Below are 112,990 nucleotides of genomic sequence, written 5' to 3'. Positions count from 1 at the left end.
CCGCCACACTATTGCGGGCTCGCTATGTCTTCCACGAGAACCCGGCGGCACGGGTCGGGCCGGCGGGGGAATGCGGCAGAGTGGGATGCGGTTGCCCCGCGTGGCGACACCTCGATCAGAAGGAACTGACATGACCCGCATCGGACGCAGCGACCTGGACGTCTTCCCCCTCTCCCTCGGCGGCAACGTCTTCGGCTGGACGGCCGACCGCGACACCTCGTTCGCCGTGTTGGACGCGTTCCATGCGGCGGGCGGCGACTTCGTCGACACGGCCGACTCGTACAGCGCCTGGAAGCCAGGGAACAGCGGCGGGGAGAGCGAGACGCTGATCGGTGAGTGGCTGGCGTCCCGGAAGCCTCGGAACGTGGTCGTGGCCACCAAGGTGTCGCGGCATCCGGAGTTCCGCGGGCTGTCGGCGAAGAACGTGCGCGCGGCGGCCGAGGCGTCGCTGAAGCGCCTCGGGGTCGACACGATCGATCTGTACTACGCCCACTACGACGACCCGGACACGCCCCTCGAGGAGGCCGTCGCCGCGTTCGCGGACCTCGAGAACGACGGACTGGTGCGCTACACCGCGCTGTCGAACTTCAGCGCCGACCGCATCCGTTCCTGGATCTCGCTCGCGCAGGCCGGCGGCGGGGCGCTCCCGGTCGCGCTGCAGCCGCACTACAACCTCGTGCACCGCAACGACGTCGAGGAGACGATCATCCCGCTCGCGGAGGAGTTCGACCTCTCGCTCGTGCCCTACTACTCGCTCGCGAGCGGATTCCTCACCGGCAAGTACCGGTCCACGGATGCGGCGGGCCAGAGCTCGCCGCGCGCCGAGGGCGCCGCGAAGTACGCGACGCCGCAGGGACTCGCGATCGTCGACGCTCTCGAGCGCATCGGGGACGCCCACGGCGCCTCGATCGCGTCGACCGCGCTGGCGTGGCTGCGCGCGCAGCCCACGGTCGCGGCCCCGATCGCGAGCGCGTCGCGCCCCGAGCAGGTGCCGGATCTGATCGCGGGCGGAACGCTCGAGCTCACGGTCGACGAGATCGCCGAGCTCGACCGCGTCTCCGCATGGACGCCCGGGGCCTGAGCGGCGGCTACCCTCGGAGGGTGACTCAGAACGACGAGGGGCCGACGTCGGCCGAACGCAAGAAGCCGTCCTTCGCCCGCATCGCGATCTGGGTGGGAGCGGGCGCGGTCGGCGTGTACATGGTCGTCGCCGGGGTCATCGGCATCCTGAGCGGAGGGAACTGACATGCGGCTTCTCGTCGCGGCGCTGCCGGCGGAGATCCAGGCGTTCCCGGATGCGCTCGACGGATTCGAGATCCTCGTGACGGGGCTCGGCAAGCTGCAGGCAGCGGTCGGGCTCGACGAGGCGCTGCTGGCCGCGGAGTACGACGAGGTCGTCGTGGTCGGGACGGCGGGCGGACTCGATCCTGCCCTCGACGGCGGGGTGCACGAGGTCGTCGCGGCGCTGCAGCACGACGTCGCCGATCTGGACGGCGTCGTGGGGCGCCACGTCGCCCTTCCCGAGCGCACCGGGCGCGTGGATGCGGACGGCGGCGTCGTGATCGCGACCGGCGACCGGTTCATCGACGATGCCGAAGCGGTCGCCCACATCCGCTCGCTGGGCGCGTCGCTGGTGGACATGGAGACCTACGCCTACTTCTGGGTGGCCGAGCGGCGCGGCGTGCCGATCCGCGTGTTCAAGGCCGTGTCCGACAGCGCGCAGGACGGCGCGACCCAGCTGTGGGACGAGGTCGTCGCGACCTGCAGCGAGTGGCTGCGCGAGAGGGTCCGCGCCGAGTACGGCGTCTGACCCCGACCCTCAGGACTTCTTGCGTCGGGCGGACAGGTCGACGACTGCGATGACGAACGCCAGCGCGAGGAACACGCCCACCGACACCATGCCGTAGTCGTAGGCGTCGTGGAACACGGTCGAGTCGGCCGGCGCACCGCCCTCGCGGGAGACCGTCGCGTAGAACAGCGCGAGCGCGACCGCGGTGCCGACCGCCGTGCCGATGCGCTGGGCGAGCTGTCCGACGGATCCGGCCAGACCGCCCTGCTTGACCGGGACCTCCGCGAGCGTCAGGGTCTGGTTCGGCGAGATCACGAGACCGCCGCCGATGCCGCCGATCACCATGACACCGGCCATGACGAACGGGGTCGCCCCGTCGGGGACGTACACGGCCGTGAGCATGAGCCCGGCGACGCACGCCAGCACGAGCCCGAGCCCGAGGACGACGACGGAGCGTCCGAAGCGCGTGACGAGGGTGCCGCCGTACCAGGACGCGATGGCGCTCGAGAGCGCGAAGCCGATCGAGACCATTCCGGCGTGCAGGGGGCTGACGCCGAGTCCGCTCTGGAGGTACAGGGTCGTGAGCAGGAAAAGTGACGGCGCGGCGGCGAAGTACGCCGCCTGCAGCAGCGTTCCGTTGCGGTACGACGCCCGGCGGAACAGCGAGAACGGGATGAGCGGATGCCGTCCGGTGCGCGCGTACCGTGTCTCCCAGGCGTAGAACGCGGCGGCGAACAGCACGAAGGCGACCAGCAGCCACCAGCGCCGCGGGTCATCGCCGGGCGAACCGGTCGTGAACAGGAACGGCCACATGAGCGAGACGATCATGAGGGCGAACAGCACGATCCCGAGGGGGTCGAGCGAGAGGCGACTGCGGGAGGCCCGGTGTGTGTCGGGCAGGAGCCATACCGCGAGGGCGATCGCGATCACGCCGAGCGGCAGGTTCATCCAGAAGATCCAGCGCCAGCCGTCGGTGGGCCCGCCCACCGCGATCAGCAGGCCGCCCAGGGTCGGCCCGAACGCCGTGGCGACGCCGATCGTCGCCCCGAACAGGCCGAACGCCCGCGCCCGCTCGGCGCCCTGGAACAGCTGCTGGATGAGACCGATCACCTGAGGCATCTGGATGCCGGCGGCCATCCCCTGCACGAGGCGGGCCACCAGCAGCACGGTCGTGCTCGGGGCGAGCGCGCAGACCACGCTGGCGAGGGTGAACACCGTGAGCCCGATGATGAACAGCGCACGACGGGAGCGCTGGTCGCCGATCCGGCCCATCGGCACGAGGAAGAGGCCGAACGTCAGGACGTAGCCGGAGACGATGAGCTGCAGCTCGGTGGAGGCGGCGCCGAACGCCTCCTCGATGGAGGGCAGCGCGACGTTGACCTTCGAGAGGTCGAGGATCGTGATGGCGGCGACGGTGACGCATACCGCGAAGGCGCGCCAGCGCTGCGCCGGCGTGAGGGGGATCGACCGCGTCGTCGGCCCGGCCGGGTCAGTCATCCGACCTCGTGAACAGCGACCGGAGGACGAAGAACACGATGACGGCGACGACGGCGACGACGAGGACCTTGAAGAAGAAGGCCAGCATGGAGAAGACGACGCCGACCAGGAACCAGGCGATCACGATCGCGACGACGACGCCCAGGACCGTCCACACCGCGCTCTTCGTCATGACTCCAGCCTAGGATGCCGCGGGCACGGTGGCGTCGACGTCCTGCACGATCGTGCTGGCGCCTCCGGCGACGGCCTCGACCCGCACCTGCGCGGGCAGCTGCTGCTGCATGGCCTCGACGTGGCTGATCACGCCGACCGTGCGGCCGCCGGCGCGCAGCTCGTCGAGTGTGCGCATCGCGAGCTCGAGGGTCTCGGCGTCGAGGGAGCCGAACCCTTCGTCGATGAAGAGCGTGTCGAGCCGGACCCCGCCCGCCCGCGCGGTGACGACCTCGGCGAGCCCGAGCGCGAGCGCGAGCGATGCGAGGAAGGTCTCTCCGCCGGAGAGCGACTGCGCGGGTCTGGTGCGGCCGGTGTAGGCGTCCATGACCTCGATGCCGAGCCCCGACGCCGCGCCCCGTGCGAGCCGGGCATCGGTGTGCAGCAGCGAGTACCGTCCGGACGACATCTCGCCCAGTCGCACGTTGGCCGCCGCGACGATCTCCTCCAGCTCGGCGGCGAGCACGAAGGTCTCGAGGTCCATCTTCATCGTGTTCGGCGCGCGCCCGGCGACCGTGTCCGCGAGCCGCACGACGGCCTCGGTACGCGCCGTCTGCCCCGCGACGGCGGCGTGCGCCTCGCTGATCTCGACGAGGGCCTGCCGCAGGCCCTCGCTCAGGTTCCGGGCGTCGCGTTCGGCCTCGATGGCCGACGTCCGGGCCGCGTCGGCGGCGGCGACCGCGGCGGCGGACGCCTCGACGTCGGCCGGTTCGTCACCACGGCCCGCCAGCTCCAGCTCGAGCTCGAGCAGGCGCTGCCGCGTCGCGGTCAGCGCACCCTCGTGGTCGCGGATGCGCGCGGCGAGGGCCTCGACCTCGGCGGCATCGAGCACCGCGGCGCGCACCGCGTCGATGTCGACGAACTCGGATGCGTCGAGCGCGTCGGTGAGCCGCTCGGCGGCCGCGGCGTGGTCGGCGGCCCGACGCGACGCCCCGGCGCGGGCGTCGGCGAGCGTGCGCGCGACGTCGCGGGCCGCCGTGGCGACACGGATCCGTTCGCCCACCGATGCGGCATCGCCCCGGGCGGCGTCGACCTCCTGTCGCGCGAATGCGAGACGCTCCCGCGCGACCGTCTCGCGTTCGCGCGCCGCCATCAGTGCGGCACCGGTCGTCTCGACGGCGACCGCCAGACGCTCTTCCTGCGCCGTGAGCTCGGCGCGGCGCGCCAGCAGACGTGTCCGCGCCTCGGCGGCCGACTCGGCATCGGCGACCCGCGCCTCGGCCTCGGCGAGCGCGCGATCGGCGCCGTCGAGGTCGAGACCGCCGGCGCGTTCGCGGGCCGCGGCGTAGGCCAGGCGTGCGGCCGACGCCGCGTCTCTGGCCAGCCGCTCCGTCTCCGTCGCGCGATCGCGCTCCTGCTCGGCGGCGGCGAACTGCCCATCCGTGACCGGCTCATCGCCCTGTGGCGCGGGGTGCGGATGCTCGAGGGCGCCGCACACGGGACAGGCCTCGCCATCGAGAAGGCCGCCGGCGAGCTCGCCGGCGTACCCGTCGAGTCGCCGGCGCAGAAGCATCGCGACGGCGGATGCCGCCGCCGCCGCGCCTTCGACGGCGGCGGCGTACGCCGATTCCGCTGTCGTGGCGGCCACGGCCAGCCGCTCGGCCTCGGCGGCCGCCTCGCGCTGCTGCCGGCGGGCGTCGCGCGTGGCACGGAGCGCCTCGACGGCGCCGGCCTCGGCCGCCCGGGCCGCGAGCTCGTCGTCGAGTGCGGCCCGGGCGGCCGGCAGCTGCTCCTGCTGCCGGGAAAGGTCATCGAGCTCGCCCTCGGTCGCTCTCACGGCCGCCGCCGCCTCGGCATGGGCGACCTCGAGGCCGCCCAGCGCCCGCTCCTGCGCGAGCGCCGTCTGCCACAGCGCAAGGAGGCCGGTGAGCCGGTCGGCGGCCTCCTCCGGCTGCGTCTCGGGCGCGAGCGCGTCGATCGTGCCGCGGAGCGCAGCCCAGGCCTCTTCCGCCGCGTCGAGGCGAGCACGCGCGGCCTCCTGTTCCTCCACCGCCCGGTCGAAGGCGGAGAGCAGGGGCCACAGCACCTCGGCCCCGCGGGCGTCGCCGAGCCGGCGCGCGGCCTCGGCCATCGCCGGCGCGTCGTCCTCGTGCGTGCGCAGCCGCTGGCGCACGATCGCGAGCTCGCCCTGGGCACGCGCGAGCTCGGCGCGCCGCGCGTGCTCCCGGTCGGCGGCGGCCACCGCGGCATCCGCCTCGGCGCGCTCGCGTTCACGCGTCTCGGCGCGATAGGCCGCACGCTCGACCGCGCGTTCCAGCGCCGCGATCCGGTCGGCGACTCCCGCGCCGGCGGCGTCGGACGACACGGCTCCGGCGATCGCGATGGCCTCGGCCCGCTCCAGCAGGGCGCCGACCCGGCTCCCTGCCAGATCGAGCTGGTGCACGGCCTCCCGGCGGCGCTCGTCGAGCTCCGCACGGTACTGCTCGAATCGACGGCTGTCGAACAGGGTGCGCAGAAGCTTCTGCCGTTCGGCATTGCCGGACAGCAGGAACTGTGAGAAGCGGTTCTGGGCGAGGAGGATGACCTGCTGGAACTGCGACTGGTTGAGCCCGAGGATCTCGTCGAGGAGGATGCCGACATCGCGCGGGCGCGCCGCGAGACCGACCCACTCGCCCCCGACCCGCTCCGACAGCTCGGCTCGGGCGGGCTCGGCCGTCGTGCCGCCGCCGCGTTTGGCGGGCCGTTCGTACTCCGGCGCGCGCAGCACCCGGAAGCACCGGTCGCCGACGGTGAACTCGAGCCGCACCCACGTGGGGTCGCCCGGCGCGCAGTGATCGCTGCGCAGCCGCTTCTCACCCCCGTCGTAGCGGGGCACGCCGCCGTAGAGCGCGAACGTGACGCCGTCGAGGATGCTGGACTTGCCGGCGCCCGTGCGTCCGGCGATCAGGAAGATGCCCGCCGCGGCGAAGGCCTCGAAATCGACCGTCTGCGTCTCACGGAACGGCCCGAACCCGGTCAGCTCGATGCGGTGCAGTCTCACGCGCGCACCTCGGCGGCCACGCGCTCGTCGAGCAGGTCCGCTACGAGCTCCCGCTCCATCGCCGTCGCCCCCTCGCCCTCGCGGACGTGCGAGAGGAAGGCGTCGAAGAGCTCGCGATCGCTTCTCGCCGAGCGGACACGCTGGGCGTAGCTGCGTCCGTCCGAGGCGGCGCGCTCGGCGGGCGCGTGCACGACGAGGGCGCAGTGGGGGAAGCGCTGCTGCAGCCGGCGCATGACATCGCGCTGCGGGAGCGTGTCGGTGTACTCGGCCTGGACCCAGGCGTCGACGTCGGCATCGAAACGGGGATCCGTGAGCAGATCGTCGAGGCTCGCCCGCAGAGTCACGAGCCGGCGCGGGACCGGCAGGTCGAGCCAGCTCGCGCTCACCCGGCCGTCGGCGTCGAGATCGACGAGCCACGACCCGCGGGGCTTGCCGCCCTCCCCGAACCCGTAGTGCAGCGGGGCTCCGCAGTACCGCACCCGCTCCTCCAGCCGGGCACGACCGTGGATGTGCCCGAGCGCCGCGTAGTCGACGCCGTCGAACACCGACAGCGGCACGACGTCGAGCCCGCCCTGCTGGATGTCGCGCTCGAGGTGGGCGGTGGGCTCGACGCCCGCCGCGAAGCAGTGGGCCATGACGACCGAGCGCCCGCCGCGCGTGGCCAGATCGGCGCGCACGAGCTCCATGGCGCGGGTCATCGCCGCCTCCTGCGTGCGCACCCCGGGCCACTCGTGGCGGAGCAGGGCGGGCTCGAGGAAGGGGAGCCCGTACACGTGCACCGGCCCCGCGGCATCCGCCACCGTGACGGGCTCGGCGAGGCGGGCGGGGTCGGTGAGGACGTGGATGCCCTCGCGGAGGAGGCGCGACTGGAACCCGAGCCGCGCGGCGGAGTCGTGGTTTCCGCTGGTCACGACGACGCGCGCCCCCGCGTCGCGCAGGGCGACGAGCGTGTCGGTGAGCAGCGTGTAGCAGTCGGCCGAGGGCGTGGCAGAGTCGAACACGTCGCCCGCCACGAGGACGAGGTCGACGGCGTTCTCGCGCACCTGGGAGACCAGCGCCTCGAGCACCGTGCGCAGCGCAACCAGGGTCTGATGACCGTGGAAGGTGCGACCGATGTGCCAGTCGGAGGTGTGCAGGATGCGCATGCCTACACGGTAGGCGGGGCCCCCGACATCCCTCCGCAGGCCCGCCACGGGCCGGAAACATTCGGGGCGTAGCCTGCCGGGGTGAGTCTCCCCGATGTCTGCGTCGTGTACATCCTGCGCACCCGCGCGGGTGTCGACGAGGTGCTGCTCGGGTACAAGCGCACCGGCCTCGGCCTGGGCCGGGTGGTCGGCATCGGCGGCAAGGTCGAGCAGGGCGAGTCCGTGTCCGCCGCCGCGGTGCGGGAGGTGCGCGAGGAGACGACGCTCACGGTCTCGGCGGCGGACCTGACGCCCGTCGGCTCGCTCGACTACTACTTCCCCGCCCGGACGCAGTTCTCGCAGCGATCCCATGTGTTCGTGTGCCGCACGTTCCGCGGTCGGCCCGTCGAGACGGAGGAGATCGTCCCGGCGTGGTTCCCCGTCGCCGAGGTGCCCTACGAGCGGATGTGGGACGACGCCGCTCGGTGGCTGCCGGGCGTGCTGGCGGGCGGCCGCATCGCCGCGACCTCGTACACGTTCGGCGACGACCTCGCCACCGTGGTCAGCGAGGAGCCTCCGGTCGGCGTCTGAGCCGGGTCAGCCCCGCACGCGGGCGACGGCGTCCGCGACCAGCGCGTCGTCGTAGGCGACCCCCGCCTGGGCCAGGCGCTGGCGAAGCACCTCGGCGATGCGTCGCTCGCCCTTGTGGCCGACGTCCGCCCTCACCTGCTGGATGATCCCGTCGAGCTTGTCGCCGTCGGTCGCGTCGTGCTGGTCCATGACCGGCTCGTCCCGCGTGTCAGCCACGATCACTCCTCTGTCGAAAGGTCGGGGTCGGTGCCCTGGGAGGGCCCGTCCGAGGTGACCTCGTCCGCGTCGACGAGCCCGGAAGAGCCCTCGGCGTGCCGGTTTCGCTCGTCCGTCTCGCCGTCGTGCACGTCGTCCCAGGAGCCGGGCGGCTCCGCGTTGACGACCCCGTCGGGCAGATCGCGTTCGGCCATGACGGCTCCTCTCGTCGTCGTCCCAGAGTGGGTCACCGCGGTGAGCGCTCGCAGGGGATTGACGACGGAGGACGCGGCGGGTATGCCCGCGGGGCGGGCTCGCCCGGGCCCGCTCAGGCGGAACGCCGCTCCTGCAGGATGCCGGCACGCTCGGGATGCGCCGCGAACCACTCGGCCACGTACCAGCAGACGGGGATGACCTCGCGGTCGCCGCGTTCCTCCAGCTGCGCGACGGCACGCTCGGTCAGCACGCCCGCGTAGCCGTTCCCGCGATAGGTCGGGATCGTGAAGGCCCGGGTCATCGCGACGCTGCGGCCGTCGTCGCGGTAGTCGATCACGCTCACGAGCGCGTCACCGCGGTACAGGGCGTATCTCGAGGCGTCGGTCTCGTCGACGAAGCGCAGGTCGTCAGTCACCCTCCCAGGCTACGCGGGCCGGCGGGCCGGCGGGCCGTCGGGCCGTCCCCGTCGGGCGGGCGGGTCGTCGTCGCGATAGCGTGGTCACGTCGACGACCCGGAGATCACACCATGGCCCTGTACCGCACCGACATGCCGCTCGACGAGCTGCGCGCCTACACGCCCGCCCTCTCCGCCCCCGACGGCCTCGACGCCTTCTGGGCCGACACGCTCCGCGAGGCGCGCGCCGCGGCGGCGGAGCCGGTCGTGCGGGCCGACGAGGGTCCGATCCGCGAGCTGATCGTCGAGGACCTCACGTTCACCGGCTTCGCGGGCGAGCCCATCCGCGCCTGGATCACGCGGCCGCGCACCGACGAGCGACGTCCCGCCGTCCTCGAGTACAACGGCTACGGCGGGGGACGCGGCCTCCCCGGCGAACGCCTCGCCTGGGCCGCGGCCGGCTACGTGCACATCCTCATGGACACCCGTGGGCAGGGCTCCGCCTGGGGCACCGGCGGCGAGACCCCCGACCCGCACGGCTCGGGCCCGGCGACGCCCGGTTTCATGACGCGCGGCATCCTGGACCCCGCGCAGTACTACTACCGTCGCCTGTACACGGATGCGGTGCGCTTGGTCGACACCGCCCTCACCCTGCCGTTCATCGACCCTGACCGCATCGCCGTGACCGGGGGCAGCCAGGGCGGCGGCACCGCCATCGCCGCCGCAGCGCTGCACGAGGGGGTCGCGGCCGTCCTGCCCGACGTCCCGTTCCTCTGCGACTTCCCCCGATCGGTGTCGACGACCCCGCTCGCGCCGTTCACGGAGATCGTGACGTATCTGTCGGTGCACCGCGCGCACGAGGAGCAGGTGTTCGCCACCCTCTCGCACTTCGACGGAGCCGTGCTCGCACGGCGGGTCACCGCCCCGGCGCTGTTCTCCGTGGCACTCATGGACGACATCGTGCTGCCCTCGAGCGTCTTCGCAGCCTTCAACGCGACCGCATCCGCCGACAAGTCGATCGAGGTGTACGGCTACAACGGCCACGAGGGCGGCGGCGCGTTCCACTGGCAGCGCCAGGCGCGCTGGCTCGCCGAGCGGTTCTGATCGGGCCCGTAACAATCCGTCACGAAGGCGGCCGCCACGGCACGAGGTTTGACGTGGCGGCGCTCGACCGGAATAATCGCCCCTATGACTGACAACGCGCGTTCTCTGTCCGCCTGGGAGGCGAACAGGACTGCCGGCATGATGATGCCCGGCCGCGCTGTCATGTGTTGTCGAATGTGCCGCTGAGCCGGTGACCCCCGCCGGATCCCGCCGCTGCCTCTGCCGCGCAGCCGCCGGATCCCCCCGCACCGCCCTGCGCGGATGCGATGCACACAGGCCAGATCCCGGCCTGTACCCGACGACACCCCGGACCGCACCGGTCCACCTCCCCCAAGGATTCGCTCATGTCCTCCACCGTTCTCCTCGACCGCACCCCCACGACCCGCCCCGACCTGCGCCTCGTGCCGCGCGACGCCGTGCGTCCCGCTGACTCGACGCCGGAGTCGAACGAGCGCCGCATCCCCGCCGGCACCGCGCCTCGCGGCTTCGCCCTCTACGTCGGCTTCGACGAGGCCAAGGCCGCCGCATCCGGCGTCTCCCTCGGCGTCCTCGTCGAGGCCCTGCGCCGCACGCTGCACGAACTCGCCCCCGAGGCCGAGACCTACGCGACGGTCGCCCTCGCCCCCGTGGGCACCGGCGGCCGTGACGTCGACGTCGTGCGTCGCGCCCTGCACGAGCCCGCCGCGATCGCACGCACCCAGCCCGAGATCGCGGTCGAGGAGCGCGCCGAGGCCGGCGTGGTCGTCGACATCTCACGCAAGCGCGTCCTCATCGACGGCGACTCGGCGGCACTGACCTTCAAGGAGTTCGAGCTCCTGCAGTACCTCGTCCTCCGCGAGGGCCGCACGATCGAGCGCACCGAGCTCGTGTCGTCGCTGTGGACCCAGGCGGACGGCGACGAGGTTCCCGGTGAGCGCACGATCGACGTGCACGTGCGACGGCTGCGCGCCAAGCTCGGACGCTTCGAGGACATCGTGCGCACGGTGCGCGGTGTCGGCTACCGCTTCGACCGGCACGCCGACGTCGTGATCCGCTACGGCCACGGCACCCCGTCGCCCGACCGCTTCTGATTCCGCTCCGGCCGTCGGAAAGGCGCGTCGGGAAGGGGATGTCGGCGGCGCGACGTAGGGTGAGCGCGTGACCCCGACCCGGATGCTGCGAGAGCCGCGATCGGCGACGAGTCGCCCCGGGGCGTCCCGCCACCCGGCGGCGGTCGAGGGCATCGAGACGGAGTACCGCCCTCGAGGACCCCTCGATCTGCATCGCACGGTCGTCTTCCAGCGCCGCGGCGCGAACGATCCCACGCTCGTGGTCGACGGCCCGGTGATCTGGCGGGCGTGCCGCACGCCGGCGGGCGTCGCCACGCTCGCGCTGCGAGCAGTCGGCAGCGTCGTGCGCGCCGCGGCGTGGGGAGCCGGGGCGCGCTGGGCGCTCGCGCAGCTGCCGGCGCTGTGCGGCGCGGAGGACGACGCCGACGGCTTCGACGCGTCGCGGCATCCGCTCGTCGCCGATGCGCATCACCGCCATCCGGGCCTCCGGCTCGGGCGCACCGATCTGGTGTTCGACGCGCTCGCCGGGGCGATCTTCGAGCAGAAGGTCACCGGTCTGCAGGCCTTCGCGGCATGGCGGCGCATCGTCACGTGGTGCGGTGAGCGTGCGCCCGGGCCCACGCCCCGCCCGATGTTCGCCCCGCCCCCGGTCGAGGGATGGCATCGCATCCCGTCGTGGACCTGGCATCGCGCGGGACTCGAGCCGCCGCAGTCGCGAGCGGTCGTGCGCGCCGCCGAACGCGGCGCCTCCCTCGTCCACGCGCTCGAGACGCGCCCCGCCGACCGCGATGCGGTGCTCCGGAGCCTGCCGGGCGTCGGCCCCTGGACCTCGGCCGAGACACGCATCCGCGCGTACGGCGATCCGGATGCCGTCAGCGTCGGCGACTACCACCTCGCCCACCACGTGGGCCACGCGCTGACCGGGTCGCGCACCGACGACGACGGGATGCTGGAGCTGCTCACCGCGTGGCCGGGCCACCGGCAGCGGGTCATCCGGCTGATCGTCGCGAGCGGCGTGCGGGAGCCGCGGCGCGGCGCACGGCTGCATCCCGAGGACCACCGTTCACGCTGAGGCCCTACGCTGGCTGGATGGCGACAACGGGCACCGGCTGGCCGCGAGGCCGCACCACCTGGATCCTCGGCACGGTGGCGCTGTTCGCGCTGGGCGTTCTCGTCGGCGTCCCGCTCGGCAGCGTCTGGGTGGGGCTCCTGATCGCGGCGGCGGTGTCGGTCGGCTGGCTCATCGCCTACGAGTCGTGGCGGGGCCGCAACGTGGGCATCTACGACCGCGACGACGACGGCGCGCAGCTGTAGACGTCAGCGCCAGCGCGCGAGCTTGTCGGGATTGCGGACGAACCACACCTCCGTGATGCTCCCGGCGCGCGAGACGCCGAGCACGATGACGCCGTCCACGCGGCCGTCCTCGCGCACGACGAAGCCCATGCCGTCCGCGGTGAAGGCGGGGGCGACCCGCGCCCGCGGGCGCTTTCGGACGAGGCCGAGCAGGAAACGGGCGACGTTGTCGGCGCCGTGAACGGGCCGCCGTGCGGACGAGACCCGCCCGCCACCGTCGGACACCAGGGTCACGGACGGGTCGAGGATCGCCACGAGCGCGCCGAGGTCTCCGCCCAGGCAGGCGGCGGCGAACGCCCGGGCGATCTCGTCGTGTCGTTCGCGGGGTGCGAGCTCGCCTCGACGGTCGCGCACCTTGCGGCGTGCGGATGCGGCCAGCTGGCGCGCCGCATCCGTCGAGCGCCCGGTCGCGTCGGCGATCTGCGCGAACGGCACCGCGAACACGTCGTGGAGGACGAAAGCGACGCGCTCGGCGGGGCTCAACGCGTCGAGCACGACCTGCAGCGCCATGCTCACCGAGTCGTCGAGGGTGATCCGGTCGAGCGGATCCGCCCCCTCCGCCGGCAGGGGCTCGGGCAGCCACGGTCCGACGTAGGCCTCGCGGCGCACGCGAGCCGACCCGAGCACGTCGAGGCAGATGCGCGAGAGGGTGCGCATGAGCCATGCGCCGGGGTTCTCGATCCGGGCGCGGTCCGCGGGCTGCTGCCGCCACCACCGCACATAGGCCTCCTGGACGGCGTCCTCGGCCTCGGCGACGCTGCCCAGCATCCGGTAGGCCAGTCCCGTCAGCGCGGATCGCTCCTCGACGGCGCGTTCGTCGTGCTCGTCCATGCATCTCCCTCCCACACCTGACGACGAGGCCGGCACCCGGAATGTGAGCTACGCGGACGCGCGTCGGCGACGCACCGCGTCGGCGTACCCCTGCACGACCCGCTCGGGCTCCGCCAGCTGCCCGCGCTGCGCGGGCTCGGCGACGAGCCGGTCGAGCAGGACGCCGGCGAGAGCCACGGCGCGCCTGCCGTAGCCGCCGACCGCGTGGTTCACGGGGAGGTCGCGGCGCGTGCCGTCCGTGCCGGCGACGACGATCGTGCTCTCGCCGTGGCGGACGTCGTCGACCTGTTGCGACACGAGCGCGAGGAGGGCGTACCCGACCGTCGCCAGCGCGCCCGGGAAGGGGAGGCGCGAGACTCGGAGGCCGAGCTCGATCCGCGACGTCTCCTCCCAGGGCACGGTGTCCGCGAGCGGCGTCGACCCACGACGGTGCACGAGACCGTCCGGTGTGAGGAGGAGGTGCAGACCCTCCACAGCGGCCACCGCGACGCCGCTCGTGGTCGCCGTCAGCGGTCCGCAGCGCACGGTTCTCCCTCTGGATCGCAAGCTCACCTGTACGACCCAGATTGGCACATCGGAGCCGCCGCGCATCGCCGGCCCGCTGCGGACCTCACGTTCGCCACGGCTGTCTCGTCGATGGGGTGGGTGCCGCATCCGGCGGCCCGGAGAGGAATGATGCGGACATGAGGATCGCCGTGGCAGGAGGAACCGGAGCGGTCGGCACGATGGCGGTCGCCGAGGCGCGAGCGCGGGGGCACGAGGTTCGGGTGCTGTCACGCGCGGCGGGAGTGGATCTGACCGGGCCCGAGCCGCTGGACCTCGTCGGCACGGAGGTCGTCGTCGACGTGCTGAGCGCGAACGTGCGCAGCGCCGCGGACGCGATCGAGTTCTTCACGCGCACGACCGGGGCGCTGCTGGATGCGGAGCGGCGGTCGGGCGTGGGACACCACGTCGCGCTCTCGATCGTCGGGATAGACCGGGCTCCCTACGACTACTACGCGGGCAAGCTCGCCCAGGAGCAGGCCGTCGTGGCGAGCGGAGTGCCGTGGACGCTGCTGCGCGCGACACAGTTCCACGAGTTCGCCGAGCAGATGCTCACGCGCGCGCGGTTCGGTCCGCTGCAGCTGGCGCCGCGCATGCGCACACAGCCGGTCGCCGCGCACGAGGTCGCCGCGCGGCTCGTCGATCTCGCGGAGCAGCCGCCGGCCGGACGGGTGCCCGATCTCGCGGGCCCCCGGGAGGAATGGCTGCCGCGCATGGTCCGGGCATGCGCGCGGGCACGCGGACGACGGATGCCGATTCCCGCCGTCTCGCTCCCGGGCCCGTTCGGGCGGGCGATGCGCGACGGATCGCTTCTCGCGGGGCCGGAGGCCGTGCGCGGCGCCGAGACCTTCGACGCGTGGCTCGCGCGCACGCGCGGCTGAGGCGCAGGGTGGAGGACGCCGCATACGGATTCAGCCCTCCTCCCCGCGCATGTCGTCCCCCTCCCTCGCACGACGGGACTAGCGTGTGCCGCAGGAGCCCCGGCTCCGGCGGCGAACCGGCGAAAGGAACGCGTATGCGAGGAAGGCGGGTGGCGGCCGTGGCGATCGCCGTCGTCGTGGCGGTGGGGTTGGTGTCGTGCGGATCGAAGGAGGACGGGATGACGCCGGAGCAGGCGAGGGACACGCTCGTGTCCACGATCGAGGACAGCGCGGCGCTCCTGCCCCGCGTGACCGGCTGGAACCGCGACCACGCGCCGAACTTCAGCGACTGCGGAGCGATACAGGGCACCAGAGTGCACTTCGGATACGGATACGGCGCACCCCAGCCCGGCGGAGACCACGCCGCCGACGCCAAGACCATCGCCGACTACTGGACCTCCCTCGGCATGACCGTCCACATCGACACCTCGGGAGGAGGGATCCCCGTCGTCTTCGGCGAGGGCGGTCCGGTCTCCGTGATCAGCTTCAGCCCAGCCCCCGGCGACTACTACATCTCCGGCACCTCGCTCTGCGTCCCCGGCGACCCCCGCTCCTTCCTGGGCCAGCACTGAGGACACGGCCGTGACGATCTCCTTCGACCCCGACCGGCACGACGAGCTGATCCGCGCGCTCGCGCGGGCAGCCCGCGAGATCCGTGCCGAGCTCGACACGCTCGACAGCCGGGTGAGCGACCTCACGGCGCGCTGGTCGGGCGAGGCGCAGACCGCATACGACCGTGCGCATCGCGAGTGGACCGCGCGCATGGCATCCCTCCAGGCCGTGCTGCAGGACGCGGTCGCCTCCGGCACGGAGGCCGGGGCTCTGCTCGCGACCGCCGAGGCGGACGCGACCGCGGTGTGGACCTGACCGGCGCACTCCCCCGCAAGGGGGAGGCGGACGTCACGGGCCGTCCGTAGCATGGGGCTCGTGACGACATCGGATGCGAACCTCCCCCCGATCGAGACGGCGCCGTCAGGCCAGGCCGCGCTGGAGCTGCGCGGCCTGTTCAAGCGGTTCGGCGACAAGGTGGCCGTGGACGGCATCGACCTCACCGTGCCGACGGGCTCGTTCTACGGCCTCGTCGGTCCCAACGGCGCCGGCAAGACGACGACGCTGTCGATGGCGACGGGCCTGCTCCGTCCGGACGGCGGGACGGCCGTGCTGCACGGTGTGGACGCGTGGCAGCATCCGGTCGAGGCCAAGCGCATGATCGGCAACCTCGCCGACGGCGTCCGGCTGTTCGACCGGCTGACCGGCGAGCAGCTCATCACCTACACCGGGATGATGTTCGGCCTCGCCCGCCCCGAGATCGCCCAGCGCACCGCCGACCTCATCGCCCTCATGGACCTCGGCGAAGCCGCCGGCAACGCCGTCGTCGACTACTCCGCCGGAATGACCAAGAAGGTCGCCCTCGCGTGCGCCCTCGTCCACGCCCCCCGCGTGCTCGTGCTCGACGAGCCGTTCGAGTCGGTCGACCCGGTCTCGGCCGCCAACATCGAGGACGTGCTGCGCGGCTACGTCGGCAGCGGCGGCACGGTCATCGTGTCGAGCCACTCCATGGACCTCGTGCAGCGCATGTGCGACCACGTCGCCGTCATCGCCAAGGGGCGCGTGCTCGCCGCGGGCACGGTCGACGAGGTGCGCTCCGGCCAGACCCTGCAAGACCGCTTCGTCGACCTCGTCGGCGGCCGTCACCGTTCGGAGGGCCCCGAGTGGTTGCGACTCTCCTGAGGCTCCGCTTCCGCGTCCTCGGCAATCAGCTCGCCGCCAGCCCCTGGCAGCTGGTCGGCTTCATCTTCGGGATGCTGTGGGCGGCGGGTGCGCTCCTGACGGTGTGGGCCGGGCTGTTCGCCGCCGGGTTCGGGGGGCTCGACGTCCTGCGCGCCGTCGTGACCGCGGGCGGAGCCGTGCTGCTGCTCGGCTGGACGCTCGGTCCGGTGTTCATCGCGGGCGTCGACACGACCCTCGACCCCGACAAGCTCGCCCCCTTCCCGATCTCGACCGATCGCATGATGGTCGCGCTCGCCGCCGCCGGACTCACCGGAGTGCCCGGCATCGCGACGATGGCCGGCGCCGTCGCCGTCATCCCCGCGTTCTGGCGGTGGCCGGTCGCCATGCTCGTCGCCGTCGTCTGCGTCCCGCTGGGCGTGATCACCTGCGTGCTCGCCTCGCGGCTGATCGCCTCCCTGATGAGCGGAGCGGGCGGCAATCGCCGCACCCGCGAGATCATCGGCGGCATCGCGTTCCTCCTGGTGATCCTGGTCGGCCCGATCTTCGTCGGGTTCTCGACGCTGTTGCGGATGGGGCTCTCCGGCGCCGACCCCCTGGGCCGCATCCAGGACGTCATCGCGGCGGTGGCCTGGACCCCGCTGGCGGCCGCATGGGCGGTCCCGGGCGACGCCGCCGCCGGCGACTGGCTCCCGGCCGTCGGCAGGCTCGCCATCGCCGTGGCCACTCCCGCGCTGCTGTGGTGGCTGTGGCGCCGGATCCTCGTCTCCTCGCAGGGTGCACCGGCGCAGCGCACGACGCGGAAGGCGAAGGCCGGCAAGCTCGGCTGGTTCGGGCGTCTCCCCACGGGGGCCACGGGCGGCTCGTGGGCGCGGTCGCAGACCTACTGGCTGCACGATCCGCGGTATCTCCGTCAGCTTCTGGTCGTCCCGATCTTCCCCGTGCTGATGCTCGTCTACTCGGGCGGCGACGTCACGAGCCCGCTCTTCGCGTTCTCCGCGGTCCTGGTCGCGGTCGTGATGGGCGTGGTCCCCTACGTCGACGTCTCCTACGACGGCACGGCGTTCGCCTCCGTGCTGTCGACGGGCGCGCGCGGTCGCGACGACCGAGCCGGAAGGATGCTGGCGGCGTCCGTCGTGGGGATCCCGCTGCTGGTCGTCGTCGCAGGCGTCACCAGCGCGATCTCGGGTCAGTGGTCGCTGCTGCCCGCCATCCTCGGCGCGAGCATCGGAATGCTGCTGACGGGCTTCGGCGTGTGCGCCGTGAGCTCTGCGCTCATCGTCGTTCCCGTCGCCGCCCCCGGCGACAGCCCGTTCAAGCGGGTCCCGGGGACGAACGCGCTGATGGGGTTCATGATGCTCGGCATCTGGGTCCTGATCGCCGTCCTGGGATCCCCCGCCGTGATCCTCGCGATCATCGCCGCGGTATCGGGCACGGCGGCGTTCGGCTGGGCGGCGTTGATCACGGGCATCGTGCTCGGGCCGGCGTTCCTGATCGTCGGGATCCTCGTCGGCGGACGACTGTTCGACCGCCACGCACCCGAGCTCCTGCTGCGCCTGCGGTCCATGCGCAACGCCTGACCCGCGGGCGGAGGGTCAGGCCAGCAGCGCCTCGAGCACGCGGATGACGCCGTGCTCGGCGTTCGACGGGGCCCGGTAGCGGGCACGGGCGGCGACATCCGGATGGGCGTTGGCCATCGCGAACGAGTAGGCCGCGGCATCCATCATCTCGAGGTCGTTGAGGTAGTCGCCGAACACCGCGGTCTGCTCGGGAGTGACCCCGAGGACGGACTGCAGCCGGCGCACGGCCGTGCCCTTGTTGACACCGGGGTTCATGACGTCGACCCAGTGCTCGCCCGAGACGACGACCTGGTGCGTGCGTGCGATGCCCGCGAGCGCGGGCGCGGTGGCGTGCTCGGCGCTGCCGAAGTCGAACACCGCGATCTTGAGGATGTCGTCGTCCACCGCATCCAGGTCGTCGACCTCGCGCAGCTCCGCGTAGTACCGGTCGGCCTCGCGACGGAACGCCTCGTCGGTGCGTTCGATGTACGCCGACCGCTTGCCGCACAGCACGACGCCGACGTCGTGCGTGAGCGCACGGACGGTGGCGACGACCTCGTCGACGACGGCGGGCTCGATGACGTCCGAGCTGATCTCCGCATCGCGCCGGACGACGAAGGTGCCGTTCTCGGCGATGAAGACCATGTCGTCGCCGTGGCCGCCGAACTCGCGCCGCAGCGTCGCATACTGCCGTCCGCTGGCCGGTGCGAAGGCGATGCCCCGCTCGGCGAGACGCTCGAGCAGCGGCCAGAGCGTTGCGGGCACCCGCCCCTCGGCGTCCAGCAGCGTGCCGTCCATGTCGACGGCGACGAGGCGGATGTCGGGGCGCGGTTCGAGCGGGGGAAGCTGCATGCTCCTATCCTCCCCCGTCGCGCGCACACGCCTCACCGCGGTCGCGTCGCCGTCAGGCCCCGGCCCCTGGCGCGGCGGGAACCGACGCGCCGGCCGCGTGGAGAGGAGCGATCGCAGCGGAGACGCACCGTCGCACCGAGGCCAGCAGCTCCGCGGGTGACTCCGCGCTGCGGTCGAGGATCGCGCGGTCGGTCAGCATGGTGACGCCGCCCACGATGAACGGGGCGGTCGCGGCCGGGTCGTCGACCCCGTGGGAGACGAGGAGGGCGTGCAGGTCGTGGACGAGGGCGTTGTCGGCGACGCCCGCACGCGTGGCCGGAGACCCTCCGCAGAACAGCATGTCGTGGACGTCGAGCGCATCCAGGTAGGACAGTGCCAGCTCGACGCACCACGCCTCCACCGCCGCGCGCGCGTCGGCGGCCGCAGTGGCCGCCGCGCGCGTCCGTTCCACGATCCGGGCCGTGAATTCCGCCTCGATCGCGGAGACGATGTGCTCCTTCGTCGGGAAGTACAGGTACACGGTGCCTTTCGCGACCCCGGCCTGCGCGGCGATCGCGTCGATGCTGGTGGCCGGGATCCCGTTCGCGACGAAGAGGGAACGGGCCGCGTCGAGCACCGCCGCCCTCCGCTCCTCGGGCGCCCGACGTGCGAGCCGCGTCCGCTCCTCGCTCATGCCGCCATCCTGGCGTTGCACGCCGCCCACGCGGCGAACCGCTCCATGTAGGTCGTCAATCTGCTCGCCATCGACGGGTCGCTCAGCGCTCCGTTCTCGTCGAGCAGTCCGTCGCTTCCCCCGATGTACAGTTCGGGCTGCTGCATGGTCGGCATATCGAGGAACACGAGCGACTGGCGGAGATGGTGGTTCGCGCCGAACGCCCCCATCCGCCCGGGCGAGGCCGACACGATCGCCGCAGGCAGACCGCGGAAGACGTTCTGACCGTGCGGTGCCGAGCCGACATCGATCGCGTTCTTCAGCGGCGCGGGGACGGAGCGGTTGTACTCCGGGGTGACGAACAGGACCGCCTCGCACGCGCGGATCTCTGCACGGAACCTCGCCCAGGCGGCGGGCGGCTCAGCGGCGACCTCGACGTCGAGGTCCTCGTTGTAGAGCGGCAGGTCGCGGATCTCGACGAATCGGGGCCGCAGTCGAGGGGGCGCCGCGGCGATCAGCTCACGGGCGACACGCTTCGTGAGCGAGTCCTGGCGAAGACTGCCGACGATGACGCCCACGGAAAGCGGACGCTGCGCCATCTCATCGAGTTCCACGGCGATAGGATATCATCCTGACTGACCGTCGGTCATTCATTTCTCGCTGCGCTCACGGCCCGCTCAAAAGCCGCCGTCGATACGATCGGCGCGTGCGACGGCTTCCCGAGGTCCTCCCCCCGCGCCGTCGACCTCTGGTCATGGCCGTGTCTCTCGCCGTCATGATCGCGAGCAGCACGGGCATCGTCGCCGTCGGCGCGGCGATCGGCGGGCACATGGCCGCCTGGAACGACTACGTCGACGCGCAGGCGCAGCTGACGGCGGCCGAGCACGACCACGACGCTGCGGCGACATCGCTCGATCAGGCGCGCACCGCCGCCGTCGCGGAGTTCACGACCGCGAAGACGCTGCACGATCGGAGCACGGCGCACGGCGTCCTCCTGACCGCGGCGGCTCAGGTCGGCCAGCTGGGGACCGACCTGACGACGTTGACGACGGCCGCGGGGATCATCGTCGACACCAGCGGTGCCGTGACCGCCGCCCCGGCGAGCTTCTCGCCGTCGGCGTCGTCGGCGCCCCGCGCGGACGAGCGGTCCGGCACCGCCGAGGTGGAGTCGGCGACGGCCGCGCTGACGGCACTGACCCGCACGACGCAGTCCGACACCGCTGCGCTCACGGCGAGGACGAAGGAGCTGAGCGCCGCCACGGCGGCGCTCCAGACATCCACCCAAGCGGCGGCGGATGCGCAGCACCTGCCGGTCACGGGCGAGCCGACGGACGCCGACCCGCACTGCGCCAGCGTGCCCAACGGCACCCGCACGGTCTTCGTGAGCATCGCGGACCAGCACATGTGGGCCTGCGAGGGAACCGAGCTGAAGCTGGACACCGCCGTGACGACCGGCGCAACCGCGATCACGAACGTCGACGACTCGACACCGACGGGCACCTTCGCCGTCCAGGGGAAGACGCAGAACACGGTGCTTCGCGGCTCGGACGCCAACGGCAGCTGGAACGACCCGGTGACCTACTGGATCCCCTTCACGGACGGCGTCGGCTTCCACGACGCGTCGTGGCAGACGTTCCCCTTCGGCAGCGCCCGGTACACGACCGACGGTTCGCACGCCTGCGTGCACACGCCCCTGGACGCGCTGGCGACGCTGTACGGCTGGCTCCGCACGGGCGACCGCGTCGTCGTCAGCTGACGGACCCGGCGACCCGGCCGCTATCCCTGGCGGCCCTTGAAGCGCGGGTTGAGCTTGTTGATGACGAACACCTTCCCGCGGCGGCGCACGACCTGCGCCCCGGGCTGGTTCTTCAACGACTTCAGCGATGCGCGTACCTTCACGACGACTCCCTATTGATAATAGTTCTCAACAAGTAGGCTACGCTATTCGCGACCTGCGCGGGAATGAGGAACGCATGAGCGGATTGGGCGGCATCGCGATCACGGGCGCCTGCGAGCCGGAGCGGCGCGCGTACGGCCGCGCCCTGGCTCAGACACTCGGATGCCGCCACGTCACCGGGATCGAGATGCTCTCCGGCCGCGGCGTCGGCCGCGCCCTGGCTCAGACACTCGGATGCCGCCACGTCACCGGGATCGAGATGCTCTCCGGCCGCGGCGTCGCCGACGAGGGTCCCCGGGTGATCGACGTCCCGCTCGTGGTCCCGCCCTCCCAGGCGGCGGCGATGCTCGAGGAGGAGAACGGCGACGGGCTCCTGTGCATCGCCGACGCGCGACATCTGATCGATGATCTGCGCGACGACGCCCCCCTCATCGCGGACGCCGAGGACCTGGTGCCGCTCGGGCAGCCCGGCGCCCGCGCCCTGCACGCCGCACAGGCGCTCGAGTACGCGACCATGACCGTGCTGGTCAACTGGGAGCACCTCCCCACGGCGGAGCTCTCCCTCCTCCTCGCGCTCGCCTCCCATCTCGGGCCACGGGCCCGCCTGCGTCTCTCGCGCGGGCCCGCCGACGACATCGCCGGCCTGCGTCGCGCGGCGGCACCCGCGCACAGCCGTCCGGGGTGGGTGACAGCCCTCAACGGCGAGCACCGCCCCACCATGACCGACGCCCGGGTCCGTACCGTGCGCTACGAGCAGATCCGCCCGTTCCACCCGGGTCGCCTGCGCACGGCGCTCGACGAGCGGCTCGAGTCCGGTGCGTGCGGCGTCCTGCTGAGGTCCGTCGGGTTCTGCCGACTCGCCACGCGACCGCGCGTGGTCGGGCAGTGGGAGCACGTCGGCTCGTGCATGTGGCTGCATCCGCTCGCTGCCGACGAGGGCGACGCGCTCTCGCTGGGTCAGGACCTCGCCTTCACCGGCCTCGACATCGACGCCCTCGCCCTCTACGACGCGCTCGACGCTGCGGCCCTCACCGACGACGAGCTCGCCGCCGGTCCGGATGCCTGGGCACGGATGCCCGACCCGCTGCCCCGCTGGGTCGACGTCCCCCGCTGAGCCCGCGATCGGGGCGAGCTCAGACGGCGGCAGGCGCGGCCGGAGGCCGCGGCACGCTCCGGCGTCCCGAGGGGTGGACATGCTGCCGGTCGGCACCGACATCCGTCACCCCGTGTCGGGAAGACCCGAGTCGAGCCGTCGGGCTGGCGCGGTGGGAGCACGTGTCCTACGCCGTCCGCTCCGAGGTCTCGGCGGGGAGCCTCGCCCCGCACGGTCTCGGTCGAGGTGTCGGCGGCAGCGCCGTCCTCCGCGGCCGCGACTGACGGCATCCGCGCCGCGAGAGCGTTCAGGCGGCGGGTCGGAGCGAGGCCACGAAGTCGAGCTTGTCGAGCACGGGGCCCGGGATCACGAAGGGGTACAGATCGTCCTTGCCCATCGAGCGGTTGATCATGTTGAGCGCCGTCGACAGCGGGATCCACACCCCCGTCACCAGGTCGCGGAACCGCGAGAACGCCTCGATGCCGGCGACCGCCGTCAGCCCGTAGGCGGATGCCGTCTCCACCGTGTCCGAGATGTGCAGGAAGTGCGCCCAGGTCTCGGCGAAGTCCTCGTAGGGGTGCATCGTCGCGTAGGTCGAGATGTATCGCTCCTGCCAGCCGGCCGGCGGGCCCTCGGAGTAGTGGCGGTCGATCTCGGCCTGGTAGTCCGCGGTCTCGTCGCCGAAGAGCTCGCGGGCCTCGGGGAGCCGGTCCGTGCCCTCCACCAGCAGCCACTCGAAGTAGTGGCCCACCTCGTGCCGGAAGTGGCCGAGCATCGTGCGGTACGGCTCGCCGAGCTGCTCCTGCACCTGCGTGCGGTGCGCGTCGTCGCTCTCGGCGAGGTCGATCGTGATGACCCCCGCGTCGTGGCCGATGACGACGTTCTCGGCCACGCTGGACAGCAGATCGAAGCACAGGCCGCGCTCGGGGTCCTCGTCCTTGCCCACGATCGGGAAGCCGAGACGATCCAGCTCGACGACGAGCCAGCGCTTGGCGCGCTCGGCGACCGGGTACTGCGACAGCCCCTCGAGGTCGGCGTCGTTGGGCCGGACGCGGGTGAGGTCGCACGCCGAGCACTGGCCGCCCTCGAGCGGCGCGAGCCAGGTGCAGCCGGACAGGCCGAGGTTGCGGCAGACGTGCCACACGAGGCCGGCGGAGTCGACGTAGCGGCCGTTCGCGTCGACCGGCACGATCTCCGCCTCACCGCGCGAGAAGCCGAGCGCGGTGCCGCAGGAGACGCAGACGGAGTTCTCGAAGTACAGGGCGTTGCCGCAGACCCGGCATCGGAAGGCTTTCACGGGACGAGCATCGCACACGCCCGCGTCTGGACATCCGGGGTTGCGCTCGCGCCGAGATGCCGATCCCGCCGCGCCGCTCAGTGCGCGGCGTACTCCTCGAGCGGGGCGACGTCGACCGACACCCGCAGGGTCGAGCGCTTGGCCTCGGTGTAGATCACGCCCTTCACCGGCGTGACGTCGCCGTAGTCGCGCCCCCACGCGACCGTGACGTGCCGGTCCGCGATCCACTGGTCGTTGGTCGGGTCGAACGCGAGCCACTGGTCGGAGCCGGGCAGCCACACCGCGACCCAGGCGTGCGACGCGTCGGCTCCCACGATGCGCTCCTTGCCGGGCGGGGGCTGCGTCGCGAGGTACCCGCTGACGTACCGTGCCGCGATGCCGTGCCCGCGCAGGCACGCGAGCGACAGGTGCGCGAAGTCCTGGCACACCCCGGCACGCTTCGCGAGCACGTCCGGAACGGTGCTGGTCACGGTCGTCGCCGTCGAGTCGTAGTCGAAGTCGGCCTTGATGCGGTGCATGAGGTCGGTCACGGCGTCGCCGATCGGCCGTCCCGGCTCGAGGGACGCCGCGGCGTAATCGGTCGCATCCGGCACCTGCAGCACCTTGGGCGAGGGCAGCGCGAAGTCGGTCGCCGCCCAGGCACCCGCGATCTCGGGGTGCTGGAGCGGTCGCGCACGCTCCCAGGGCTCGGCGAGCGCCGTCGCGTCGTAGCTCGGCGGCACGACCTCGACCTCGGTCACGGCGTCGATCGTGAGCCGCTGGTGGGGCTCCGTGACGTGGAAGTACGTCGAGACGTTCCCGTAGCCGTCGGTGTGGCGGCTCGTCGCGGAGGGCACGGGGGCGATCTCGACGCGATGGTCGCTCGCGCGCTGCGCCGGCAGCGTGCGCGGCGTGAGGTGCGCGAGACCGTAGCTGCCGCTCACATCCGCGTCGTAGCGGTAGTCCGTGCGGTGGCTGACCCGATACCTCACGAGGCGACCCCCCGCTCCTCGGTGAGCGCGAGCGAGGACAGCGCCTGCGGCTCCGGCCCGCTCGCGCCGTGCACCTGCAGCACGGCGTCGGAGAGACGCCGCAGGCCGTCGGCGGTCTCCGCCAGCAGCAGGATGAGCCCCGGCCGCACGCCGTCCTCCCGGAGCGTGAGCTCGGCGAGGTCGGCGCCCTCGATCGCCGCGTGCAGCTCCTCGACGAGGCGTTCGGGGCGGCTGGAGCGGGTCGAGGCCGGAAGCGCCCGCAGGTGCTCGGCCACGCGGTCCAGCGCGAACGCGACCGAGCGCGGGTTCTCGGCATCCGTCAGCAGGAGCTCGAGCGCCCCCTCGACGCGGACGTCGCCGCGGTGCCGCCGTCGGTGGGTGACCGAGCTCTCGGCGGCCAGCAGCACGCCTTCGAGCACGGCGCGGTCGACCTCACGACCGCGGGCGGAGGTCGCGGTCGCCTGCAGCAGCGCGCACAGCTGCAGTGCGCGCTCGACGAAACGCCCCAGCTCGATCATGTGCCAGCCGGCGTCCTGGATCATGTTGGCGGTCACGCCCTGGAGCGACAGGACGCCGGTGAGCATCCGCCCGGCGGCGTCGGGGATCCGCTGGGCGTGACGTGTCCCCCGCAGCGCCGCGGCAGCGCGGTCGACGGCGCCGAACACGCGCCAGGTGTCGTTCGACAGCTGATCGCGCACGCCCTCCAGCGCGTCGCGGAGCCGCGAGAAGGAATGAGCCGCCGACCCGGGCCGTCCGGCGTCCAGGAGCAGCGAGCGCAGCTCGTCGGCCGGATCCGCCGCCCGGCGCGGACACAGCCGGGCGATCGCGTCGCGCAGGGCCGCGAGCACGAGCGCGCCGGAGTCGAGCGAGGAGTAGTCGAGCTGCTCCGCGTAGGTCTGCGTCGCGAGCACGAGGCGCAGCAGGTCCTCGGCGCGCTCGGCGTACCGGCCCGCCCAGAACATGTCCTCCAGCCCGCGGGGCGAGAGCGTCGGCGTCGCACGCGCGAGCGTGAGCGGGGCGACCTCGGCGAGCCCCTGATCAGGATCGGACTCGGCCGCCTTGAGCACCCAGACGTCCTTCGTCACGGGCGCCAGTCCCCCGACCCCCGCGAGGGTCGCGAGGCCGCCCACAAGCGGACGGTACGCGGATCCGTCGCGGATCGTGAACGCCCGGAGGATCAGCTGCCGGGGCACCGTGCCGCCGCCGGCGCTCGCCATCGGCGCCCAGGCGGGGGCCTGCGACAGCGGCAGCAGCCGACGTCCGACGTAGCGATGCGGCTCCGTCAGGATGCGCGCGCGGACCTCGTCGGGGGCGATGCCGGTGAGCTCGGCCGAGCGGCCGTCGATGCGGCGCACGCTCAGCTCGCCGTCCTCGAGGCCCGCGAGGATCACCTCGAGTCCCTCCGGGTCGCCGCCCCACCCAGCTCGGCACGCTCGGCAGCCGCAGCTGCTCGCCGAGCAGCCGCTCGCACACGGCGGGGAGGAAGGGCATCAGGCCCGGGTTCTCGAGCACGCCGGCGCCGAGCGCGTTGACGACGCTCACGCTGCCGCGGCGGACGGCCTCCACGAGTCCCGGGAAGCCGAGCTGGGATCCCGCCCGGAGCTCCAGGGGGTCGCACCACTCCGCGTCGACGCGACGGAGGATGACGTCGACGCGCTCGACCGGCATCCGGTGCGGATAGCCGGGCGGCTTCATCCACACCGAGCCGTCACGCATGACGAGGTCGCCGCCCTGCACGAGCGGGAAGCCGAGGACGTTGGCGAGGAACGCCTGGTCGTACGCCGTCTCGGAGTGCGTGCCCGGTGAGAGCACGACGATCCGCGGGTCGGAGACCTCGGCCGGCGCGGCCTGCAGCAGCGAGGACCGCAGCGCCGCGAAGTAGGGCTCCATGCGGTGCAGCGCCGCCTCCTGGTAGAGGTCCCGGCAGCACGCGGGAGATGACGCGGCGGTTCTCCATCGCGAAGCCGAGACCGGACGGCGCCTGCACGCGGTCGGCGAGAACCCGCCACTCCCCCTCGGCGTCGCGGCCGAGATCGGTGCCCGACAGCAGCAGCGGATGTCGCGGCCCGGTGCCGACGAGCGGCCGCAGGAAGCCGGCGTGCGCGAACACCGCGGCGGCGGGCACGACGCGCTCGGACAGCATCCGCTGCGGTCCGTACAGGTCTTCGAGCAGCGCTCCCAGGAGCTCGGCACGCTGGGCGAGGCCGACCTCGAGGCGCCCCCAGGTCGTGGCGTCGAGCACGAGCGGCACCGGGTCCAGACCCCACGGGATGCTGCCGGCATCCGGATGCTCGTAGGTGACGCCGTCGTCGGCGAGCAGCGTCGCGATCTCGTCGTCGATGCGTCGCAGCTCGTCGGCCGTGAGGTCGTAGGCGACGGCGGCCATCGCGCGCCACGACGGACGGAGCGCGCCCTCGGCGTCGACGACCTCGTCGAACCTCTCACGGGCGGTGCCGGGCAGCGGCAGCGTCGGGGCGCCGACGAGCGCCGCGTACTCGCGCAGCACGCTCATGCGGCGGGCTCCGGCGCCAGAGCGCGCTCCCGCGCATCGTCCGGGCGGCCGTTACGGGGCATGGGAGCCTTCTCTCGGGGCCCGTCGCAGGTCGAGCGTGTGCGGGTAGTCGTCGGTCGCGGCGCGACGGCCGGCCTCGCGCAGGGCGGCGATGTCGAGCCGGCCCGCGGTGTGGCCGTGGGGCGCGAAGCGCGCGGCACGGCGCGCCTCGGCCTCGTTCGCGTTCACGGGCGGGTGCTCGTAGGCACGCCCGCCCGGGTGCACGACGTGGTAGGTGACGCCGCCGAGCGAGACGGCGGCATCCGTGTCGACGACGTCGAACACGAGCGGCGCGTGCACCTCGATGGTCGGATGCAGGGCCGACCAGGGCTGCCACGCGCGGTAGCGGACGCCGGCGTAGTACTCGCCCGGGCGGCCGGTGGATGTCAAAGGCACAGGAACACTCTGACATGTCACCAGGTGACGTGTCGGATCGATCCCCCGAACCGTCACCTGCACGCGCTCCACGGAGGAGTCGACGTAGCGCGAGGTTCCGCCCGCCGTGGCCTCCTCGCCGAGCACGTGCCAGGGCTCGACGGCCTGCCGCAGCTCCAGCTCGATGGGCCCCTGCGCACCGGGCGCGAGGCGCGCCAGGCCGATGCGCGGGAAGCGGAACTCGGTGAACGGGTCGAGCCACGTCTGCTCGAACGGGATGCCGGCGGCCCGGAGGTCGGCGACCACCTCGGCGATGTCGTGCGCGGCGCCCTGCGGCAGGAGGAAGTCCTCGTGCAGGCGCGTGCCCCAGCGCACGAGCGGCGCGGTGCACGGCTCGTCCCAGAACATCGCGACGAGACTGCGCACGAGCAGCGCCTGGACCAGGGCGAGACGGGGATGCGGCGGCATCTCGAAGCCGCGGAGCTCCAGCAGGCCGAGCCGCCCGCGCGAGGAGTCGGGGCTGTAGAGCTTGTCGATGCAGAACTCGGCCCGGTGCGTGTTGCCGGTGAGGTCGGTGAGCAGGTGCCGGAAGGCGCGGTCGACGACCCACGGGGAGACCTCTTCGCCCAGCTCGGCGGCGCGCGCCGCGAGACGGCGCACCTCGGCGAGCGCGATCTCCATCTCGTAGACCGCCTCGGGGCGGCCCTCGTCGAACCGCGGAGCCTGGCTCGTCGGACCGATGAACCGCCCCGAGAACAGGAACGAGAGCGAGGGATGCCGCTGCCAGTAGGTGATGAGGCTCGCCAGCAGGTCGGGGCGGCGCAGCAGCGGCGACTCGGCGGGCGTCGAGGCCCCGAGGGTGAGGTGGTTGCCCCCGCCGGTTCCGGTGTGGAGCCCGTCGACGTCGAACTTCTCCGTCGTGAGGCGGCACAGCCGCGCCTCGGCGTAGAGCGTCTCGGTGAGCGAGCGCTGGTCGGCCCAGCTCGCGCTCGGCTGCACGTTGACCTCGATGACCCCCGGGTCGGGGGTCACGACGAGCTGCGTGAGTCGCGCGTCCGGCGGTGGGCCGTAGCCCTCGATCACGAGCCGGGTGCCGGTCGCGGCCGCGGCGCGCTCGATGACGGCGAGGAGGTCGGCATAGGCCTCGAGCGTCGTGGTGGGCGGGAGGAACACGTGCGTCCACCCGTCGCGGAACTCGACCGCCAGCGCCGTGGTGGCCGCCCCCTCGGGGTCCACGACCGACGCGGATCGGATGCCGGGGGTCACGGACCCCACGGGCGCGAGGTAGGACGGCTCGCCCGGGTGCTCCGGGTCGCTCCAGGCGATCGCGTCGAGCGGCAGCCGCAGGCCGATCGGGCTCGTGCCGCCGATGAGCACGAGCCGGCCGCGTCGGAAGCGCCATGCCGGGCTCGTCCACTCGCCCTCCGGCGTCGGGTCGGTCACGAGCGGCAGCACCCAGCCGGTCGGCGTCGTGACGTCGGCGTCGAGGGCGGCGACGTCCGGCTCCTCGGTCTCGGGGCGCGGGCCCGCCGGGCGGCGCAGCTCGGCGACGAGGGGGGTCAGCGGGTCCTCGAACGCGGGCAGGAGCTGCGTCTCGGGCAGGCCCAGCAGCCGCGTGATCTCGCGGCCGAGCGCCTCGGCGCGGGCGGGGCCGGCGGCATCCTCCGTCTCCGACCACGGGTCGGCGAACAGGGCGGGGTCGTGCCAGAGCTCCGTGCCGTCGGCGAGCCACTGCAGCGCGATGTTCCACCGCGGCAGCGGCTCGCCCGGATACCACTTGCCCTGTCCGCGGTGCACGACGCCGCCCGTGGCGTAGCGCGCGGCGAGGCGCTCGGCGAGCTCGTTCGCGAGCTGGCGCTTGTGGGGGCCGTCGGCATCCGTGTTCCACTCGGGGCGGACGGCGCCGGTCTCGTCCGTGGGCCGCAGGGCGACGAAGGTCGGTTCGCCGCCCATCGTGAGGCGGACGTCGGAGCGGGTCAGCCGCGCATCGACCTCGGCGCCGACGGCGTCGATCCGCGCCCACTGGTCGTCCGTGAGGGGCTTGGTCGTGCGGGGGTCCTCGTGGATGCGGGTGACCTCGTTCGAGAAGCCGAAGGTGACCTCGACCGGCTCGGTGACCCCCGTGATGGGGGCCGCGGAGGAGGGATGCGGGGTCGCGGACAGCGGGATGTGCCCCTCGCCGGCGAACAGGGCGCTCGTGGGGTCCATCCCGACCCACCCGGCGCCGGGGAGGAACACCTCGCACCAGGCGTGCAGGTCGGTGAAGTCGGCCTCGGGGCCGCTCGGGCCCTCGAGCGACTTCTCGTCGGCGGCGAGCTGCACGAGGTAGCCGGAGACGAAGCGGGCCGCGAGGCCGTGCTGGCGCAGGAGGCTCACGAGCAGCCACGCGCTGTCGCGGCAGGAGCCGATCGCGCGCCCCAGCGTCTCGTCGGGGGTCTGCACGCCCGGCTCCATGCGCACGCTGTAGGCGACGTCGCGGTGGATGGCGGAGTTGAGGTCCGCGAGGAACTGCACCGTCGGCGTGCCGTCGGCGGGCGGCTGCGGCTGTGCGCGGCGCCACACATCCGCGTTCTCGCTGTCGTCGACCGGGCGCAGGTAGGGCGCGAGGTCGGCCTTGAGCTCGGGCGCGTACTCGAACGGGAAGCGCTCGGCGTACTCCTCGATGAAGAAGTCGAAGGGGTTGATGACCATCATGTCGGCGACGAGGCCGACGGTGATTCGCAGGTGGTCGATCTTCTCGGGGAAGACGAGGCGCGCGATCCAGTTGCCGAAGGGGTCCTGCTGCCAGTTGATGAAGTGCTCGGCCGGGCTCACGTCGAGCGAGTAGGCCTCGATCGGGGTGCGGGAGTGCGGGGCGGGCCGCAGGCGCACGAGGTGCGGGCCGACCTTCACGGGGCGTGCGAACTCGTACGAGGTGTCGTGGCGCAGTGCCACCTTGATCGACATGGGTACAGCATCCCCCACCCCTGTTGCACTCGGGTTACGCCTGACGTGCCCGCCCGCGAATCAACACCCGCCCGTCGGATCAACACCGCGGATGCACGAATCCGGTGTGGATTCGGCGATGCGACGTTGATTCGCGGCGGATGCTGCGGAAGGATGCGGGGGCGACGCCCCGTGCGTGACCGGAAGGAGACGTCCCATGTCGTATCAGGTGGATTTCCAGACCGTCTCGACCGTCGGGCTGGAGTCGTCTCCGGTCGCCGACGCGCTCGCGGGCCTGCGGGCGAACGAGGCCCGCTACCTCAAGAACAAGTACGACCACGACTTCACGGTCGAGTCGGCCGCGGACGCGAAGGACACGATCGAGTGGGTGAGCGGCATCCTCGACCAGGAGCGCGGCATCGTGATCGCCTCCCCGGCGCTGGAGGCGACCGCGTTCGAGGCCGGCGGCATCCGCTTCGCGTACGTCTTCTACGAGAGCGGCCTGGGCATCAACGTGATGTACACGATCGAGGACGCGGGCAAGCGCGCGGTGGGCTTCAAGCTCTCGGAGGGCATGGAGGTTCCGGAGGAGCTGTCCTCGTTCAAGTTCGCGCGGCAGAGGTCGAAGCTCGCCGGCACGATCCGCGGCTCGTACTTCGTCATCAAGGGTGAGCACTGACGCGGGGAGACCAGATATGGCGACGAAGAAGGGGACCGGCGCGTTCAGCGCCGAGGAGCGCGCCGCGATGAAGGAGGCGGCGTCCGAGGCGCGGGCGCAGAAGGCGCGCGCGGGGAAGGCCGACAAGGCCGCGGCGGACCTCGCGGACGTGCTCGAGAAGATCGCGGCGATGGCGCCCACCGACCGGGAGCTCGCCGAGAAGGTGCACGAGACGGTGCTCGCCGCCGCGCCCGGCCTCGCCCCGCGCACCTGGTACGGCATGCCCGCCTACGCCAAGGACGGCAAGGTGCTCGCGTTCTTCCAGGACGCGGGCACGTTCACGGCCCGCTACGCGACGCTGGGCTTCCAGGATGTCGCGCAGCTCGACGACGGCGCGTTCTGGCCGACCTCGTACGCGCTCGTCGCCTGGGACGACCAGGTCGCGCGGACGATCACCGACCTGGTGCGCCGCGCCGTCGGCTGACCCGGGCTCCCGCCCGCGCGAGCCACGCGCTGCGCACCCTCCGCGCAGGCGCAGAATGGTCGGGTGACGGTCGAGACGCGGGACGAGGGACAGCCCGCATCCGGCTGGCTCCGCCGCGTCGGCGGCTACCTCGGCCGCCACCGCCGCAGTCTCGTGATCGCGATCGTCGCGGCCGTGCTCGGGGCGGCGACGCAGGTCGCGACCCCGCTCGTCGCACGACAGATCATCGATGAGGTCATCGTCGCCCAGGCGGCTCCGCTGTGGCCGTGGATCGTCGGGCTCCTCGTGCTCGCCGTCCTCGGCTTCGTGTTCACGCGCCTGCGCCGGTTCCGCGGCGGCCGCATCGCCCTGGACGTGCAGCACGACCTCCGCGTCGAGATGCACGACGCGCTGCAAGGCCTGGACCAGGGCACGCTCTCCCGCATCTCGACCGGGCAGCTCGTGGGTCGCGCCACCTCCGACATCGGCATGGTGCAGGGGCTCCTCACCTTCCTCCCGCTCGTGCTCGGCAACGTGCTGAGCATGGTGATGTCGATCGTCGTGATGTTCGTGCTGTCGCCGCTGCTCGGGCTCGTCAGCCTCGCGATGGTGCCCGTGCTGCTGTGGATCACGATCCGGATGCGCGTGCACACCTTCCCCGCCTCCTGGGACGCGCAGCAGAAGGAGGGCGAGCTCGTCCAGATCGTCGACGAGGATGTCGCGGGCGTCCGCGTCGTGAAGGCGTTCGGCCAGGAGCAGCGCGAGCTCGAGCGGCTCACCGCATCCGCCGTGCGCCTCTACGGCTCGCAGATGCGGATCACCCGCCTCATCGCCCGCTACCAGCCGCTGCTGAGCACCGTCCCGGTCCTCGGGCAGGTGGCCGTGCTCGCCCTGGGCGGCTGGCTCGCGATCACCGGCACCATCACGCTCGGCACGTTCCTCGCGTTCTCGACCTACATCGCGGCCCTCATGGCGCCCACGCGCCAGCTCGCCGGCATCCTCACGATCGCCGAGCAGGCGCGCGCCGGCTTCGAGCGCATCTTCGAGCTGATCGATCTGCGACCGGCGATCACCGACCGCCCCGACGCCGTCGCCCTCGCCGAGCCGGCGGGCGAGATCAGGCTCGACGACGTCGTGTTCGGCTACGACGACGACAGCCGCGTGCTCGACGGCGTGACCCTGCGGATCGCCCCGGGCGAGCGGGTCGCGATCGTGGGCGCGAGCGGCAGCGGCAAGTCCACGATCGCCGGGATGCTGATGCGCGCTCACGACCCCGATTCGGGGACCGTGTCGATCGGCGGGGTGGACCTGCGGCGTGCGCGGCTCGACTCGATCCGCGGCGCCGTCGGCATGGTCTTCGAGGACGCGTTCCTGTTCTCGGAGTCGGTGCGCGAGAACATCCGGTACGGCGACCCCGCCGCATCCGACGAGCAGATCGAGGATGCCGCTCGATCCGCCGCCGCGCACGAGTTCATCACGGCGCTGCCGCACGGCTACGACACGGTCGTGGGCGAACGCGGGCTGAGCCTGTCGGGCGGGCAGCGTCAGCGGATCGCACTCGCCCGCGCCCTCGTGCGCGACCCCAGCATCCTCGTGCTCGACGACGCGACGAGCGCGATCGACGCACGCACCGAGCAGCAGATCCACGACGCGCTGCTGGATGCCGCCCACGGCCGTACGGTCGTGATCGTGGCGCACCGGCACTCCACGCTGCGCCTCGCCGAGCGCATCGTCGTGCTGGACGGGGGCCGCATCGTGGACGAGGGCACGCACGACGAGCTCGCCGAGCGCAGCGACGTGTACCGCGCGCTGTTCGGGGCGACGGATGCCGCACGCCGGGGCGAGGTGGAGGCCCTCGCGCCCGCGGCGGTCGCCGGGGTCGAGGTCGCCGCGGGACCCCGCTTCGGTCTGGGCGCCGGAGCGCCGCGGCCCCTCGCGACGCGCGCGCCGGACATCGGCCCGGGACTGGGCGGAGGGCGCAGCCGGGGCATCCGGGGCAGCCTCGTCGCGACGCCGGAGCTGCTGGAGAAGGTCGCAGCCCTGCCGCCCGTGAAGGACGAGCCGGAGATCGACCTCGCCGCCGAGAGCAGCCCGCGCCCCGGGTTCTCGCTCCGCGCGATCCTGCGCGAGTTCCGCCGCCCGCTGCTGTTCGCGTTCGTGTTCGTCGTGCTCGACGCGGTCGCCGGTCTCCTCGGCCCCGCCGCGGTCAAGGCCGGCATCGACCAGGGCGTCTCGACCGGCGCCGCCGGCATCCTGTTCGCAGCGAGCGGCGCCTACCTGCTCATCACGATCGCCGACCTGTTCGCCCGCATCGCGGGCTCGTTCTTCACGGGGCGCGCCGCACAGCGCATCATGCTGTCGCTGCGCGTGCGGATCTTCGCGCAGCTCCAGCGTCTCTCGCTCGACTACTACGAGCGCGAGATGGCCGGCCGCATCATGACGCGTATGACGACCGACATCGACCAGTTCGACACGCTGCTCGCGAACGGGCTGCTGGGGGCGCTCGTCTCGTTCGTGACCTTCGTCGGGGTGGGGGTCGCGCTCGTCGTGATCGATGTGCCGCTGGGCCTCGCCGTGCTCACCGTGGTGGTGCCGCTCGCTATCGCGACGGTGTTCTTCCGCCGCCGCGCGGCCGAGCTGTATGCGCAGTCGCGCGAGCGCATCTCGATCGTGAACGCGGCCTTCCAGGAGAGCCTGTCGGGGGTGCGCGAGGCGCAGGCGTTCACGCACGAGGAGGAGACGCGGCGCCGGTTCCGCCGCCAGGGCGAGGACTACCTCGAGTCGCGGGTGGCGGCCCAGCGGCTCGTCGCGACCTACTTCCCGTTCGTGCAGTTCCTCTCCTCGGTCGCCGATGCCATCGTGCTGTGCCTGGGCGCCCTGCTGATCGCGCAGGGACAGCTGACGGCGGGCGCGCTCATCGCCTTCCTCCTCTACATCGACATGTTCTTCTCGCCGATCCAGCAGCTCTCGCAGGTGTTCGACTCGTGGCAGCAGACGCGCGTGTCGGTCACCAGGATCGACGAGCTCATGCGGCTGCAGACCCTCACGCCCGAGGCGCCGGATGCGACCCCCGTCGGCCGGCTCACGGGTCGACTCGACCTCGAGCGCGTGCACTTCGCCTATCCGACGGGCGCCGTCTCGAGCGACATCCGCGGCCCGCAGGACGCGCGCGGAGCCGTGGCGGTGACCGCACGACCGGCCGAGGCGCTCGCGGGGGTGGACCTCGACATCCGTGCCGGCGAGACGATCGCGCTCGTGGGCGAGACGGGCGCGGGCAAGTCGACCGTCATGAAGCTCGTCGCGCGCTTCTACGACCCCGACCGGGGCGCCGTGCGCGCCGACGGCCGCGACCTGCGCACGCTCGAGCTCGCCGGCTTCCGGCGCACGCTCGGCTACGTGCCGCAGGAGTCGTTCCTGTTCAGCGGGACCGTCGCGAGCAACATCGCCTATGGGCGGCCGGATGCGGACGCCGACGCGGTCGAGGCCGCCGCACGCGCGGTGGGCGCGCACGAGATGATCCGCGCGCTCCCCCGCGGCTACGACACCGAGATCGCCGAGCGCGGGCGCTCGCTCTCGGCCGGTCAGCGCCAGCTTCTGACGCTCGCACGCGCGGAGCTCGTGAACCCCCGCATCCTGCTGCTGGACGAGGCGACCTCCAACCTCGACCTCGCGAGCGAGGCGCGCGTGACGGACGCCATGCAGCGGCTCTCCGCGGGGCGGACGACCGTGCTGATCGCGCACCGGCTGCAGACCGCGATGGGCGCGGATCGCATCGTCCTGCTCGACCACGGCAGGGTCCGCGAGACCGGTTCGCACGACGAGCTGCTGGCCTCCGACGGCGCCTATGCACGCATGTGGCGGGCCTTCGAAAGCGCGACCGCCTGAGGTCGAAAGACCCGCGATCAGCCATTTTTCGAACGCCCCGCTCCCAGCGTTCTTTCAGGACCTGTGCCGGAACCGTCCAGACTGACCCGCCAGACTCGGGGACTTGTGCCCGCCCGAGGGCCTGCGCCGCCCCTCCCGACGGCGTATCGATGACTCGAAAGACCGATACTCCCGCATGCTTTTCCGCTCCGCGTCGCCCTCCCGTCTCCGCCGTCTCGTCCTTCCCGTCGCCCTCGTCGCAGGGCTCGGTGCCGCCGCCGTCGTCTCGACCGCCGCGGCCGGTGTCGCGAACGCGGACCCGCTCGCGGGGGTGGCGACGGCGACCCGCGTGTCGGCCGTGAGCGAGATCGATGGAACCGCCTCCGGCAGCGACGCGACGTTCGGCGCGGCCTCCGGCACGACGAGCGGCGCGGCCTCCGGCACGACGCAGGCCGCCCTCACCGAGGCCCGCGCGGCCGTCGCCGCCGCCGCATCCGTGGGCTCCGACATCGCGTCCTCCGGCCTGACGGTGAACGCCCCTTCGACCACCGTCGACACGACGGCGCTGCAGAAGCAGATCGACGCGATCGCCGGCAGCGACGCGAAGACCGCCGTCTTCGTGCCCGCGCTCACCGAGAAGCTCTCCGGCGAGGTCTCCACCGTGCGCACCGAGGTCGCCTCGCTGCGCGGCGCATACGACGCCGCCGTGGCCAAGAAGGCATCGGACGACGCCGCAGCGGCCGCCGAGGCGCAGCGCCAGGCGGAGGCCGCAGCCGCCGCATCGCGCGCCGCGGCCGCCTCGTCGTCCTCCTCCGAGTCGTCGGGCTCGTCGAGCCGGGCCTCGGCGCCCGCCGTCGGCCCCGTCGACCCGGGCAGCGCGCAGGGCATCGCCCGCCAGATGATCGCGTCATACGGCTGGGGCGACGACCAGTTCGGCTGCCTCGTGGCCCTGTGGAACCGCGAGTCGGGCTGGAACGTCTACGCCGCGTCCTCGAGCGGCGCCTACGGCATCCCGCAGGCGCTGCCCGGCAGCAAGATGTCCAGCGCCGGCCCGGACTGGCAGTCGAACCCGTCGACGCAGATCGCGTGGGGCCTCGGCTACATCTCCGGCCGCTACGGCGACGCCTGCGGCGCCTGGGGCCACTCCGAGTCCACCGGCTGGTACTGACCGCCGCGTCGTCGCCTCGCGGCATCCCCGCGCAGAGGCCGGCGCAGGCTACAGCTCGGCCGCGAAGGTCGCGACGAGCTGCCGCAGCTCCGCGACACGCCGGTCGCGCGCGGCCTCACGGTCGAAGCCCTCGTAGGCCAGCGGCGGGAGCCGCCGGACGTTGCGCGAGCACTGGAAGTCCTCGCAGATGAGCACGCCGACCGTGTCTCCCTTGCGCCCGGCCGCGCCCGACCGCTTCGCGGCGTACAGGACCACGTCGTTCGGGAGCGTCACGTCCCGGCACCACGAGCACTGCGCCCGTGCGTGCGGCGCCGCCTCGGCACGCTGCAGCAGGATGCCGACCGCGCGGCCCTCGGGACCCTGCGCGACGAGGTACGCGCGGCGCGGGAGCTTGGGATCGCGCCAGCCGAGGTAGTCGAGATCGTCCCAGGCGAGGGCGTCGAAGCCCGCGGGCAGGACCAGGGCCGAGGCCTCTTTGCGGGAGGCGTTGACGAAGGAGGCGCGGATGTCGCGCTCGGTGAACGGAAGCACAGAAGACCAACCTGTCGAAGGGTCACGCGACACGCGTGACGAGGATGAGGGATGACGCGGGAGACCACGCGCGGACGCGCGGCTCCGGGATCACCTGCCGCCGGCGGCGATGCCGCCGACGACCTCCTCACTCGCGCGCACCCGCGCGACCTTCGTGCTCATGACGACCAGCCTACGCCGCACGGCGGAGCGCGTCACGGCCTCAGTCCAGGCGCGCGAGGATCTCGTCGGCCGGTCGCGTCGCCGTGCGCACCGTGAAGGAGTCGTCGGCGAACACGAAGTCGGGATCCGAGGCGAACTCCTCGGTCGTGCCGAGGATCTGCTGCCCGGCGACCGTCAGGTCGGTGCAGACGGAGTCGTCGTAGACGTCTTCGCCGTAGACGCAGCCGCCCTCGACCGAGAACCGCAGCCGCGCGGCCGCTGCCACCGGCACGACGGCCTTCACGACCGCGACGAGCTGATCGGTCGAGAGCGGCACGGCGAAGCGCCCGCTCGGGCCGGAAAGCTCGCCCGAGGCGAGGACGGCGGCGACGACGCTCGCCGAAGGCCTGACCTCGACCCCGAGGCTGAGGTTGCACGGCCCTTCGCAGTTGTCGGTCAAGGTGGTCGGCTCGATGACCCACTGGTCGGACGGCAGGACGCCCTCGACCGCGGCGGTCACGGGCTCGTACTGGTCCGCGATGTCACGGAAGCTCGGGTTGCCCGGGCCGTCGAACGGGGAGCGGCCATCGGCCAGCGGGATGACGAAGCATCCCGTGAGCATGAGCGCGCACCCCGTCGCCACCGCGGCGACCGCGACGAGACGTCGTGTGCGTTCCCCAGCCGTCGATCCGCGCATCCCCCGATCCTAGGACGACCCCGGTCTGCGACGAGCAGTTGTGCACAGCCCCCGGCCGGGAGGTCACTCCGTGACGGGGACCACGAGGTCGGCCGCGGCGCGGCGCGCGCGTATCCGCCGCGCGTTGGGCTCGTCGACGGCCTCCACCCAGGCCGACGCCTCCCGACCGGTCTTGCCGAAACGGATGTGGCGCTCCACCAGTCGCGCACGCCGCACCGCGTCCGCGACCTCGACGTACCAGACCTCGGCCATGAGGCCGCGGGCGACGGGCCAGGGAGCCTCCTCGTCGAGGAGGTAGTTCCCCTCGGTCACGACCAGCGCGGGCCCGGGAGGGATCACCCGGTCGGCTGCCAGCGGCTGCTCGAGCACCCGCTCGAAGCCCGGCAGGTACACGGGATGGTCGATCTCCTCGAGCGCACGGCGGAGGGCGGCGAGGTACCCCCAGCCGTCGAAGGTGTCGATCGCGCCCTTGCGGTCGCGCCGTCCGATCGCCTCCAGGCTCCGGTCGCTCAGGTGGAACCCGTCCATCGGCAGCCACGCCGCTGCGAGCCCGCGCGCGGCGAGGGCGTCCACGAGCGCCGTCGCGAGGGTCGTCTTGCCCGATCCGGGCTCGCCGACGATGCCGAGGACCGTCCGCGTGCGACCGGCCCCGAGGGCGGCGGCGCGGTCGACGAGCCCGGGGTCGAGGGGAGTCACCCCCTCACCCTAGGACGCCGGCGGCGCGATCTCGCCCGAGCCGCGGGCGATGAGGTCGACCGGCAGCACGATGTCGACGGGCGCGATCGTGGCGTCCGACCGCACGGCCTCCAGTCGGGCGAACATGCGTTCCGCGGCACTGCGCCCGATCTCGCCGGGACGCTGCGCCACGACGCTCACGCCCGGCTCCATCAGGTCGCCGAGCTCGACGTCGTCGAAGCCGATGACGGCGACCTCGCGCTGGAGCCCCAGCCGCCGCAGCGCATGGAGGACGCCGACGGTGATGTCGTTCTGCGCGCTGAAGATCGCCGTCGGCGGCGATGCGGCGGCGAACAGCTCGAGGACGGCCGCGTGGGCCGCCTCGGCCGTGTCGAGGCCGGACACCGTGACGCTCTCCTCGTCCGTGAGACCGCGGGCGCGCGCGGCCTCCTGGAACCCGCGACGGCGCTCGGAGGAGGTCCAGATGTCGCTGCGGTCGAACAGCCCCGCGATCCTGCGGTGTCCACGGCCGAGCAGGTGGTTCGTCGCGCGCACCGCACCGCCCAGGTTGTCGGAGCGCACGACGTCTGCGCGGAACTCGCGCGGCTCGCGGTCGATGAACAGCACCGGGACCTTGTGCGGAACGGCATCGTGCAGGTACGACTGGCTTCCCGCGGCAGGGGTCAGGATGAGGCCGTCGACCTTGCGGCGCAGGAACGCCTCGACCGAGGAGACCTCCCGCTCCGGGTCCTCGTCGAAGCTGGACGCGAACACCGCCACACCGCGGTGCGACGCGACGTCCTCGATCGCCCGATGGATCGAGGCGGCGAAGGGGTTGGCGACGCTTCCGAGCAGCAGACCGAGCGACCTCGTCCGCGTCGTGGTGCGGCGCAGGTTGCTGGCGATCGCGTCGGGTTCCCAGTTGAGCCGGGCGATCGCGTCGTGCACGCGCTGAGCCGTCGCGGGCGCCACGTTGGGCTCGTCGTTGACGACGCGGGAGACGGTCTTGATGCCGACGGCGGCCTCTCGTGCGACATCCCTGATCGTCACTCGGCGCCCGGTCTCGTTTGGTAACGATGGCATAACGTCGCTCACTTTCTGCCCCTGGGGGTCTTGGCAGCGACAGAAGACCCGAGTAGAAACTACCTCTGACACCGTTGTCATCTTGGTGTCGTCGTCGATACCCGCAAAGGAACAGGAACAACACAGATGTCCTTCCACTCCACTCGCCGGCCGCGGTTCCTCGCCGCCGCCGCCCTCACCGCAGCCGCCGCGCTCGCACTGACCGCCTGCGCATCGTCCGCCCCCGGCGGGGGAACCACCGCCGGCGCCGACGAGGAGGTCGGCGTCACCCTCATCGTCAAGACCACGAGCAACCCGTACTTCGTCGCGATGCAGAAGGCCGCGCAGGACGACGCGGCGAAGAACAACGTCAAGCTCACCCTCGCCGCGGGCAAGAAGGACGGTGACACCGACAGCCAGATCCAGGCGATCGAGAACGCGATCTCGCGCGGGGACAAGGGCATCCTGATCACGCCCAACGGCCCTGCCGTCAACAACGAGATCGACAAGGCCCGCAAGGCTGGCCTCTACGTCATCGCCCTCGACACGCCGCCGGACCCCGCCGACACGGTCGACATCACCTTCGCGACCGACAACTTCGCCGCCGGCGAGTCGATCGGGAAGTGGACGGCGGCCACGCTCGACGGCAAGAAGGCCGTCATCGCGATGGTCGACCTGTTCTCGGACCAGATCGTCTCGGTCGACGTCGACCGTGACCACGGGTTCCTCACGGGCATGGGCATCGACGTCGGCGACAAGAGCAAGAACGGGGCCGAGGCGCCCACCGGCACCTACAGCGGCGGCAAGGGCGGTCAGTACGAGATCGTCGGCCACCAGCCCTCGCAGGGCGCGGAGGACGGCGGCCGCACCGCCATGGAGACGCTCCTGTCGAAGAACCCCGACATCAACGTCGTCTACACGATCAACGAGCCGGCCGCCTACGGCGCCTACCAGGCGCTCAAGGCAGCGGGCAAGCAGGACGGCGTGACGATCGTCAGCATCGACGGCGGCTGCACCGGCGTCGGCTACGTCAAGGACGGCATCCTCGGCGCCACGGCGCAGCAGTACCCCTCGAAGATGGCCTCCCTCGGCATGGAGGCGATCGCCTCGATCGCCCGCGGCGGCGCGAAGCCGACCACGAGCGCGGGCCTGTCGTTCTTCAACACGGGCTCCACCCTCATCACCGACAAGCCGGTCTCGGGTCTCGACAGCGTGACCTCGGCCGACGGCGCGAACACCTGCTGGGCGAACTGAGCACCGCGGGAGGGCGCCGCACGCGGCGCCCTCCCGCACCACCCCCTCGCCATCGACCCTCTGGAGCCCCCGTGTCCGAAACGACCGCCACCCCGCCACCGACCTCGACACTCGACCTGGCGAACGAGTTCATCAACCGCCAGACCCCCATGATGCGCGTGCGCTCCGTGCTGCACCGCTACCCCGCCATCAGCCCCGCCGCCGTCCTGATCGTCGCGATCGTCGTGTTCGGCATCATCAACCCGCGCTTCCTCGCGCCGGCCAACCTCTCGCTGATCACCCAGCAGGTCGCCGTGATCGGCGCACTGGGCGTCGCCCAGACGCTCGTCATCCTGACCGCCGGAATCGACCTCTCGGTCGGCGCCGCCATGGTGTTCAGCTCCATCGTCATGGGCAATGCCGCCGCGGGCCTCGGTCTTCCGGGCCCCGTCGCCCTGCTGCTCGGCCTCGTCGTCGGGTTCGCGACGGGCGCGCTGAACGGCTTCCTCGTCACACGCGTCAACCTGCCGCCGTTCATCGTGACCCTCGGGACCTTGAGCATCTTCACGGCGCTGACCCTCCTGACCTCGAACGGCGCGACCGTCCAGGGCGTCGATCTGCCCGACCTGCTGACCTGGACGGGCAGCACGGTGAAGATCTTCGGCGTCGACGTCACGTTCGGCGTGATGCTGATGCTCCTCATCTACCTCGTGATGTCCTTCGTCCTCGCGCGCACCGCCTGGGGCCGGCACGTCTACGCCGTCGGCGACGACAAGGAGGCCGCGCGCCTGAGCGGCATCCGCGTGACCCGGGTGCTGCTGAGCGTCTACCTCACCGCCGGCGTCATCGTCGGCCTCGCCGCCTGGATCCAGATCGGACGCGACTACGGCGCCAGCCCGAACGCCGCCGTCGACGCGAACCTGAACGCGATCACCGCCGTCGTCATCGGCGGCACGAGCCTGTTCGGCGGACGCGGCAACGTATGGGGCACGCTCCTGGGCGCACTCATCGTGGGCGTGTTCCGCAACGGTCTCGCCCTCGCGGGTCTCGACGTGCTGTACCAGACGCTGGCGGTGGGCGTCCTCGTCATCGTCGCCGTCTCGATCGACCAGTGGATTCGGAAGGTTCGCAAATGAGCACCGCAACGGACACCAGGACCCCGGTCCTCTCGGCACGCCGCCTGGTGAAGACCTACGGACACGTCGTCGGCCTCGACGGTGTGAGCCTCGAGCTCTACGCAGGCGAGGTGCTCGCCATCATCGGGGACAACGGCGCCGGGAAGACGACGCTCATCAAGTGCCTCACCGGCGCGGAGATCCCCGACGAGGGCGAGATCCGCCTGGACGGCGAGCCGATCCGGTTCCGCCGACCGCAGGATGCACGGGAGGCCGGCATCGAGACGGTGTACCAGTCGCTCGCGGTCTCCCCCGCGCTGGACGTCGCCTCCAACATGTATCTCGGCCGAGAGCTGCGCCGCCCCGGGTTCCTGGGATCGGTGCTGCGCATGGTCGACACCAAGACGATGCGCGCGCGGGCCCGCGCCGAGCTCACCGAGCTCGGGATCTCGACGCTGCAGGACGTGACGGTGCCGATCGAGAACCTGTCGGGCGGCCAGCGTCAGGCCGTCGCCGTGGCCCGCGCGGCCGCGTTCGGCTCGAAGGTCGTCGTGCTCGACGAGCCGACCGCTGCGCTCGGCGTGCGCGAGTCCAACCAGGTGCTCGACCTCATCAAGAAGCTGCGCGATCGCGGGGTCCCCGTCATCCTCATCAGCCACAACATGCCGCACGTGTTCGAGGTCGCCGACCGCATCCACATCCAGCGGCTCGGAAAGCGGGCCGCGACCATCACGCCGCAGTCGCACAGCATGACGGATGCGGTGGCCATCATGACCGGGGCGATGACACAGTGACCAGGCGGGCGCTGTACGCGCAGTTCGAGGCGGTGCCGGGCGCCGGCGACGCCGTCGCCGAGCTGGTACGAGGATATGCCGCCGATGTCACGGCCGAGCCCGGGAACCTGCGCTTCGACGCGCACCGGCTCGAGGAGGACTCCGACCGCTTCTTCGTGTACGAGGAGTACGCGTCGGAGCAGGCCTTCCGGGCGCACGTGGGCGCCGACTACTGTGCGGCGTTCAACAGCGCGATCTCCTCACTCGTCGTTGGGGGCGGTTCGAGGCTGACCTGGCTGAGCCCGGTCACATGACCGGGCCTCGGGGTCTCGAGCGAGTGCTCGTGATCGGGGAAGCGCTGGTGGACGTCGTCGAGCGCGACGGCGTCCGCGAGGTCCATCCGGGCGGCAGCCCGATGAACGTCGCATACGGGCTGGGCCGCCTCGGCCTGCCCGTGGTGTTCGCGACCGAGTTCGCGGACGACGCGTACGGCGCGCTCATCGCGGATCACCTGCGGGCCGGTGGCGTGCAGGTGATCCGCGGGGCGGTCCCGGCCTCGACATCCGTCGCCGCGGCGAGCCTCGGAGCCGACGGTGCCGCCTCGTACGAGTTCGATCTGGAGTGGGGCTTCGCGCTCGACGCCCTGCCGCCGGCCGCGCTCGTCCACGTGGGCTCGATCGGGGCCCTGCGCGAGCCGGGAGGGTCGCGGGTGCGCGATCTGCTCGAGGGGATGCCGCCCGGCACGCTCGTGACGTTCGACCCGAACGTCCGCCCTGCCCTCGTCCCTCCCCCGGATCGCTCCCGTGAGCTCGTGGCCTGGTACAGCGCCCGAGCGGACGTCGTCAAGCTCAGCGACGAGGATGCGGCCTGGCTCGCACCGGGGCGCTCCGAGGACGAGGTGCTCGAATGGCTGCTCGATGCGGGGGCCGGACTCGCCGTCATGACGCTCGGCTCCCGCGGGAGCCTGCTGAGGAGCCGCCGCGGTCGCGTCGAGATGCCCGCGCGCCCGACGACGGTCGTCGACACGATCGGCGCCGGGGACGCCTACATGACGGGCCTCATCGCCGCGATCGGCGACCTCGACGCCTCGGGCGACGTGCGCGCGGGCGCGGACGCGGCGCTCCTCGAGGCGCTCGGCGGCGTCGCCTCCGCGACAGCCGCCCTCACGGTCGCCCGCCCCGGGGCGGCACCGCCCACGCGGGACGAGCTCCGGGCCGCACGCGATGCCGACTCCGCGCGGTGACGCGCCGCTCGGCGTCCCTCAGCCCATACGGGCGAGCCAGTCCCGGACGAGCGCGCCGGTGACCTCGGGCTGTTCCAGGTGCACGTTGTGCCCGGCCGCATCCAGCACCGCGTAGGTGGCGCGCGGATAGTGAGCGCGCAGGCGCAGACCGTCCTCGTAGCCCACGACGTCGTCCTGCCGCCCGAAGACGTGGAGCGTGGGGGCGGTGAACGGCTCCGGGTGCGCCTGCTCGGGGAGGACCGGGAGCGCGTACTGCGCAGCGATGCGCTCCATGACCGCGGCGTCGGCGCCGCGCAGACCCGGCAGCACGAACCGTTCGAACGCCGCGAGGCGCGCGGCGTCCTGGATGACGGACACCTCCTCGAAGTCGTCGCGGGCATCGCCCGCGCGCTCGAGCGCCGCATCGTCGCGGCGGATCACGGTGCGCGCCGGCACGTCCCGCTCGTCGTGCGCAGCCACCACGAGTCCCGCGAGGGTCGCGAGCCCCCGCACGCGGTCGCGCCGCTCATGCGCGACGTACCGCGCGATCATGCCGCCGAAGGAGTTCCCGATGAGGGCGAACGGCTCGGCGCCCAGGTGCTCGTCGATCTCGGCGAGCACCTGCTGCGCCACCTCGGCGGAGCTCGACACGGTCGAGGTTCCCACGCTCTCGGCCCACGGCAGGTCGAGGTAGATCCGACGCCAGGGCGCGTCGCCCACCATCTCCTCGAGCGGCAGCATGATGCGGTGGTCCACACCGAAACCGTGGATGACGACGAGCGGGTGCCCGACGCCCGCGAGATGAACGATCACCCCACGAGGCTAACCGCGGCGCGACGGGAAGGCGGTCTCCGCGGCAGGGGATGCCGGCGACGAGCCCGACGGAGAGCTTGACCTCGAGCGCGCTCCAGGTCGCACGATGGGCGCATGGGAGCGGAGAGCGGAACTGCCCGGCTGGTGCTCGGGACCATGTACTACGGCACGAGAGTCGATCGTGAACGTGCGTACGCGCTCATGGATCGGTTCGTCGAGGCCGGCGGAGTCTGGCTCGACACCGCGAACTGCTATTCCTTCTGGGCGGACCCTTCGGGTGTCGGCGGCGCCAGCGAACGGGTGATCGGAGAGTGGCTCCGCGCGCGAAGCGGCGTCCGCGGCGAGGTGAGGATCGCGACCAAGGTGCGGCAGGACCCGCGGGTCCCGCACCGCTGGCCGGAGTCGGCGGAGGGCCTTTCCTCCGATGCCGTCCTCGCGGGAGTCGCGGGCAGCGTGGAACGGCTCGGCATCGACTCGATCGATCTGCTCTGGGCGCACGCGGAGGACCGCAGCGTGCCCTTGACGGAGACTGTGACCGCGTTCGGCGAGCTCGTCGATCGCGGCGTGGTCTCTCGGGTGGGTGCGGCGAACCACCCCGCCTGGCGGGTGGAGCAAGCCCGCGTCCTCGCGCGGTCGATGGGGGCCGAGCCCTGGTCTGCGCTGCAACTGCGTCACTCTCTCGTGCAGCCGCGCCCGGGCGCCGCGCTGCCCGACGACGGACACCGACTGCTCACCGGCGACGACCTCGACTACGCGGACTCCGAAGGACTCGACGTCTGGGCTTACACGCCCCTGCTCAACGGCGGCTACGTGCGTGCGGACAGACCGTTCCCTCCCGTCTACGACCATCCGGGCACGATCCGGGCACTGAGAACGCTGGACGATGTGGCGGCGGAGACGGGAGCGACGCGCAACCAGGTCGTCCTCGCCTGGCTGCTGGCGCAAGGCATCGGTCCCATCATCGGAGTCAGCGACCTCGCGCAGCTGGACGAGGCGCTCGACGCCGCGCACGTGACGCTGAAGGATGAGCACATGAGCCGGTTCGCGGCTGCCCGATGACCCTGCGACGAGGAGACGCCATGCCGAACACATGGACGCCCGCGGAGGCGGCCGCGAGCACGGGGCTCTCCTTGGACACGTTGCGCTACTACGAACGTGAAGGGCTGATCGGCCCGGTCTCACGGACCCTCGGCGGACACCGCGCGTACACGGACGACGACATCTTCTGGATCGGGCTGATCGGCTGTCTCCGGGATGCCGGTCTGGGCATCGCCGACCTGCGGGAGTTCACAGCCCTGCTCCGCGAGGGCGGCAGCGGCGACAGGGTCGCCTTCCTCACCGAGCACCGCGTCGAGCTCCAACGACGGGCGGCCCGGTTGCAGAAGGCGATCGCCGTGCTCGACGAGAAGATCGACCACTACACCGGCATCGAGGCGGAGACGTCGCACGGAGGCCGAAGCCGTGAACCTATGGATCGCATGAGAATCACGAAAAGGTAACGGCGAAGCCTTGTGGGCCGTTACCTGACCGTTATAGAGTGCTCGCACGGTAACTGTTTTGCTGTGGCAGCTACCGGCATGTGATTGCAGGACACTCTTGGTGCAAGGGACAAGGGCCGGCCGGAAGCCTCTCCGACCGGCCCTTCACCACGCCCGGACCGGCATCACGCCGACCCCCGCGTATAGGTGCGGATCTTGTACTCCGTCGTCTCCAGGGCCAGCGTCAGCTCCCGGATGCGGCGCTCGATGCGATCGCGCTGGTCGAGCATGATCCGCCGCCGTTCCGCCACCGTCGTCTCGCCCTGCTCGACGAGGGCGATGTACCGTCTCAGATCGGCCATCGTCATGCCGGACACGCGCATCCGCGTGAGGAAGACGAGACGCCGCAGGTCGAAGGCCGAGTACTCGCGGTACCCGCCGGCCGTGCGCGCCGGGCGGACGAGCCCCTCGTCCTCGTAGTAGCGCAGGGTGTGGGGCGACAGATCGAGCAGCGCGGCCGCCTCGGCGATCCCGACCGGGGGCGCGGCATCCTCGATCGTGCTGTCGTCGAGCAGCTCGTGGAGAACCGTCACGGCGGAGGCGTCCGGCTCGTGCGCGAGGTGGTCCATGAGCCGCGAGATGAGACGGTCGGTGGCCATGGTGGCGATCCTAGAACGCGCGCGCCGCGGGCGGCATCCCCGGGAAGTCGGCCGAGGCAGATAGGTCGGCCCACCGGGCAACGGCGGCGAGGCCCTGCTCGTAGACCCGGGTGAGGTTGCGCACCGCCTCGGCGCCGAGCGGCAGCCGCAGGGGCGCATCCGGCATCTCCAGCACCTCACGGATGACGGCGGCGGCACGGTCCGGATCGCCCTCCTGCACGCCGTCGGCACCCGCCATGTCGGCACGGATCGCACCGGCGACGGAGTCGTACACCCCCTCCCGGGGTGCCCAGGCGAGGACGTCCGGACGGTTGAAGCCCGTGCGGAACCGGCTCGGCTCGACGATCAGCACGCGGATGCCGAAAGGCTCCACCTCGCCCGCGAGGGCTTCCGACCAGCCCTCGAGCGCGAACTTGCCAGCCGAGTAGCTGCCGACGGCGGGGAACGACATCCTCCCGCCCTGGCTGCTCATCTGCACGATCGCGCCGCGGCGCGCCGCGCGCATGTGCGGCAGCACGGCACGGACGAGCGCCGCCGGGCCGAACAGGTGCTGGTCGAGCATGTCGCGCAGGCGCTCGTCGGACACCTCCTCGGCCGTGCCGACCTGACCGACGCCGGCGTTGTTGACGAGGACGTCGACCCGGCCGAACCGCGAGATCGCGCGGTCGATCACCGTGTCGGCGGCATCCGTGTCGCGCACGTCGTGCGGGACGAGCAGCAGCCGTTCGCCGTGCGCGGACGCCCACGACGCGGCACGTGTGAGGTCGCGCGCCGTGCCGACGACCGACTCCCCCGCCGCGAGCGCCGCCTCGGCGAGCGACCGGCCGAGACCGGAGGTCGCGCCCGTGATGATCCAGACCTGTCGATGTTCCGTCACCGTGTGCATGCCCCGACGGTAGGCCTTCGAGCGCGCTCGAAGGCAAGCGCACGTGCGCCACGGTCGCAGAACCGCACGGATGTCGCACCCTCCCGCTGGGATCGTGCGACGTGCGTGCAAGTCTGCGACCGCCACGCATCACCCGCGCGAGTCTGCGACCGCCGCCGTGCGTCAGAGCGCGTCGATGAACTCCCGCACGGCCGCCGCGACCTCGGCGGACGCCGGGTACACGTGCTCGGCTCCGGGGAACACGCCCTCGCGCACCTCGCGGGCGTAGGCCTCGACGGCCTCGACCATCGCATCGCCCACGGCGGCGTAGCGCTTGACGAACACGGGCGCCCGGCCCTCGGTGATCCCGAGCAGGTCGTGCTGCACGAGGACCTGCCCGTCGGCGGCACCCGCGCCGATGCCGATGACCGGGATGCGGAGCGCCCGCCGGATCTCGTCGACCACATCGGCGGGGACCGCCTCGATCACGATCGCGAAGGCTCCCGCCTCCTGCACCGCGAGCGCGTCGCGAGCCACGCGGATCGCATCGTCCGCCGTGCGCCCCTGGGCACGCAGTCCGCCGAGCGCCGTCGCCGTCTGCGGCGTGAGGCCCACGTGCCCGACGACGGGGATGCCCGCCTCGACGATCGCCCGCAGCCGCGACAGCCGCGCGGGGCTCGCACCCTCGATCTTGACGGCCTCGGCGCCGGCCTCGTGCACGAAGCGCACGGAGGTCGCGACCGCCTGCTCGTCGCTCAGCTCCGTGGACCCGAACGGCAGGTCGCACACCACGAGGGGCGAGTGCACCGCCCTCCGGACCGCCTTCGACAGCGTGAGCATCTCGTCGAGCGTCACGGAGTTCGTGTCGGGATGGCCCAGGACGACCTGGGCCCCCGAGTCGCCCACCAGCACCATGTCGACCCCGGCGCGCTCGGCCACCCGCCCCGACACGAAGTCGTAGGCCGTGACCATGACGAGAGGGGTGCCGGCCTCGGCGAGCTCGCGGAGCCGTCGCAGCGTGACCTTCGGATTCGTCATCGGTGACTCCTCTCGACAGGGGTGAGGGGGATGCGGTCGTCCACCCCGGGGACCAGCACGACGTTGTCGATGAGCCGCACGGGTCCGACGCGTACCGCGAGCGCGAGGAGCGCGGGTCGCACGACCTCCGCGATCGGCTCGAGGCTGCCGGCATCGACGATCTCCACGTACTCGGGCTCGAGCCCCGCGGCGGCGAGCTCGTCGCGGACGGCGCCGGCGAGCCGGCGAGGATCGCGGACACCGTCCGCGAACGCATCCTGAGCCGCCCGGAGCGACCGCGGGAGGGCGGCTGCGAGCTCCCGCTCGGCGTCCGAGAGCCGGGTGTTGCGACTGGAGCGGGCAAGGCCGTCGGCGTCGCGCGAGGTCGGGCGCGCCACGATCTCGACGGGGATGCCGAGGTCTTCCACCATGCGGCGCACCACGACGACCTGCTGCGCATCCTTCGCGCCGAAGTAGGCGCGGTCGGGCTGCACGGCCAGCAGCAGCTTGGCGACGACCGTGGCGACGCCGTCGAAGTGCGAGCGGCCGCGGAGCGCGCCCTCCAGCGTCTCGGCGACGGCGCCGCCGACCGACACGGTCGTGGCGAAGCCCGCCGGGTACATCTCCTCGACCGAGGGGGCGAAGACGACGTCGGCGCCCGCCTCCGCGGCGAGTGCGACATCCCTGTCCTCCGTGCGCGGGTACGCCTCGAGGTCGGCGGCCTCGCCGAACTGCGTCGGGTTCACGAAGATCGACAGCACGACCGTGCCGTTCTCGTCCCGCGCGGCGCGGAGCAGGGCGAGGTGCCCCTCGTGGAGGGCCCCCATGGTCGGCACGAACCCGATGCCGTCGGCACGGTGCGGTGCGAGCTCCGCGCGCAGCTCGGCGACCGTGCGCACGATGCGGGGGCTCACGTGGCCGCCGTGGTTCCGGCGCGCTGCTCGGCCGCGAGGTCCTGCGTCGCCGCGACGAGCGTGTCGAAGAGGGCGACCCGGTCCGGGAGCCGCTCGGCGACCGCCTGGCGCTGTCGCGCGATCGTGGCCGCATCGCCGCGCGAGACGGGCCCGGTGAGGGCTGCGGCCGCACCCCGCTCGGCCCAGTTGTCGACCGCGGCGCGCACGAGCGGGACGAGCGCCTCGCGATCGACGCCCGCCGTCGCGGCGAGCCGTTCCGCCAGCCCCTCGAGCGTCACGAGGAAGTTCGCGGCGACCGAGGCGGCGGCGTGGTACGCGGCGCGGTCCTCGTCACGGACGGTGACGCCCGTCATCCCGAGCACGTCGGCGAGCGCCGCGGCGGTCGCGTGCGCGCGGGGCGTCGTGCCCGCGAGCGCGGCCGTGACGCCGGCGAAGGAGGCGCCCGCGCCCGTGACGGTCATGAGCGGGTGGATGCTGAACGCCTCGTGCGGCTGCAGGGGCGACAGGTCGAGCGCGCCCGAGAGGTGGCCGACGAGCCGGCCGGGCGCGATCGCGCGCGCCGCGGTCGCGATCGCCGCGTCCGGCACGGCCAGGAGCACGATCCCGGCGTCCGAGCCCGTCTCGCCGCGGCCCGCGGGCCCGATCACGGGCACGGCGGCGGCGTCGAGGGCGGCGACGAGCGCGCGGCCCATCCGGCCGTCGCCGACGACGAGCACCGGCCCGTCGAGCCGGAGCGCGGAGAAGGAGGCAGAGGTCGTCATAATCGGGCGGCGAGGACCGCGGGGGCGGCTTCGCCGCATCCCACCGTACCCCCGTCGGCGACGACTCGGCGCGCAGCGGCCGCGCACGAGCATCTCGATCGGGCAACGGTGCGCCTCCCGCGCCCGCATCAGGACATCTCGCTCAGTCAGGAGGGGAGGAGCGGGAGACGTCCTGCACCGGCGACATGTCCTGATCCGCCGCGGGGCGGTCAGCGCGTGTGCACGGGCGCGCCGTCGACCAGCACGAGGCGGATGTCGTCGGCCCGGGCCTGCCAGACGAGCCCGAGCACGGGGTCGCGGTCCGGCTGCCAGTGCGACCCGGTCGTGTCGACGAGGACGAGGTCGGCGCGCTTGCCGATCTCGATCGAGCCGATGCGATCGTCGAGACCGATCGCGCGGGCACCGTCGATCGTGGCGTGGGCGAGCACGTCCTCGGCCGTCGCCCTGCCGGCGCCGCACGACCGGTCGAACATGAGCGCGTGCCGCATCTCCGCGCCCATGTCGGCGGTGGCGTTGAGGGTGGCGTTGTCGAGACCGAGCCCCACCGGGACGCCGGCCGCGACCAGCTCGCCGAGCGGGCTGTGGTCGCCGCCGCCGAGCATCGTCGAGGTCGCGCAGTGCGCGGCCCCGACACCCGCCGAGGCGAGCACGGCGCGGTCGGCCGCATCCGTCGCCGTGAGGTGCGCGCCGAGGGCGGGCACGGCGAACACCCCGAGGCGCTCCAGCCGCGCGGCCGCGCGCTCCCCCGTCACATCGACCGCCCCGGCGGGCGAGGCGCACAGGTGCGTCGTGAAGCCTCGACCCCTGGATGCGGCGAGCCGCCCGAGACCCGTCAGCAGGTCATCCGTCGCCATCTCCGGCAGCTCGACGCTCGTCCACACCGAGACGAGCCTGCGCTCGCGCACGAGCGCATCCGCGGCGAAGCGGAGCGCGACCTCGGTCGGGGCGGTGAGCGCCTCGGCCCGGAAGGGGGCGGGCGCCGCGGCGAGCACCGGCGCCCAGGCCTCGGGCAGCCGGTCGGACACCATGGGCGCGATGATCCAGCGCAGCCCGCTCTCGGCGGCGGCGGTCACCGAGGCGTCGAAGCACTGCTCCGCGCGCGAGCCGCCGACATCCCCCACGCCCCAGCAGTCGACGACGGTCGTGACGCCGGCGCGGGCGAGATCCGCGGCCGCGAGCTCCACCGCGCGCGCCGCCTCGGCCGGGCCGTGGGTGAGCACCGAGCCGTAGTAGGTGCCGAACAGCCACGCGAAGAACTCCTGGGCGTCGCCGCGACCGGCACGGGCGAGCGTGTCCATCGTGTGGGTGTGGGCGCTCACGAACCCCGGATGGAGGATGCCGCCCGCCGCGTCGATGCGCCGCGTCGCGGGCGGCACGGGACCGGAGCCGATGCCCGAGATCGCGCCGTCGTCGACCGCGACCCAGCCACGTGCCACCGTGCGCGCCGCATCCATCGTGACGATGGTGGCGTCCTCGACGACGAGATCGTGCGGCACGGTGACCTGCCCGCCGGTCAGTGGGGGAAGAGCGGGATGCGGCCGAGCGCGAACAGGCGATCCTCGTACGGCAGCAGGGCCTCGGGCCAGCCGTCGCCCTCGGCCAGGAGCGCCCCGATGCCGACGATCTCCGCGCCCGCCTGTTCGAGCAGCGCGAGCGCGGCGCCCGACGACGACCCGGTGGAGATCACGTCGTCAACGAACAGCACGCGCTTGCCGGCGACGACGTGGGCGCGTGCCCGGTCGAGCAGCAGCGCCGAGCTCGACGTGCTCGTGATCGCGTGCACCGGGGCCTCGAGCGCGTCGCCGAGGTGCACCTTGCGGGACTTCTGCAGGATCAGATAGTCGTCGAGGCCGAGGGCGCGGGTGACCTCGATCGCGACGGGGATGCCGAGGGTCGCGGGGGCGACGACGATGTCGGGCTTCACGTCGGCGAAGTGGGCGGCCAGCTCCGCGCCGGCGGTCTCGGCAACGCGTACCCCGTGGTCGATGACCATCATGAGCGCGATCGAGAGGGTGTCGGAGACGGGGATGACCGGCAGCGTCACCTGTTGACTGCCCATCTGGGCGACGTAGGACTCGGGAACCTCGGACATGCCCGTGACCCTACGCGGCCCGGATGACGGCCGCGTTTCGTGCACCGGTGTGCGCGGTCGCAGGATCGCGCGGATGTCGCAGGATCCGGGCGAGAACGTGCGACGCTCATGCGATCCTGCGACGCGGGCGTAACCGACCGCAACGCGGCGGCGGAGGCGACGCAACACTCCTAGACTCGCGAATACATGTTGACAAGCCGGATGCGCCTTCGCCGGCTTCGCGCTCCGGAGACCCGATGACATCCCGCCGCCCCCTGCTGTTCAGCGCCTTCAACGAGTTCGTGCTCTCGCACCACGACCATGGCGGGTGGCGCCGCGCCGACAGCCGCCAGCCGGAGCTGAACTCGGCGGCGTACTGGGTCGATCTCGCGCGGCTGCTCGAGCGCGGGCGGTTCGACTTCCTCTTCTTCGCGGACGTCCTCGCGCCCTACGACATCTACCGCGGGTCGAGGGACACCGCGATCGCCAGCGGCATGCAGACACCGGTGAACGATCCGGCTGTGCTGATCCCGATCCTCGCGCACGAGACCACGCAGCTCGGGTTCGTCCTGACCGAGAACATCCTGCAGGAGCCGCCGTACACGTTCGCCCGCAAGCTCTCCACGCTGGATCACCTGAGCGGCGGCCGCATCGCCTGGAACATCGTGACCAGCTTCCTGCCCGGCGCCGGGCGGAACCTCGGGCACGCGGGACTGCCGAGCCACGAGGAGCGGTACGGCCGCGCCGAGGACTACGTCACCGCGGTCTACAAGCTGTGGGAGGCGAGCTGGGAGGATGACGCGGTCGTCGCCGACCGTGAGCGCGGCATCTACACCGACCCCTCCAAGGTGCACACGATCGATCACGTCGGTCCCTACTACACGGTGCCGGGGCCCCACCTGACCGAGCCGAGCCCGCAGCGCACACCGTTCCTGTTCAACGCCGCCGCATCCGGCACCGGCATCGCGTTCGCCGGAAAGCACGCGGAGGTGCTGTTCACCTCGGGCGGACGCGAGAGCGCACCCGAGAACGTGCGGGACCTGCGCGCGGCCGCCGTGGCCCACGGCCGCGCACCCGAGGACGTCAAGATCTTCGGCGGGCTCGGTGTCGTCGTCGGCAGCACCGAGGCGGAGGCGCACCGGCTCGACCGCGAACTGCAGGAGACGCAGTCGATCGAGTCGATCCTGGCCAAGCTCAGCGCCTTCTGGCAGGAGGACCTCAGCCGCTACCCGCTGCGGACCACGGTCGCCGAGCTGCTGAACTCGGGCGAGGGCTCCGCGCTCACCCGGCAGGTGCTCCGGGGCGCCCCCGACACCGGCTGGGACTTCGAGGCGCTCCTGCGCTGGGCCGCGAACCGCCACGTCGTCGGGACGCCCGAGCAGGTCGCGGACGAGATCGACGCCTGGCAGGAGGCCGGCATCGACGGGCTCAACCTGCAGTACCTCGTCTCGCCCGGCTCCTTCGCCGACTTCGTCGAGCAGGTGCGCCCCGTGCTCGTCGAGCGCGGCACGATGCAGCGCGACTACTCCCCCGGCACGATCCGCGAGAAGGCCACCGGCTCGGGACCCTTCCTGCCCGAACGGCACCCGGCCCGCCGCATCCGCGCCGAGCTCGCCGCGCAGCGGGCCGCGGCATCCGCCCTCGACCACTCCGACGCCGAACCCGACGAACAGGACCCACGATGACCCGACCCCACCCCGTCGATGACGAGCTGATCGCCCGCTTCGCCCCGCTGTTCGCCCGGATCGCCGAGGGCGCCGCCGCGCGGGAGCGGAGCCGCTCACTGCCGCACGACGAGGTCGCACAGCTGCGCGCCGCGGGTCTCGGCGCGCTCCGTGTGCCGGTCGAGCTGGGCGGCCACGGCGCGAGCCTGCGGCAGCTGCTCCTGGTGCTGCGCGAGCTCGCGGCGGCCGACTCGAACCTGCCACAGGCGCTTCGGCAGCACTTCTACCAGGTGGAGCTGCTGCTGCACGATGCCGACGACCCCGAGAACCGCGTCTGGCTCGAGCGTGTCGCGGCGGGCGACCTGTTCGGCAGCGCGACGACCGAGCCCCGCGGCTCGGCCCTCGGGCAGGTCTCGACCGTGCTGACGGCACATCCGGAGGGCGGCTACCGCCTCAACGGCCGCAAGATCTACGGCACCGGCAACGCCTACGCGCAGTGGCTGCCGGTGGGTGCGGTCGACGAGGCCGGCGTCCCCGTGGCGCCCGTCGTGCCGATCGACCGGGCGGGCGTCACGATCGTCGACGACTGGAACGGCTTCGGGCAGCGGCTCACCGCGACCGGCAGCTCCGTGTTCGAGGACGTCGTGGTGGCCGAGAGCGAGGTGCGGCGCTTCCCGACCTCCGGTCCCCGACGGGGCGGCTCGGGTCTGCACCAGGCCGTGCTCCTGGCGACGCTCGCGGGGATCGCGGAGGCCGCACGGCGCGAGCTCACCGGCATCCTCCGCGCCAAGACGCGCGTGTACTTCACCGGCACGGGCGAGCTGCCCCGCCACGATGCGGTCGTGCAGGAGCAGGTGGGCCGGGTGCGCGCGGTGGCCGACGCCGCGCGCTGGATCCTGGACGGCGCGGGCCGGGAGCTCGAGCAGGCCTGGACCCGGTGGTTCGACCCGTCGGCGACGCCGGAGGAGGTGGACGCCGGCTTCGTCGACGCGGAGCTGGCGGTCTCGTCCGCGCAGGTGACGATCTCGGAGCAGGTGCTGGATGCGACCTCGCACCTGCTCGACGTGCTCGGGGCGTCGTCGCTGGATGTCGAGCTGGGCCTCGATCGCCACTGGCGCAACGCCCGCGCCGTGGCGTCCCACAACCCGTACCCCTTCAAGGCGCGTCTGCTGGGCGACCACGATCTCAACGGCGCCGAGCCCGAGACGTTCGCGGTCGGGAAGGATGTCGGCGACAAGCCCGCCGGCTGATCTCACGCTCCGGGGACCCTGAGCGCCGCGTTCCCAGGAGCGAGCTATGGATCGCATGAGAATCACGAAAAGGTAACGGTGAAGCCTTGTGGGCCGTTACCTGACCGTTATAGAGTGCTCGCACGGTAACTGTTTTGCTGTGGCAGCTACCGGCATGTGATTGCAGGACACTCTTGGCGCAAGGGACAAGGGCCGGCCGGAAGCCTCTCCGACCGGCCCTTCACCATGCCGGCACCAAACCGACGCCGCGCCGTCGCAAGATCGCACGGACGTCTCGGCATCCCATCCGAATCGTGCGACGTCCGCGCGACTGTGCGACATCCACACCGCATGCCGCGGCACATTACGGGTCTTGACGCTCGGCGCGCACGGCGGGCCGCCGCGGTCCTAGCGTGTGCACATGGCTGACGAACGGGCGGACGCGCCTGCGGTGCACATCCTGCACGACAACCCCGACTGGCTCCCCCCGCTGACCGCGGCACTGGGCGCCGAAGGTGTGCCGTTCCAGGTCTGGCCCCTCGGCGACGGGACGCTGGATCTCGCCGCCGAGCCGCCGGAGGGCGTCTTCTGGTCGAGGCTGAGCGCGTCGTCGCACACCCGCGGTGTGCCCGGCGCCAAGGAGCAGGCGCGCGCGGTGCTGCGATGGGCCGAGGCGGCGGGCCGGCCCGTCGTCAACGGCAGCGCCGTCGTGGAGCTGGAGGTCAGCAAGGCCGCCCAGTACGTCGCGCTGCGCCGCGCCGGCTTCGACGTGCCCCGCACGATCGCCGTGTTCGGCGTGAACGAGGCGTCGGATCGCGCGCGTGAGCTGCCGCTGCCGTTCATCACCAAGCACAACCAGGGCGGCAAGGGGCTGGGGGTGCGACGGTTCGACTCCTACGAGGAGTTCGACCGGCACCTGGCCTCGGCGGAGTTCGAGGCGCCGGCCGACGGCATCCTGCTGTTGCAGGAGTACCTCTCCGCCGCGGCGCCCTTCGTGACGCGGGCGGAGTTCGTCGGCGGCGAGCTCGTGTACGCCGTGCGCGTGGACACCACAGCGGGCAGCTTCGAGCTGTGTCCCGCGGAGGCGTGCGAGATCCCGGACGCCCCGCCCGCCTTCGCCCGCCGTCCGGAGATCACGGCGAGCCATCCGCTGATCGCCGCCCTCGGCCGGTTCCTGCGCGCGCACGAGGTGGATGTCGCCGGAGTCGAGTTCATCGAGACCGCCGACGGGCGAACCGTGCCGTACGACATCAACACCAACACGAACTACAACCCCGCGGTGGAGGGCGATGGCGGACCGTCCGCCGCCGTGGCCGTGGCCCGCTACCTCGGCGCCCGGCTGTCCGCGGTTCGCGCAGAGACCCTGGTCGCCTGAGCATGTCCCACTTTCGACCGGGGCATGTCCCACTTTGCGCCGCTCGCACGCCGAACGAGCGTCGCAAAGTGGGACACGCACAGAGGGGACATGCGCAAGTGGGACATGCACAAAGAGGACATGCACCACAGCGACACGGTGGGCGAAGGGATGTCGCATGAGCGGGGATGCCGCGGAACCCGAGTACGACTGGTCCGGCTACGGGTTCGACACCCGCCAGGTGCACGCCGGCGAGGAGCCCAACGGGCACGACGCCCGCATCACCCCGGTGTACCTGGGCAACGGGTTCCGCTTCGGATCCCTCGAGGAGGGTCGCGCCCGGTTCGCGCACGACGCCGACGGCCTGGTCTACTCCCGCAGCCTCAATCCGACCGGCGCCGTCGCCGAGCGGCGCATCGCCTCGCTGGAGGGCGGGACGGGCGCGGTCGTCGTCGGCTCCGGCGCCGCCGCGATCACCTCGGCGCTGCAGACCGTGCTGGAGGCGGGCGACCACTTCCTGTCGACCGCGAGCATCTACAGCGGCACCCGCATCCTCTTCGACGGCGTTCTGGCGCGGTCCGGGATCGAGGTCGGCTACGTGTGGGACTGGCGCGACGCATCCGAGTGGCGGCGTCTGATCCGCCCGGAGACCAAGGCGATCTTCACCGAGACGATCCCCAACCCGCGCAACGACGTGGTCGATATCGCCGCCGTGGCCGAGATCGCCCGCGAGGCCGGGGTGCCCGTGATCGTCGACAACACGGTCGCGACGCCCTACCTGTCGCGCCCGATCGAGCAGGGCGCCCACGTCGTGGTCCACTCGGCGACGAAGTTCCTCGCGGGGCACGGCGCCGTCATCGCCGGCGCGATCGTCGACGGCGGCACGTTCGACTGGGCGGGCTCCCCGCACCGCTACGGGCTCATCGCCGGACGTCCCGCGAGCGGCGAGCCGTCGTTCGTCGAGCAGTACGGCAACGAACGAGCGTTCGAGCAGGCGGCCCGGCTCGCCGTGGTCAACAACACCGGACCCGCCCTCTCGCCGCTGAACTCGTTCCTGCTGCAGCAGGGCATCGAGACCCTCTCCCTGCGCATGGAACGGCACCTCGACAGCGCGCGCACCATCGCCGAATGGCTCGCCGCCCAGCCCGAGGTCGAGTCGGTCGACTACTCCGGGCTGCCGGGCCACCCGGACCACGACCTGGCGACGCGGCTGTACGGGGGACGTCCCGGGTCGGTGTTCGCGGTGACGATCCGTGGCGGCGTCGAAGGCGCGCGGGCGGTCCACGACGGCCTGCGGGTGTTCTCGCGCATGACCAACATCGGCGACGTGCGCTCGATGGTGCTGCACGCGGCCACGACGACGCACCTCCACTTCACCCCCGCGCTGCGTGAGCGGCTCGGGATCCACCCCGGGCTGCTGCGGCTGTCGATCGGGCTGGAGACCGTCGACGACCTGATCGCCGACCTGCGGCAGGCCCTCGACCGCGTGCCGACGGACTCGGCGTGACCGCTCTGCTGATCCGGGTGCCCGCGGCCGACGTCCTCACCGACGGCGGCCGGGAACGCCTCCGCGCGCTGGCCGGGAGCGGGCGGGTGGATGCCGTCGTCCTGGCGCACGCGGACGACACCGACCCGAGCACCGCGTCCGCATACCTCGGCGCGCGGCATCCCGACCTCGACGTCGTGATCGAGGCGTCGTTCGGCCACGACTTCGTCTACAACCTGGCCCGGCGAGTCGCGTCACTGCACGCGCTCTCGGACCGTGCGTGCGGCGTGCTGCTGCCCGCGGGAGACACGGATGCGGTCGTCTCGCTGCATCTGCTGTGGCAGTCGTGGCCGCGCGACAGCATCCTGGGTGACCGTGAGACGGGTCGGTTCGTCGACGCGAGCCGCATCCGCAGGGTCGACCGCGGCGGCGCGCACGCGGTGGCGGGCCCGCTGCAGATCCCCGTCGACCAGAACGATCCGCCCGTCGTGCTGCAGCGGTTCGACCCGGCGCGGCCGGACGGGGCCCGCGCCGCGGATGCCGTCGTCGTCCCGCCCGGCGTCCCGGCGCCAAAGGGGGCGGTCACGATCCTCGAATCGGATGCCGCGGGCCTGCCGGCCGCGCTGGCGGTTCGACCCGCGGGGGTGCTGGTGGATGTCCCGCCCGATCTCGATGTGCTCGCCGCGGTGCCGGCCCGCTCGGCGGGCGGGCTCCGCCGCCGCCTCGGGCTGGGCGCTCCCCCGGTGTCGCTCGACACGCCCGCGTCGGTGCCGGCGGTGGAGGGATGGTGACGGCGGCGGCCTCCGGGCCCAACACGACCGCGGTCCGCGGCGACCTCGTCGATCGGCGCCCATCGGGCGCCCGACGACAGATGGTGCTCGGCCTGAACGTGCTGGGTGTCGGACAGCGACCGGCGGCGTGGCAGCATCCGAGCCTGGAGCCGACCGCGTTCATCGACCGCGAGCACTGGGTGCGGGTCGCGCAGGAGGCCGAGCGCGGCGGTCTGGACGCCCTGTTCCTGGCCGATCAGCCATGGCTCGCCGATCCCGGCGGCCGCCCTTCGGGGGCGTTGGAGCCGACGGTGCTGCTCGCGGCGATCGCGGCCCGCACGGAGAGACTGGGGCTGGTCGGCACGCTCTCCTCGACCTACAACGACCCGGGCCGAGCTCGCGGCGCGCGTGCTGACGCTCGACCGGCTGAGCGCGGGCCGTGCGGGCTGGAACGTCGTGACGACCGCGTCCCCGGCGGTGGGCGCGAACTTCGGGATCACCGACGACCTCGACCGCGACTCCCGGTATCGCCGGGCGCATGAGGTCGTCGCCACGGTCGAGCGGCTCTGGACCGAGGCGGGCACGTCGCCGCAGGGCCGGCCCGCGATCGTGCAGGCCGGGGGCTCCGCGGAGGGACGGCGGCTGGCCGGGGAACGCGCCGACGCGGTGTTCACGGCCGAGATGACCCTGGACGCGGCGCTCGAGCACTACCGCGTCGTGAAGGAGCATGCGGTGCGCGCGGGACGCCGTCCCAGCGACGTGTCGATCCTCCCCGGGTTCGCGCTGGTCATCGCCGCGACCGAGCGGGAGGCGATCGACGCGTTCGACGCCTGGGAGGCCCGCGGCCCTGTCGGCTACACGCAGGACCGGCTCAGCGGCATCCTCGGGGTCGACGTCGGAACGCTCGACCTCGACGCGCCGCTGCCGGCCGAGATCGGCGAGGTGCCGGCCGATCCGGTGAACTTCCCGGCAAGCCTGTCCTTCCGCGCGACCACCGTGCGGTTCGCGCGGGAGCGGGGCCTGACGGTGCGGGAGCTGCTGCGCGCCTACGGCGGGTACGGGCATCCGATCATCGTCGGCACACCGGAGCGCGTCGCCGACACCCTGTCCGAGTGGTTCCTGGCCGGCGCCGCCGACGGCTTCAACCTCATGCCGGATGTGCTCCCCGACGGGCTGACGACCCTCGTCGACGAGGTGCTGCCGCTGCTCCGGGCGCGCGGGCTGTTCCGTCACGAGTACGAGGCGCCGACGCTCCGCGGGCGTCTGCGGGGCTGAGGAGGCCGGGTTCTGCGTATCGCAGTGACCCCTCCCTTGCCTGTCCCATCCCGCATGTCCCAGTTCCGACCGCTCTTGCATGTCCCAGTTCCGACCGCTCCCACCCCCACCAAGCGGTCGAAAGTGGGACACACAAGGGGATGCAGCCCTTGCATGTCCCAGTTTCGACCGCTCGCACGCCGTGCAAGCGGTGCAAAGTGGGACATGCGACGGTGCAAAGTGGGACAGGGCGAGCCGACGACTACCGCAGCGCCGCGCCCATCGCGGCGAGGGCCTCGGCGAGGATCGGGCGCGGTGTCGCGAACACGACCCGCACGAAGCGCTCGTACCCGCGGCCGAGGAGCGCGCCGTCGGTGAGCACCACCCCCGCATGCTCGCGGAAGAACGCGGCCGGCGAGCCGGGGATGTCGAGCGCCGCGGTATCGATCCAGCCGATGTAGGTCGCGTCGGGAACGGCGTACGCCGCCCCGGGGAGGTGATCCGCGACGAGGCCGGCGAGGTCGTGGCGCACCGCATCCAGGTAGCGGACGACCCCGTCGAGCCAGGGCTTGCCCTCCCGGTACGCGGCGGTGGAGGCGACGACCCCGAGGGTCGCGGCACCGTGCTGCACGGCGAAGCCGAAGCGGCGGTAGACCTCCTGGTCGGCGTCGTTCGAGGTGATCAGCTGCGCCGTCTTGAGGCCGGCGATGTTCCAGGCCTTCGAGGCGCTGGTCCCGGTGATCGTGTGGGCGGCCGTCGCGTCGTTCAGGGAGGCGTAGGGGATGTGGACACGGCCGTCGTAGCGCAGCGGCGCGTGGATCTCGTCGGCGAACACCCGGCCGCCGTGCCGCGTGACGATCTCGGCGAGCGCGAGCAGCTCCTCGCGGGGCAGCACGGTGCCGGTCGGGTTGTGCGGGTTGCAGACGATGAGCGTGCGCGCGCCCGCCGCGAACGCTCGGTCGATCGCCTCGAGGTCGTGGTGCCAGCGTCCGTCGACCTCGATCCCGGGAACCTCGATCACGGGATGCCCGAGGGTCGGCAGATACGTGAGGAACGGCATGTAGGCGGGGGTGGGCACGATGACGGCGGAGCCGGGCGGGGCGTACTCGGTCACCGCGACGCCGAGCGCCGCCATGACATCGGATACGGGATGCACGCGCTCCGGATCGATCCGCCAGCCGTACTCGCGCGCCATCCATTCCGCCGTGGCCTCGCCGAGCTCTGCGGCGAGCGGTGGGGAGAGGTAGCCGAGCACCTCGTCGGCGACGGCGCGCTGCAATGCCTCGGCGATCGGCGGCGCGGTGCCGAAGTCCATCTCCGCCACCCACGCACCGATGGCGCCGGGGTGCAGGCTCCACTTGCGGCTGCTGGCCCGGTCGAGCCGAGCACGGGTGCGGAGGTCGAAGGGATGGGGACTGTCGGTCATGGGATTCCGAGCCTATTGAACGCCGCGTGCGTGCGCCTGCGCACCGACACGGAGGGACACGGATGTCGAACGCCCGGCGATCGGGGGGCGCTCCATCTCGATCTCGCGTACCCCGTCGGTCTCGCGGACCGCACCGTTCGGCACGAATCCGCTCCGCCGGTAGAACGCCTGGGCGCGCGGGTTGGGATCGGCCACCCGCAGGACCGCAGGGAGGCCCTCGGGCAGGACCGCTGCGAGGAGCTCGTGCGCGATCCCTGTCCCGTGATGCGCGGCGAGCACGTAGAGCACGTGCAGCCACCATCTGCCGGGCACGTCCGCATCCGGTGCCGCCATCGCGATGCCGACCGTCTCGTCGTCGACTCTGCCCACCGCGATCCGGTTGGCCGCCCATCGCGGATCGGTCAGCGCTCCCCGCCAGAACCGTTCTCGTGCGGGCACCGCATCGGCGGCATCCAACGTCTCGTCGGGCACCTGCCCGCGGTATGTCTCCTGCCAGGACCTGACATGCACCGCGGCCATCGCCGCGGCGTCGTCGGCACGGGCCGGGCGCACGCGAGCCCGCCCGCCGGTCAGAAGGCGCTCCCCGGGTTCAGGATCCCCTGCGGATCGAGCACGGCCTTGATCCTCTCGTGCAGTGCCACGGACACCTCGCCGAGCTCGCGGCGCGCCCACTTCTGCTTGAGCCTGCCGACGCCGTGCTCGGCGGTGACGGTGCCGCCGAGCTCGAGCGCGAGCGCGAAGATGTCGTCCGCCGCACGGTGCGCGATCTCGGGGATCTCTCCGTCCGCGTCGGTCTCGGCCACGATGATGGGGTGCAGGTTGCCGTCGCCGGCGTGACCGAATACGAAGATCGGCACGCCGTGCTCGTCCGCGATGCGGCGGATGCGGCGGATGGCCTCGGCCAGCCGGCTGCGCGGCACGGCGATGTCCTCGATGAGCGGACGCCCGATGCGCTCGATCGCGGGCAGCGCCTCGCGGCGTGCGCTCAGCAGGCGTTCCGCCTCCGCGGCGTCTGTGGTCCACTCCACGGTCGTCGCCGTCGCGGCGAGCGCCCCGGCGACGACGGCGATCTCCTGCTCCGCCCCGAACCCGTCGGTCTGGGCGATCAGGAGGGCTTCGCCGAGCGACCGCAGCGCGCTGCCGGTGGCCGCGTCGATCGCCTCGAGCGTCGCCCCGTCGAGGATCTCCAGCACGGCCGGGCGTGCACCGCTCACCGCGATCGCGGCGACGGCCGTGGCCGCATCCTCCAGGGTTCCGAAGGAGGCGGATGCGGTCGCCACCTGCGCCGGCACGGGCAGCAGCCGGACGGTCGCCGCGACGACGATGCCCAGCGTCCCCTCGGACCCCACGACCAGGCCCGCGAGGTCGTACCCGGTCACGCCCTTGATCGTCGGCCGTCCGAGCCGCACGAGGGAGCCGTCCGCGAGCACGACGTCGAGCGAGAGCACCGCGTCGCGGGTCACGCCGTACTTCGCCCCGCGCAGTCCCCCGGCGTTGGTGGCGATGTTGCCGCCGATCGTGGAGATGCCGACGCTGCCCGGATCGGGGGCGTAGAACAGCCCGTGCGCGGCGGCGGCACGGTCGAGGTCGGCCGTGATGACGCCGGCCTCGACGTGGGCGGTGCCGTCGACCGGGTCGATCACGAGAATGCGGTCGAGCCCGGACAGGTCGAGCACGATGACGCCCTCGCCCGCCACCGCGCCGCCGGCCAGGCCCGAGCCGGCGCCGCGGGTGACGACGGGCGTCCCCGTCTCGGCCGCGCGGCGGACGGTCTCCTGCACCTCGGCGACGCTGCGGGCCACGACCACCTCACGGGGCACGCCGACCGGACGCAGCCCGGAGCGGTCGATCGCGTGCGGCGTGTCCGGGATGTCGATGCTCACGGTTCCCTGCGATCCCTGCGGCGCGCTCATCGGCTGCGCTCGTACGGCGTGCGCTCGCCCGCCTCCACCGCGATGTCGAGCACGTTGCCCGCCGGCGGCAGCGGGCACAGCGCGAAGTCGGAGTAGGCGCACGGCTTGTTGTAGGCACGGGTGAAGTCGACGACCACCTCGTCGCCCGAGGCGGGCAGCTGGACCAGCAGCTCGCGCTGGGCGGCGTAGGTGGTGATCCCCGACGTGGCGTCGCGGAAGAGCAGGACGACGTGTCCGGGGACCCCGTGTGCAGGCAGCGCCACGAGACGGAAGGTGCGTCCGCGAAGCGTGAACTCGACCGCCCCCGGCGAGACCGACTCCCTCGACACCCGGTCCGAGACCGTGTCGACCGTCAGGGCGCTCTCCCCCGGCACCCAGCGACCCACGACCCGCCACGCCGGATCCGGCTCGTAGGCGGGCGTGCCGCGGAACGCGGCGACGGCGGGCGCCGCCGCATCCCGCACCCGGACGATGTCCCAGTCGCCGCCGCGGACGAGCTCGATCGTGAGGCCCTCCTGCGCGATCCGCCGGGAGCCGCCCGGTGCGGGACGGTCGAGGACGACCCGGCCGGAGCCGTCGGCCTCGGCGACGTCCAGACGCTCCCCCTCGGCGAGGTCGACGACCACTCCCTCGGGCTGCGACGACCAACGTCCGGGCAGGCGGTCGATGACGACGGGCTCGGCCGTCAGATAGTCGATGCTCACGACCGGCAGGATGCCGTCGGGGGCGGCGACGGCGCGGTCGCGCTCCTCTCGCCACCGGCGCCAGTCGGCGAGGAATGCGGTGTCGTCGATCACGGGCGTGCTCATGGGTGTCCTCTTCTCTCGATGTCAGCGGGCGGCGACCAGCGCCGGGATCACGTGGGTCGCGATGTCCTCCAGCAGCCGTGCGTTCTCGTCGGGTCCGAACGCGGGAGGCAGGAAGGCGATCAGCTCGTCCGCCTCGGCGAGCGCGACGTCGGCCAGCAGCGTGTCGACGATCCGCGCCGGCTCGCCGTGGATCGCCGGGCTCATCGTCATGGGGCGCGGGTTCTCGCCGCGCCGGGCCGCGACGGCGCCCGGGGCGACCGCGCCCTGCGGTCGCGAGGCGGCGGGTCCCTGCGTCCGCCGCTCCTGGTCGTACGCCGCATAGAGCCGGGCGAGCTCGGGCGTCGTGGCGGGCAGGATCGAGCGGCTCACGACGACCCGGGGCGGCCGCGGACCGACGTGCGCCGCCCGGTAGGCGCGGATCGCGGCGAGCTGCTCGGCGTTGTAGTCGTGGATGTCGCCGGTGAGGATCGTGGAGAGCATGAGCCGCAGCCCCTGCGAGCCGATGCGCTCGGCGGAGGCGATGGACCCGCCGCCGTACCAGACGCGTTCCAGCAACGCGGGGCTGGCGCCGCGGACCGTCAACGGCTCGTCGAGCGGCGTGCCGTCGAAGGAGACGCCCTCGCCGACCGCCTCTCCGCGGATGCCGCGCAGGAACGTCGCGAGCCGGCGCTGCGACTGCTCGCGCCCGTCGTTCGCCTCCTGCCCGAACGCGGCGTCGAAGCCTCCCTGCCCGGTGCTGAGGCCCAGCTGCAGCCGCCCGCCGGTCAGGTGGTCGGCCGTGCTCGCCGCCTCCGCCAGCAGCACCGGATCCTCGTACCGGATGCCGATGATCGCGGTGCCGAGCCCGATCCGCTCGGTGTGCTGCGCGACCACCGGCAGGAACACGAGCGGGGACGCGAGGTAGTTGTCGAAGTGCCGCTGGTACACCCAGCCGCGGTCGAAGCCGAGCTGCTCGCCGTGCTGGAACAGCCGGATGCCGTCACGCAGCGCCTCGCCGGCCTGCCCGGATGCGAACGGCACGCGGGTGTGGAATCCGACGGTGAGCGGCGCGCTCATGCGCGACGAGCGAGGGGCTCGGCCCGGAACGTCAGCTCGGGATCGATGCCCCGGCGGGCGACCTCCTCGCGGACGAGCGGGATGATCTCGCGTCCCACCTCGATCGCGTCGCCCAGGTCGCCGAGGGTCGGCAGCGAGATGACGTCGGCTCCGAGCTCGACGTATTTCACGAGCGCCGCGGCGATCGTCTCCGGCGAGCCGACCAGCAGCGAGGACGCGCCGCCGGAGCCCGCGATGCCGCGCGGGGTCCACAGCACGCCGCCGTCGTGCTCCTCCGCCTGCTCGGAGATCTCCCGCAGGCGCACGGTTCCGACGTTCGTCGCGGAGATCCGGGAGACCTGGTCGTAGAAGGGGCGCGTGCGCTCCACGAGCTCGTGCGCCTTGCGCCTTGCCAGCTCGTCGGTCGCGGCGACGACGGGCCGGAACGTGACCCAGAACCGGATGCGGTCGGTCCGCCCCGCAGCCCGGGCGTGGTCGTAGACGCGGGCGATCTGCTCCGCGGTCTCGGCCAGCGGCTCGCCCCACAGGGCGAAGATGTCCGCCTGCGCGCCCGCCGCGTACGCGTACTCGCTCGACCCGCCCAGCGACACCGCGAGCGGCCCGCCGGAGGACGTCGCGTAGCCGGGGCCGAAGTCCTCGAACCGGTAGAACTCGCCGTCGTGGGAGAACGGCGCCTTCGCGGTCCAGACCTCGCGCAGCACCTCGACGAACTCCGCCGAGCGCCGATAGCGGGCTGGCTTGTCGAGGTAGTCGCCCTGGCTCCGCTGCTCCTCGTCGCTGCCGCCCGAGATGATGTGCACGATCGCGCGTCCCCCGGAGATCTGGTCCAGGGTGGCGAGCGCCTGCGCGGCCACCGTCGGGAAGGCCGTGTTGGGGCGCACCGCGACGACGGTCTTCAGCCGCTCGGTGGCCTCCAGCACGGTCGCCGCGACGACGTACTGATCGAAGCTCGCCGAGGCGTAGGGGATCAGCGTGTAGTCGAAGCCGAACTCGTCGATCGTGCGCGCGTAGCGGCGCAGCCAGACGGGGTCGATGGGTCCGGTGAAGCCGGCGGCGGGAGCACCGGGCGGTCGCAGACCGATCGCGTTGACGAACTCGACGGGCATGGGAAGGCCTTTCTCGGGATGCGGACGCTCGCGCCTCAGGCGCGCACGCCCTCGGTGAACTCGGGCTGGGCGACGACCGCACCCCGCTGGCCGGTGGCCTCGCGATGGGCGAGCTCCTGCCGCACGAGGGGAAGCACGTACCGGCCGTAGTCGATCGCGTCGTTGAGGTTGTCGTAGCCGCGGATGGAGACGAGCGTGGCACCCAGGTCGACGTAGTCGAGGATCGCCGCGGCGACCGTCTCGTAGCTGCCCACGAGCGCCGTCGACGCACCGGAGGCCTGGGTGACGGCGGCGGGCCGGGTCCACAGCGCACGGTCGTGCACCTCGCCGCGGGAGGCGGCATCCAGCAGTCGCTGCGAGCCGACGTTCTGCGGCGCGGCGCCCTTGTCGTAGTGCTTGTGGAACGACCCGTTGGCGTAGGTCTCCGCGATCGTCCCGATGATGCGGTGGGCCTTCTCCCATGCCAGCTCGTCGGTCTCGGCGACGATCGGACGGAAGGTCACCCAGATGCGGGGCGTGTCGGCGCGACCGGCCAGCCGTGCCTGCTCCGCGACGCGGGCGATCTGCTGCCGGGTGTCGGCCAGAGGCTCGCCCCACAGGCCGAAGATGTCGCCGAGCGCGCCGCCGACGCGGTAGGCGGCATCCGACGACCCGCCCACGGACACCGGGATCGGCGCGCCGCTGTAGCTCGGCAGGGCCGGGCCGAAGTCGTCGAAGCGGTAGTGGCGGCCCTCGTGGGAGAAGGGCGCCTTCTCGGTCCACGCGCGCTGCACGATGCGGATCCACTCCTCGGAACGGTCGTACCGCTCGTCCTTGCCGAGGTAGTCGCCCTGCCGCGCCTGCTCCGTATCGCTGCCGCCCGAGATGATGTGGACCACGGCGCGGCCCTCGGAGAACTGGTCGAGCGTGGAGAGCTGCTGGGCGGCCACGAGCGGGAAGACCGTGTTGGGCCGGACCGCCACGATGGGCTTGATCCGCTCGGTGGCGGCGGCAACGGCCGTGGCGATCACGAACGAGTCGGGGCCCTGGCTGCCGTAGGGCACGAGCGTGTAGTCGAAGCCGGCGTCCTCGAGTGTGCGGGCGTAGCGGCCGAGGTAGGCCGCGTCGACGGCGCGTCCGCCCGGGCGGGGGTTCAGCTCGTCGGCGTGACGGGTGTTGATGGCGCTGATGAACTCGACGGTCATGGCACTGTCCTCTCAGGGGGTGGGGAAGCCGGTCAGGAGCTCTGAAGGGCGAGGCTCTTCGCCGAGACGGATGTGCCGTCCAGGCGCGGATCGGGGATCGCGTCGACGAGCGCGCGGGTGTACGGGTGCCGCGGGGCGTCCAGCACCTGTTCGGCGGTGCCGTCCTCGACGACCCGCCCGCGCTGGAGCACGGTCACGGTGTCCGCGACCTGCCGTACGAGGGCCAGGTCGTGCGAGACGAACAGGTACGTGAGCCCGCGCTCCACCTGCAGCCGCACGAGGACGTCGAGGATCTCCGCCTGCACGCTCACGTCGAGCGCGCTCGTGGGCTCGTCGAGCACGACGACGTCCGGCCGCAGCGCGATCGCGCGGGCGATCGCCACGCGCTGACGCTGCCCACCGGACAGGGCGGCCGGGTGCCGATCCCACAACGTGTCCTTCAGCCCCACGGCGGCGAGCGTCTCGCGTACGGTCTCCCGCCGGGAATGGCGGTCGCCGACGCGGTAGCGGTCGAGGGGCTCGCGCACCAGCCGCTCCACCCGCCAGGTCGGATCGAGGGAGGTGAAGGGGTTCTGGTAGACGAGCTGCAGGTGGCGCCGTGCGGCGCGCAGGTCCCCGCGGCTGCGTCCGTGGATGTCTTCGCCCCCGACCGTGATCTCGCCGGCGTCGGGCTGCTCGAGCCCGAGCAGCAGGCGCACCGCTGTCGTCTTGCCCGAACCGGACTCCCCCACCAGGGCGTGCGTGCTGCCGGCGGGCACCCGGAACGACACGTCGTCCACGGCGCGCAGGACCGAGCCGTCCACCGTGAACTCCTTGACGGCCCCGGCGACCGAGACCTGCGGACGGGCCGGGTCGATCGTGCGGGCACGGAGCGCCGCACGATAGCGGTCGGGGTTGAGCGCCGGCACGTCGTCGCGCAGCGCCGCGGCGTACTCGGACCGGGGTGAACGGAACACCTCGGCCGTGGGACCGGCCTCCTGCACGACGCCGTCGCGCAGCACGAGCAGCGAGTCCGCACGCTCGGCGGCGAGAGCCAGGTCGTGCGTGATCAGGAGCAGGCCGATCCCGAGAGACGTGCGCAGCTCGGTCAGCAGGTCGAGGATGCGCTTCTGGATCGTGACGTCGAGTGCGCTCGTCGGCTCGTCGGCGACCAGCAGCGACGGCTCGGGCAGCACCGCCAGCCCGATCAGAACGCGCTGGAGCATCCCGCCCGACAGCTGATGCGGGTAGGAGCGGTAGACGCGCACCGGATCGGGCAGGCCGACCCGTTCGAACGCCTCCAGGATGCGGGCACGGCGGCGCCCGGCATCCTTCTCCCCCATCAGCGCCGCCGCCTCGTGGGCCTGCGCGCCGATCGTGCGGACGGCGTTGAGCGAGGAGGCGGGGTCCTGCGGCACGAAGCCGAGTCGGCGTCCGCGCAGCGACCGGAAGGCGCCGAGGGACAGCGCGAGCGTGTCCTGCCCCTCGAACTCCACGGTCCCCGTGGCCTTGCCGGTGTCGCGCGGGAGGAGCCGCAGCACCGCCCGCGCGATCGTCGACTTGCCCGACCCGGACTCGCCGATGAGCGCCAGGCTCTGCCCGCGGGCCAGGTCGAAGCCGACGCCGGAGACGACCTGCGTGCGGCCGTAGGACACGGACAGGTCACGTACCCGCAGCAGCGGTGCGCTCTCGTGGACGGTCATCTCATCCCACCTTCCGGATCCAACGGCTGATGCGGTTCACGCTCAGGACGGTCGCGACGATCATCACGGCCGGCGCGTAGACGAGCCAGGGGCTCGTGACCATGTAGTCCTTGCCGGCCGAGACCAGCAGGCCCCAGTCGGAGGCCGGTGGCGGATCGCCGTAGCCGAGGAAGGCCAGGCCCGCGATGATGAGGATCGACATCCCGAACTGGAGGACGGCGAGGGAGGCGACCGATCGGGAGGCGTTGGGCAGGACGTGCGTCAGCAGCACGTGCCAGCGCGATCCGCCCTGCAGCACGGAGGACTCCACGAACACGGCCTGGCGCACCTTCAGCGCCTCGGCACGCATGACGCGGGCGAACACGGCCACGGCGGACACGCCGGTCGCGATCGCCGCATTGATCGTGTCGAAGCCGAGCGAGCTGACCACGACGACCGCCAGGAGGAAGCTCGGGATCGCCAGGAGGACGTCGACGACCCGAGCGAGCGTCACGTCGAGCCAGCCGCCGAAGTACCCCGCGACGAGGCCGATGAGGCCACCGACGATGACGGCGATCGCCACCGCGACCAGGGCGCTGGCCACCGAGGACGCCGTGCCGTGGATGATGCGTGCGAGCAGGTCACGGCCCAGGTTGTCGGTGCCGAACCAGTGCGCGGCGCTCGGCGACAGCAGCTTCTCGGACGTGTCGCCGGTCACGGGGTCGTAGGAGGTGAACAACGACGGCGCCACCGCCCAGGAGACGACGATCAGCAGCACCGCGAACGAGAGGATCACGGTGGGCGGCAGCCCCGCCAGCCGGGCGAGCGAGGGCCGGAGCGAGCGTCCGGAGCGGGGGTCGGGATCGGGGACGACGGTGGAGGAGACCACGGCGGTCATGAGACGCTCACCTTCTCTTCGTGGGCGGGCTCGAGGGCGCTGGACGACGGGTCGTCACGGGTCACGGGGAGGGGACGCGCCGAGGGGGCCAGCAGCGTCACCCGCGGATCGAGCACGGGGTAGACCAGATCGGCGACGAGGTTGACCGCCACGAAGACGACGGCGGCGAGCGCGACGACGGCCTGCAGCACGGGCAGGTCCTGCGAGGCGACGGCGCTCTGCACCACGCTGCCGATGCCGACGCGGCCGAAGACAGCCTCCGTGATCAGCGCGCCGCCGAGCAGCTCCCCCACCGTCAGCGCGATGACCGTGACGACCGGCAGGGAGGCGGGCTTGAGCAGATGGGCGAAGAAGAGGCGGGTGCGTCCGAGGCCGCGGGCGTAGGCGACGACCGCGTACTCCTGCCGGAACTCGTGGTCGAGACCCGTGATGAGCACCTCCGAGATCTGCGCGGAGACCGGGATGGCGAGCGCGAGCGCGGCGAAGAACGTCGCCGTCGGGCTGTTCGGGTCGATCACGGAGAACAGCCCGAGCTGGAATGCGAACACGTTCAGCAGCAGCAGGCCGATCACGAAGTTCGGCTACGGAGAGCGAGAGCGAGGGCAGCGAGCGCAGCAGCCCCTGGCCGAAGCGGCGGGGAAGCAGCTGCACGGCGTACGCGGTGCCGAAGGCGAGCAGGAGGGCGACCACGAGCGCCGTCGCCGCCAGCGCGATCGTCGACGGCAGCGCGTCGCCGATGAGCTGGCTCACGGGGAGGCTGGTGCGCAGCGAGATGCCGAGGTCGCCGACCACGAAGCGGCTGAGCGAGCCCCAGAGCTGCTCGATGACCGGACGGTCGAGGCCGTAGTAGTCCACGACCTTGGCGATCTGGTCCGGGGTGAACCCGTTCTCGGGGTTGGTCAGCGTGCTCGTGAGCGGGTCGCCGGGCAGCACGCTGATCACCACGAAGGTGAGCACGTACGCCGACAGCACCACGAGGATCGCCTGGCCGAGCCGCTTGGCGGCGTAGACGAGATAGGCGGTGTTCATGGGTCTCTCCGGAGGGGGTGGGACCGGCCGGCGGAGGGTTCCGCCGGCCGATCTGCTGTCACTTCGTCAGGTACGCCGTGTAGAAGTCGGCGATCGCGACGCCGTTGAAGCTGATCCCCTGCAGCTTCGGGCTCGCGACATAGATGCGCTGCACGATCTGCGTGATCGGGATGAACAGCCCCTGCGTGAGCACGTAGGTCTGCAGCTCGTCGACGGCCGCGGCGCGCGAGGTCGTGTCGGTCGCCGTGGCGATGCGGTCGCGCAGGCCGTTGAGCGTGGTGTCGGTCTCCCCGAGGCCGAACCAGTCCTCGCCCTTGTTGGCGTTCGTGAGCACGCTCGCGACGGTCCCGACGTCGATGAACGACCGGGTGACCTCGTACAGCGGCGTGCTCGCGTTGTTCAGCACCTTCTGCCCGAAGGTCGTCACGTCGTAGGTCTGGACGTCCACCGTCCATCCCAGCGCCGTCAGCTGCTGCGACACGAGCTCGTCGATCGCCGCGGACGTCGCCAGGTAGGGGTTGGCGTAGAGCGTGACCGCGAGCGGCTTCCCGTCCGTTGCTGCGCTTGCCGTCGGCGCCACGCACCCAGCCGGCCTCGTCGAGGAGGGATGCGGCCTTGTCGGCGTCGTACGCGAAGTCGGCCGAGTGATCCGTGGCCTCGGGCACGTTGCTCTGGATGAACCCCTCCGCGGCGTGCCAGTCCGGGGTGTAGACCGTCTTCAGGATCTGATCGCGGTCGATCGAGTGCTGCACCGACTGACGCACTCGCACGTCGTCGAAGGGGGCGGCCTGCGTGTTCACCCGGTAGCCGTTGGTGAAGCCGAGGTAGCGGGGCGTGTACACGCCGTAGCCCTGGCTCGACAGCGTGCTCAGCTCGCTCGGCTGGATGTTGTAGATGACCTGCGCCTGCCCGGAGGTGAGGGCTCCGATGCGGGTCGAGGACTCGCTGACCTGCTTGTAGGTGAGGGAGTCGAGGTAGGCGGGTCCGGTGTGGCCGAGGGCGGCGGGCGCCCAGTCGTAGTCGGCGCGCTTGACGAGCTTGACGTTGTCGCCCTGCGTCCAGGAGGCCACCGTGAACGGTCCGGTTCCGGAGAAGTTGCTGAGGTCGGCCTGCTGCTCCTTGGACAGCGCCAGGGTCTTGGGCGAGATGAGGATCGACCCGTGGTAGCCGAGGGTGGGGATGAAGCCGAGCGTCGGCGCGCTGAAGTCGACCTTGACGGTCTGGGCGTCGACGGCGGTCGAGCCCTTGTACGTCTTCGGGAAGAGGCCGATCGGGGTGATGCCCTTGTCGGACTGGCCGAAGGCCCAGTAGTCGAGGTTCTGCACCACGGCCGCCGCGTCGAAGGGCGTGCCGTCGGAGAAGGTCACGCCCTCCTTGAGGTGGAGCGTGAACTCGGTGGCGTCCGCGTTCTGGTCCCAGCTGGTGGCCAGCCACGGGCTGGCGGCGCCCTTGTCGTCGACGTACACGAGCTTGTCGGTGATCTGACCCCAGATGTTCCCCTCATAGCTGGAGATCGAGCTGAGGTTCGGGACCCACGTCGTGCTCAGGGAGTTGGTGAGGAAGACGACGTCGCCGCCCTGGGTCGGCTCGCTGCTCGCGCCGGCACCGGGTCCGGTTCCCGCGCAGCCGGCGACCAGCGCCACGGAGACCGCGACGGCGGCGGCGAGGGCGCCTCGCCATCGGCCGCGTCTGGTGATGTTCATGTGCTGTGTGTTCCTTCGATTCGATCGGGTGGAGTGCGCGCTCTCGGGCGTCCCGAGCGCTGAGGGAAGTGTCCGCGGCGACGCCGCGGCGCGTCCAACCACGAGGGCGGATGGGAAACCATCACGGCCGACGATGGTTCTCCGCCGAGCTCCGACGACCTCGAGAACCCCGGAATCACGCGGTACGACGCGGCGGAGGGCGGCCGATCTCTCGCCTCGACCGCCCTCCGCCGCGCCGGCGAGAATGACGTTGTGTTGCAGGGGCCCGCCGTGTGGGCGGACGCGAAGGCCTCCCGTGCGGGGGCTCAGCTGCTCTTCCACACGTCGTAGAAGTACGGCCGTCCGACCGCGTTCGTCACGATGCCGTGGACCTTCGCGCTCGCGACGTAGACCTGGTAGTTGTCCACCAGCGGCACGGTGTAGGCGGCGGAGACGACAGCGCGCTGCACCGCCTCGGCGGCCGCGGCGCGCTCCGGCGTCCCCGGGGCGGTCCGCGTCAGCGCGAGCAGCAGCGGGTCCAGCGTCGACGCCTCGGTCGCCTCGCCGGCGAGATGGAACTGGTCGGCCGCGGTGCTCCCCCAGTACTGCTTGAGCGTCGCCGCGTCGAGGAACGTGTTCGCGGTGGGGATGAGCTGCGTGGTCGCGGCGTTGAACACGTCGCCGTAGCTCGTCGCATCCGTCTGACGGATCGACAGCTCGATGCCGATGGCCGCCAGCTGCTGGGACACGAGCTCGAGCAGCCGCGAGCTCGTGTTGAGGTTCGGCGAGGTGTAGGCGGTCAGGCTCAGCCGTTCGCCGTCTCTCGTCCGGATGCCGTCCCCGCCGGAGACGACCCATCCGGCCTCGTCGAGAAGCCGCTTCGCGGCATCCGGGTCGTACGCCAGCTCGCCGCTCAGATCCACCCACCCCGGCGACGCCTGCTGGATCGCGGACGTCGCCGGGTGCCAGCTCCCGTTGTAGATCGTGTCGACGAGCTCCTGCCGATCGATCCCGGACTGGATCGCCCGGCGGACGCGGACGTCGTCGACGATCTGCGCCTGCGGGCGGAGCACGAAGTTGATGGGCGTGCCGAAGTAGCGCGCCCGGATCACGTCCCATCCGGCCGTCTCCAGCCGCTCCTCCTCGGTCGGCTGGACGTAGTGGATGGAGTCCGCCTGTCCGGACTCCAGCGCGCCGAGGCGTGACGCGTCCTCCGCCACCGCGACGAAGACGATCCGCTCCAGATAGGCCGGACCGGAATGCGAGAACGCCGGGCTCGCCCAGCCGTAGTCGTCGCGTCGTTTCAGCACGATCCGCTGGCCGGGGGTCTGCGATTCGAGCACGAACGGGCCCGTGCCCACGACGTTCTCCAGCTTCGCCTGCTGCTCGACGGGCAGGTCGAGCGTCGCGTCCGAGAGCATGCCCGCCGCGAAGAAGCCGAGGCTCGGGATGAAGCCCTCGTTGGGGCTCGTGAGCGTCACCTGCACGGTGAGCTCGCCCGTGGCCTCGGCCCGCTGGAACTCGACCGGGATCAGCGGCGCACGGGTGAGTCCCTTGTCGGGCTCGCCGAGGCCCAGCACGTTCAGGTTGTGCGCGACCGTGGATGCGGTGAGCGCGGTCCCGTCGGAGAAGCTGACGCCGGGGTGGATCTCGAGCGTGTACGTCAGCCCGTCCGCGCTCGAGGTCCAGGAGTCGGCGAGCCAGGGGTGGACCGTCCCGGTGTCGTCGACGTAGACGAGCGTCTCCACGAGCTGGGTCCAGACCTGGCTCTTGTACCAGTTGTTGCTCTGCTGCTGCTGCCAGCCGTCGGCGAGCGCCGGGACGGCGTGGACGAGCTGACCCCCGCTGTGCGGGGTCTCGGAGCCCTGCTGCCCGGGCGCGGTCCCTGCCGTGCAGCCGGCGAGCAGCAGCGTCGCGATGAGAGGGGCGACCAGGGCGATGAGCCGTCGCGGTCGTCGGGTGTTCATGTCGGGTGTTCCTTCACGGGTCGAGGACGAGACCGGGGGCGGCACACCGTCGGCGGCACCCGTCGCCCCCGGGGGCGCGTGCCGCGCGGGACTACACGCCCAGCGCCCGGCGACCCGCGCCGACCAGGGCCTGGTCCTCCTGCGGCGGGTGCACGCGTGCCGAGAGCACATCGCGCAGGTGGCGCTGGAGCGGGTTGTGGCGGGTCAGGCCCGGGTTGCCGATCGCGGCGACGGCGGTCTCGACGGCCGTGATCGCCGCGCGGACGATCTGCACCTTCGCCAGCGGGGTTCGCGCGATCGCCGTCTCGTCGCCGGCGACGGCGCGGGCGGTGATGTCGTAGAGCAGCGTCTCGGCCGTGACCAGCTGGGCCTCGATCTCGCCCGCGACGGTCTGGATGCGCTCGGTCGTCGCGATGGGACGTCCGAGGGCGGCGGGGACGCGCTCGTTCGCGAACCGGACGAAGAACTCCTGTGCCGCGCGGGCGACGCCCACGTAGAGGGCCGTGTGCCCGAGCGCGAGGGGGCCGCCCTGCCCGGCCGGGTCGCGGTAGACGCCCTGGTACGGGATCTCCAGGAAGTTCTCCACGGGTGCCTCGACGTCACGGTAGATCACGTCGTGCGTCGAGCTGGCACGCAGGCCGAGGTGGTCCCAGGTCTCCACGATCTCGATCCCCGGGCTCCCGCCGGGCACGATCACATGGCCCACGCGCGGCGTCGGGTCATCCGTCTTCACCCACACCAGGTGGTAGTCGAGCCCCGTGCTGGCGGTCACATAGGCCTTGCGTCCGGAGACGACCCAGCCGGATGCGGTGCGTCGCGCCGTCGTCGCGGGCAGTCCGCCTCGCGCCGGTGCGCCGAGCTCCGGCTCGGCGCGTGCCGTGTTGATCGACACGGGGCGCTCGGCGGTCTCGGCGAGCACGCGGTCGTAGAGATCGGCGGGCCACACGTCGGCGTGCGCCTGGGCGACGTGGGTGCCGACGGTGTTGGCGAAGATGAGCGCGACGGAGGGGTCGCCCTGGCCGAGCGCCTGCAGCACGCGCAGGCGTTCCACCGCGTCCAGCCCGCCGCCGCCGAACCGCTCCCCGATCACGGCGGCGAACACGCCGTGCCGATGCGCGGCCTCCAGCCCCCGCGTCGGGAACTCACCGCTCCGGTCGTACTGCTCCGCCGTCTCGGCGACGGCGGCGGTGAGAGCGCTCAGCCGCTCCGAGGTCGGCACGAAGCGGACCGCTCCGGCGGAGTCGGGTACGGAGAGGGCGTGGCCGTGCGCGGCGGAGAGGGAAGTGGTCATGCTGTCATGCTCGGCGGCGACGGGCCCGGGCGTCCAACAGGGATCGTTGAACCGTAACGATCAGAGGTCTCTATGACCGTGCGTGTCGAAGTGAGTCGGAGACGGGCCGTCTCCGGGCCCGGACGGCGGATGATGGCGGGATGGCCACCGTCCAGGAGTCCAGCGCGCACTGGGGAACGTTCCGTGTCGAGGTGGCCGACGACGGCAGGACGGTGACCGCGGCCCGGCCGCACCCGGACGAGCCCGACGCCGCGCCCGCGATCGGGAACGTCGCCGCGGCCCAGCACCACCCCTCCCGGGTGCGGCGCCCTGCCGTCCGCAGGCGCTGGCTCGAGCGGGGGCCCGGCGCCGACCCACGGCGGGGCGCGCCCGACGACGAGTACGTCGAGCGGGACTGGGACGAGGTCCTGGACCTCGTCGCCGCCGAGCTCTCGCGGGTGCGGGAGCAGCACGGCAACGCCGCGATCTTCGGGGGCTCCTACGGGTGGGGCAGCGCCGGCCGCCTCCACCACGCACAGAGCCAGCTCCACCGCTTCCTCAACGCGATCGGCGGGTACACCGCCTCCGTCAACGACTACAGCCGCGGGGCGAGCCTCGTGCTGCTGCCGCACCTCATCGGGCGCGACGGCATGGCCGAGCTGCGGGCCCGCCCGACGTCGTGGCAGCAGATCGCCGAGCACACCGACCTGTTCCTCGCGTTCGGCGGGCTGCGGCGTTCGAACGGCTGGGTCGTGCCGGGCGGCCACGATCGGCACACCGCGTCCGACCACGCACGCCGGGCCGCGGCATCCACCCGCATCGTCTCCCTCTCGGCGCAGCGCGACGACGTGCTGCCCGAGCTGGGCGCCGAGTGGGTGGGGGCGCGACCGGGCACGGATGCGGCGGTGCTCCTCGCGATGGTCCATACGCTGGTCGTGGAGGGGCTCGCCGACGACGAGTTCCTCGCGCGGTGCACGGTCGGGGCGGACCGGGTGCGCGCGTACGTCCGCGGTGAGCTCGACGGCGAGGAGAAGACCCCGGAGTGGGCCGCGGCGCTCAGCGGGGTTCCGGCATCGACGATCCGCGCGCTGGCGCGGCGCGCGGCGTCCGGCCGCACGCTCGTCAACGTCACGTACTCGCTGCAGCGGCACGTCGGCGGGGAGCAGGCCGTGTTCGCCGCACTGACGCTGGCGGCCTTCCTCGGCCAGATCGGACTGCCGGGCGGCGGGTTCAGCCACGGCTACGGGTCGATGGGCGACTACGGCAACGGCTTCGAGCCGGTCCCCCTGCCGACGCTCGATCAGGGACGCAATCCCGTGTCCGACGTCATCCCCTGCGCCCGCATCAGCGATCTGCTGCTGCACCCCGGCGAGCGGATCCCCTATGACGGCGGGAGCCTGACCCTCCCCGACATCCGGCTGGTCTACTGGGCCGGCGGGAACCCGTTCCACCACCATCAGGACCTGCGCCGGCTGGAACGCGCCTTCGCGCGGGTGGACACCCTGATCGTGCACGAGTTCCACTGGACGCCGACGGCGCGGCACGCCGACATCGTGCTGCCGGCGGCGAACCCGCTCGAGCGTGAGGACGTCGCGGCCGGTCCCGGCGACGCGCGCCTGCGCGTCATGCCCCGCATCGTGCCGCCGGCCGGTGAGGCTCGGGAGGAGTTCTGGATCTACGACCGGCTGGCCCGCCGGCTCGGAGCGGACGTCGCCGAGGGGCGCAGCTCCCGCGCGTGGCTCGAGCGCATCTACGAGCAGTGGCGGGAACGGGTCGGCGTCGCCGGAGCGCCCCCGTTCGCGCAGTTCTGGGCCGAGGGCGGCACCCCGCTTCCCCGGGTGCCGTACGCGGACCCGGCGTTCGCGCGCTTCCGCGCCGATCCCGAGGCGTCCCCGCTCGGCACCCCCAGCGGCCGGATCGAGCTGTTCAGCCGGACGCTCGACTCCTTCGCGCTGCCGGATGTCGCCGGCCACGCCGTCTGGCCCGCGGCCGCACCGGCCGATCCGGAGCACGACCTCGAGCTCCTGTGCACCCAGCCATCCCACCGCCTGCACTCGCAGCTCGACATGGGCGAGGCGAGCCAGTCGACCAAGGTCGCCGGCCGGGAGGCGATCCGACTCAACCCGGAGGACGCCGTCGCGCGCGCCGTCGCGGACGGCGACGTGGTGCGCGTGCGCAGCGCCCAGGGCAGCATCCTCGCGGGCGTCGTCGTCACCGACGCGCTGCTGAAGGGCGTCGCTCAGATGCACACCGGCGCGTGGTTCGACCCCAGCGCGCCCGAGATCGCCGACTGCGTCAACGGGAACGTGAACGTGCTGACCCGCGATGTGGGCACCTCGACCCTGACGCAGGCCTCGAACGGCGCCAGGGTGCGGGTGTCCGTGGCGCGCTACGACGGGCCGCTTCCCCCGATCCGGGCGTACGGGCCGCCGGTCATCGCCGACTGAGCACCTGCGCGCAGGGGGAGCCGGACACGCCCTGCGACGTCGTGGTGGGAAGGGCTCACGCTCGCACGCCGAGCACGCTCGCCACGGATCGCACGCCCGGGCCTTCTCCGGATGCCGCCGCTTCGGCGAGCGCGCGCTGCACCGCCTCGTTCACGGGAGCCGGGATGCCGAGCAGGCGCGCCTGCAGCACGATCTCCCCGCTGAGGAAGTCGACCTCGCTGCCGGAGCCGCGGGCGAAGCTCTGCCAGGTCGACAGGCCCTGGGGTGCCGGATCGGATCGCGCCGACGTCTCGGCCGGTCCCTCCGGCGACGGCGGCGGGGAGAACGGGGCGCCGCCCAGCTCGGCGGGGTCGGCGAGGTCGTAGCCCGCCGCGGACAGCACGTCCCGGGCTTCCGTCCGCACGAGGTCGCGCAGCTCCTCCTGCTGCTCCGGCGTGCCGGTGAACACCTCCGCGGCGAAGGTCGCCGCCGTCGCCGCCTTCCAGGCCTTCCACCGCGACACGTCGCCGGTCTCGTGGATCAGCCACCGCGCGGCGCGGAGGTCCGCCGCGATGCCGGCGACCTCCGCCGCGGCACGCGGGGCGCGCTCCGCGGACGGGAAGGCGCCGAGGATGATCCGCCCCAGCTCGGGGCCGCCGCGCACCGTGACCTCGCCCGGCACGAGGTGCTGCGCAGCGACGAGGGTGGTTCCGCCGACGACCGAGGCGAAGTGCCGCAGCGCGACGCGTTCCGCCTCGAGTCCGTTCTGCAGCGTCACGATCGGCAGGGTCTCCCCCGCGAGCGCGCCGTCTCCGACCGGGCGCGCCGCCCAGCCCGGCACGGCCGCCGCGACGTCCTGCGTCTTCACGGCGAGCACGAGCACATCGTCGGGGGCGAGGGGGATGTCGACCGCCGAGTCCGCGACCGGCAGGTCCAGCACGCGGGTCCGTCCCTCGTGGGAGAACCGGATCCCGTGTGCGGCGATCGCCTCGAACGAGCGTCCGCGGGAGACGAGGAGGACGGGGACACCGGCCTCGACGAGCCCCGCGGCGAGCGCCGCGCCCACGCCGCCGGCGCCGATCACGACGTACCGGCGGGTCATGCCGACACCGCGTGCACGTAGCCGCGGACCGTGAAGAAGCCGTCCAGGGCGGCGAGGGCGGCGTTCTCGATCTCCGCGTCGAGGCCACGTCGCGCGATCAGCCGGACGAAGATCCGTCCGAGCGGGGGCAGGTCGTGGCGGGCGACCAGGCCGGCGGGCGCCTTGCCGGCGCTGGGCAGCACGGCCACGCCGAGACCGGCACGCGCCGCGGCGATGACGCCCTCGAGGCTTCCGGACTCCGCCGCGATCTCGACCCGCCGCCCCCGGACGTTCAGCTCCTGCAGGGCGCGCTGCCGCATCCCGCACGGCTCGACGTACGCGACCAGCGCCACCGGCGCATCGTCGGCGGGCGGCGTCCACCCGGGCGAGGAGTACCAGTTCAACGGCAGGCTGCCGACCTCCGTGCCGGCGACCGTCTGCCCCGTGTCCAGCACGACGGCCAGGTCGATCGTGCCCTTCGCGACGGCCTCGACCATCTGGGTCGACCGGTCGATCGTGAACTGCACGTGCGTGTCCGGGTAGGCCGAGTGGAGCCGGTCGAGCATCTCGGGCAGGACCTGTTCGGCCGCCGTCTCGGTGGAGCCGACCACGATCGTGCTGCTGCGGCTGACGTCGAGGCGGGCGAGCGCCTCATCGTGCACGGCGAGGATGCGGCGGGCCTCGGCGAGCAGCTTCTCCCCCGCGAGGGTGAAGCGCGCCCGGCGGCCGTCGCGCTCGACGAGCCGCTGCTGGAGCCGTCGCTCCAGCGAACGCACGTGCTGGCTGACGGTGGGCTGGCTCATGTGGAGCGCCGCGGCCGCGCGTCCGAACCCTCCGCACTCGTCGATCGCGACGAAGGTGCGCAGCTGGATGATGTCGAGAGTCTCGGCCATGGCGCGACGGTACGCTCTTCGCGGTTCGGCCGTGAGACCGCCGGTCATACGGTGTCATGAGACCACCGCGACCCATCACGGGTCCCGATGAATACCGATGACCAACGCAGCGTTGTCAGCGGGGCGGGCCGTTCGTACTCTCGAAAGAGTGCCCACCCGTGGGACCGCGCGGCCGGCAGACGAACAGAGAGAGACATGAGCGACTTCTTCGATCGGGAGGGCGATCGCGCCTACACCCGCGACTACAAGGACAGCACCCCGGACATCCTGGCGTCCTTCAACGACTTCAACTCCACGGTGTTCGCGGCCGAGGGACGCGAGATCCCGCTGAAGTTCCGTGAGCTGATCGCCCTCGCGGTCGGCATCACGACCCAGTGCACGTACTGCATCGACGCGCACGCGCAGGCCGCCGTGAAGGCCGGCGCGTCCCAGGCCGAGCTCGCCGAGGCGGCGTGGGTCGCGACCGCGATCCGCGCCGGCGGCGGATTCGCCCACGGCCGGCTGGCGTTCAAGCTCTCCGGCATCCACGACCTCGCGGAGGCGGGTCACGTCCATGGCTGAGATCCTGACCACGCCGGAGGAGCTGCGGGCGGCGCTCGACACCGGCGCCTACCCGGACGGCGGCCCCGTCCGCATCCTGGACGTGCGCTGGCGCCTGGACCGTCCGGACGGGCGGCCGGAGTACCTCGCGGGGCACATCCCCGGTGCCGTCTACGTCGACCTCGACCACGAGCTCGCGGAGCACGGCGACGACCCCGGCGCGGGTCGGCACCCGCTTCCGCCGGTCGCCGCGCTGCAGGAGTCCGCGCGCCGCTGGGGCATCCGCACGGGCGACACGGTCGTGGTCTACGACGACCTGAAGAACCTCTCGAGCGCGCGCGCCTGGTGGCTGCTGCGGTTCGCGGGCGTCGAGGACGTCCGCATCCTCGACGGCTCGCTGCGCGGCTGGACCGGTGCGGGCTTCGAGCTGGAGACCGGTGAGGCCGCGGCCCCGGAGACGGGCGACGTCGTGCTGGCCTACGGGGCGCTCCCGCACCTGGATCTGGCGGACGTGCCCGCCTTCGCCGAGTCCCACGTCCTGCTGGACGCGCGGGCGGGCGACCGCTACCGGGGCGAGGTCGAGCCCGTCGATCCGCGCGCGGGCCACGTCCCCGGGGCGGTGAGCGCGCCGACGACGGAGAACGTGGATGCGGCCGGCCGCTTCCTGAGCCCGGAGGCGCTGCGCGAGCGGTTCACGGCCCTGGGCGCCACGGCGGACGCACCGGTCGGTGTCTACTGCGGATCGGGGGTGACCGCGTCCCACGAGGCCGTGGCGTTGACGCTCGCCGGCTACGAGGCGCGGGTGTTCCCCGGCTCGTGGAGTCAGTGGTCGAACCATCCGGAGCTGCCCGTCGCGGTGGGGGCGGAGCCCCGCTGAGCGTGCGGTGAGCCGGCCGCGGCGGCGTCAGGGCTCGCGCACGCTCCAGCCCACGCCCTCGAGGCCGGCCGCCAGCAGTGCGGCGGCGCGCCGCGCGACGGCGGCCGACGCGTCCGAGCAGACGTCGATCACCACCGGCGGCGGATCGGCGAGCTTCGGGATGTGGACCTCCGCCCACGCGGAGGGCGCGAGCCCCACCCGCGGGTAGGCCGTGCCGCGGTGCTCGACCGTGCCGTCGCTCACGAACGCGATGACCTCGAGCGCATCGGGTCTCGAGGCCGCCACGTCGGCCACGAGCGTGACGACGAAGGGTCCGCCCCGCCGTGTCCCGTCCCGATCCGCCCACGCCGACATTCTCGCCGATGCGCGGCGCCGCCTCACGGCGGTCCGCTCTCAGTGCGGGAGCGGACCGCGCCGCCGTCCCCGCGCCCACAGCACGGCGGCTCCCGCCGCTCCCAGCAGCAGGAGGACCCCGAGGATGCACAGCAGCAACGGGACGGGGTTGCCGGCCGCGAAGGCGCTGAACGGGTCCATGCCCCGGTCGGCGACGTCCGAGCCGTTCCCCGGAAGGATGTCGCGCGCCGCCTTCGCCGCCTCGTCCGCCGCCTGCGCCGGGGCGGGCCCTGCGGCGTCGCCCTCGAGCAGCGCGGCCGCGACCGCACCGCACCCCGAGCCGCCCGCGACGGCCGTCCGCGGATCGACGTCGCCGACGGCGATCGTCATCGTCTCGCGGTCCGAGGACACACGACCGTCCGCGAGCGTGACGGTCTGGGTCGAGGTGATGCGGTAGACCCCCTGGGCGCTGAAGGCCCAGTTGGCGTGGGCGTGCACCCCCAGCGGGATGTCGTACGACCCGCCGTCGGCGAAGATCACCTGCTGCACGCCGCCGAACGAGCCCGAGAGGTAGGCCGTCACGCGGCCCGGTCCCTCGATCGCGTCGATCGTCCACCGCACGGGGCCGCGGACGTTGCCCGCGTTGAGCGACTCGGTGCTCCAGCCGAGCCACACGAGGTCCGGGTCCTGGGTCTGCGGCACCTGCCAGATCGCCGACCCGGCCGGTCCCACCTCGCCGAAGCCGGCGGGGAGCGTGACGCGCGCCGACGGCTTGAGCCAGAGCACCACCCCCGAGGGCTCGCGGTACACCTTGCTCCCCGAGCTGTCGTCGCCGACGAGCGAGTGCAGCGAGCCGTCCACGATGCGGGAGGCGTAGTCGACGTGCCCGGCCGAGAGGATCGTGGCGCCCGCGACGCAGGCGTTCGCGGCGATCTGCTGGGCGGCCGGCGCCGTGGCCGCGGCATCCTCGCGCGGCGGCGCCGGCACCGTGACGGTCCCGGTGTCGACCGCCTCGCGGCAGCGGGCGGGATCGATCGACAGGACGTCGGCATCCCCCACCGCGACGGCGAGCACGAAGGTGTCGGAGGAGGTCCGGCCGTCCGCGAGCTGGGCCGTGCGCTGCATCGAGAGGCAGTAGTTGCCCGCCGCACCGAAGGCCCAGGAGCCGTGCGCGTGCGTGTTCTTGGGGATCGTGACGCGGTCGGCGTCCGTGATGCCGTCGCGTGTGCTGAACAGCACGCGGGGCTGGCCGAACGCCCCCGTCTCGTACAGCGCGAACTCGCCCGGTCCCGAGCTGTCCACGAGCGACCAGGTCACCCCGCCCGTCGTCGCCGACAGCGGGATCCCCTCGGTAGACCAGCCGGGCCAGACGAGCCCCTGCTGCTGCGTCTGGGACACCTGGTAGAAGGCGGAGCCGGCAGCGCCGAGGAACGCCCACGCGTCGCCGGCGGGGACCGTGGCGCGCGCGTCGGGCCGCACCTGCAGCACGGTGCGGGAGACGTCGCGGTACACCGGCTCGGTCACGGAGGCGGAGTCCTTGATCCGCGTGACGAGACGGCCGCCCTCGACAAGCGAGGCGATGTCGACGTGGCCGTCGTTGAGGACGACCGCTCCCGCGCGGTTGACCGTGCCGTTGGGCACGTCCCACACACCGGTCTCGGGCGCGCCCCCGTCCCCCGGCGTTCCGGGTGCGGTTCCGGATGCGAGGACCGTCGCACCGTCCCAGCCCAGCAGCTCGCCCGTCCGAGCCTTCACGACGATCCGGTGCGATCCGGGGCTCATGTCGGCGGGCAGACGCACCTGCGTCGCGCCCGAGGAGCCGAGCTGGGCCCAGCCGAGCCAGTGCGAGGCATCCGCCCACACGGACACCCATTGCCCGGCACGCGCCGCATCCACCTGCACCGTGACCAGCTGCCCCGCGGTGAGGCCGCCCGCGGCGCCGAGGACGGCGACGCCGCCGCGGGCCGCGTCGGTCAGCGTGTCGAGCGGGATCGGCGCGGCGTCGGTCTCGGTCGGGGCACCGTCCGGGGTCTGGAAGCAGCGCGTCGGGTCGATGGCGGCGACCGCGACCGCGCCGACGGCGAAAGCGAGCGTGAAGGAGTCGCTCACGCGCTCCCCCGAGGCAAGGGTCGTCTGTCGCGTGAACGCGAGGCAGTACGCGCCCTCGGCGCTGAACGCCCACGTCCCGTGCGCGTGGATCGTCTTCGGGATATCGAACGTGTCGGCCGCCGTGATGCCGTCGCGGGTGTCGAAGTACACCTTCGGTCCCGTGAACGGGGTCTGGTAGAGCGCGAACTCGCCCGGCCCCTGCGCGCGGTCGAGGGTCCAGGTGACCCCGGTCGTCGTGGCGGAGGCGGGGATGCCCTCGGTCGACCAGCCCGGCCACAGGATCCCCTCGACCTCGGTCTCGGGCAGGAGCCACGTCGTGGCCCCGGCGGACCCGAGGAAGGAGTACGCCGCGTCGTCGGGCACCGTGGTCTGCGCCTCGGGCCGCACCTGCAGCACGGTCCGGCGCGGGTCCCGGAGCGTCTCGGGCTGCGAGGCGTCGCTCGCGTCGGCGATGACGGTGGTCAGCGAGCCGTCGACGATGCGGGAGGCGACATCCACGTGTCCGGCGGTGACGATCGTCGCGCCCGACGCCGTGAGCGAGTGGTTCGGGACGTCCCAGTCGGTGCTCGGCGTGCCCGGATCGGGGTTCCCGGGCTCGGTCCCGCTCCCGCCGCTCGCGCACGGGGTGACGCCGTGCGCGTCCACGCCCGCGGCGACCGTGAGCGTCTTGGTGACGCGGAAGGCGGTGCCGTCGCGGAGCGTCCCGGTCCAGGTGAACGGCACGCAGTAGACGCCGGACGCGGAGAACACGTGGTTGGCCGGGAAGTTGGAGCCGGGCCACAGCCGCTCCGTGATGCGGACCGGGGCCTGCCGGGAGTCCAGCTGGACGGCTTGCGAGTCCGTGCTGTTGCCGCGGCGCTGATAGGAGCCCGGGCCCGAGACGGTGCCGAGCGTCAGGGTCACGTCGCTGCCGCCGGTGTCCCACTCGAGCGTGCGCCATCGGTCGCCGTAGCGGTACTCGCCGGCCGCCGCGGAGGCCGCGTAGACGACCTTCTCCGGGTCGAAGAAGGTGGGCGTCCCGCCGCCGCGCTGCCCCACCGAGGCGACGACATCCGCGACGCCGTTCACGCGCCGGAGCTCCAGCGAGGGGTTGATGGACTGTGTGTCCACGACGCCGGGACCCGCCGAGAGGGTGACATCGCTCGGGGCGGGCGCCGCCGGGACCGCGCTGGAGCGCTCGCACGGCTGCACGGTGGCGAGGTCGACATCGCCGACGACCACGGTGAGCAGGGATGCCGCGGTTCGGTCGTGGCTCTCGTCCAGGGCGGGGCGCAGACTCGCCCGGACGGCGATGCAGTAGACGCCGGCCTCGGTGAACGCCCAGTTGAGGTGGCGATGGGTGCGCCCGAGCGAGAAGGGACGCGGCGTCTCCTGCCGCGAGTCGAGCAGGAAGCTGTCGCCCGACCACGCGTACGCCTCGCCCGGCCCCGACACCTTCTGCATCGACCAGGTCGCGTGGCGCTCCGTGAGGCCGTAGGGCAGGTAGAGCATGCTGAGGCCCGGCCACAGGGTGTAGGCGGAGTACTCGCTGCCGGCCGAGAACCCGTAGTACGTGGTTCCGGGCGGGCCGATGAAGGTGCGGTCGTCGGCGGCGTCGGGCTGACGCACCGTGTACCTCACGTACGTCCCCTTGCCGACCCAGACGGCGTCGTGCAGCGCGTGCACCCCCGTGGAGGTGGATGCGTCGCCGGTGGCGAACTCGATCCCGCCGTGTCCGTCCTCCCGGACGGCCAGGTCGAGGTGTCCCTTGTCGATCCACGCGACCGAGGGATCCAGCTGCCCGGGCTGTCCGCCGCCGGGCGTGTCGCCGCCGCCGGTGCCCGGCTCCCCGGTCTCCTGCGAGCACGGTGCGACGGCCGAGGCGTCGACGCCGACCGCGAACGTGAAGGTGGTGGCATCCGAGGCGGCGGTGCCGTCCGCGAGCGTGACCGACGAACGGAGGGTGACGCAGTACACGCCGTCCTGGGTGAAGGCGGTGCCGAGCGCCTCCCCGCCCTGGATCTCCTTGGTGCGGGTGTAGAAGGGGTCGCTCCAGCTGGGATCGCCTGCGGCGGCGTATTGCGGCGTCTGCGCCGCGCCGTCGCGGCTGTCCCAGAAGCCGATGCCGTCGACGCCCGTCACGTAGCCGTTGATCGCCCGATAGGCGAAGAAGCGTCCCGACCCGGTCGTGGTCGTCTTCTCCAGCACGACGTCGACGCCGCCGTAGTCGGTGATCTGGTCGGGACGGAGGGAGCGGGCCTCGAGGTCGAAGGTGAGGTCGTTGGCCTTCTCGTCCTGACGCCGGCCGTCGGTGCCCGCCAGCCGGAAGTCCCCCGAGGTGCGGTAGGCGCGGTCGTCCTCCGGCAGATAGCGGGCCCAGAGCTCTTTCTGGGACGTCGCGAGCCCGGCGGCCGGCCACCGGCTGTCGCGATGCGGCAGGGAGAAGACGATGCGGGAGGGGTCGTAGGAGGTGAGGCGGCCCCGATCGGACACGACGGGGTCCAGGGAGAAGACGCCGTCGGTGAGCCGCGAGTCCAGCAGCACGGTGCCGGAGTCGACGACCGTCATCCCGGTCGCCGCGGACGGTGTCGGCAGCGGGCCGTGCGGGGCGATCGCCGCCGGCTGCGCGCAGGGCTCGACGGTCGAGGGGTCGACGCCGCCCACCGCGAACGTGAGGGTCACGTCGTGGTTGAGCGCCGTCCCGTCGGCGAGCTGGGTGTAGCTCGCGAGCGTCACGCACGTGCGCCCCGCCGCCGAGAACGCCACGGCGAACGGCAGCTTCTCGGTCTCCCCCGTGGGGCGCGAGAGCATCGGGTACGCCTGGGAGCCGACGTGGAAGGTCGTGCCGGCGTTGCTCGTGCCGTGTTCGAGGAGCCCCGCCGCTCCCGGTCCCGACACATCGCCCAGGCCCGTCCAGACGGGCGACGCCTCGAACGCCCAGGACGGGGCATAGAGGTCGGAGGGGGAGATCGCGCTCGTGTCCAGCCGGAACGAGAGGGAGCCGGTGGGCGCGGCGGGCGTGCTGGTTCGCCACACCGGCTCCCGCTCGGGGGCGATCTCGTTCCAGAAGGCGGCATCCTGCGCGTCGGCGCCGCCCGGCCAGGCCTCGGCATCCGGCACCGCGAACACCGTGCGCGCCGGATCCAGCACCGCACCCGACGCATCCTCCACCGTCTGCACCAGATCCCCGTCCACCAGCCGCGACACCAGACTCACCTCGCCCTCACGCACGACCCCCGTCCCCGGCGCCGGCTGCCCCGTCTCCTGCGAGCACGGGACGACCGCGGCGGGATCGACGCCGATCGCGAACGTGAAGGTCGCCGTGTCGGCGGTCTCCGTTCCCGCGGCGAGGATCGTCTGCGAGCGGAGGGTGATGCAATAGACCCCCGCGTCCGTGAACGCGGTCCCGAGGGCCGCCCCTCCCGTGTACTCGCGGTCGCGCTCGTAGAACGGCGACCCCGTGCTCGACGAGAACTCGGCCCCGCGCGGGGAGAGTGCATCACCGGCGCGACTCGACCAGAAGCCGATGTCCTCCGGCGAGAGGATGTAGCTGCCATCACCCTGGGCGTAGGCGAAGAAGCGTCCCGTGGGGCTCGTCGAGGTCATCGCCACCGCGGAGTACTCGACGCCCTGGTCGGCGGCGAGCTGCTGCTCGTCGATGAATCGCGCCTCGAGGTCGAGCGTCAACGGGTTCGCCGACTCGGGTGCGCCGGGCACGACGAAACGGCCGCTCGACCGATAGGCGCGTTCGTCCTGACCGAGGTAGCGCGCCCACATCTCCTTCTGCGAGGCGTGGGCGCCCGACGCGGCCCATTCGGTGTCGCGGGACGGCAGCGAGAAGACGACCTGCGAAGGGTCGTAGGAGGTGGTCCGCCCGCGGTCGGAGGTGACGACGTCCAGCGACAGCGCACCGTCATGGAGAGTGCTCGCCAGCAGCGCCGTGCCGGAGTCGATCACCGTGACCCCGGTCGCCTGGGCGGCGATCGGCTGGGGCCCCTGCGGTGCGATCGCCGCGGGCTGGGCGCAGGGCTCCACGGTCGCCGGGTCGACGCCGCCGACCGCGAAGGTGAGCGCCACGTCGTCGTTGACGAAGGTGCCGTCGGCCAGCTGTGCGTGCGCGCTGAGCGTGACGCAGTATCGGCCGGCGCCGCCGAAGGCGACGGCGATCGGCGACGGCTCCGCGTCGACGGGCTCGATCGACACCGCCGTGAGCGGGCCCCGGACGCCGGAGCGCGCGGTCGTTCCCATGTCGTAGAGCCCGTTGCCGAGCAGTCCGGCCGCAGCGGGACCGGTGACCCCGCCGAGCCAGGTGCGGAGTTTCGGTGCGACATCGGCGTACCATACGTGGACGTCCGCCGGGGAGATGTTGCTGCTGTCGAACGCGACGCGCAGCGGATTCCCGGGCACCTGCGGCGTGGAGGTGCGCCAGATCTGCCCGTGCTCGGGGGCGATCTCGTTCCAGAAGGCGGCATCCTGCCCGTCGGCGCCGCCCGGCCAGGCCTCGGCATCCGGCACCGCGAACACCGTGCGCGCCGGATCCAGCACCGCACCCGACGCATCCTCCACCGTCTGCACCAGATCCCCGTCCACCAGCCGCGACACCAGACTCACCTCGCCCTCACGCACGACCCCCGTCTGCCCCGTCTCCTGCGCGGTCTGGTCCGTCTGCTCGCCCTGCTCGGTCTGCGCCTGCGCGTCGGTCTCCGTCTGCGCGGCGTGCTCCTCGGCAGCGGGCACGACCTCGAACGTGGCACGCCCGCGGGTCTCGGCCGACTGCTCCCCCGCGGCGGAGGAGACCGTCACCGTGGCCGTGAGATCGATCGCGTAGGTTCCCGCGACGGAGAAGCGGATGTCGAGCTCGGCCGCGCTCGCCGAGGTGACCGTCACCGGCGTCTCCGGCGCCCAGGCGGTGCGCTCGTCGCCCCACCGCGTCAGCACCTCGACCGCGGCGCCGTCGGGGGCGGTCGCGACGACGTAGCGCAGCTCGGCGGACTCGACCGAGGAACCCTCGGGGAGCCCCTGTGCCACGACCGCGCCGCGCGTGAGCGTCTGCTGCCCGGCGACGGTGTCGAACACCGTGCCCTCGAGCGGGACGGGCTGGTCGCCCTCCGCCGCGACGATCGCCGCGCCACCGGCGCTGGCGACCACGAGCGGCAGCGTGGCGTCGGCGAGGGCGACGTGCCGGGCCTCGGACGTCGGCCCGGTCTGGGCCGCCGCGGCCGGGGCGACCGTGCTCACGACGATCGCCGCGGTACCGAGAGCGGCCAGGGCGGCCCGCCACATCCGGCGACGAGAGGGAGAGACGGGGGCGGAGGACGCGCGGGTCATGTACGGGCTTTCACGTCGGTCGTGTGATCGGCGAGCGGTCGCGCGGCATGTGCCGCATCACTCGCTAATGAGATTCATTCTCATTAATAGCACACTCTCAGGCGCGCCCCCGCGCCTGGCGGCGCCTGGCGGCGCCCGTCGCAGGATCGCGCGGGCGTCGCAGGATTCCGGCGAAAAGGTGCGACATCCGTGCGGCCCTGCGACCCTGCAATCCGCAGGTGCAGGTGCAGGTGCAGGAGCGAGCTATGGATCGCATGAGAATCACGGAAAGGTAACGGCGAAGCCTTGTGGGCCGTTACCTGACCGTTATAGAGTGCTCGCACGGTAACTGTTTTGCTGTGGCAGCTACCGGCATGTGATTGCAGGACACTCTTGGTGCAAGGGACAAGGGCCGGCCGGAAGCCTCTCCGACCGGCCCTTCACCACGCCCGGACCGGCATCACACGCCGCGACCGCCGCGCCGCCTGCCGCCGTCATCGAACGACATCGTGCCCACTCGACGGGGTCCGAAAGCGTAGCGTCGGAGGCATGACGACGCGCCCCGACAAGCACGATCCCGCCACCCTCGCGTTCGCCACCCAGGCCGTCCACGCGGGCAATCGCATCGACCCGGGGAGCGGCGCCATCCGCACCCCGCTCGTCATGGCAAACTCCTACGCGCTGCCCGACGACCCCTCCACGATCGATTGGTCGGGCACCGACGTGCCGCTCTACACGCGCAACTCCGGCGTGAACCAGCTCGCGCTCCAGGAGCGCCTCGCGGCCCTCGACGGCGCGGAGGACGCGGTCGTCCTCGCCTCCGGCGTCGCCGCCCTCCACGCCGTGTTCTTCACGTTCCTGCGCACGGGCGATCACGCGATCATCGCGGACGTGACGTACGAGGCGTCGTGGCGGCTGTTCGCCGAGCTCCTGCCGGAGAAGTACGGCATCGAGGCGACGTTCGTCGACGTGTCGGATGCGGCCGCGGTCGCCGCCGCGGTGCGCCCGAACACGCGGCTCGTGCACGTCGAGACGATCGGCAACCCCACGACGAAGGTCGCCGACATCCCGACCCTGGCCCGCATCGCGCACGAGGCGGGCGCCCTGCTCTCGGTCGACTCGACGTTCACGCCGCCGCCGCTGTACCGCCCGCTCGCCGATGGCGCCGACCTCGTCGTGCACTCGCTGACGAAGTACATCAACGGGCACGGCGACGCGATGGGCGGCGCGGTGCTCGGGCGGTCCGAGCTGATCCGTCGCGTGAAGTCGGAGGCGATGGTCGACGTCGGCGGCGTGATCTCGCCCTTCAACGCGTGGCTGATCCAGCGGGGATCGATCACGCTCCCGCTGCGGCTGCGGCAGCACCTCGCGACCGCCGAACGGCTGGCGGCGGTCCTCGACGCGGACCCGCGCGTCGCCTACGTCGCATACCCGGGTCTGCCGACGCATCCGCAGCACGAGCTCGCGACGCGACAGTTCGGCGGACGCGGCTACGGGGCCATGATGGCGTTCGCCGTGGACGGCGACGGCGAGGCGCAGAACCGGTTCGTGTCGTCGCTGCGGGTCGTCACCTCCGCCGTCTCGCTCGGGCACGACGAGTCGCTGATCGTGCACGTCGGCGGCTCGGGGCCCCGCACCGCGGCCTACCCGGAGGAGTTCCGCCGCTACGGCCACCTGCGATTCTCGGTCGGACTGGAGGATGCCGCGGACCTCGAGGCCGATCTGCGGGCGGCCCTCGACGCGACGTTCGCCTGAGCCTGAGCCCGGGTCGCGCTCAGCGGGCCTGCGCGCGGCGCACGCGCCATGACTCGAGGGCGATGCCCGACAGCCCCACGGCCCAGAGCACGAACACCGAGGCCCAGGCGAGGCGCAGCTCGTCGAGCGTGTAGGACGCGGGGTCCGCGCCCTGCAGATCGAGCACGAGCCCGATGAGGTACACCGCGATGAGCGCCGCGATGAAGCCGCCCATGTTGACGATCCCCGTGGCCGTCGACAGTCGCGCGACCGGGTTGAAGCGACGGGTCACGTCGAACGCGATCATGGATGCGGCACCACCGCTGGAGAGCACGACCATCCACACGATGATCAGCCAGAACGGGGCGGGGCCCGGCGTCAGCAGGATGCCGGCCAGCACGACCGCCTGCGCGATCACGGAGACCGTCGCGACCAGGGCACGGCGCCGCGGATACGATCCGGACAGGGTCCCCATGAGCGGGGCGAACACCGCACCGGCGAGCACGAACACCGTGACCATGAGGCTCGCGTCGGCGCTCGAGAACCCCTCGCCGTGGACGAGGAACGGCACGCCCCACAGGAGCGCGAACGCCGTGCCGGCGAAGGGCGTGACGAAGTGCACCCAGAACGCGAGCCGGGTGCCGGGCTCCGCGAGGGCGGCGCGCAGGAGCGCGAGCTGGCCGGTCCGTCGGGCGGCGCCCGGGCGGGCGGGCAGGATCCTCCGCTCCCGCACGCTCAGCACGTCGATCACAGCGAAGACGACGAACACGGCGCCCAGCGCGCAGAAGCCGCCCGCCCACGACACGCTGTGCACCGCCGCGGCGAGGACCGCGACGCTGAGGATCTGGCCGAGCTGCCCGACCTGGGCGGTCACCTGCTGCAGCAGCGGGACACGGCGCACCGGGAACCAGAGGGTGAGCAGCCTCAGCACACTCGGGAAGACCATCGCGTCGCCCGCGCCGGTGAGGATCCGCGCGAGGATGGCGGAGGCCGCATCCGGGGCGAAGGCGAGCCAGAGCGACCCGGCGGCCATGACGAGCATGCCCGTGGTCAGCACGACGCGGGAGCCGAACCGATCGAGGAGGAGCCCCGCCGGGATCTGCATGCCGCCGTACACGGCGAGCTGAAGCGTCGCGAAGAGCGCGAGCGTCGAGGAGTCCGCGTCGAAGCGCACCGCGACATCCGTGCCGAGGCCGGCGAGGGAGCTGCGACCGATGATCGCGAGCAGGTAGGTGAGCGACCCGACGATCCAGATGACCCACGGCATGGCCCCCTGCACTCTCGCGGGGGTGAGCGGAATCGACCCGGTGGAGGCGCCGAAATCCGTCATGTCCCCTCCACCCTACGCCGCCCCTCGCCCCGCCCCTCCCCTGACCGGGCTAGACGCCGCCTCCGCCGCCACCCCCGCCGCCGCCGCCCGCGGAGCCGCCGCCGGTGGAACCGCCCGAGGTGCTCGAGGATGCGGACGACACGGCGGAGAGCGATCCGATCCCGGCGGAGAACGCGGCCGCATTGAAGCCCGCGGAGCCCGCGTACCACCCCGGCGAGCCCGAGTCGCCGTAGAGGACCGCGAGGCGCTCCGCCCACTGCTTCTCCTGGCCGAACACGACGGCGTACGGCAGGAGCGGCTCGTAGATGCGCAGCATCGTCCCCGCATCGGCGGTGTCGACCGGCACCCGCTCGGCTCCCTCCGGCGACTGCAGCATGCGGATGCGGTCGGCCTCCGCCCACTCGATGAACACCCGCAGCCCCGCGAGGTGGTCCCTCAGCTCCGCCCCCGCGCGCGTCAGGGGCCGATGCGCGAGGACGGCGATGACCACGAGCACGAGCGGCACGATGGCGATGAGCAGCAGGACCGGCACGAGCGGATCGACCGACGCGCGCAGGGCCAGGATGCCGCCGAGCCCGTCGGCGAACGCCCCCGCGAGCAGCGCCAGGGCCGGCGGCGTACGCACGGTCCACGGCACCGTGCGGTACAGGCCGAGCTCCTTCAGGTGCCGACCGGCCCAGGACAGCAACGCGCGCGCGGCCGCCGAGAGCCGCCTGTCGGTCGACCCGAACGTGAAGGATGCCCCGGGGGCCGCCCGCTTTCCGAACAGGCCCTCCAGCAGCATGCGTCCGTCCTCGTCCGCGCGCGCCGGGTCGACGAGGACGGCGACGAGCTTGGTGCGCCCGAACCAGCCCGCTTCGCCCTCCTCGATGCGGATGCTGCCGGCCACCGCCTGCTCGAGCACCTCGGCCGGGATCGCCTTCGCCGACGTCGCGAGGAACACCGCGCTCGAGAGCGCGTCGATCGCGGGCGGCGTGTACTCGGCGATGACGACGGGGCGCCCGGGGTCGTCGCGCAGCCGCCGCCGTCTCACCGCGATCGCCCAGCCGACGGCGACGAGCAGGAGCGCGACGCCCGCCAGCTGCAGCCACGCCCAGCCGGAGGCGAGGTAGCTCGCGTCGAAGGGCACGAAGGTGCCGGGTGCGAACCCGACCGCGATCGTCATCGCCTGGTTCGGTGCGAGGTCGGTCGCCGTCGCCGTGACGACGCCGCCGTCGGCCGAGATCGGGCACGCCGCGGTGGACCCGACCGACCCCGCGTAGCAGGCCTGCGCCCCCGTGAGCGAGGGGACGAGCGCGGGGTCGACGTGCACGGTCGCCGTCACCGCCCCGAACGGCTGCGCCCAGTCGGCGCCCAGGACGTTCCAGTAGAGCTCCTCCGTCCCGGTCCGCGGGAAGTACCAGGTGACGTTCTCGAGCTCGTAGGTGAAGACGTAGACCTGCTCGCCGTGCACGTACCCGGGCGCACGCGAGGTCATCCAGAACGTGCCGTCGTCGGTGTCGGTCTCCTCCTCGCGCGACTGTCCCGCACCATCGGTGATCGACACGAGGCGCGGGCGCAGCGGCTGCCCGTTGTACCTGTCGGGGATGCCGCGGCGCATCCCATGGTTCTGATCGCTGTCCGGGAACTCCGCGACGAACCGCTCGACGACCCGGAGGCGGCTCGTGCCGTCGTCCGCGCGGGAGAGCACGTAGTCGACATCCAGGCTGCGGAACCGGAAGTCGTCGACGTCGCCGGCGGCGAGTGCGACGCCGGACCTGCCCGACGCCGAGACCGCGGAGGCCGAGGAAGGCACCACGGCGCCGGCTGCGAGAACGACCGCGAGTCCGATCGCCAGCACCCCTGCGGCCGCCCGCCGCCACACGCTCCGCATGACGCCAGCCTACGGCGCGGGGCCGCGTACGCTATCGCCATGACCGACCGCCGCCTCGCCATCGACGCCTGGGAGAGCCTGTTCCGCGCCCAACACGAGATCTTCTCTCAGATCAGCGCCGACTTCGAGCAATCCGGCCTCACTCAGGCGGAGTACGACGTGCTGCTCACGGTGACGCGTGCCCCCGACATGACGGCCCGGCTGCGCGATGTCACGCGCAACATGCTCATCAGCCAGCCGAGCGTGTCGCGGCTGGTGGACCGGATGGTCGCACGCGGATACCTCACCAAGAGCGCCGACCCGGACGACGGCCGGGGCGCCCTCGTCACGGCGACCGAGGACGGCGCGCGCGAGTTCCGCACGGTGGCGCTGACGCACGGACGCTCGATCGCCGAGCGGATGTCGCGGCTCGACGACGACGAGCTGCGCACGCTCGCGTCGCTCACGGCCAAGCTGCGCCCGTGCTGCGAGACCGGCTCGTGAGCCTGCTCTCGGTCTGGGCGCACTACGACGACGACCTCATCTTCGGCTGCCCGACGATCGACCGCGCGGTCGCAGCCGGCGTCCCGGTGACGAGCCTGTTCCTCACGGCAGCCGACGCAGGGCGGGATGCCGACTACGTCGCCGAGCGCGAGGAGGGCCTGCGACAGGCGTACGTCGTCATGCACGGCGGCCCGCTCGAGTGGAGCCCGGTGTCGGTCGAGCTCGCGGGGGCCCTCGCGACGGGCTGGGTCGCCGCATCCGGCCGCATCGAGCTGCTGTCGCTGCGACTCCCCGACGGGCGCCCGAACGGCACGGGTTTCGCCGCAACCGGGAACGTGAGCCTGCGACGACTGCTGGAGGGCGAGATCGACGTCATCCCGCCGCTCGACGGCGACGGGAGCCCGCTCGGTGCCGATGCGCTGGTCGCCGCGCTCGAGGCGGCGCTTCGCCGTCACACGGACGCCGCCGACACGGATGCGCAGCTCCTCGCGCACGCGCCGCGCATCGGCGGCGTGCTCACCGAGCGGGACCACTCCGACCACTGGGCGACGGGCGCCTTCCTCGCCCGGGCGGCCGAGGCCTGCGACATCCCGGCCGAACGGATCTCGTGGCGCATCGGGTATCCCTCGTCGCTGCTGCCGGCGACGCTCGACGGGGAGGACCTGGCACGCAAGGTCGAGGTGTTCCGCGCCTACGCGGCGCACGATCCCGTCGTCGCGCGGCCCGATGCGGCCTCGACGCTCGAGCTGCCCGGCTTCGGCGAGTGGCTGCGGCGCGAGTACGCGCTCGTGGGCGGCGAGCCGGTCGCCGTCGCCTGAGCCCGCCGCTCGGCCCGGACCCCGCTCGGCCCGGAGCCCGCCGCTCGGCCCGGAGCCACCCGCGGCCCGGACCCGCCCGCGCCGGTTGCCAGTCCCCCGCCCGCGCCGCTCATCCACCCCGCGTCCGCGCCGTTTTCGTGTAACCGCGCCGCTCATTCGCGGCGCGGTTACACGAAAACGATGCTGTCGCGGGAAGAGACGCGGGGAGGGAACGGCGCCGTCGCAGGGAGCGGGCACGGGGCGGCGGTCAGGACCCCGATCCGGTCCGCGCGAGGGCGCGGCGGACCGCATCCGCCATCGCCGCCATGACGGGCTCGGGCGCGTAGTCGGCGGCGCGGGCGCGGGCCTGCTGGCCGAGGCGCGCGCGGAGCGCGGGGTCGCGGAGGATGCGGATCACGGCGTCGGCGAGCGCGTCGACGTCGCCGTCGGGCACGAGGATGCCGGATCCGTCGACCAGCAGATCACGCGGCCCGTAGCGGATGTCGTAGCTGACCACCGGGACCCCTCGGCTCAACGCCTCGAGGGCCGCGAGCCCCTGTCCCTCGTACGCGGTCGACTGCACCATGAGCTGCGCGGTGCCGAGCTCGTCGGCCGCGTGCTCGACGTGGCCGTGGAGGGTGACGGATCCGCCCAGTCCGCGGGCGGCGACGACGCGCTCGAGCTCGGGGCGCGACGGCCCGTCGCCGTAGAGGTCGAGATGGGCGCCCGGCACGACGCGAGCCACGCGTTCCCAGGCCTCGAGGATGTGTTCGAACCGCTTGCCGGGGGCGAGGCGTCCGACCGCGACGACGCGGCCGGGGACGGCGTCGCGGGACTCGCCGGCCGCGATCGGCAGCGCATTGGGCACGACCTCGTATCCCGGATGCGGCCCGTGGTCCTCGATCGCGTCCTCGCGCTGCTGCACGGTCGGCCACAGCACGGCGTCGAAACGGTCGACGACCTCGAACCAGCCGCGCCAGAGCCCGCCGGCCGTGACGGCGGGCGGTCGGTGCGAGGTGTGCACGGTGTGGATGAGGCACACCCCCGGCGGCCGCCAATCCGCGAGCAGCTCGCCCAGCTGCCGCGACTCCGAGACGATCACGACCGGCAGCGCGGGGTCGGCCCGCCGGAGCTCCGCGACGATCCGGTCGAGCCAGACGCGGTACAGGCCGCGGAACCCGACGAGCACGCGGTCGCCGTCGGGGCCGTGCACGACGACGTTCGCCTCCGTGAGGTGCCAGTCGGCGGCCGCGACGACGGGGAGCGAGACGCGGGGGCGACCGACGGCATCCGCGATCGTGCGGTAGTCGACCCCGGGCGTCTTCTCCCCCGGGAGGGCGGCCGCAGCCAGCCACGCCGGGTCTTCGGCCGCGTCGTCGAACAGGTTGCGGAAGAGGTCGACGGATGCGGCGAGCCCGGCCTCGACGAAGGCCTCGCGGTGCGCGGCGTGATCGGCGACGGAGCCCGGATCGACCGTGAGCAGCAGCGGGCCCCGGCCGCCGTCGACCCCCGCCGCGGCCATGTGGCGCGCCCGGGCCAGCACGGCGATCGTGAAGCCGCCGTCGACGCGGGGGTAGAGGCGCGAGGCGAGCAGCGCGTAGTGCGCCCGGGGGAACTGCGCCGGCATCCTGCTCCTCTCGGCGGGCAGCGCCCGCCACCACGCCCCACACCATAACGCAGCGCGACGCCCCGGACCGGGCGGGTCCGGGGCGTCGCGAACGGGGGAAGGATCAGGCGTTCTCGGTGACCTGGAGCGCCGGAGCGTTCTCGGCCTCCGTGAGCACCTGGACCTTGCGCGGCTTCGCCTTCTCGCTGACCGGGATCGTCACGCTCAGCACACCGTTGCGGTAGTGCGCCGAGATGTTCTCGGTGTCGATGCCCTGGCCGAGGCTCAGCTGGCGCAGGTAGCTGCCGGCGGCGCGCTCGCGGGTGATCCAGGTGACGCCCTCGCCGGCCGGGAGCGTGCGCTCGGCGCGGATGGTCAGCAGCTGCCCGTCGACGTCCACGTCGACCGACCCCGGGTCGATGCCGGGAAGGTCGGCGGCCAGCACGTAGTGGTCGCCGTCTCGGTAGAGGTCCATCGGCATCTGCCGCGGTCCGCGGCGCCCGCCGTCCATGAGGGTCGTCGCAAGTCGCTCCAGGTCGCGGAGCGGATCATAGGTGGCCATATCTCGTCTCCTTTCGAGCGGGTCGGGCACAGCCCGACGAACGTTCCTTAGAGTTGAGCCCCATCGGCTCAACCATGTTCAGATTAGCACTCTCCATGCGAGAGTGCCAAGAGTCGACCGGCGCCGGGAACGAAGAAAAGGCCCCCGGCGAACCGGGGGCCTTTCCGCACTGTCTCAACACAGTGTGCGCCTGGAGGGACTCGAACCCCCAACCTTCTGATCCGTAGTCAGATGCTCTATCCATTGAGCTACAGGCGCCCATGCACTCTCGCCTCTCGGCGCGCGGGCACTAGAAGAGACTACCCCACGATCGCCCTCTTCACCGAATCCGTGCTCCGCGCACGCCAGCGGCTACTCGGCCGTGGTGTCGTCGGATGCGGCGGCCTCGGACATCCGGCGGCGATGCGCCGCGAGGCGGGCGAGGTCCACCAGCACGAGACTCTGCATCCGCGCCCGTCGCATCTTCTCGTAGTCGGGCTCGAGATCGGGTCGCGCGGCCGAGATCCGCAGCGAGGAGTCGATGTTGCGCGACACCTCGGCCCAGGCCGCCTCGCGCGCCGCCTCGACGAGCGCCCGCAGCTCCTCCGGGTTCTCCGCCCGCTCGCGCAGCTCCCGTGCGATCCGCTCGGACTGCTTGCGCCGTCGCCGGAGGTTGCGCACGTCGCGACTGCGGTAGTCGTGCGTGCCGTCGGAGTCGCTGAACCGGCGCCGCGCCCGCCGTCGCTCACGCTCGGTGCGCGCCGCGTCCTCCTCAGCCTCGTCCGCGAGCGCGAGGAGCGTCGCCTTCGCGTCCGGCAGGAAGCGCTCCACGTCGAAGCCCTCCCCCGCGGCGAGGATCTCGACCAGGATGCGGTTCTTCAGCGCGAGACGCGTCGCCGCGGCCGCGATGTACACGCCCTCCGCGACGATCTCGCCGAGCTTGGGACGTTTGGCGGGCATACCGATCGCGCCGCGCACCGACGCGTCACGATCATCCTTCGAAGCCACGGGACCCCCTCCTACCGACTTTACTGCCCGGGGTCGGAGGGACCTCCGTGAAGATCAGACGGGCTTGGTGTAGGTCGCCCGCCCGAATCCGATGATCGCGTAGCCGATGACCTGCAGAGCGGGGATCCACAACAGGAAGAACGAGAACGCCCCGTCCTTGCCGAACCCGCGCCCCACCCGGATCGCGACGATGATCGAGAGCACGAGGTTCACGATCGGGATGATGTACAGCAGCGTGAGCCACGCCGAGAAGCCGGCGATCTTGACGAGGATGAACAGGTTCACGATCGGGACGATCGCGAGGACACCGGGCCAGCCCGCCTTCTCGAACACGCGCCACAGCGCGATCACCGTGAGGATGTAGATCGAGAGGGAGAACCATCCCGTCACCCCGGAGAGAGCGCTGAGGTCGGCCTGTTCGGTGATGCCGGCGAAGGTCGTCATGCCGCTCATCGTAGGGGAACGGCCGGATGCGGCGCCTCCGCCGCCGAGCGGCTCGACGACCTCGTCGGGCACCTCGATGCCGGTGGCGTCGCGCGGCGGGAGCATCGTCGTCTCGACGCACATGCTCCGGGTATCGGGGTCGGCGCCCCGAAGGCAGAGACTTCTCGGTCTACCAATCGTGTCCCGATCGTGCAACCCCCGCCGTCTCCCGCGGTGGACGACGTAGCGTCGACGCACAGCTGTTCACGAGAGGAGCACGACATGGGTTTCATCGATGACGCGAAGGAAGTCGCCGAGACCGCCGGCCGCAAGGTCAAGGAGGGTTTCGAGGACGCGAAGGACCGCATCGGCGACAAGGTCGACGAGGTGAAGGCGGACGCCGAGGTCAAGAAGGCCGAAGCCGACAAGGACCGGGTCGAGGCGCGCAACGATCTCAAGGAGAAGCTGCGCGACTGATCGACCGGGCGGACCCGAGAGCCGCCGTCGGACCGAAGGGCCTCGGAGCCGGACTCCGGGGCTCTTTGTCGCCTGCGGATGCGGCCGGAGCGGGCCGACGCATCCGGGTCGGCGTCAGCGGGCGGCGATCAGCCAGCTCGCCTCGACCGTCTCGCCGGGGTGGATGACCACGAGCCCCAGGTCGAGGTCGTACCGCGCCTGGTTGAAGGCGTCCGGGGCGCAGGTCATGGGCTCGACCGCGAGGCCGGCGCGGTTGCCGGCGCCGCCACCGGGCAGATCGGCGGTGTGCACCTGCACCCAGGGGCAGGCCGCATCCCATTCGATCGCGACCCCCGTGCCGGTCGGGTCGAGGACCGTGACCCGGTGCGCGCTGAGCCCGGTGAAGGCGTGATCGATCTCGGCGGCGCCGATGGGCCGGGGCATGCGGAAGTCGAAGCGCGCCGGGTCGTCGGCGTCGACCGGAGCGAGGCGGGTCGGGAGCAGGCGATCCTCCGTCGTGTGGAACACGGATGCCGCCGGCAGCTCGAGCGTCCAGTCGTCCAGGGGCGAGGGACCCGCCACGAGATATGGATGCGGACCGGTGCCGAAGGGCGCAGGCTCGGCCGACAGGTTCTCGGCGCGCACGGTCTGACGCAGCCCCTCGGGCCCGAGCCAGAACCGCGTCCAGACGCCGAGCCGCCAGGGGTAGCCCGACTGCGCCTCGATCACGGCATGCAGCTCGACGTTGTCGGCACCCTTGTCGACCGCCTCGAAGTCGAGCCAGACGCCGAGCCCGTGCAGGGCGTGCCGCCGGGACGGCTCGGTGAGGGCGAGCTGGTGCTCGGCGCCGCCGAAGCAGTAGCGGCCGTCGACGACGCGGTTGGGCCACGGCACGAGCGTCGCCCCGCGATAGGCCGGGCGCACCTGGTCGGCCGCGAACGGCACGACCAGGTCGCGACCCGCGTGCGTGAGCGAGCGCAGGCTGGCGCCGACGCTCGCGATGGATGCCTCGTAGTCGCCCGCGCGAAGAAGATGCTGCGTGCCCGACAGCGCCGACATCACAGGCCCCGCGCCAGACGGTAGTACGCCTGGTTCCAGCGGAGCTCGTCACGGAACCCCCGCACGGTGGTCGACTCGTCGATCACGACGAGCTCGGTCGCGGCCATCTCGGCGAAGTCGCGGAAGACCTCGACCCCGACCGCGGTGGTCATGACGGTGTGGTGGGCGGCGCCGGCCTCCAGCCAGCACGCGGCGGAGGTCGCGAAGTCCGGCTGCGGCTTCCAGACGGCGCGACCGACGGGCAGTCGCGGCAGGTCGGGCGCATCCACGTTCTCGACGACGTTCGCGACGAGCCGGAAGCGGTCGCGCATGTCGCTCATCGCCACGACCAGCGCGGGGCCCGGGTCGGCGGTGAAGACGAGGCGGACCGGGTCGTCCTTGCCGCCGATCCCGAGCGGGTGGATCTCGAGCCGGGGGCGCTCGGACGTGAGCGAGGGCGAGACCTCGAGCATGTGAGCGCCGAGGATCTTCTCGTCGCCCTCGACGAGGTCGTAGGTGTAGTCCTCCATGAGGCTCGCCCCGCCGGGCAGGCCCGCCCCCATGACGTTCGCGATGCGCACGAGCATCGCGGTCTTCCAGTCGCCCTCCGCGCCGAACCCGTAGCCCTCGGCCATGAGGCGCTGGACGCCCAGGCCCGGCAGCTGCCGCAGCGCCCCCAGGTCCTCGAAGCTGGTCGTGAAGGCGCCGAAGCCGCCCGTCTCCAGGAACGAGCGCAGGCCGAGCTCGATGGCCGCGCCGTCCCGCAGGCTGGCGTGACGCTCACCGCCTCGTCGCAGCTCGGGCACCACGTCGTAGAGGTCCTCGTACTCGGCCACGAGCGCGTCGACGTCGGAGGCCGCGACATCCGCCACCGCATCCGCCAGCTCGTTGACGCCCCAGGTGTTCACCTGCACGCCGAAGCGCAGCTCGGCCTCGGTCTTGTCGCCCTCGGTGACGGCGACGTAGCGCATGTTGTCGCCGAAGCGGGCGAGCTTGAGCGTGCGGGAGGCCTGCCAGCCCGCGGCCGCACGCTGCCAGTCCTCGATCTGGCGGCGCACCTCGGGGTTCGACACGTGCCCGACGACGGTCTTGCGGGCGATGCCGAGGCGTGACTGGATGTACCCGAACTCGCGGTCGCCGTGGGCGGCCTGGTTGAGGTTCATGAAGTCGAAGTCGATGTCGGCCCACGGCAGCGCGACGTTCGCCTGCGTGTGCAGGTGCAGCAGCGGCTTGCGCAGCGCGTCGAGCCCGCCGATCCACATCTTGGCCGGACTGAAGGTGTGCATCCACGCCATGACGCCGATCACGCGGTCGTCCGAGTTCGCCTCGAGGGCGAGCCGGCGGATGCCGTCGGCATCCGTGAGCACGGGCTTCCACACGACCGTGACGGGCAGGCCCGTGAGTCCGGCGACGACCTGCTGGGACTGCTCGGCGACCTGGCGGAGGGTCTCCTCGCCGTAGAGGTGCTGGCTGCCGGTGGCGAACCAGACCTCGTATCCGTCGAGCGCGGTGGTCAGGGGGGTTCGGGTCATCGTCGTTCCTCGTCTCGCGGCGCAGCGTCCGCTCGATGTTACCGTTCACACGTCCGGCCGCGCCACACCCTCCGTGCCCCACCCTGACCTCAGCGGGGGCGAGGTCAGAGGGCGGCGACGGCGGCGGACTCGATCGCGAGCCCGGCGCGGTAGCGCTCGAGGTAGCGGGCGTAGCCGGCGACGTCCCCCGCGTCCGGCTCGACGACCCCGAACGCCGCGCCGCCGAAGACCGCGTCGCGGAGGTAGGCGGCGAGGTCCCCGCCCGGCGCCTCGCGCACGAACGCGGCGAGCACCGCGATGCCCCACGCCCCGCCCTCGCCGGCGGTGGCCGCGACCGCGACCGGCGCATCGATCGCGGCCGCGAGGAACCGCTGCGCCGCGCCCGCCGTCCGGAACATGCCGCCATGGGCATACATCGCGTCGATCGCCACACCCTCGGCCTCGAGCACCCGCATCCCGAGGCTCAGCGTGCCGAAGACGCCGTAGAGCTGCGCACGCATGAGGTTCGCGAGCGTGAGCTCCGAGCCCGGCGTGCGCACGACGAGCGGCCGCCCCTCCGCGAGCCCGGCGATCGGCTCCCCCGCGAGGTGGTTGTACGCGAGGAGCCCGCCTGCATCGGACTCCCCGTCCAGCGCCTCGGCGAAGAGCGTGTCGAACACGGCGTCCGGGCTCAGCGCGGTCCCGGATGCGGCCGCGAACCGCCCGAACACCCCCGCCCAGGCGGCGAGCTCGCTCGCTCCGTTGTTGCAGTGCACCATCGCGACGGGGTCGCCGACCGGCGTCGTGACGACGTCGAGCTCCTCGTGCGCCGCGGCGAGCGGCCGCTCCAGCACGACCATCGCGAAGATGCTCGTCCCCGCCGAGACGTTGCCGGTGCGCGGCGCGACGGCGCCGGTCGCGACCATGCCGGTTCCGGCATCCCCCTCCGGCGGACAGCACACGATGCCCGCCGGCAGCGCCCCGGTGGGGTCGAGCAGGGCGGCCCCCTGGGCCGTCAGGGTGCCGCCGGGCTGGCCCGCCACGCGCACCTCGGGCAGGAGCGAGCGGATGTCGCCGCCCGGCGTGAGCGCATCGAACCGCTCGAGCAGCGCGGCGTCGTAGTCGCGTGTCGCCGGGTCGATCGGGAACATCCCCGACGCGTCGCCGATCCCGAGGACGTGCTCGCCCGTGAGGCGCGCGTGCACGTGGCCGGCGAGCGTCGTGAGCCGCCGGACGGCGGAGACGTGCGGCTCGGCGTCGAGCACGGCCTGACGGTAGTGCGCGATCGACCACCGCAGCGGGATGTTGACGCCGAACAGCCCGCTGAGCTCGGCCGCGGCGGCCCCGGTCGAGGTGTTGCGCCACGTGCGGAACGGGACGAGCGGCTCGCCGTCCGCGTCGAGCGCGAGGTAGCCGTGCATCATGGCCGAGACCCCGAGCGCCCCGGGGGCGACGAACGCGACGCCGTGTCGGCGTCGCGCGTCGGCGGCCAGATCGGCGTAGGCGGCGCGGAGGCCGTGCCAGACGTCCTCCATCGCGTACGTCCACGTGCCGTCGACCAGCTCGTTCTCCCACTCGTGCGCGCCGACGGCCAGCACGACGGCGGGGTCGTCGGCGGCCACGAGACACGCCTTGATGCGGGTCGATCCGAGCTCGATGCCGAGCGCCGTGCGTCCCGTGATGATCGCCTGGGCGTCGCTGTCCGGGGTCATGGGTGGCTCCCTCCACGTGCGGCGCTCCGCCGCGCCATCCCTGGAATGTTACCGGTCACACGCGATCTCCCGCAGCCCGTTCTCATGACGCCGGATGACGCCGCGCAACGTCGGATGACACTCCCGCTGGAGGGCGCCGGCGCCGCATGGCCCAATGGTGCACGGCGCCGAACCCTGCGCCGCCGTGCACCCCACGAGAGGAATCCCATGTCCGAACAGCAGCCCGAGAAGAGCGATCTCCGCTCCGCCGTCGAGTCGGCCGGCAAACGCCGCCGCAACATCCTCCTCGCCATCGGCGCGGTCGTCGTGGTCGCCGTCGTCGTCGGCGTCGTCGCGATCGTCACGTCCATCAGCGGCGGCGGCGCGTCCCAGGCCGCGGCCGACGGCAGCCGGCTCCACCTGCGCATCGCGGTCAGCGAGGACAAGGACTTCCAGACCGCGATCAAGGACATCGCGGCCGAGAAGGGCCTGGATGTCGAATGGGTCAACGTCGACGACTGGGTGCTCCCGAACACGGAGCTCGTGGCGGGCAACGTCGACGGGAACGCCTTCCAGCACGTGCTCTACCTGTCGAACCTTCAATGCGAAGAACAACGCGACCCTCACGCCGGTCTTCTCGACGATCATCACGCAGTGGGGCATCTTCTCCTCGACGCTGAAGAACATCGCCGACATCCCGGACGGCGGCGCGATCGCGATCCCGGACGACCCCTCGAACGGGGGCCGCGCGCTCAACATCCTGGCTTCCGCCGGGCTCATCGGCCTCTCGCCGTCGGCGGGCGACTTCCCCACGGTGGACGACGTCACCAGCAACCCGAAGAACCTCCGGTTCACCCCGATCGCGGCGAAGACCATCCCGCAGCAGTTCACCGACCCGAGCCTGTCGGCCGTCGTCGTGGGCACCTCCTACTTCGACCCCTCGCAGGGCATCACGACCAAGGACGCGCTCTACCTCGACGACTCGCTCGACGCGAAGAACCTGCCCTATATCAACGTCGTCGCCAGCCGCGCGGACAACGCCGACGACCCGGCCTGGGCGATCCTCAAGGAGGCCTACGCCGACCCGCGCGCGGCCGCGGCGCTCGAGAAGGAGGACAAGGGCTCGACCGTGCTCGTCGACGTCCCGGTCGAGACGCTGCGCAGCAAGCTCGCGGAGCTCGAGAAGTCCGCGGCGGCCAACAAGTAGCCGCGAACGACCATCACCCGGATGCCGTGGGGCCGGGGCGGACACGATTCGCCCCGGCCCCACGGCCCCTGTCCGTCCCTGGGAGGACCATGAGCACCGCCGTCCGCTTCGAGCACGTCTCGAAGACCTTCACGACATCCACGGGAAAGACGCTGGACGCGCTGCGCGACGTCTCCCTCACGGTCGATGCCGGCGACATCCACGCCATCGTCGGATACTCCGGCGCGGGCAAGTCCACGCTGCTGCGGACCGTGAACGCCCTCGAGCGACCGACGAGCGGACGGGTGGTCGTGGGCGACCAGGTCGTGTCCGAGCTCTCGGGGCCCGCGCTCGGCCGGGCGCGACAGCGCATCGGCATGGTGTTCCAGCAGTTCAACCTGCTGCGCTCGCGCACCGTGTACAAGAACATCGCGTATCCGCTGCGGCTCGCGGGCGTCCCGGCGGCGGAGATCCTGGACCGCGTCGAGGAGCTGCTCGACTTCGTGGGCCTCACCGACAAGGCGCTGGCCTACCCCTCGCAGCTCTCCGGCGGCCAGAAGCAGCGGGTCGGCATCGCGCGGGCGCTGGCCAACCGTCCCGACGTGCTGATCAGCGACGAGGCCACGAGCGCCCTCGATCCGCAGACCACCCGCGAGGTCCTCGACCTGCTGCGGCGGGTCAACCGCGAACGCGGCGTCACGATCCTCGTCGTGACCCACGAGATGGATGTCGTCCGCGCGATCGCCGACAAGGTCGCGGTCATGCAGAGCGGCGCCGTGGTCGAGCGGGGCACCGTGTACGACGTGTTCGCGCACCCGCAGCATCCGACGACCCGCCGCTTCGTCGGCTCGGTCCTGCACCACCTGCCGGGAGCCGACACGATCGAGCGCATCCGGGCCGTGCACACGGGCCGTCTCGTGCAGCTGCACGTCGAGAACCGCGCCTCGAACGACCCGTTCCTGTCCCGGGTCGCGCGTCGGCACGACATCGACCTCAACATCGTCTACGGCGGGGTCGACGAGCTGCAGTCGCGCCTGTTCGGCAGCCTCACCGTCGAGCTGCTGGGCACGGAGGAGAACGTCGATCGCGCGATCGCCGAGCTGCGCGAGAGCGCGGAGCTCACCGACCTCGAGGGAGCCCGCTGATGGATGCCGACTACTTCGACGCCCTGCTCCCGCGCATCTCGCGGGCGCTGTTCGAGACCCTGCTGATGGTGACCGTCTCGTTCGTCATCGCCAGCATCGTGGGGGTCCTGCTCGGCGTGCTGCTGTACGCGACGCGGCCGGGCAACCTGCTCGGCAACCGGGTCGTCTTCTTCGTCCTCAACCTCGTGATCAACGTCGTGCGGCCGATCCCGTTCATCATCCTGGCCGTGTCGATCATCCCCTTCACCCGGCTGATCGCCGGCACCGCGCCATCGGCCCCCTCCCGGCGACCGTCCCGCTGTCGATCGTGGCGGCCGCGGCCATCGCCCGCGTCGTCGAGTCGAACCTGGTCGCCGTCGACCCCGGCGCGGTCGAGGCCGGGAAGGCGATGGGCGCCGGACCCGCGCGCATCCTCTTCACGATCGTCGTGCCCGAGTCGCTCGGCCCGCTCGCGCTCGGCCTCACCTACATCGTGGTCGCGCTCGTGGACACGACGGCGGTCGCGGGCGCGATCGGCGGCGGCGGTCTCGGCGACCTCGCGATCAAGTACGGCTACCAGCGCTTCGACTGGTTCGTGATCCTGGTGATCGTCGTCGTCCTCATCGTGCTCGTGCAGCTCGCGCAGTGGCTGGGCAACTGGGTCGCGAAGAAGGTGATGCACTGATGGATGCCGCACGCGCACGCTGGCGCGGGTTCCTCGAGCGCTGGTACGACGGCGCCGCCGACCGCGAACGCGACCACACCCTGCTGTTCGACGCGATGGACGAGCTGCGCCTGCTGCGGTTCGGTGCCATCCGGCTGCCGCGCGATCGGGGCGGCGAGGACCGCTCGCTGGCGGAGCTGTTCACCCGGCTCGTGGAGCTCGCCGAGACCGACTCGAACCTCGCGCACGTCTGGCGCGGGCACATCGCGTTCGTCGAGGGGCTGCGGCTGGACGGCTGGGGCACGGCGGAGGCGTCGCGATGGGCGCCGCGGATCGCGGCGGGCCAGGTGGTCGGCAACGCCTTCTCGGAGCGTCAGGAGACGGCCGAGCTGCGCACGTCGCTCCGCCACGAGGGCGGTGCCCTCGTGCTCGACGGGACGAAGCACTACACGACCGGCTCGCTCTACGCCGACTGGATCCACGTGGCGGCCCTCGACGGCGACGAGCGCGTCTCGCTCGCCGTGCCGGCGCACGCACCCGGGGTGCGCATCGTCGACGACTGGGACGGGATCGGCCAGCCGCTGACGGGCTCGGGCACCACGGTGTTCGAGCAGGTCGTCGTCGACCCCCGCGAGATCGAGCGCCGCGACCGCGGCGCCGACGCCGCCCGGCGGCGTGCGATCGGCGCGATCTACCAGCTGAGCCTGCTCGCTGTGGTCGCCGGCATCGGCCGGCGCGCGGTGCGCGACACGGCGGCGTTCGTCGTGCCCCGCCGGCGCACGTTCGGCTTCGCGGGCGAGACGCCGCCGCGGGAGGACCCGCTCGTGCAGCACGTGGTCGGCGAGGTGTCGGCGGCCGCATCCGTCGCGAGGCGCGTCGTGATCGGCCTCGCCGCGGACCTCGAGGCGGCAACGGATGCGGCGGCCTTCGGCGACGCGACACCGCTCGCGGAGGTCGAGCTCGAGGTGTACCGCGCCCAGCACGTCGTCGGCGAGCTCGTGCTGGCCGCGACGAGCCGCCTGTTCGAGGTGGGCGGGGCGAGCGCCGTGACACGCGCGGCCGGGCTGGACCGGCACTGGCGCAACGTGCGCACGATCGCGTCGCACAACCCCGTCGCCCAGCGGCTGCGCGCGGTCGGCGCGTACGAGCTCACCGGGGAGCACCCGCAGTGGGCGGCTCCGGGCGCCCCGGCCGAGGCCCGCTCGTGACGGCGGCGCTCGCGACCCGCTTCCGCTCCGTCTTCGACGAGGTCGGGCGCGACGCCGTGGCGCGGGAGCGCGAACGGCGACTTCCGTATGCCGAGGTCGAGCTGCTGCGCGCATCCGGGTTCACGCGCGTGACCCTGCCGCGCGAGTTCGGCGGCGAGGACGCCGCCCCGTCGGAGCTGTTCGAGCTGCTCGCCGAGCTCGCCCGGCGCGATCCGAACCTCGCACAGCTGCTGCGCTCCCACTTCTCGTTCGCCGACCGCGTGCTGCACGCGCCTCCCGGCGCCCGTCGCGACCGGCTGCTGGCGCTGCTGGCGGGAGGCGCGATCCACGGCAACGCGACGTTCGAGCGGGGTCCGGCATCCGTCGGCGCGCTCACGACCGCCGTCACCCGCGATGCGGCGGGCCTGCGGCTGGACGGCCGCAAGTTCTACAGCACCGGCACGCTGTTCGCCGATCTCGTCTCGGTGCTCGCCGAGTACGAGGGCGAGCAGATCGGCGTGCTGGTGCGCACGGACGCCCCGGGCGTCGAACGGTTCGACGACTGGTCGGGCTTCGGGCAGCGCATGACCGGCAGCGGCACGACGGTGTTCACCGGTGTCCGCGTCGAGGAGGACGACCTGCTCCCCCGCGATGCCGGCAGGCTCAGCCACGGCGGCTCGTTCGTGCAGCTCGTGCTCCTGGCCGCGGCCGCGGGGATCGCACGCGGCGTGCTCGACGACGCGGTCGCCTACGTCGGCGCGCGCACGCGGACGTTCAGCCACGCCTCGGGCCCGACCCCGGGCGAGGACCCGATCGTGCAGGAGGTCGTCGGCGACGTCGCGGCGCTGTCGTTCTCCGCGGACGCCGCGCTCGCCGCCGCGAGCCGGGCGCTCGACGCCTCGAGCGCGGCCATCCGCGCGGGCGACGACGAGCGGGCCCGCACCGCGATCGCGGCGGCGGGCCGTGCCGTCACCTCGGCGCAGCTCGTGGTGCTGCCCGCCGCGCTGCAGGCGGCGACATCCCTGTTCGAGGTGGGAGGGGCGAGCGCGTTGGATGCGGACCGTGCCCTCGACCGCCATTGGCGCAATGCGCGCACGCTGGCCTCCCACAACCCCGCCCGCTACAAGGCCAGAGACCTCGGCGCCCACCTGCTGACCGGCGCGCCGGTCGCGACCTGGTGGAGCGTCGGGGAAGCATGAGTGCGGACCAAGGAGCACGATGACCGAGAAGAAGCGGCTGATCCTCAACCTGTTCGAGATGAACACGGTGAGCCACATCACGCACGGGCTGTGGACGCTGCCGGGCAACAACCGCCACCGCTACGGCGAGCCGTCGTACTGGAGCGAGCTCGGCGCGATCGTCGACGACGCCGGCTTCGACGGCGTCTTCCTCGCCGACGTGATCGGCGCCTACGACACGTTCCGCGACGGACCCGAGACGGCGGTGCGCGAGGGACTGCAGATCCCGTCGAACGATCCGCTGCTGGTGGTGCCGCTGCTGGCCCAGGCGGCCCCGACGATCGGGATCGGGGTGACGTTCTCGACCAGCTACGAGCCGCCCTTCGCGTTCGCCCGGCGCATGTCGACGCTCGACCAGCTCACGGGCGGCCGGGTGGGCTGGAACATCGTGACCTCGTACCTGCCCAACGCGGCGCGCAACTTCGGGCTCACCGAGGAGATCCCGCACGACACCCGATACGAGATCGCCGACGAGTTCCTGGACGTCGTCTACAAGCTGTGGGAGGGCTCGTGGGACGACGACGCCGTGGTCGTCGATCGCGACGGCGGCGTCTACGCCGACCCCGCGAAGGTGCGCTACATCGACCACGTGGGCGAGCGCTTCGCGGTCAAGGGGCCGCACCTGTGCGCCCCCACGCCGCAACGCACGCCCGTGCTGTTCCAGGCCACCGGCTCCCCCGCGGGCACGGCCTTCGCCGGACGTCACGCCGAGGTGGTGTTCACGGGCGGCCGCACGGCCGAGGACTTCCGCCGCAACGCGGACGCGATGCGCGCGGCGGCGACGGCGAACGGCAGGGATGCCGGCGACATCCGGTTCCTCGTGCAGGCGGGCGTCGTCGTCGGCCGCACCGAGCGCGAGGCGGCGGAGAAGTGGGAGCTGTACCGCAGCCGCACCTCGCTCGACGGCATCCTCGCCCACGCGTCGGTGCCGCTCGACCTGCCCGCCTTCCCGGGCGAGTGGACCGTGCGGCAGGCGGCGGTCGCCGCCGGCCTCGACCCGGAGCGGATCGGCCTGCCGCCGGAGCGGACGGTCGCCGAGACGCTGCGCGCGTTCCGCTCGGCGCGCGAGGACCGCTACTTCGTCGTGGGGACGCCGGACGTCGTCGCGGACGAGATCGAGCGGTGGCTCGACGAGGACGGCGTCGACGGCATCAACCTGCGGCAGTACCACTCGTTCGACACCGTGCGCGACTTCGGCGAGCTGGTCATGCCGGAGCTGCGGCGACGCGGCCGCATCCGCCCGTCCGAGGGGACGACGCTGCGCGAGCGCCTGTTCGGCGCCGGTCCGACGCTGCCGGAGACGCACCCCGCACGGCGGTACCGCGGCGGCGCGAACCTCGACGTCCCGGTGGCGCCGCTGCGGTTCGCGAACGCCTGAGGCACACGCCCGGAACAGGACATCTCGCCGCAGCAGGAGGATGTGGGGCGCTCGGCGCCTGATCCGGCGAGATGTCCTGATGCGGCAGCCGCCGCGGCGGGCATAGACTCGCCGCCACCGACCCGCACCCGTCAGGAAGTGAGAGCCGTGGGCACCACGGTCTTCGAGCGTCATGCTCCCGCCGCATCCGCCGTCGATCACGCTCTCGCCGGCTCGCGGCACGCCGTGTTCTGGCTCGACGGCCTCGCCCGGCCCGAACGACCGCGGCTGCGCGGTGAGGTGGATGCCGACCTCGTCGTGGTCGGCGGCGGCTACACCGGGCTGTGGACCGCGCTCCGCGCGAAGGAGCGTGATCCCGGGCGCCGCGTCGTCGTGCTCGAGGCCCGCACGGTCGGCTGGGCGGCGTCGGGCCGCAACGGCGGGTTCTGCGAGGCGAGCCTCACGCACGGGCACGAGAACGGCATCCGCCGCTGGCCCGAGGAGCTCGACGAGCTGGAGCGGCTCGGCCGTGCGAACCTCGACGCGATCGGCGACACGATCGCCCGCTACGGGATGGACGCGGAGTTCGAGCGAACGGGAACGCTCTCGGTCGCCGTCGAGCCCCACCAGATCGCCTGGCTCTCCGACGAGGAGGGCTTCCTGGATGCGGACGCCACCCGCGCGCTCGTGAACTCGCCGACCTACCTCGCCGGCGCCTGGGAGCGGGAGGACACGGCGCTCGTCCACCCGGCGAAGCTCGCGGCCGAGCTCGCCCGCGTCGCCGAAGAGCTCGGCGTCGAGATCTTCGAGCACAGCCGGGTCGCACGTCTGGACGAGGGCGGCGTGCACACGGAGCACGGTGCGGTGCGGGCGGCACAGGTCGCGCTGGCGACGAACGTCTTCCCGTCGCTGCTGCGGCGCAACCGCCTCATGACGGTCCCGGTCTACGACTACGTGCTCATGACCGAGCCGCTGACGGCGGCTCAGCACGCCGAGATCGGTTGGGAGGGACGGCAGGGCGTCGCCGACCTCGCCAACCAGTTCCACTACTACCGGCCGACCGCGGACGGGCGGATCCTGTTCGGGGGCTACGACGCGGTCTACCACCCGGGCGGTCGGGTGCGGGCACGGTACGAGGACCGTCCGGCATCGTTCCGCACGTTGGCCGCGCACTTCCTGACGACGTTCCCGCAGCTCGAGGGGATCCGGTTCACGCACCGATGGGCGGGCGCGATCGACTCGTGCTCGCGGTTCTGCGCCTTCTTCGGCACGGCCCGCGGCGGTCGCGTCGCGTACGCCGCCGGGTTCACGGGGCTCGGGGTGGGCGCGTCCCGGTTCGGGGCGGACACGATGCTCGATCTCCTGTCGGGTGAGCGTACCGAGCGCACGGCACTGCGGATGGTGCACGAGCGGCCGGTGCCGTTCCCGCCCGAGCCGGCCGCATCCGTCGGCGTCAACCTCGTGCGGTGGTCGATGGACCGTGCCGATCACGCCGAAGGCCGCCGCAACGCGCTGCTGCGGACCCTCGACGCGCTCGGGATGGGCTTCGACTCCTGACCGGGGC

General features: G+C 72.6%; 102 protein-coding genes, 1 tRNA gene and 6 pseudogenes. 48 read left to right on the top strand and 61 right to left on the bottom strand.

The genetic code is table 11. From position 1 onward, the window contains the following. The first annotated feature begins 130 nt into the window (after positions 1-130). Genes QE381_RS13745 through QE381_RS13735 form a run of 3 tightly spaced genes read left to right on the top strand, consistent with a single transcriptional unit; the run spans position 131 to position 1,810 of the window. Entirely contained in the window at positions 131-1,081 is a 951-nt protein-coding gene (locus QE381_RS13745) for an aldo/keto reductase (protein ID WP_307219027.1), read from the top strand. 20 nt (positions 1,082-1,101) lie between these two features. Beyond that, positions 1,102-1,245 carry a hypothetical protein gene (locus QE381_RS13740; RefSeq protein ID WP_307219025.1) on the top strand — a complete coding sequence of 48 codons (144 nt, stop codon included), beginning with the start codon at positions 1,102-1,104 and terminating at the stop codon, positions 1,243-1,245. A 1-nt stretch (position 1,246) separates the two neighbouring features. Next, entirely contained in the window at positions 1,247-1,810 is a 564-nt protein-coding gene (locus QE381_RS13735) for a nucleoside phosphorylase (protein ID WP_307219024.1), read from the top strand. 9 nt (positions 1,811-1,819) lie between these two features. Here QE381_RS13735 and QE381_RS13730 read toward each other — a convergent pair whose 3' ends face one another. The 4 genes from QE381_RS13730 to QE381_RS13715 are packed head-to-tail and all read right to left on the bottom strand — an operon-like array spanning position 1,820 to position 7,621. Next, complete coding sequence (locus QE381_RS13730; protein WP_307219023.1) at positions 1,820-3,286, bottom strand: MFS transporter; 1,467 nt, start codon at positions 3,284-3,286, stop codon at positions 1,820-1,822. Beyond that, on the bottom strand, positions 3,279-3,458 hold the full coding sequence (locus tag QE381_RS13725; RefSeq protein WP_307219021.1) for a hypothetical protein: 180 nt from the start codon (positions 3,456-3,458) through the stop codon (positions 3,279-3,281). Before QE381_RS13725 ends, QE381_RS13730 begins: the two co-directional genes overlap by 8 nt. Positions 3,459-3,467: 9 nt before the next feature. Continuing rightward, a complete protein-coding gene (locus QE381_RS13720; protein ID WP_307219019.1) occupies positions 3,468-6,476 on the bottom strand; it encodes an SMC family ATPase in 3,009 nt (1,002 codons plus the stop codon). Next, complete coding sequence (locus tag QE381_RS13715; RefSeq protein ID WP_307219018.1) at positions 6,473-7,621, bottom strand: exonuclease SbcCD subunit D; 1,149 nt, start codon at positions 7,619-7,621, stop codon at positions 6,473-6,475. Before QE381_RS13715 ends, QE381_RS13720 begins: the two co-directional genes overlap by 4 nt. A gap of 81 nt (positions 7,622-7,702) precedes the next feature. Here QE381_RS13715 and QE381_RS13710 point away from each other — a divergent pair, with 81 nt between their 5' ends. Continuing rightward, positions 7,703-8,191 carry an 8-oxo-dGTP diphosphatase gene (locus tag QE381_RS13710; protein WP_307219015.1) on the top strand — a complete coding sequence of 163 codons (489 nt, stop codon included), beginning with the start codon at positions 7,703-7,705 and terminating at the stop codon, positions 8,189-8,191. A gap of 6 nt (positions 8,192-8,197) precedes the next feature. On the opposite strand, the gene QE381_RS13705 is transcribed toward QE381_RS13710, so the two are convergent. From QE381_RS13705 to QE381_RS13695, 3 genes are all read right to left on the bottom strand, one after another. Then, positions 8,198-8,407: a hypothetical protein gene (locus tag QE381_RS13705; protein ID WP_307219013.1), complete on the bottom strand. Its 210-nt coding sequence runs from the start codon at positions 8,405-8,407 to the stop codon at positions 8,198-8,200. 2 nt (positions 8,408-8,409) lie between these two features. Next, positions 8,410-8,601: a hypothetical protein gene (locus tag QE381_RS13700; RefSeq protein WP_307219011.1), complete on the bottom strand. Its 192-nt coding sequence runs from the start codon at positions 8,599-8,601 to the stop codon at positions 8,410-8,412. 113 nt (positions 8,602-8,714) lie between these two features. Continuing rightward, complete coding sequence (locus QE381_RS13695; protein ID WP_307219010.1) at positions 8,715-9,017, bottom strand: GNAT family N-acetyltransferase; 303 nt, start codon at positions 9,015-9,017, stop codon at positions 8,715-8,717. Positions 9,018-9,128: 111 nt separating this feature from the next. On the opposite strand from QE381_RS13695, the gene QE381_RS13690 reads away from it, so the two are divergent. The 4 genes from QE381_RS13690 (at position 9,129) to QE381_RS13675 (ending at position 12,463) form a co-directional block, all read left to right on the top strand. Further along, positions 9,129-10,100 (top strand): acetylxylan esterase, encoded by a 972-nt coding sequence (locus QE381_RS13690; protein ID WP_373426946.1) that lies wholly within the window; start codon positions 9,129-9,131, stop codon positions 10,098-10,100. Positions 10,101-10,444: 344 nt separating this feature from the next. Beyond that, positions 10,445-11,170, top strand: coding sequence for a winged helix-turn-helix domain-containing protein (locus QE381_RS13685; RefSeq protein ID WP_307219008.1), 726 nt, complete (start codon positions 10,445-10,447; stop codon positions 11,168-11,170). Between the two features lie 82 nt (positions 11,171-11,252). Continuing rightward, positions 11,253-12,221, top strand: coding sequence for a DNA-3-methyladenine glycosylase (locus QE381_RS13680; protein ID WP_307220529.1), 969 nt, complete (start codon positions 11,253-11,255; stop codon positions 12,219-12,221). Positions 12,222-12,238: 17 nt separating this feature from the next. Continuing rightward, a complete protein-coding gene (locus QE381_RS13675; protein ID WP_307219007.1) occupies positions 12,239-12,463 on the top strand; it encodes a hypothetical protein in 225 nt (74 codons plus the stop codon). Between the two features lie 3 nt (positions 12,464-12,466). On the opposite strand, the gene sigJ is transcribed toward QE381_RS13675, so the two are convergent. Then, entirely contained in the window at positions 12,467-13,333 is an 867-nt protein-coding gene (gene sigJ, locus QE381_RS13670) for an RNA polymerase sigma factor SigJ (RefSeq protein WP_307219005.1), read from the bottom strand. Positions 13,334-13,381: 48 nt separating this feature from the next. Beyond that, complete coding sequence (locus QE381_RS13665) at positions 13,382-13,858, bottom strand: hypothetical protein (protein ID WP_307219003.1); 477 nt, start codon at positions 13,856-13,858, stop codon at positions 13,382-13,384. Positions 13,859-14,016: 158 nt separating this feature from the next. Between QE381_RS13665 and QE381_RS13660 the strand changes: the two genes are divergently transcribed. The 5 genes from QE381_RS13660 to QE381_RS13640 all read left to right on the top strand — a co-directional run bounded on the left by QE381_RS13660 (position 14,017) and on the right by QE381_RS13640 (position 18,104). Further along, the gene (locus QE381_RS13660) at positions 14,017-14,757 is read left to right on the top strand and encodes an SDR family oxidoreductase (protein ID WP_307219001.1); all 741 of its coding nucleotides are present in this window, start codon (positions 14,017-14,019) and stop codon (positions 14,755-14,757) included. A gap of 149 nt (positions 14,758-14,906) precedes the next feature. Beyond that, entirely contained in the window at positions 14,907-15,368 is a 462-nt protein-coding gene (locus QE381_RS13655) for a hypothetical protein (protein WP_307218999.1), read from the top strand. A gap of 10 nt (positions 15,369-15,378) precedes the next feature. Next, the gene (locus QE381_RS13650) at positions 15,379-15,663 is read left to right on the top strand and encodes a WXG100 family type VII secretion target (RefSeq protein WP_307218997.1); all 285 of its coding nucleotides are present in this window, start codon (positions 15,379-15,381) and stop codon (positions 15,661-15,663) included. Between the two features lie 51 nt (positions 15,664-15,714). After that, positions 15,715-16,527: an ABC transporter ATP-binding protein gene (locus QE381_RS13645; protein WP_373426945.1), complete on the top strand. Its 813-nt coding sequence runs from the start codon at positions 15,715-15,717 to the stop codon at positions 16,525-16,527. Continuing rightward, on the top strand, positions 16,509-18,104 hold the full coding sequence (locus QE381_RS13640) for a hypothetical protein (RefSeq protein WP_307218993.1): 1,596 nt from the start codon (positions 16,509-16,511) through the stop codon (positions 18,102-18,104). Before QE381_RS13645 ends, QE381_RS13640 begins: the two co-directional genes overlap by 19 nt. 15 nt (positions 18,105-18,119) lie before the next feature. Here the strand turns inward: QE381_RS13640 and QE381_RS13635 are convergent, their stop codons facing one another. Genes QE381_RS13635 through QE381_RS13625 form a run of 3 tightly spaced genes read right to left on the bottom strand, consistent with a single transcriptional unit; the run spans position 18,120 to position 20,201 of the window. Continuing rightward, positions 18,120-18,935: a Cof-type HAD-IIB family hydrolase gene (locus QE381_RS13635; RefSeq protein WP_307218992.1), complete on the bottom strand. Its 816-nt coding sequence runs from the start codon at positions 18,933-18,935 to the stop codon at positions 18,120-18,122. A gap of 52 nt (positions 18,936-18,987) precedes the next feature. Next, positions 18,988-19,608, bottom strand: coding sequence for a TetR/AcrR family transcriptional regulator (locus QE381_RS13630; RefSeq protein WP_307218989.1), 621 nt, complete (start codon positions 19,606-19,608; stop codon positions 18,988-18,990). Next, a complete protein-coding gene (locus QE381_RS13625; RefSeq protein WP_307218988.1) occupies positions 19,605-20,201 on the bottom strand; it encodes an NADPH-dependent FMN reductase in 597 nt (198 codons plus the stop codon). Before QE381_RS13625 ends, QE381_RS13630 begins: the two co-directional genes overlap by 4 nt. Before the next feature lie 92 nt (positions 20,202-20,293). Here QE381_RS13625 and QE381_RS13620 point away from each other — a divergent pair, with 92 nt between their 5' ends. After that, entirely contained in the window at positions 20,294-21,343 is a 1,050-nt protein-coding gene (locus QE381_RS13620; protein ID WP_307218986.1) for a L,D-transpeptidase, read from the top strand. A 20-nt stretch (positions 21,344-21,363) separates the two neighbouring features. Here the strand turns inward: QE381_RS13620 and ykgO are convergent, their stop codons facing one another. Further along, positions 21,364-21,486 carry a type B 50S ribosomal protein L36 gene (gene ykgO / locus QE381_RS13615; RefSeq protein WP_137416250.1) on the bottom strand — a complete coding sequence of 41 codons (123 nt, stop codon included), beginning with the start codon at positions 21,484-21,486 and terminating at the stop codon, positions 21,364-21,366. Between the two features lie 74 nt (positions 21,487-21,560). Here ykgO and QE381_RS13610 point away from each other — a divergent pair, with 74 nt between their 5' ends. Then, positions 21,561-22,598 carry a GTP-binding protein gene (locus QE381_RS13610; protein WP_307218985.1) on the top strand — a complete coding sequence of 346 codons (1,038 nt, stop codon included), beginning with the start codon at positions 21,561-21,563 and terminating at the stop codon, positions 22,596-22,598. Between the two features lie 286 nt (positions 22,599-22,884). Here QE381_RS13610 and QE381_RS13605 read toward each other — a convergent pair whose 3' ends face one another. From QE381_RS13605 to QE381_RS13580, 6 genes and pseudogenes are all read right to left on the bottom strand, one after another. Then, entirely contained in the window at positions 22,885-23,874 is a 990-nt protein-coding gene (locus QE381_RS13605) for a putative zinc-binding metallopeptidase (protein WP_307218983.1), read from the bottom strand. Between the two features lie 77 nt (positions 23,875-23,951). Further along, a complete protein-coding gene (locus tag QE381_RS13600) occupies positions 23,952-24,845 on the bottom strand; it encodes a transglutaminase family protein (protein ID WP_307218982.1) in 894 nt (297 codons plus the stop codon). Next, positions 24,842-26,236, bottom strand: coding sequence for a circularly permuted type 2 ATP-grasp protein (locus QE381_RS13595; protein WP_307218981.1), 1,395 nt, complete (start codon positions 26,234-26,236; stop codon positions 24,842-24,844). Before QE381_RS13595 ends, QE381_RS13600 begins: the two co-directional genes overlap by 4 nt. A 73-nt stretch (positions 26,237-26,309) precedes the next feature. After that, positions 26,310-26,735 (bottom strand): annotated as a pseudogene (locus tag QE381_RS13590) (circularly permuted type 2 ATP-grasp protein); the annotation flags it as partial. Positions 26,736-26,829: 94 nt separating this feature from the next. Further along, a pseudogene (locus QE381_RS13585) lies at positions 26,830-27,231 on the bottom strand (circularly permuted type 2 ATP-grasp protein); the annotation flags it as partial. Between the two features lie 177 nt (positions 27,232-27,408). Then, the gene (locus tag QE381_RS13580) at positions 27,409-30,717 is read right to left on the bottom strand and encodes a DUF2126 domain-containing protein (protein WP_307218979.1); all 3,309 of its coding nucleotides are present in this window, start codon (positions 30,715-30,717) and stop codon (positions 27,409-27,411) included. 196 nt (positions 30,718-30,913) lie between these two features. Here QE381_RS13580 and QE381_RS13575 point away from each other — a divergent pair, with 196 nt between their 5' ends. From QE381_RS13575 to QE381_RS13560, 4 genes are all read left to right on the top strand, one after another. Then, positions 30,914-31,375 (top strand): phage tail protein, encoded by a 462-nt coding sequence (locus tag QE381_RS13575; RefSeq protein ID WP_307218978.1) that lies wholly within the window; start codon positions 30,914-30,916, stop codon positions 31,373-31,375. A gap of 16 nt (positions 31,376-31,391) precedes the next feature. Then, entirely contained in the window at positions 31,392-31,838 is a 447-nt protein-coding gene (locus QE381_RS13570; protein ID WP_307218976.1) for an iron chaperone, read from the top strand. Positions 31,839-31,901: 63 nt separating this feature from the next. After that, complete coding sequence (locus QE381_RS13565; protein WP_307218974.1) at positions 31,902-35,702, top strand: ABC transporter ATP-binding protein; 3,801 nt, start codon at positions 31,902-31,904, stop codon at positions 35,700-35,702. A gap of 175 nt (positions 35,703-35,877) precedes the next feature. Further along, a complete protein-coding gene (locus tag QE381_RS13560) occupies positions 35,878-36,849 on the top strand; it encodes a lytic transglycosylase domain-containing protein (RefSeq protein WP_307218973.1) in 972 nt (323 codons plus the stop codon). A gap of 48 nt (positions 36,850-36,897) precedes the next feature. On the opposite strand, the gene QE381_RS13555 is transcribed toward QE381_RS13560, so the two are convergent. The 4 genes from QE381_RS13555 to QE381_RS13540 form a co-directional block, all read right to left on the bottom strand. Continuing rightward, positions 36,898-37,380: an FBP domain-containing protein gene (locus QE381_RS13555; RefSeq protein WP_307218972.1), complete on the bottom strand. Its 483-nt coding sequence runs from the start codon at positions 37,378-37,380 to the stop codon at positions 36,898-36,900. Between the two features lie 202 nt (positions 37,381-37,582). Then, a complete protein-coding gene (locus tag QE381_RS13550; RefSeq protein WP_307218970.1) occupies positions 37,583-38,218 on the bottom strand; it encodes a hypothetical protein in 636 nt (211 codons plus the stop codon). 63 nt (positions 38,219-38,281) lie between these two features. Beyond that, the gene (locus tag QE381_RS13545) at positions 38,282-38,914 is read right to left on the bottom strand and encodes a nucleoside/nucleotide kinase family protein (RefSeq protein ID WP_307218968.1); all 633 of its coding nucleotides are present in this window, start codon (positions 38,912-38,914) and stop codon (positions 38,282-38,284) included. 9 nt (positions 38,915-38,923) lie between these two features. Continuing rightward, complete coding sequence (locus tag QE381_RS13540) at positions 38,924-39,943, bottom strand: LacI family DNA-binding transcriptional regulator (RefSeq protein ID WP_307218967.1); 1,020 nt, start codon at positions 39,941-39,943, stop codon at positions 38,924-38,926. A 159-nt stretch (positions 39,944-40,102) separates the two neighbouring features. On the opposite strand from QE381_RS13540, the gene QE381_RS13535 reads away from it, so the two are divergent. From QE381_RS13535 to QE381_RS13515, 5 genes are all read left to right on the top strand, one after another. Continuing rightward, positions 40,103-41,209 carry a substrate-binding domain-containing protein gene (locus QE381_RS13535; RefSeq protein WP_307218965.1) on the top strand — a complete coding sequence of 369 codons (1,107 nt, stop codon included), beginning with the start codon at positions 40,103-40,105 and terminating at the stop codon, positions 41,207-41,209. Between the two features lie 71 nt (positions 41,210-41,280). Continuing rightward, positions 41,281-42,324 (top strand): ABC transporter permease, encoded by a 1,044-nt coding sequence (locus tag QE381_RS13530; RefSeq protein ID WP_307218963.1) that lies wholly within the window; start codon positions 41,281-41,283, stop codon positions 42,322-42,324. Further along, on the top strand, positions 42,321-43,097 hold the full coding sequence (locus QE381_RS13525) for an ATP-binding cassette domain-containing protein (protein ID WP_307218962.1): 777 nt from the start codon (positions 42,321-42,323) through the stop codon (positions 43,095-43,097). The genes QE381_RS13530 and QE381_RS13525 overlap by 4 nt, the downstream gene beginning before the upstream one ends. Further along, the gene (locus QE381_RS13520; protein ID WP_307218960.1) at positions 43,094-43,390 is read left to right on the top strand and encodes a putative quinol monooxygenase; all 297 of its coding nucleotides are present in this window, start codon (positions 43,094-43,096) and stop codon (positions 43,388-43,390) included. The genes QE381_RS13525 and QE381_RS13520 overlap by 4 nt, the downstream gene beginning before the upstream one ends. After that, a complete protein-coding gene (locus QE381_RS13515) occupies positions 43,387-44,319 on the top strand; it encodes a carbohydrate kinase (RefSeq protein ID WP_307218959.1) in 933 nt (310 codons plus the stop codon). Before QE381_RS13520 ends, QE381_RS13515 begins: the two co-directional genes overlap by 4 nt. An 18-nt stretch (positions 44,320-44,337) precedes the next feature. Here the strand turns inward: QE381_RS13515 and QE381_RS13510 are convergent, their stop codons facing one another. Then, positions 44,338-45,111, bottom strand: a complete 774-nt coding sequence (locus tag QE381_RS13510; RefSeq protein ID WP_307218957.1) for an alpha/beta fold hydrolase — start codon at positions 45,109-45,111, stop codon at positions 44,338-44,340. A gap of 114 nt (positions 45,112-45,225) precedes the next feature. Here QE381_RS13510 and QE381_RS13505 point away from each other — a divergent pair, with 114 nt between their 5' ends. Next, positions 45,226-46,170, top strand: coding sequence for an aldo/keto reductase (locus QE381_RS13505; protein ID WP_307218955.1), 945 nt, complete (start codon positions 45,226-45,228; stop codon positions 46,168-46,170). Between the two features lie 20 nt (positions 46,171-46,190). Further along, positions 46,191-46,610, top strand: a complete 420-nt coding sequence (locus tag QE381_RS13500; protein WP_307218954.1) for a MerR family transcriptional regulator — start codon at positions 46,191-46,193, stop codon at positions 46,608-46,610. 164 nt (positions 46,611-46,774) lie between these two features. On the opposite strand, the gene QE381_RS13495 is transcribed toward QE381_RS13500, so the two are convergent. From QE381_RS13495 to QE381_RS13465, 7 genes are all read right to left on the bottom strand, one after another. Beyond that, positions 46,775-47,248: a MerR family transcriptional regulator gene (locus QE381_RS13495; protein ID WP_307218953.1), complete on the bottom strand. Its 474-nt coding sequence runs from the start codon at positions 47,246-47,248 to the stop codon at positions 46,775-46,777. Positions 47,249-47,258: 10 nt separating this feature from the next. Next, the gene (locus QE381_RS13490) at positions 47,259-48,134 is read right to left on the bottom strand and encodes an SDR family NAD(P)-dependent oxidoreductase (protein WP_307218952.1); all 876 of its coding nucleotides are present in this window, start codon (positions 48,132-48,134) and stop codon (positions 47,259-47,261) included. Positions 48,135-48,296: 162 nt separating this feature from the next. Further along, positions 48,297-49,151 (bottom strand): 3-methyl-2-oxobutanoate hydroxymethyltransferase, encoded by an 855-nt coding sequence (gene panB, locus QE381_RS13485; protein WP_307218951.1) that lies wholly within the window; start codon positions 49,149-49,151, stop codon positions 48,297-48,299. Further along, a complete protein-coding gene (panC, locus tag QE381_RS13480) occupies positions 49,148-50,044 on the bottom strand; it encodes a pantoate--beta-alanine ligase (protein ID WP_307218949.1) in 897 nt (298 codons plus the stop codon). Before panC ends, panB begins: the two co-directional genes overlap by 4 nt. Then, positions 50,041-50,805, bottom strand: a complete 765-nt coding sequence (locus QE381_RS13475) for a Rossmann-like and DUF2520 domain-containing protein (RefSeq protein ID WP_307218946.1) — start codon at positions 50,803-50,805, stop codon at positions 50,041-50,043. The genes panC and QE381_RS13475 overlap by 4 nt, the downstream gene beginning before the upstream one ends. A 209-nt stretch (positions 50,806-51,014) precedes the next feature. Further along, a complete protein-coding gene (locus QE381_RS13470; RefSeq protein ID WP_307218944.1) occupies positions 51,015-52,301 on the bottom strand; it encodes an amidohydrolase family protein in 1,287 nt (428 codons plus the stop codon). 17 nt (positions 52,302-52,318) lie between these two features. Beyond that, a complete protein-coding gene (locus tag QE381_RS13465; RefSeq protein WP_307218943.1) occupies positions 52,319-52,897 on the bottom strand; it encodes a phosphoribosyltransferase family protein in 579 nt (192 codons plus the stop codon). 236 nt (positions 52,898-53,133) lie between these two features. Between QE381_RS13465 and QE381_RS13460 the strand changes: the two genes are divergently transcribed. From QE381_RS13460 to QE381_RS13430, 7 genes are all read left to right on the top strand, one after another. Then, on the top strand, positions 53,134-54,561 hold the full coding sequence (locus tag QE381_RS13460; RefSeq protein WP_307218942.1) for an NtaA/DmoA family FMN-dependent monooxygenase: 1,428 nt from the start codon (positions 53,134-53,136) through the stop codon (positions 54,559-54,561). Then, on the top strand, positions 54,558-55,790 hold the full coding sequence (locus QE381_RS13455; protein ID WP_307218941.1) for an acyl-CoA dehydrogenase family protein: 1,233 nt from the start codon (positions 54,558-54,560) through the stop codon (positions 55,788-55,790). Before QE381_RS13460 ends, QE381_RS13455 begins: the two co-directional genes overlap by 4 nt. 400 nt (positions 55,791-56,190) lie before the next feature. Next, positions 56,191-57,144, top strand: a complete 954-nt coding sequence (locus QE381_RS13450; RefSeq protein WP_307218939.1) for a RimK family alpha-L-glutamate ligase — start codon at positions 56,191-56,193, stop codon at positions 57,142-57,144. 157 nt (positions 57,145-57,301) lie between these two features. Beyond that, entirely contained in the window at positions 57,302-58,630 is a 1,329-nt protein-coding gene (locus tag QE381_RS13445) for an O-acetylhomoserine aminocarboxypropyltransferase/cysteine synthase family protein (protein ID WP_307218938.1), read from the top strand. After that, positions 58,627-59,400, top strand: coding sequence for a hypothetical protein (locus QE381_RS13440; RefSeq protein WP_307218936.1), 774 nt, complete (start codon positions 58,627-58,629; stop codon positions 59,398-59,400). Before QE381_RS13445 ends, QE381_RS13440 begins: the two co-directional genes overlap by 4 nt. Beyond that, on the top strand, positions 59,394-59,921 hold the full coding sequence (locus QE381_RS13435) for an LLM class flavin-dependent oxidoreductase (RefSeq protein WP_307218934.1): 528 nt from the start codon (positions 59,394-59,396) through the stop codon (positions 59,919-59,921). The genes QE381_RS13440 and QE381_RS13435 overlap by 7 nt, the downstream gene beginning before the upstream one ends. Further along, positions 59,806-60,654 carry an LLM class flavin-dependent oxidoreductase gene (locus tag QE381_RS13430; RefSeq protein WP_307220525.1) on the top strand — a complete coding sequence of 283 codons (849 nt, stop codon included), beginning with the start codon at positions 59,806-59,808 and terminating at the stop codon, positions 60,652-60,654. The genes QE381_RS13435 and QE381_RS13430 overlap by 116 nt, the downstream gene beginning before the upstream one ends. Positions 60,655-60,895: 241 nt before the next feature. On the opposite strand, the gene QE381_RS13425 is transcribed toward QE381_RS13430, so the two are convergent. The 14 genes and pseudogenes from QE381_RS13425 to QE381_RS13360 form a co-directional block, all read right to left on the bottom strand. Continuing rightward, a complete protein-coding gene (locus QE381_RS13425; protein WP_307218932.1) occupies positions 60,896-62,059 on the bottom strand; it encodes a MalY/PatB family protein in 1,164 nt (387 codons plus the stop codon). Between the two features lie 12 nt (positions 62,060-62,071). Beyond that, positions 62,072-62,578 carry an N-acetyltransferase gene (locus QE381_RS13420; RefSeq protein WP_307218930.1) on the bottom strand — a complete coding sequence of 169 codons (507 nt, stop codon included), beginning with the start codon at positions 62,576-62,578 and terminating at the stop codon, positions 62,072-62,074. Positions 62,579-62,628: 50 nt separating this feature from the next. Then, positions 62,629-63,972 (bottom strand): FAD-binding oxidoreductase, encoded by a 1,344-nt coding sequence (locus tag QE381_RS13415; RefSeq protein ID WP_307218929.1) that lies wholly within the window; start codon positions 63,970-63,972, stop codon positions 62,629-62,631. Continuing rightward, complete coding sequence (locus QE381_RS13410; RefSeq protein WP_307218928.1) at positions 63,969-64,781, bottom strand: DUF1684 domain-containing protein; 813 nt, start codon at positions 64,779-64,781, stop codon at positions 63,969-63,971. The genes QE381_RS13415 and QE381_RS13410 overlap by 4 nt, the downstream gene beginning before the upstream one ends. Before the next feature lie 21 nt (positions 64,782-64,802). Then, on the bottom strand, positions 64,803-65,837 hold the full coding sequence (locus QE381_RS13405) for an LLM class flavin-dependent oxidoreductase (RefSeq protein WP_307218926.1): 1,035 nt from the start codon (positions 65,835-65,837) through the stop codon (positions 64,803-64,805). Beyond that, positions 65,834-66,943: an LLM class flavin-dependent oxidoreductase gene (locus QE381_RS13400; protein WP_307218924.1), complete on the bottom strand. Its 1,110-nt coding sequence runs from the start codon at positions 66,941-66,943 to the stop codon at positions 65,834-65,836. Before QE381_RS13400 ends, QE381_RS13405 begins: the two co-directional genes overlap by 4 nt. 35 nt (positions 66,944-66,978) lie before the next feature. Beyond that, entirely contained in the window at positions 66,979-68,127 is a 1,149-nt protein-coding gene (locus QE381_RS13395; protein WP_307218921.1) for an LLM class flavin-dependent oxidoreductase, read from the bottom strand. Positions 68,128-68,159: 32 nt separating this feature from the next. Continuing rightward, positions 68,160-69,809: an ABC transporter ATP-binding protein gene (locus tag QE381_RS13390; RefSeq protein WP_307218919.1), complete on the bottom strand. Its 1,650-nt coding sequence runs from the start codon at positions 69,807-69,809 to the stop codon at positions 68,160-68,162. Position 69,810: 1 nt separating this feature from the next. Next, positions 69,811-70,686, bottom strand: a complete 876-nt coding sequence (locus tag QE381_RS13385) for an ABC transporter permease (protein ID WP_307218917.1) — start codon at positions 70,684-70,686, stop codon at positions 69,811-69,813. After that, a complete protein-coding gene (locus QE381_RS13380) occupies positions 70,683-71,258 on the bottom strand; it encodes an ABC transporter permease (protein ID WP_307218915.1) in 576 nt (191 codons plus the stop codon). Before QE381_RS13380 ends, QE381_RS13385 begins: the two co-directional genes overlap by 4 nt. Positions 71,259-71,448: 190 nt before the next feature. Continuing rightward, positions 71,449-71,715, bottom strand: a pseudogene (locus tag QE381_RS13375) (ABC transporter permease); the annotation flags it as partial. Beyond that, positions 71,712-73,418, bottom strand: coding sequence for an ABC transporter substrate-binding protein (locus tag QE381_RS13370; RefSeq protein WP_307218913.1), 1,707 nt, complete (start codon positions 73,416-73,418; stop codon positions 71,712-71,714). The pseudogene QE381_RS13375 and the gene QE381_RS13370, both read right to left, overlap by 4 nt. 305 nt (positions 73,419-73,723) lie before the next feature. After that, the gene (locus QE381_RS13365) at positions 73,724-75,364 is read right to left on the bottom strand and encodes an ABC transporter substrate-binding protein (protein ID WP_307218911.1); all 1,641 of its coding nucleotides are present in this window, start codon (positions 75,362-75,364) and stop codon (positions 73,724-73,726) included. A 91-nt stretch (positions 75,365-75,455) separates the two neighbouring features. Beyond that, the gene (locus tag QE381_RS13360) at positions 75,456-76,655 is read right to left on the bottom strand and encodes an acyl-CoA dehydrogenase family protein (RefSeq protein WP_307218909.1); all 1,200 of its coding nucleotides are present in this window, start codon (positions 76,653-76,655) and stop codon (positions 75,456-75,458) included. 140 nt (positions 76,656-76,795) lie between these two features. On the opposite strand from QE381_RS13360, the gene QE381_RS13355 reads away from it, so the two are divergent. Further along, entirely contained in the window at positions 76,796-79,081 is a 2,286-nt protein-coding gene (locus QE381_RS13355; RefSeq protein ID WP_307218907.1) for a molybdopterin-dependent oxidoreductase, read from the top strand. A gap of 55 nt (positions 79,082-79,136) precedes the next feature. On the opposite strand, the gene QE381_RS13350 is transcribed toward QE381_RS13355, so the two are convergent. The 3 genes and pseudogenes from QE381_RS13350 to QE381_RS17940 all read right to left on the bottom strand — a co-directional run. Continuing rightward, a complete protein-coding gene (locus QE381_RS13350) occupies positions 79,137-80,162 on the bottom strand; it encodes a ketopantoate reductase family protein (protein ID WP_307218905.1) in 1,026 nt (341 codons plus the stop codon). After that, positions 80,159-80,752, bottom strand: a pseudogene (locus tag QE381_RS13345) (LysR family transcriptional regulator substrate-binding protein); the annotation flags it as partial. The gene QE381_RS13350 and the pseudogene QE381_RS13345, both read right to left, overlap by 4 nt. Before the next feature lie 3 nt (positions 80,753-80,755). Beyond that, a pseudogene (locus tag QE381_RS17940) lies at positions 80,756-81,034 on the bottom strand (LysR family transcriptional regulator); the annotation flags it as partial. A gap of 195 nt (positions 81,035-81,229) precedes the next feature. Here QE381_RS17940 and QE381_RS13340 point away from each other — a divergent pair. Beyond that, positions 81,230-81,595 carry a carboxymuconolactone decarboxylase family protein gene (locus tag QE381_RS13340; protein WP_307218901.1) on the top strand — a complete coding sequence of 122 codons (366 nt, stop codon included), beginning with the start codon at positions 81,230-81,232 and terminating at the stop codon, positions 81,593-81,595. Next, entirely contained in the window at positions 81,588-82,451 is an 864-nt protein-coding gene (locus QE381_RS13335) for a sulfurtransferase (RefSeq protein ID WP_307218899.1), read from the top strand. The genes QE381_RS13340 and QE381_RS13335 overlap by 8 nt, the downstream gene beginning before the upstream one ends. Before the next feature lie 27 nt (positions 82,452-82,478). Here QE381_RS13335 and QE381_RS13330 read toward each other — a convergent pair whose 3' ends face one another. Together QE381_RS13330 and QE381_RS13325 are read right to left on the bottom strand one after the other, a co-directional pair. Further along, a complete protein-coding gene (locus QE381_RS13330) occupies positions 82,479-82,805 on the bottom strand; it encodes a hypothetical protein (RefSeq protein WP_307218897.1) in 327 nt (108 codons plus the stop codon). 39 nt (positions 82,806-82,844) lie between these two features. Next, on the bottom strand, positions 82,845-90,155 hold the full coding sequence (locus QE381_RS13325) for a TIGR03773 family transporter-associated surface protein (protein WP_307218895.1): 7,311 nt from the start codon (positions 90,153-90,155) through the stop codon (positions 82,845-82,847). Between the two features lie 573 nt (positions 90,156-90,728). Here QE381_RS13325 and QE381_RS13320 point away from each other — a divergent pair. After that, positions 90,729-91,934, top strand: coding sequence for a PLP-dependent aspartate aminotransferase family protein (locus QE381_RS13320; protein WP_307218893.1), 1,206 nt, complete (start codon positions 90,729-90,731; stop codon positions 91,932-91,934). Between the two features lie 19 nt (positions 91,935-91,953). On the opposite strand, the gene QE381_RS13315 is transcribed toward QE381_RS13320, so the two are convergent. Next, positions 91,954-93,243 (bottom strand): nitrate/nitrite transporter, encoded by a 1,290-nt coding sequence (locus QE381_RS13315; RefSeq protein ID WP_307218891.1) that lies wholly within the window; start codon positions 93,241-93,243, stop codon positions 91,954-91,956. Positions 93,244-93,292: 49 nt separating this feature from the next. Then, positions 93,293-95,116: a DUF2207 domain-containing protein gene (locus tag QE381_RS13310; RefSeq protein ID WP_307218889.1), complete on the bottom strand. Its 1,824-nt coding sequence runs from the start codon at positions 95,114-95,116 to the stop codon at positions 93,293-93,295. 39 nt (positions 95,117-95,155) lie between these two features. Here QE381_RS13310 and QE381_RS13305 point away from each other — a divergent pair, with 39 nt between their 5' ends. Both QE381_RS13305 and QE381_RS13300 read left to right on the top strand, forming a co-directional pair. Beyond that, the gene (locus tag QE381_RS13305; protein ID WP_307218887.1) at positions 95,156-95,599 is read left to right on the top strand and encodes a MarR family winged helix-turn-helix transcriptional regulator; all 444 of its coding nucleotides are present in this window, start codon (positions 95,156-95,158) and stop codon (positions 95,597-95,599) included. Next, positions 95,578-96,417: a PIG-L family deacetylase gene (locus tag QE381_RS13300; protein ID WP_307218885.1), complete on the top strand. Its 840-nt coding sequence runs from the start codon at positions 95,578-95,580 to the stop codon at positions 96,415-96,417. Before QE381_RS13305 ends, QE381_RS13300 begins: the two co-directional genes overlap by 22 nt. A 247-nt stretch (positions 96,418-96,664) precedes the next feature. On the opposite strand, the gene QE381_RS13295 is transcribed toward QE381_RS13300, so the two are convergent. The 5 genes from QE381_RS13295 to QE381_RS13275 all read right to left on the bottom strand — a co-directional run bounded on the left by QE381_RS13295 (position 96,665) and on the right by QE381_RS13275 (position 100,118). Continuing rightward, positions 96,665-98,023 (bottom strand): glycosyltransferase, encoded by a 1,359-nt coding sequence (locus QE381_RS13295; RefSeq protein ID WP_307218883.1) that lies wholly within the window; start codon positions 98,021-98,023, stop codon positions 96,665-96,667. Between the two features lie 103 nt (positions 98,024-98,126). After that, positions 98,127-98,564, bottom strand: a complete 438-nt coding sequence (locus QE381_RS13290; protein ID WP_307218881.1) for an Hsp20/alpha crystallin family protein — start codon at positions 98,562-98,564, stop codon at positions 98,127-98,129. 185 nt (positions 98,565-98,749) lie between these two features. Further along, positions 98,750-98,822: transfer RNA gene (locus QE381_RS13285), tRNA-Arg, on the bottom strand. Positions 98,823-98,915: 93 nt separating this feature from the next. Then, a complete protein-coding gene (locus QE381_RS13280; protein ID WP_307218880.1) occupies positions 98,916-99,551 on the bottom strand; it encodes an asparagine synthase in 636 nt (211 codons plus the stop codon). A gap of 54 nt (positions 99,552-99,605) precedes the next feature. Next, the gene (locus tag QE381_RS13275) at positions 99,606-100,118 is read right to left on the bottom strand and encodes a DUF5684 domain-containing protein (protein WP_307218878.1); all 513 of its coding nucleotides are present in this window, start codon (positions 100,116-100,118) and stop codon (positions 99,606-99,608) included. 138 nt (positions 100,119-100,256) lie between these two features. Here QE381_RS13275 and QE381_RS13270 point away from each other — a divergent pair, with 138 nt between their 5' ends. Beyond that, positions 100,257-100,451, top strand: coding sequence for a hypothetical protein (locus tag QE381_RS13270; protein WP_307218876.1), 195 nt, complete (start codon positions 100,257-100,259; stop codon positions 100,449-100,451). 114 nt (positions 100,452-100,565) lie between these two features. Here QE381_RS13270 and QE381_RS13265 read toward each other — a convergent pair whose 3' ends face one another. The 3 genes from QE381_RS13265 to QE381_RS13255 all read right to left on the bottom strand — a co-directional run bounded on the left by QE381_RS13265 (position 100,566) and on the right by QE381_RS13255 (position 104,691). Beyond that, positions 100,566-101,489: an aldose 1-epimerase family protein gene (locus tag QE381_RS13265; protein ID WP_307218874.1), complete on the bottom strand. Its 924-nt coding sequence runs from the start codon at positions 101,487-101,489 to the stop codon at positions 100,566-100,568. Beyond that, positions 101,489-103,000 carry an L-arabinose isomerase gene (gene araA / locus QE381_RS13260; RefSeq protein WP_307218872.1) on the bottom strand — a complete coding sequence of 504 codons (1,512 nt, stop codon included), beginning with the start codon at positions 102,998-103,000 and terminating at the stop codon, positions 101,489-101,491. The genes QE381_RS13265 and araA overlap by 1 nt, the downstream gene beginning before the upstream one ends. A 104-nt stretch (positions 103,001-103,104) precedes the next feature. Next, the gene (locus tag QE381_RS13255) at positions 103,105-104,691 is read right to left on the bottom strand and encodes a xylulokinase (protein ID WP_307218870.1); all 1,587 of its coding nucleotides are present in this window, start codon (positions 104,689-104,691) and stop codon (positions 103,105-103,107) included. A gap of 45 nt (positions 104,692-104,736) precedes the next feature. Here QE381_RS13255 and QE381_RS13250 point away from each other — a divergent pair. The 3 genes and pseudogenes from QE381_RS13250 to QE381_RS13240 all read left to right on the top strand — a co-directional run. Beyond that, positions 104,737-105,219, top strand: a pseudogene (locus tag QE381_RS13250) (hypothetical protein); the annotation flags it as partial. Next, positions 105,164-105,877, top strand: a complete 714-nt coding sequence (locus tag QE381_RS13245; protein WP_307220522.1) for a MetQ/NlpA family ABC transporter substrate-binding protein — start codon at positions 105,164-105,166, stop codon at positions 105,875-105,877. The pseudogene QE381_RS13250 and the gene QE381_RS13245, both read left to right, overlap by 56 nt. Before the next feature lie 89 nt (positions 105,878-105,966). After that, positions 105,967-107,001 carry a methionine ABC transporter ATP-binding protein gene (locus QE381_RS13240; protein WP_307220519.1) on the top strand — a complete coding sequence of 345 codons (1,035 nt, stop codon included), beginning with the start codon at positions 105,967-105,969 and terminating at the stop codon, positions 106,999-107,001. Positions 107,002-107,011: 10 nt separating this feature from the next. On the opposite strand, the gene QE381_RS13235 is transcribed toward QE381_RS13240, so the two are convergent. Then, positions 107,012-107,266 carry a hypothetical protein gene (locus QE381_RS13235; RefSeq protein ID WP_307218868.1) on the bottom strand — a complete coding sequence of 85 codons (255 nt, stop codon included), beginning with the start codon at positions 107,264-107,266 and terminating at the stop codon, positions 107,012-107,014. Positions 107,267-107,308: 42 nt separating this feature from the next. On the opposite strand from QE381_RS13235, the gene QE381_RS13230 reads away from it, so the two are divergent. The 5 genes from QE381_RS13230 (at position 107,309) to QE381_RS13210 (ending at position 112,983) form a co-directional block, all read left to right on the top strand. Beyond that, a complete protein-coding gene (locus QE381_RS13230) occupies positions 107,309-107,665 on the top strand; it encodes an ABC transporter permease subunit (protein ID WP_307218866.1) in 357 nt (118 codons plus the stop codon). Then, positions 107,665-108,852 carry an acyl-CoA dehydrogenase family protein gene (locus QE381_RS13225; protein WP_307218864.1) on the top strand — a complete coding sequence of 396 codons (1,188 nt, stop codon included), beginning with the start codon at positions 107,665-107,667 and terminating at the stop codon, positions 108,850-108,852. The genes QE381_RS13230 and QE381_RS13225 overlap by 1 nt, the downstream gene beginning before the upstream one ends. Beyond that, complete coding sequence (locus QE381_RS13220; RefSeq protein ID WP_307218862.1) at positions 108,849-110,030, top strand: acyl-CoA dehydrogenase family protein; 1,182 nt, start codon at positions 108,849-108,851, stop codon at positions 110,028-110,030. The genes QE381_RS13225 and QE381_RS13220 overlap by 4 nt, the downstream gene beginning before the upstream one ends. 19 nt (positions 110,031-110,049) lie before the next feature. Beyond that, a complete protein-coding gene (locus QE381_RS13215) occupies positions 110,050-111,447 on the top strand; it encodes an NtaA/DmoA family FMN-dependent monooxygenase (RefSeq protein ID WP_307218859.1) in 1,398 nt (465 codons plus the stop codon). 147 nt (positions 111,448-111,594) lie between these two features. Beyond that, positions 111,595-112,983 carry an FAD-binding oxidoreductase gene (locus tag QE381_RS13210; protein WP_307218857.1) on the top strand — a complete coding sequence of 463 codons (1,389 nt, stop codon included), beginning with the start codon at positions 111,595-111,597 and terminating at the stop codon, positions 112,981-112,983. The last annotated feature ends 7 nt before the right edge of the window (positions 112,984-112,990 follow it).

Origin of the sequence: Microbacterium sp. SORGH_AS_0888 (assembly GCF_030818905.1) — a bacterium.
Taxonomy (GTDB): domain Bacteria; phylum Actinomycetota; class Actinomycetes; order Actinomycetales; family Microbacteriaceae; genus Microbacterium.
This window is presented reverse-complemented; position numbering and strand designations above follow the sequence as displayed.

Excerpts from the sequence above, each read along its gene's own strand:
- QE381_RS13635 (WP_307218992.1), bottom strand. The coding sequence starts at position 18,935 with ATGCAGCTTCCCCCGCTCGAACCGCGCCCCGACATCCGCCTCGTCGCC.
- QE381_RS13490 (WP_307218952.1), bottom strand. The coding sequence starts at position 48,134 with ATGCACACGGTGACGGAACATCGACAGGTCTGGATCATCACGGGCGCG.
- QE381_RS13535 (WP_307218965.1), top strand. The coding sequence starts at position 40,103 with ATGTCCTTCCACTCCACTCGCCGGCCGCGGTTCCTCGCCGCCGCCGCC.
- QE381_RS13450 (WP_307218939.1), top strand. The coding sequence starts at position 56,191 with ATGGCTGACGAACGGGCGGACGCGCCTGCGGTGCACATCCTGCACGAC.
- QE381_RS13355 (WP_307218907.1), top strand. The coding sequence starts at position 76,796 with ATGGCCACCGTCCAGGAGTCCAGCGCGCACTGGGGAACGTTCCGTGTC.
- QE381_RS13240 (WP_307220519.1), top strand. The coding sequence starts at position 105,967 with ATGAGCACCGCCGTCCGCTTCGAGCACGTCTCGAAGACCTTCACGACA.
- QE381_RS13680 (WP_307220529.1), top strand. The coding sequence starts at position 11,253 with ATGCTGCGAGAGCCGCGATCGGCGACGAGTCGCCCCGGGGCGTCCCGC.
- QE381_RS13245 (WP_307220522.1), top strand. The coding sequence starts at position 105,164 with ATGTCGAATGGGTCAACGTCGACGACTGGGTGCTCCCGAACACGGAGC.
- QE381_RS13365 (WP_307218911.1), bottom strand. The coding sequence starts at position 75,364 with ATGAACACCCGACGACCGCGACGGCTCATCGCCCTGGTCGCCCCTCTC.
- QE381_RS13275 (WP_307218878.1), bottom strand. The coding sequence starts at position 100,118 with ATGTGCGTCGAGACGACGATGCTCCCGCCGCGCGACGCCACCGGCATC.
- QE381_RS13575 (WP_307218978.1), top strand. The coding sequence starts at position 30,914 with ATGTCGTATCAGGTGGATTTCCAGACCGTCTCGACCGTCGGGCTGGAG.
- QE381_RS13560 (WP_307218973.1), top strand. The coding sequence starts at position 35,878 with ATGCTTTTCCGCTCCGCGTCGCCCTCCCGTCTCCGCCGTCTCGTCCTT.
- QE381_RS13525 (WP_307218962.1), top strand. The coding sequence starts at position 42,321 with ATGAGCACCGCAACGGACACCAGGACCCCGGTCCTCTCGGCACGCCGC.
- QE381_RS13335 (WP_307218899.1), top strand. The coding sequence starts at position 81,588 with ATGGCTGAGATCCTGACCACGCCGGAGGAGCTGCGGGCGGCGCTCGAC.
- panB (WP_307218951.1), bottom strand. The coding sequence starts at position 49,151 with ATGACGAATCCGAAGGTCACGCTGCGACGGCTCCGCGAGCTCGCCGAG.
- QE381_RS13370 (WP_307218913.1), bottom strand. The coding sequence starts at position 73,418 with ATGAACATCACCAGACGCGGCCGATGGCGAGGCGCCCTCGCCGCCGCC.
- QE381_RS13475 (WP_307218946.1), bottom strand. The coding sequence starts at position 50,805 with ATGACGACCTCTGCCTCCTTCTCCGCGCTCCGGCTCGACGGGCCGGTG.
- QE381_RS13735 (WP_307219024.1), top strand. The coding sequence starts at position 1,247 with ATGCGGCTTCTCGTCGCGGCGCTGCCGGCGGAGATCCAGGCGTTCCCG.
- QE381_RS13265 (WP_307218874.1), bottom strand. The coding sequence starts at position 101,489 with ATGTCGGCGCTGTCGGGCACGCAGCATCTTCTTCGCGCGGGCGACTAC.
- QE381_RS13435 (WP_307218934.1), top strand. The coding sequence starts at position 59,394 with ATGGTGACGGCGGCGGCCTCCGGGCCCAACACGACCGCGGTCCGCGGC.
- QE381_RS13660 (WP_307219001.1), top strand. The coding sequence starts at position 14,017 with ATGAGGATCGCCGTGGCAGGAGGAACCGGAGCGGTCGGCACGATGGCG.
- QE381_RS13685 (WP_307219008.1), top strand. The coding sequence starts at position 10,445 with ATGTCCTCCACCGTTCTCCTCGACCGCACCCCCACGACCCGCCCCGAC.
- QE381_RS13390 (WP_307218919.1), bottom strand. The coding sequence starts at position 69,809 with ATGACCGTCCACGAGAGCGCACCGCTGCTGCGGGTACGTGACCTGTCC.
- QE381_RS13225 (WP_307218864.1), top strand. The coding sequence starts at position 107,665 with ATGGATGCCGCACGCGCACGCTGGCGCGGGTTCCTCGAGCGCTGGTAC.
- QE381_RS13385 (WP_307218917.1), bottom strand. The coding sequence starts at position 70,686 with ATGACCGCCGTGGTCTCCTCCACCGTCGTCCCCGATCCCGACCCCCGC.
- QE381_RS13395 (WP_307218921.1), bottom strand. The coding sequence starts at position 68,127 with ATGACCGTCGAGTTCATCAGCGCCATCAACACCCGTCACGCCGACGAG.
- araA (WP_307218872.1), bottom strand. The coding sequence starts at position 103,000 with ATGACCCGAACCCCCCTGACCACCGCGCTCGACGGATACGAGGTCTGG.
- QE381_RS13410 (WP_307218928.1), bottom strand. The coding sequence starts at position 64,781 with ATGAGCACGCCCGTGATCGACGACACCGCATTCCTCGCCGACTGGCGC.
- QE381_RS13270 (WP_307218876.1), top strand. The coding sequence starts at position 100,257 with ATGGGTTTCATCGATGACGCGAAGGAAGTCGCCGAGACCGCCGGCCGC.
- QE381_RS13745 (WP_307219027.1), top strand. The coding sequence starts at position 131 with ATGACCCGCATCGGACGCAGCGACCTGGACGTCTTCCCCCTCTCCCTC.
- QE381_RS13215 (WP_307218859.1), top strand. The coding sequence starts at position 110,050 with ATGACCGAGAAGAAGCGGCTGATCCTCAACCTGTTCGAGATGAACACG.
- QE381_RS13460 (WP_307218942.1), top strand. The coding sequence starts at position 53,134 with ATGACATCCCGCCGCCCCCTGCTGTTCAGCGCCTTCAACGAGTTCGTG.
- QE381_RS13550 (WP_307218970.1), bottom strand. The coding sequence starts at position 38,218 with ATGCGCGGATCGACGGCTGGGGAACGCACACGACGTCTCGTCGCGGTC.
- QE381_RS13405 (WP_307218926.1), bottom strand. The coding sequence starts at position 65,837 with ATGAGCGCGCCGCTCACCGTCGGATTCCACACCCGCGTGCCGTTCGCA.
- QE381_RS13290 (WP_307218881.1), bottom strand. The coding sequence starts at position 98,564 with ATGGCCACCTATGATCCGCTCCGCGACCTGGAGCGACTTGCGACGACC.
- QE381_RS13255 (WP_307218870.1), bottom strand. The coding sequence starts at position 104,691 with ATGACCCCGGACAGCGACGCCCAGGCGATCATCACGGGACGCACGGCG.
- QE381_RS13500 (WP_307218954.1), top strand. The coding sequence starts at position 46,191 with ATGCCGAACACATGGACGCCCGCGGAGGCGGCCGCGAGCACGGGGCTC.
- QE381_RS13725 (WP_307219021.1), bottom strand. The coding sequence starts at position 3,458 with ATGACGAAGAGCGCGGTGTGGACGGTCCTGGGCGTCGTCGTCGCGATC.
- QE381_RS13360 (WP_307218909.1), bottom strand. The coding sequence starts at position 76,655 with ATGACCACTTCCCTCTCCGCCGCGCACGGCCACGCCCTCTCCGTACCC.
- QE381_RS13580 (WP_307218979.1), bottom strand. The coding sequence starts at position 30,717 with ATGTCGATCAAGGTGGCACTGCGCCACGACACCTCGTACGAGTTCGCA.
- QE381_RS13465 (WP_307218943.1), bottom strand. The coding sequence starts at position 52,897 with ATGTCCGAGGTTCCCGAGTCCTACGTCGCCCAGATGGGCAGTCAACAG.
- QE381_RS13455 (WP_307218941.1), top strand. The coding sequence starts at position 54,558 with ATGACCCGACCCCACCCCGTCGATGACGAGCTGATCGCCCGCTTCGCC.
- QE381_RS13715 (WP_307219018.1), bottom strand. The coding sequence starts at position 7,621 with ATGCGCATCCTGCACACCTCCGACTGGCACATCGGTCGCACCTTCCAC.
- QE381_RS13400 (WP_307218924.1), bottom strand. The coding sequence starts at position 66,943 with ATGCCCGTCGAGTTCGTCAACGCGATCGGTCTGCGACCGCCCGGTGCT.
- sigJ (WP_307219005.1), bottom strand. The coding sequence starts at position 13,333 with ATGGACGAGCACGACGAACGCGCCGTCGAGGAGCGATCCGCGCTGACG.
- QE381_RS13330 (WP_307218897.1), bottom strand. The coding sequence starts at position 82,805 with ATGTCGGCGTGGGCGGATCGGGACGGGACACGGCGGGGCGGACCCTTC.
- QE381_RS13630 (WP_307218989.1), bottom strand. The coding sequence starts at position 19,608 with ATGAGCGAGGAGCGGACGCGGCTCGCACGTCGGGCGCCCGAGGAGCGG.
- QE381_RS13505 (WP_307218955.1), top strand. The coding sequence starts at position 45,226 with ATGGGAGCGGAGAGCGGAACTGCCCGGCTGGTGCTCGGGACCATGTAC.
- QE381_RS13690 (WP_373426946.1), top strand. The coding sequence starts at position 9,129 with ATGGCCCTGTACCGCACCGACATGCCGCTCGACGAGCTGCGCGCCTAC.
- QE381_RS13445 (WP_307218938.1), top strand. The coding sequence starts at position 57,302 with ATGAGCGGGGATGCCGCGGAACCCGAGTACGACTGGTCCGGCTACGGG.
- QE381_RS13700 (WP_307219011.1), bottom strand. The coding sequence starts at position 8,601 with ATGGCCGAACGCGATCTGCCCGACGGGGTCGTCAACGCGGAGCCGCCC.
- QE381_RS13730 (WP_307219023.1), bottom strand. The coding sequence starts at position 3,286 with ATGACTGACCCGGCCGGGCCGACGACGCGGTCGATCCCCCTCACGCCG.
- QE381_RS13310 (WP_307218889.1), bottom strand. The coding sequence starts at position 95,116 with ATGCGGAGCGTGTGGCGGCGGGCGGCCGCAGGGGTGCTGGCGATCGGA.
- QE381_RS13415 (WP_307218929.1), bottom strand. The coding sequence starts at position 63,972 with ATGAGCGCGCCGCAGGGATCGCAGGGAACCGTGAGCATCGACATCCCG.
- QE381_RS13425 (WP_307218932.1), bottom strand. The coding sequence starts at position 62,059 with ATGACCGACAGTCCCCATCCCTTCGACCTCCGCACCCGTGCTCGGCTC.
- QE381_RS13305 (WP_307218887.1), top strand. The coding sequence starts at position 95,156 with ATGACCGACCGCCGCCTCGCCATCGACGCCTGGGAGAGCCTGTTCCGC.
- QE381_RS13295 (WP_307218883.1), bottom strand. The coding sequence starts at position 98,023 with ATGCCGGCGCAGTTCCCCCGGGCGCACTACGCGCTGCTCGCCTCGCGC.
- QE381_RS13495 (WP_307218953.1), bottom strand. The coding sequence starts at position 47,248 with ATGGCCACCGACCGTCTCATCTCGCGGCTCATGGACCACCTCGCGCAC.
- QE381_RS13325 (WP_307218895.1), bottom strand. The coding sequence starts at position 90,155 with ATGTGGCGGGCCGCCCTGGCCGCTCTCGGTACCGCGGCGATCGTCGTG.
- QE381_RS13675 (WP_307219007.1), top strand. The coding sequence starts at position 12,239 with ATGGCGACAACGGGCACCGGCTGGCCGCGAGGCCGCACCACCTGGATC.
- QE381_RS13570 (WP_307218976.1), top strand. The coding sequence starts at position 31,392 with ATGGCGACGAAGAAGGGGACCGGCGCGTTCAGCGCCGAGGAGCGCGCC.
- QE381_RS13610 (WP_307218985.1), top strand. The coding sequence starts at position 21,561 with ATGAGCGGATTGGGCGGCATCGCGATCACGGGCGCCTGCGAGCCGGAG.
- QE381_RS13350 (WP_307218905.1), bottom strand. The coding sequence starts at position 80,162 with ATGACCCGCCGGTACGTCGTGATCGGCGCCGGCGGCGTGGGCGCGGCG.
- QE381_RS13645 (WP_373426945.1), top strand. The coding sequence starts at position 15,715 with ATGGGGCTCGTGACGACATCGGATGCGAACCTCCCCCCGATCGAGACG.
- QE381_RS13420 (WP_307218930.1), bottom strand. The coding sequence starts at position 62,578 with ATGGCCGCGGTGCATGTCAGGTCCTGGCAGGAGACATACCGCGGGCAG.
- QE381_RS13340 (WP_307218901.1), top strand. The coding sequence starts at position 81,230 with ATGAGCGACTTCTTCGATCGGGAGGGCGATCGCGCCTACACCCGCGAC.
- QE381_RS13315 (WP_307218891.1), bottom strand. The coding sequence starts at position 93,243 with ATGACGGATTTCGGCGCCTCCACCGGGTCGATTCCGCTCACCCCCGCG.
- QE381_RS13515 (WP_307218959.1), top strand. The coding sequence starts at position 43,387 with ATGACCGGGCCTCGGGGTCTCGAGCGAGTGCTCGTGATCGGGGAAGCG.
- QE381_RS13320 (WP_307218893.1), top strand. The coding sequence starts at position 90,729 with ATGACGACGCGCCCCGACAAGCACGATCCCGCCACCCTCGCGTTCGCC.